Origin of the sequence: Massilia sp. Root418 (genome assembly GCF_001425265.1) — a bacterium.
Taxonomy (GTDB): Bacteria; Pseudomonadota; Gammaproteobacteria; order Burkholderiales; family Burkholderiaceae_D; genus Rugamonas.
Map to the genome: position 1 here is coordinate 112,046 of NZ_LMEC01000026.1, position 113,057 is coordinate 225,102.

At 65.0% G+C, this 113,057-nt stretch carries 98 protein-coding genes and 7 tRNA genes (2 of these 105 running past the window's edge); 50 read left to right on the plus strand and 55 right to left on the minus strand.

All coding sequences use genetic code 11. The features are described from left to right. Window positions 1-1,300: the 5' portion of a methyl-accepting chemotaxis protein gene (locus ASC94_RS28995; RefSeq protein WP_056404572.1), read on the minus strand. Its footprint begins 629 nt before the window's first position; 1,300 of the gene's 1,929 nt are visible here — the first part of the coding sequence; its start codon is at window positions 1,298-1,300; the stop codon falls past the left edge of the window. Window positions 1,301-1,402: 102 nt separating this feature from the next. Continuing rightward, window positions 1,403-2,314, minus strand: coding sequence for a LysR family transcriptional regulator (locus ASC94_RS29000; RefSeq protein WP_056404574.1), 912 nt, complete (start codon window positions 2,312-2,314; stop codon window positions 1,403-1,405). Window positions 2,315-2,451: 137 nt separating this feature from the next. On the opposite strand from ASC94_RS29000, the gene gcl reads away from it, so the two are divergent. The 5 genes from gcl to pyk all read left to right on the plus strand — a co-directional run bounded on the left by gcl (window position 2,452) and on the right by pyk (window position 8,745). Then, window positions 2,452-4,194: a glyoxylate carboligase gene (gene gcl / locus ASC94_RS29005; RefSeq protein WP_056404575.1), complete on the plus strand. Its 1,743-nt coding sequence runs from the start codon at window positions 2,452-2,454 to the stop codon at window positions 4,192-4,194. Between the two features lie 10 nt (window positions 4,195-4,204). Continuing rightward, window positions 4,205-4,984: a hydroxypyruvate isomerase gene (gene hyi, locus ASC94_RS29010; protein ID WP_056404577.1), complete on the plus strand. Its 780-nt coding sequence runs from the start codon at window positions 4,205-4,207 to the stop codon at window positions 4,982-4,984. Between the two features lie 27 nt (window positions 4,985-5,011). After that, window positions 5,012-5,899, plus strand: a complete 888-nt coding sequence (locus ASC94_RS29015) for a 2-hydroxy-3-oxopropionate reductase (RefSeq protein WP_056404579.1) — start codon at window positions 5,012-5,014, stop codon at window positions 5,897-5,899. A gap of 131 nt (window positions 5,900-6,030) precedes the next feature. Continuing rightward, entirely contained in the window at window positions 6,031-7,299 is a 1,269-nt protein-coding gene (locus tag ASC94_RS29020; protein WP_056404581.1) for a glycerate kinase, read from the plus strand. A 24-nt stretch (window positions 7,300-7,323) separates the two neighbouring features. Then, a complete protein-coding gene (pyk, locus tag ASC94_RS29025) occupies window positions 7,324-8,745 on the plus strand; it encodes a pyruvate kinase (protein ID WP_056404583.1) in 1,422 nt (473 codons plus the stop codon). A 101-nt stretch (window positions 8,746-8,846) separates the two neighbouring features. On the opposite strand, the gene guaD is transcribed toward pyk, so the two are convergent. After that, window positions 8,847-10,160: a guanine deaminase gene (gene guaD / locus ASC94_RS29030; protein WP_056404584.1), complete on the minus strand. Its 1,314-nt coding sequence runs from the start codon at window positions 10,158-10,160 to the stop codon at window positions 8,847-8,849. Window positions 10,161-10,344: 184 nt separating this feature from the next. Between guaD and purF the strand changes: the two genes are divergently transcribed. Beyond that, window positions 10,345-11,757 (plus strand): amidophosphoribosyltransferase, encoded by a 1,413-nt coding sequence (gene purF, locus ASC94_RS29035; protein ID WP_056404586.1) that lies wholly within the window; start codon window positions 10,345-10,347, stop codon window positions 11,755-11,757. On the opposite strand, the gene uraH is transcribed toward purF, so the two are convergent. Further along, entirely contained in the window at window positions 11,754-12,107 is a 354-nt protein-coding gene (uraH, locus tag ASC94_RS29040; RefSeq protein ID WP_056404588.1) for a hydroxyisourate hydrolase, read from the minus strand. The genes purF and uraH overlap by 4 nt on opposite strands. A 153-nt stretch (window positions 12,108-12,260) precedes the next feature. Between uraH and ASC94_RS29045 the strand changes: the two genes are divergently transcribed. The 3 genes from ASC94_RS29045 (at window position 12,261) to ASC94_RS29055 (ending at window position 14,365) form a co-directional block, all read left to right on the plus strand. After that, window positions 12,261-13,082: a hypothetical protein gene (locus ASC94_RS29045; protein ID WP_056404591.1), complete on the plus strand. Its 822-nt coding sequence runs from the start codon at window positions 12,261-12,263 to the stop codon at window positions 13,080-13,082. Between the two features lie 120 nt (window positions 13,083-13,202). Further along, window positions 13,203-13,808: a YdeI family protein gene (locus ASC94_RS29050; RefSeq protein WP_056404593.1), complete on the plus strand. Its 606-nt coding sequence runs from the start codon at window positions 13,203-13,205 to the stop codon at window positions 13,806-13,808. Further along, window positions 13,802-14,365, plus strand: a complete 564-nt coding sequence (locus tag ASC94_RS29055; RefSeq protein ID WP_157201639.1) for an N-acetyltransferase — start codon at window positions 13,802-13,804, stop codon at window positions 14,363-14,365. Before ASC94_RS29050 ends, ASC94_RS29055 begins: the two co-directional genes overlap by 7 nt. Before the next feature lie 52 nt (window positions 14,366-14,417). On the opposite strand, the gene ASC94_RS29060 is transcribed toward ASC94_RS29055, so the two are convergent. Continuing rightward, window positions 14,418-15,017: a DUF6624 domain-containing protein gene (locus ASC94_RS29060; protein ID WP_056404596.1), complete on the minus strand. Its 600-nt coding sequence runs from the start codon at window positions 15,015-15,017 to the stop codon at window positions 14,418-14,420. Between the two features lie 146 nt (window positions 15,018-15,163). Between ASC94_RS29060 and ASC94_RS29065 the strand changes: the two genes are divergently transcribed. Beyond that, complete coding sequence (locus ASC94_RS29065; protein WP_056404598.1) at window positions 15,164-15,661, plus strand: hypothetical protein; 498 nt, start codon at window positions 15,164-15,166, stop codon at window positions 15,659-15,661. A gap of 66 nt (window positions 15,662-15,727) precedes the next feature. Here the strand turns inward: ASC94_RS29065 and hutH are convergent, their stop codons facing one another. After that, a complete protein-coding gene (gene hutH, locus ASC94_RS29070; protein ID WP_157201640.1) occupies window positions 15,728-17,362 on the minus strand; it encodes a histidine ammonia-lyase in 1,635 nt (544 codons plus the stop codon). 23 nt (window positions 17,363-17,385) lie between these two features. Next, window positions 17,386-18,663: a urate hydroxylase PuuD gene (locus ASC94_RS29075; RefSeq protein WP_056404602.1), complete on the minus strand. Its 1,278-nt coding sequence runs from the start codon at window positions 18,661-18,663 to the stop codon at window positions 17,386-17,388. Between the two features lie 303 nt (window positions 18,664-18,966). Here ASC94_RS29075 and ASC94_RS29080 point away from each other — a divergent pair, with 303 nt between their 5' ends. The 6 genes from ASC94_RS29080 (at window position 18,967) to ASC94_RS29105 (ending at window position 28,045) form a co-directional block, all read left to right on the plus strand. Further along, a complete protein-coding gene (locus tag ASC94_RS29080; protein WP_056404604.1) occupies window positions 18,967-19,902 on the plus strand; it encodes a LysR family transcriptional regulator in 936 nt (311 codons plus the stop codon). 188 nt (window positions 19,903-20,090) lie between these two features. After that, window positions 20,091-21,932 (plus strand): allantoate amidohydrolase, encoded by a 1,842-nt coding sequence (locus tag ASC94_RS29085; RefSeq protein WP_082616921.1) that lies wholly within the window; start codon window positions 20,091-20,093, stop codon window positions 21,930-21,932. A 123-nt stretch (window positions 21,933-22,055) separates the two neighbouring features. Then, window positions 22,056-23,357, plus strand: a complete 1,302-nt coding sequence (locus tag ASC94_RS29090) for an NCS2 family permease (RefSeq protein WP_056404606.1) — start codon at window positions 22,056-22,058, stop codon at window positions 23,355-23,357. Window positions 23,358-23,368: 11 nt separating this feature from the next. Continuing rightward, window positions 23,369-24,856 carry a xanthine dehydrogenase small subunit gene (gene xdhA / locus ASC94_RS29095; RefSeq protein WP_056404608.1) on the plus strand — a complete coding sequence of 496 codons (1,488 nt, stop codon included), beginning with the start codon at window positions 23,369-23,371 and terminating at the stop codon, window positions 24,854-24,856. Next, window positions 24,853-27,207: a xanthine dehydrogenase molybdopterin binding subunit gene (gene xdhB, locus ASC94_RS29100; protein WP_056404611.1), complete on the plus strand. Its 2,355-nt coding sequence runs from the start codon at window positions 24,853-24,855 to the stop codon at window positions 27,205-27,207. Before xdhA ends, xdhB begins: the two co-directional genes overlap by 4 nt. A 70-nt stretch (window positions 27,208-27,277) precedes the next feature. Next, window positions 27,278-28,045: an ABC transporter substrate-binding protein gene (locus ASC94_RS29105; protein ID WP_056404613.1), complete on the plus strand. Its 768-nt coding sequence runs from the start codon at window positions 27,278-27,280 to the stop codon at window positions 28,043-28,045. Here the strand turns inward: ASC94_RS29105 and ASC94_RS29110 are convergent. The 5 genes from ASC94_RS29110 to rnr all read right to left on the minus strand — a co-directional run bounded on the left by ASC94_RS29110 (window position 28,015) and on the right by rnr (window position 33,408). Then, on the minus strand, window positions 28,015-28,440 hold the full coding sequence (locus tag ASC94_RS29110; protein ID WP_056404615.1) for a MerR family transcriptional regulator: 426 nt from the start codon (window positions 28,438-28,440) through the stop codon (window positions 28,015-28,017). The two genes, ASC94_RS29105 and ASC94_RS29110, sit on opposite strands and share 31 nt — an antisense overlap. A gap of 13 nt (window positions 28,441-28,453) precedes the next feature. Beyond that, complete coding sequence (locus tag ASC94_RS29115; protein ID WP_056404617.1) at window positions 28,454-29,131, minus strand: YceH family protein; 678 nt, start codon at window positions 29,129-29,131, stop codon at window positions 28,454-28,456. 55 nt (window positions 29,132-29,186) lie between these two features. Further along, window positions 29,187-29,930: a serine O-acetyltransferase gene (cysE, locus tag ASC94_RS29120; RefSeq protein ID WP_056404619.1), complete on the minus strand. Its 744-nt coding sequence runs from the start codon at window positions 29,928-29,930 to the stop codon at window positions 29,187-29,189. Between the two features lie 192 nt (window positions 29,931-30,122). Then, entirely contained in the window at window positions 30,123-30,869 is a 747-nt protein-coding gene (gene rlmB / locus ASC94_RS29125) for a 23S rRNA (guanosine(2251)-2'-O)-methyltransferase RlmB (protein ID WP_056404621.1), read from the minus strand. Window positions 30,870-30,921: 52 nt separating this feature from the next. Further along, complete coding sequence (rnr, locus tag ASC94_RS29130) at window positions 30,922-33,408, minus strand: ribonuclease R (RefSeq protein WP_056404623.1); 2,487 nt, start codon at window positions 33,406-33,408, stop codon at window positions 30,922-30,924. A gap of 316 nt (window positions 33,409-33,724) precedes the next feature. Between rnr and ASC94_RS29135 the strand changes: the two genes are divergently transcribed. The 7 genes from ASC94_RS29135 to ASC94_RS29165 all read left to right on the plus strand — a co-directional run bounded on the left by ASC94_RS29135 (window position 33,725) and on the right by ASC94_RS29165 (window position 37,355). Further along, window positions 33,725-33,809 (plus strand) — tRNA-Leu (locus ASC94_RS29135). Between the two features lie 168 nt (window positions 33,810-33,977). Then, window positions 33,978-35,069: an NF038122 family metalloprotease gene (locus ASC94_RS29140; protein ID WP_056404625.1), complete on the plus strand. Its 1,092-nt coding sequence runs from the start codon at window positions 33,978-33,980 to the stop codon at window positions 35,067-35,069. Window positions 35,070-35,125: 56 nt separating this feature from the next. Beyond that, a tRNA-Leu gene (locus ASC94_RS29145) sits at window positions 35,126-35,210 on the plus strand. 162 nt (window positions 35,211-35,372) lie between these two features. Further along, window positions 35,373-35,457 (plus strand) — tRNA-Leu (locus ASC94_RS29150). A gap of 40 nt (window positions 35,458-35,497) precedes the next feature. Beyond that, window positions 35,498-35,582, plus strand: a tRNA-Leu gene (locus ASC94_RS29155). Between the two features lie 109 nt (window positions 35,583-35,691). Then, window positions 35,692-37,218: a S41 family peptidase gene (locus ASC94_RS29160; RefSeq protein WP_056404627.1), complete on the plus strand. Its 1,527-nt coding sequence runs from the start codon at window positions 35,692-35,694 to the stop codon at window positions 37,216-37,218. 52 nt (window positions 37,219-37,270) lie between these two features. After that, window positions 37,271-37,355, plus strand: a tRNA-Leu gene (locus ASC94_RS29165). Window positions 37,356-37,393: 38 nt separating this feature from the next. Here the strand turns inward: ASC94_RS29165 and ASC94_RS29170 are convergent. Next, the gene (locus ASC94_RS29170; protein ID WP_056404629.1) at window positions 37,394-38,284 is read right to left on the minus strand and encodes a LysR family transcriptional regulator; all 891 of its coding nucleotides are present in this window, start codon (window positions 38,282-38,284) and stop codon (window positions 37,394-37,396) included. 98 nt (window positions 38,285-38,382) lie between these two features. On the opposite strand from ASC94_RS29170, the gene ASC94_RS29175 reads away from it, so the two are divergent. Further along, window positions 38,383-39,387: an NAD(P)-dependent alcohol dehydrogenase gene (locus ASC94_RS29175; protein ID WP_056404631.1), complete on the plus strand. Its 1,005-nt coding sequence runs from the start codon at window positions 38,383-38,385 to the stop codon at window positions 39,385-39,387. A 13-nt stretch (window positions 39,388-39,400) separates the two neighbouring features. On the opposite strand, the gene ASC94_RS29180 is transcribed toward ASC94_RS29175, so the two are convergent. Then, window positions 39,401-40,252 carry an SDR family oxidoreductase gene (locus tag ASC94_RS29180; protein WP_056404633.1) on the minus strand — a complete coding sequence of 284 codons (852 nt, stop codon included), beginning with the start codon at window positions 40,250-40,252 and terminating at the stop codon, window positions 39,401-39,403. A 100-nt stretch (window positions 40,253-40,352) separates the two neighbouring features. Between ASC94_RS29180 and ASC94_RS29185 the strand changes: the two genes are divergently transcribed. The 6 genes from ASC94_RS29185 to ASC94_RS29210 all read left to right on the plus strand — a co-directional run bounded on the left by ASC94_RS29185 (window position 40,353) and on the right by ASC94_RS29210 (window position 47,613). Then, window positions 40,353-40,772 (plus strand): helix-turn-helix domain-containing protein, encoded by a 420-nt coding sequence (locus ASC94_RS29185; protein WP_056404635.1) that lies wholly within the window; start codon window positions 40,353-40,355, stop codon window positions 40,770-40,772. 103 nt (window positions 40,773-40,875) lie between these two features. Then, window positions 40,876-42,759, plus strand: a complete 1,884-nt coding sequence (locus ASC94_RS29190; RefSeq protein WP_082616923.1) for an ATP-binding protein — start codon at window positions 40,876-40,878, stop codon at window positions 42,757-42,759. Between the two features lie 7 nt (window positions 42,760-42,766). After that, complete coding sequence (locus tag ASC94_RS29195; RefSeq protein ID WP_056404645.1) at window positions 42,767-42,961, plus strand: hypothetical protein; 195 nt, start codon at window positions 42,767-42,769, stop codon at window positions 42,959-42,961. Window positions 42,962-43,030: 69 nt separating this feature from the next. Next, entirely contained in the window at window positions 43,031-43,570 is a 540-nt protein-coding gene (locus tag ASC94_RS29200; RefSeq protein ID WP_056404647.1) for a phasin family protein, read from the plus strand. A gap of 96 nt (window positions 43,571-43,666) precedes the next feature. Continuing rightward, window positions 43,667-45,310, plus strand: coding sequence for a VRR-NUC domain-containing protein (locus tag ASC94_RS29205; RefSeq protein WP_056404650.1), 1,644 nt, complete (start codon window positions 43,667-43,669; stop codon window positions 45,308-45,310). Next, a complete protein-coding gene (locus tag ASC94_RS29210; protein ID WP_082616924.1) occupies window positions 45,307-47,613 on the plus strand; it encodes an ATP-dependent DNA helicase in 2,307 nt (768 codons plus the stop codon). The genes ASC94_RS29205 and ASC94_RS29210 overlap by 4 nt, the downstream gene beginning before the upstream one ends. Here ASC94_RS29210 and ASC94_RS29215 read toward each other — a convergent pair. The 7 genes from ASC94_RS29215 to ASC94_RS29245 form a co-directional block, all read right to left on the minus strand. Continuing rightward, window positions 47,588-48,229 (minus strand): hypothetical protein, encoded by a 642-nt coding sequence (locus ASC94_RS29215; RefSeq protein WP_056404654.1) that lies wholly within the window; start codon window positions 48,227-48,229, stop codon window positions 47,588-47,590. The genes ASC94_RS29210 and ASC94_RS29215 overlap by 26 nt on opposite strands. Continuing rightward, window positions 48,226-48,978: a LytTR family DNA-binding domain-containing protein gene (locus tag ASC94_RS29220; RefSeq protein WP_056404655.1), complete on the minus strand. Its 753-nt coding sequence runs from the start codon at window positions 48,976-48,978 to the stop codon at window positions 48,226-48,228. The genes ASC94_RS29215 and ASC94_RS29220 overlap by 4 nt, the downstream gene beginning before the upstream one ends. A gap of 3 nt (window positions 48,979-48,981) precedes the next feature. Beyond that, the gene (locus ASC94_RS29225) at window positions 48,982-50,058 is read right to left on the minus strand and encodes a sensor histidine kinase (protein WP_056404657.1); all 1,077 of its coding nucleotides are present in this window, start codon (window positions 50,056-50,058) and stop codon (window positions 48,982-48,984) included. Between the two features lie 15 nt (window positions 50,059-50,073). Beyond that, window positions 50,074-50,808 (minus strand): LiaI-LiaF-like domain-containing protein, encoded by a 735-nt coding sequence (locus ASC94_RS29230; protein ID WP_056404659.1) that lies wholly within the window; start codon window positions 50,806-50,808, stop codon window positions 50,074-50,076. Continuing rightward, window positions 50,798-51,172: a LiaI-LiaF-like domain-containing protein gene (locus ASC94_RS29235; protein ID WP_056404661.1), complete on the minus strand. Its 375-nt coding sequence runs from the start codon at window positions 51,170-51,172 to the stop codon at window positions 50,798-50,800. The genes ASC94_RS29230 and ASC94_RS29235 overlap by 11 nt, the downstream gene beginning before the upstream one ends. A 223-nt stretch (window positions 51,173-51,395) precedes the next feature. Further along, window positions 51,396-51,557 (minus strand): hypothetical protein, encoded by a 162-nt coding sequence (locus tag ASC94_RS33345; protein ID WP_181260071.1) that lies wholly within the window; start codon window positions 51,555-51,557, stop codon window positions 51,396-51,398. A gap of 286 nt (window positions 51,558-51,843) precedes the next feature. Next, window positions 51,844-52,725 carry a LysR substrate-binding domain-containing protein gene (locus ASC94_RS29245; RefSeq protein WP_056404665.1) on the minus strand — a complete coding sequence of 294 codons (882 nt, stop codon included), beginning with the start codon at window positions 52,723-52,725 and terminating at the stop codon, window positions 51,844-51,846. Window positions 52,726-52,927: 202 nt separating this feature from the next. Here ASC94_RS29245 and ASC94_RS29250 point away from each other — a divergent pair, with 202 nt between their 5' ends. The 4 genes from ASC94_RS29250 (at window position 52,928) to ASC94_RS29265 (ending at window position 57,081) form a co-directional block, all read left to right on the plus strand. Continuing rightward, a complete protein-coding gene (locus ASC94_RS29250) occupies window positions 52,928-53,974 on the plus strand; it encodes a type II asparaginase (protein ID WP_373888146.1) in 1,047 nt (348 codons plus the stop codon). Between the two features lie 52 nt (window positions 53,975-54,026). Continuing rightward, window positions 54,027-54,761, plus strand: a complete 735-nt coding sequence (locus tag ASC94_RS29255; RefSeq protein WP_056404670.1) for an ABC transporter substrate-binding protein — start codon at window positions 54,027-54,029, stop codon at window positions 54,759-54,761. A gap of 189 nt (window positions 54,762-54,950) precedes the next feature. Beyond that, window positions 54,951-56,072 (plus strand): hypothetical protein, encoded by a 1,122-nt coding sequence (locus tag ASC94_RS32870; RefSeq protein ID WP_157201641.1) that lies wholly within the window; start codon window positions 54,951-54,953, stop codon window positions 56,070-56,072. A gap of 106 nt (window positions 56,073-56,178) precedes the next feature. After that, complete coding sequence (locus tag ASC94_RS29265) at window positions 56,179-57,081, plus strand: sensor histidine kinase (RefSeq protein ID WP_082616925.1); 903 nt, start codon at window positions 56,179-56,181, stop codon at window positions 57,079-57,081. A 21-nt stretch (window positions 57,082-57,102) separates the two neighbouring features. Here the strand turns inward: ASC94_RS29265 and ASC94_RS29270 are convergent. From ASC94_RS29270 to ASC94_RS29295, 6 genes are all read right to left on the minus strand, one after another. After that, window positions 57,103-57,179 (minus strand) — tRNA-Arg (locus ASC94_RS29270). An 81-nt stretch (window positions 57,180-57,260) separates the two neighbouring features. After that, window positions 57,261-57,337, minus strand: a tRNA-Pro gene (locus tag ASC94_RS29275). Window positions 57,338-57,429: 92 nt separating this feature from the next. Beyond that, a complete protein-coding gene (gene glmM, locus ASC94_RS29280) occupies window positions 57,430-58,779 on the minus strand; it encodes a phosphoglucosamine mutase (RefSeq protein WP_056404676.1) in 1,350 nt (449 codons plus the stop codon). A 17-nt stretch (window positions 58,780-58,796) separates the two neighbouring features. Next, entirely contained in the window at window positions 58,797-59,630 is an 834-nt protein-coding gene (gene folP, locus ASC94_RS29285; RefSeq protein ID WP_056404678.1) for a dihydropteroate synthase, read from the minus strand. A 128-nt stretch (window positions 59,631-59,758) separates the two neighbouring features. Further along, the gene (ftsH, locus tag ASC94_RS29290; RefSeq protein WP_056404680.1) at window positions 59,759-61,642 is read right to left on the minus strand and encodes an ATP-dependent zinc metalloprotease FtsH; all 1,884 of its coding nucleotides are present in this window, start codon (window positions 61,640-61,642) and stop codon (window positions 59,759-59,761) included. A gap of 186 nt (window positions 61,643-61,828) precedes the next feature. Further along, complete coding sequence (locus tag ASC94_RS29295; protein WP_056404681.1) at window positions 61,829-62,497, minus strand: RlmE family RNA methyltransferase; 669 nt, start codon at window positions 62,495-62,497, stop codon at window positions 61,829-61,831. A gap of 43 nt (window positions 62,498-62,540) precedes the next feature. On the opposite strand from ASC94_RS29295, the gene ASC94_RS29300 reads away from it, so the two are divergent. Next, window positions 62,541-63,008, plus strand: a complete 468-nt coding sequence (locus tag ASC94_RS29300) for a YhbY family RNA-binding protein (protein ID WP_056404683.1) — start codon at window positions 62,541-62,543, stop codon at window positions 63,006-63,008. Between the two features lie 28 nt (window positions 63,009-63,036). On the opposite strand, the gene ASC94_RS29305 is transcribed toward ASC94_RS29300, so the two are convergent. The 4 genes from ASC94_RS29305 to carA all read right to left on the minus strand — a co-directional run bounded on the left by ASC94_RS29305 (window position 63,037) and on the right by carA (window position 68,472). Next, complete coding sequence (locus tag ASC94_RS29305; RefSeq protein ID WP_229417445.1) at window positions 63,037-63,504, minus strand: DUF4149 domain-containing protein; 468 nt, start codon at window positions 63,502-63,504, stop codon at window positions 63,037-63,039. Continuing rightward, window positions 63,504-63,980 carry a transcription elongation factor GreA gene (gene greA / locus ASC94_RS29310; RefSeq protein WP_056404685.1) on the minus strand — a complete coding sequence of 159 codons (477 nt, stop codon included), beginning with the start codon at window positions 63,978-63,980 and terminating at the stop codon, window positions 63,504-63,506. The genes ASC94_RS29305 and greA overlap by 1 nt, the downstream gene beginning before the upstream one ends. A 96-nt stretch (window positions 63,981-64,076) precedes the next feature. After that, window positions 64,077-67,307 carry a carbamoyl-phosphate synthase large subunit gene (gene carB / locus ASC94_RS29315; RefSeq protein ID WP_056404688.1) on the minus strand — a complete coding sequence of 1,077 codons (3,231 nt, stop codon included), beginning with the start codon at window positions 67,305-67,307 and terminating at the stop codon, window positions 64,077-64,079. A gap of 4 nt (window positions 67,308-67,311) precedes the next feature. Beyond that, window positions 67,312-68,472, minus strand: coding sequence for a glutamine-hydrolyzing carbamoyl-phosphate synthase small subunit (gene carA / locus ASC94_RS29320; protein ID WP_056404691.1), 1,161 nt, complete (start codon window positions 68,470-68,472; stop codon window positions 67,312-67,314). Between the two features lie 247 nt (window positions 68,473-68,719). On the opposite strand from carA, the gene ASC94_RS34100 reads away from it, so the two are divergent. Continuing rightward, on the plus strand, window positions 68,720-69,895 hold the full coding sequence (locus ASC94_RS34100; protein ID WP_267875138.1) for a DUF4351 domain-containing protein: 1,176 nt from the start codon (window positions 68,720-68,722) through the stop codon (window positions 69,893-69,895). 78 nt (window positions 69,896-69,973) lie between these two features. Here the strand turns inward: ASC94_RS34100 and ASC94_RS29330 are convergent, their stop codons facing one another. From ASC94_RS29330 to pstS, 9 genes are all read right to left on the minus strand, one after another. Continuing rightward, entirely contained in the window at window positions 69,974-70,378 is a 405-nt protein-coding gene (locus ASC94_RS29330; RefSeq protein ID WP_056404693.1) for a heme-binding protein, read from the minus strand. Window positions 70,379-70,414: 36 nt separating this feature from the next. After that, entirely contained in the window at window positions 70,415-71,386 is a 972-nt protein-coding gene (locus tag ASC94_RS29335; RefSeq protein WP_082616926.1) for a patatin-like phospholipase family protein, read from the minus strand. Between the two features lie 119 nt (window positions 71,387-71,505). Continuing rightward, entirely contained in the window at window positions 71,506-72,783 is a 1,278-nt protein-coding gene (gene phoR / locus ASC94_RS29340; RefSeq protein ID WP_056404695.1) for a phosphate regulon sensor histidine kinase PhoR, read from the minus strand. Between the two features lie 4 nt (window positions 72,784-72,787). Further along, a complete protein-coding gene (gene phoB / locus ASC94_RS29345; protein WP_056404698.1) occupies window positions 72,788-73,477 on the minus strand; it encodes a phosphate regulon transcriptional regulator PhoB in 690 nt (229 codons plus the stop codon). A 14-nt stretch (window positions 73,478-73,491) separates the two neighbouring features. Then, window positions 73,492-74,196 (minus strand): phosphate signaling complex protein PhoU, encoded by a 705-nt coding sequence (phoU, locus tag ASC94_RS29350; protein WP_056404701.1) that lies wholly within the window; start codon window positions 74,194-74,196, stop codon window positions 73,492-73,494. Window positions 74,197-74,223: 27 nt separating this feature from the next. Further along, entirely contained in the window at window positions 74,224-75,015 is a 792-nt protein-coding gene (gene pstB, locus ASC94_RS29355) for a phosphate ABC transporter ATP-binding protein PstB (RefSeq protein ID WP_056404703.1), read from the minus strand. 16 nt (window positions 75,016-75,031) lie between these two features. Continuing rightward, a complete protein-coding gene (pstA, locus tag ASC94_RS29360) occupies window positions 75,032-75,895 on the minus strand; it encodes a phosphate ABC transporter permease PstA (RefSeq protein ID WP_056404704.1) in 864 nt (287 codons plus the stop codon). Next, window positions 75,895-76,863 (minus strand): phosphate ABC transporter permease subunit PstC, encoded by a 969-nt coding sequence (pstC, locus tag ASC94_RS29365; RefSeq protein WP_229417446.1) that lies wholly within the window; start codon window positions 76,861-76,863, stop codon window positions 75,895-75,897. The genes pstA and pstC overlap by 1 nt, the downstream gene beginning before the upstream one ends. 161 nt (window positions 76,864-77,024) lie before the next feature. Then, the gene (gene pstS / locus ASC94_RS29370) at window positions 77,025-78,062 is read right to left on the minus strand and encodes a phosphate ABC transporter substrate-binding protein PstS (protein WP_373888142.1); all 1,038 of its coding nucleotides are present in this window, start codon (window positions 78,060-78,062) and stop codon (window positions 77,025-77,027) included. A gap of 266 nt (window positions 78,063-78,328) precedes the next feature. On the opposite strand from pstS, the gene ppk1 reads away from it, so the two are divergent. Then, the gene (gene ppk1 / locus ASC94_RS29375; protein WP_056404707.1) at window positions 78,329-80,428 is read left to right on the plus strand and encodes a polyphosphate kinase 1; all 2,100 of its coding nucleotides are present in this window, start codon (window positions 78,329-78,331) and stop codon (window positions 80,426-80,428) included. Window positions 80,429-80,458: 30 nt separating this feature from the next. Further along, entirely contained in the window at window positions 80,459-80,926 is a 468-nt protein-coding gene (gene sixA / locus ASC94_RS29380) for a phosphohistidine phosphatase SixA (RefSeq protein WP_056404708.1), read from the plus strand. Window positions 80,927-81,213: 287 nt separating this feature from the next. Here sixA and ASC94_RS29385 read toward each other — a convergent pair whose 3' ends face one another. From ASC94_RS29385 to alr, 5 genes are all read right to left on the minus strand, one after another. Beyond that, window positions 81,214-82,335: a polyamine ABC transporter substrate-binding protein gene (locus ASC94_RS29385; protein ID WP_056404709.1), complete on the minus strand. Its 1,122-nt coding sequence runs from the start codon at window positions 82,333-82,335 to the stop codon at window positions 81,214-81,216. Between the two features lie 72 nt (window positions 82,336-82,407). Next, entirely contained in the window at window positions 82,408-83,826 is a 1,419-nt protein-coding gene (gene fliD / locus ASC94_RS29390; protein WP_056405409.1) for a flagellar filament capping protein FliD, read from the minus strand. Between the two features lie 86 nt (window positions 83,827-83,912). Continuing rightward, on the minus strand, window positions 83,913-84,233 hold the full coding sequence (locus ASC94_RS29395; RefSeq protein WP_056404711.1) for a PilZ domain-containing protein: 321 nt from the start codon (window positions 84,231-84,233) through the stop codon (window positions 83,913-83,915). Window positions 84,234-84,383: 150 nt separating this feature from the next. Continuing rightward, a complete protein-coding gene (radA, locus tag ASC94_RS29400) occupies window positions 84,384-85,763 on the minus strand; it encodes a DNA repair protein RadA (RefSeq protein ID WP_056404713.1) in 1,380 nt (459 codons plus the stop codon). A gap of 2 nt (window positions 85,764-85,765) precedes the next feature. After that, window positions 85,766-86,875, minus strand: a complete 1,110-nt coding sequence (gene alr, locus ASC94_RS29405; RefSeq protein ID WP_056404716.1) for an alanine racemase — start codon at window positions 86,873-86,875, stop codon at window positions 85,766-85,768. Window positions 86,876-87,108: 233 nt separating this feature from the next. Between alr and lplT the strand changes: the two genes are divergently transcribed. Further along, window positions 87,109-88,371 carry a lysophospholipid transporter LplT gene (gene lplT, locus ASC94_RS29410; RefSeq protein WP_056404718.1) on the plus strand — a complete coding sequence of 421 codons (1,263 nt, stop codon included), beginning with the start codon at window positions 87,109-87,111 and terminating at the stop codon, window positions 88,369-88,371. A 16-nt stretch (window positions 88,372-88,387) separates the two neighbouring features. Here lplT and ASC94_RS29415 read toward each other — a convergent pair whose 3' ends face one another. The 4 genes from ASC94_RS29415 to tsaB are packed head-to-tail and all read right to left on the minus strand — an operon-like array spanning window position 88,388 to window position 91,806. Then, on the minus strand, window positions 88,388-89,458 hold the full coding sequence (locus tag ASC94_RS29415; protein WP_157201677.1) for a DUF1853 family protein: 1,071 nt from the start codon (window positions 89,456-89,458) through the stop codon (window positions 88,388-88,390). Window positions 89,459-89,486: 28 nt separating this feature from the next. After that, window positions 89,487-90,638 (minus strand): uracil-DNA glycosylase, encoded by a 1,152-nt coding sequence (locus ASC94_RS29420; protein ID WP_056404720.1) that lies wholly within the window; start codon window positions 90,636-90,638, stop codon window positions 89,487-89,489. Continuing rightward, a complete protein-coding gene (rimI, locus tag ASC94_RS29425) occupies window positions 90,635-91,105 on the minus strand; it encodes a ribosomal protein S18-alanine N-acetyltransferase (RefSeq protein WP_056404723.1) in 471 nt (156 codons plus the stop codon). Before rimI ends, ASC94_RS29420 begins: the two co-directional genes overlap by 4 nt. Beyond that, window positions 91,102-91,806, minus strand: coding sequence for a tRNA (adenosine(37)-N6)-threonylcarbamoyltransferase complex dimerization subunit type 1 TsaB (tsaB, locus tag ASC94_RS29430; protein WP_056404725.1), 705 nt, complete (start codon window positions 91,804-91,806; stop codon window positions 91,102-91,104). Before tsaB ends, rimI begins: the two co-directional genes overlap by 4 nt. 65 nt (window positions 91,807-91,871) lie before the next feature. Here tsaB and ASC94_RS29435 point away from each other — a divergent pair, with 65 nt between their 5' ends. Continuing rightward, window positions 91,872-92,297, plus strand: a complete 426-nt coding sequence (locus ASC94_RS29435) for a thioredoxin family protein (RefSeq protein ID WP_056404727.1) — start codon at window positions 91,872-91,874, stop codon at window positions 92,295-92,297. 48 nt (window positions 92,298-92,345) lie between these two features. On the opposite strand, the gene ASC94_RS29440 is transcribed toward ASC94_RS29435, so the two are convergent. Together ASC94_RS29440 and ASC94_RS29445 are read right to left on the minus strand one after the other, a co-directional pair. Further along, entirely contained in the window at window positions 92,346-94,607 is a 2,262-nt protein-coding gene (locus tag ASC94_RS29440; RefSeq protein WP_056404730.1) for a molybdopterin cofactor-binding domain-containing protein, read from the minus strand. A 22-nt stretch (window positions 94,608-94,629) separates the two neighbouring features. Then, a complete protein-coding gene (locus ASC94_RS29445; RefSeq protein WP_056404731.1) occupies window positions 94,630-97,749 on the minus strand; it encodes an EAL domain-containing protein in 3,120 nt (1,039 codons plus the stop codon). A 175-nt stretch (window positions 97,750-97,924) separates the two neighbouring features. On the opposite strand from ASC94_RS29445, the gene ASC94_RS29450 reads away from it, so the two are divergent. Both ASC94_RS29450 and ASC94_RS29455 read left to right on the plus strand, forming a co-directional pair. After that, complete coding sequence (locus ASC94_RS29450; protein WP_056405413.1) at window positions 97,925-98,431, plus strand: DUF1993 family protein; 507 nt, start codon at window positions 97,925-97,927, stop codon at window positions 98,429-98,431. Window positions 98,432-98,542: 111 nt separating this feature from the next. Next, complete coding sequence (locus ASC94_RS29455) at window positions 98,543-99,172, plus strand: hypothetical protein (protein WP_200955851.1); 630 nt, start codon at window positions 98,543-98,545, stop codon at window positions 99,170-99,172. On the opposite strand, the gene ASC94_RS29460 is transcribed toward ASC94_RS29455, so the two are convergent. Next, entirely contained in the window at window positions 99,173-99,406 is a 234-nt protein-coding gene (locus ASC94_RS29460; RefSeq protein ID WP_056405416.1) for a DUF1289 domain-containing protein, read from the minus strand. Between the two features lie 20 nt (window positions 99,407-99,426). Beyond that, entirely contained in the window at window positions 99,427-100,014 is a 588-nt protein-coding gene (locus ASC94_RS29465) for a DUF1415 domain-containing protein (protein ID WP_056404733.1), read from the minus strand. A gap of 218 nt (window positions 100,015-100,232) precedes the next feature. Between ASC94_RS29465 and ASC94_RS29470 the strand changes: the two genes are divergently transcribed. The 4 genes from ASC94_RS29470 (at window position 100,233) to ASC94_RS29485 (ending at window position 104,500) form a co-directional block, all read left to right on the plus strand. Further along, window positions 100,233-101,609, plus strand: coding sequence for a transglycosylase SLT domain-containing protein (locus ASC94_RS29470; protein WP_056404735.1), 1,377 nt, complete (start codon window positions 100,233-100,235; stop codon window positions 101,607-101,609). A 207-nt stretch (window positions 101,610-101,816) separates the two neighbouring features. After that, the gene (gene fabI / locus ASC94_RS29475) at window positions 101,817-102,608 is read left to right on the plus strand and encodes an enoyl-ACP reductase FabI (protein ID WP_056404737.1); all 792 of its coding nucleotides are present in this window, start codon (window positions 101,817-101,819) and stop codon (window positions 102,606-102,608) included. Between the two features lie 105 nt (window positions 102,609-102,713). Next, window positions 102,714-103,259 carry a sigma-70 family RNA polymerase sigma factor gene (locus ASC94_RS29480; RefSeq protein WP_229417447.1) on the plus strand — a complete coding sequence of 182 codons (546 nt, stop codon included), beginning with the start codon at window positions 102,714-102,716 and terminating at the stop codon, window positions 103,257-103,259. After that, window positions 103,256-104,500: a hypothetical protein gene (locus ASC94_RS29485; RefSeq protein WP_056404739.1), complete on the plus strand. Its 1,245-nt coding sequence runs from the start codon at window positions 103,256-103,258 to the stop codon at window positions 104,498-104,500. Before ASC94_RS29480 ends, ASC94_RS29485 begins: the two co-directional genes overlap by 4 nt. A gap of 58 nt (window positions 104,501-104,558) precedes the next feature. Here ASC94_RS29485 and ASC94_RS34105 read toward each other — a convergent pair whose 3' ends face one another. After that, a complete protein-coding gene (locus ASC94_RS34105) occupies window positions 104,559-107,600 on the minus strand; it encodes a VIT domain-containing protein (protein WP_056404742.1) in 3,042 nt (1,013 codons plus the stop codon). Between the two features lie 388 nt (window positions 107,601-107,988). Between ASC94_RS34105 and ASC94_RS29495 the strand changes: the two genes are divergently transcribed. The 4 genes from ASC94_RS29495 to ASC94_RS29510 all read left to right on the plus strand — a co-directional run bounded on the left by ASC94_RS29495 (window position 107,989) and on the right by ASC94_RS29510 (window position 112,399). Beyond that, window positions 107,989-109,446, plus strand: a complete 1,458-nt coding sequence (locus tag ASC94_RS29495; protein ID WP_056404744.1) for a DEAD/DEAH box helicase — start codon at window positions 107,989-107,991, stop codon at window positions 109,444-109,446. Between the two features lie 112 nt (window positions 109,447-109,558). Further along, entirely contained in the window at window positions 109,559-110,011 is a 453-nt protein-coding gene (locus tag ASC94_RS29500) for a MarR family winged helix-turn-helix transcriptional regulator (RefSeq protein ID WP_307718857.1), read from the plus strand. 11 nt (window positions 110,012-110,022) lie between these two features. Beyond that, a complete protein-coding gene (locus ASC94_RS29505; RefSeq protein ID WP_056404746.1) occupies window positions 110,023-111,423 on the plus strand; it encodes an MFS transporter in 1,401 nt (466 codons plus the stop codon). A 118-nt stretch (window positions 111,424-111,541) separates the two neighbouring features. Next, window positions 111,542-112,399: a hypothetical protein gene (locus ASC94_RS29510; protein ID WP_056404748.1), complete on the plus strand. Its 858-nt coding sequence runs from the start codon at window positions 111,542-111,544 to the stop codon at window positions 112,397-112,399. A gap of 1 nt (window position 112,400) precedes the next feature. On the opposite strand, the gene ASC94_RS29515 is transcribed toward ASC94_RS29510, so the two are convergent. Continuing rightward, window positions 112,401-113,057, minus strand: the 3' portion of a protein-coding gene (locus tag ASC94_RS29515; RefSeq protein ID WP_056404750.1) for a glycerate kinase. The gene runs 612 nt beyond the window's last position; the window shows 657 of its 1,269 coding nt (coding positions 613-1,269); the start codon falls outside the window, past its right edge; the stop codon is at window positions 112,401-112,403.

Below are 113,057 nucleotides of genomic sequence, written 5' to 3' on the forward strand. Positions count from 1 at the left end.
CCAGCTTGTTGGCCTCTTCCGCGTTGGCGGAGTTCTGCTTGACGGTGGAAGTCAGTTCTTCCATCGCGGCGGCGGTTTCCTCCAGGTTGGAGGCCTGGTGCTCGGTGCGCGCCGACAGGTCGAAATTACCGGTGGCGATCTGGCTCGACGCCGAAGCGATCAGGTGCGTACTGTCGCGCACCTTGAGGATGGTGCCGTTCAGCGACGACACGAAGCGGTTGAAGGCAGACGCCAGCGCGCCGATTTCATCCTCCGACTCCACCGGCATGCGGCGGCTCAAGTCGCCGTCGCCGCTGGCGATATCGCCCAGCATCTCGGCCGCGCGCATCACCGGCGCGGCGATCGCGCGGGCGATCAGGAAGATGGCGAACAGGCCGATGCCGCCGCCCACCACCGCCGCGATCAGCGAGGACACGGTGGCCGAACGCACGATATTGCCCAGCACTTCAGCTTCCGGCACTTCCGCCACCACGTACAGGTTCAGCTCGGGAATGAAGGACGAGGCCACGAACTGCGTGCCCTCAGCGCCCTTGTAAGTGGCGTGCGCGAACTTCTCGCCACCCAGCAGGGCCTTGCTCAGTTCCGGCGTGAAGCCCGGCACATCCTTCAGCAAATGCTTGCCGTCGGCCAGCGCAGGATTGCGGTGCACCACCAGCGTGCCGTTGGCGCGCGCCAGGTAGACGAAGCCGGACTTGCCCAGCTTGTAGGCACGGATGGTCTGCGCCAGCGCGTTCACGCTCAGGCCCAGGCCGCCCACGCCCAGCTTGCCGCTGGCGGTCTGCACGCGGGTGTTAATGAACAGCATATAGCTGTCGGCGCTCACGTCCTTGTCCAGGTCCAGGGTATAGGGCTTGCCGCTGTTGAGGAACTCGTAGAACCACTGGTCGCCGGCCTTGTCCTTGCTCAGGGTGCGGTCATAGCCTTTGTCGGTGAAGTACTTGCCGGTGCCGTGCGAGACCCAGAACACCGTGGCCGCCTGGTTCTTGCTCTTGAGCTGCTGCGCATATTTCTGCCACGCCGCCACGCCCTCGTCCGGCACGCCCGCTTCTTCCCAGTCGTGCAGGTAGGTGTTGTTGGCCAGGGTAAGCGACACCGATAGCGGCTGCGCAATCTGGCGCAGGATGTCGTTGCGGATTTCGCCGATCTGCGCCGGCAATTCCTGCTCCACCACGCGCTCGCGGCTGTTGTTGCTGCTCATGACAATGCTGAGCGTGGACGAAATAACAATAAACAACAGCAGGCACAAGCCCATGCTCAGCATGAGCTTGTTCTTGATCGAGAGCCGGCGTAGCAATGGCATGGAAAATCCCCCGGAGATATGAATGAATGCCGTCTTGCGCGGCACTGTGACACAACAATTTCAGTGTACCTACAACCGTTTCCCGGTCAAAAGCATTTTCCACTATCTGTTGCGTGTCCAATACCCCGGTTGCGCATAAACCGCCTTTAACTCATCTATAAAGAAACGTATCTTGGCAGGCAGATGCCTTTGCTGTAGATAAACGGCCATGATGTCGTAGTCTGGCAGCGCGAAGTCGTCCAGCACGGTGATCAGGCTGCCCTCCGCCAGCTGCGCCTGGATCTCCCAGGTCGAGCGCCACGCCAGGCCCAGTCCCTCGCACGCCCAGCGGTGCAGCAGCTCGCCGTCGTTGCAGTCCAGGTTGCCCTGCACCCGGATAGTCACCGGCTTGCCGCCCTGCTGGAAATACCAGCCGCGCTGCTGGCCGCCCTGCAGGTTGAAGGCCAGGCAGTTGTGGTGCGCCAGGTCGTCCAGCGTGCGCGGGATGCCGTGGCGGTCGAAATAGTCCGGCGTGCCGCACACCACGCGGCGGTTCCTGGCCAGCTTCACGGCCACGAAGCTGGGATCGATGACGCCGCCGATGCGGATGCCGAGATCGTAGCCCTCGCGCACCAGGTCGATTACCTGGTCGGTCAGGTTGAAGGAGATCTGCACCTCCGGGTTGGCCGCCAGGAAGGCCGGCGCGTGCGGCGCCACGTGCTGGCGTCCGAACGAGGCCGGCGCGGATACGATCAGGTGGCCCGTGGCCTTGTGCCGCCCTTCCGACACATTGCGTTCCGCCACCTCGAAGTCCGACAGCAGCTTGCGGCAATCGTCGAGGAAGACGTTGCCCTGCTCGGTCAGCGTCAGGTGGCGCGTGGTGCGGTGCATCAGCTTCACGCCCAGGCGCTTCTCCAGCGCGTCGATGCGGCGCCCCAGCATGACCGGCGTGATGTTCTGCACCAGCGCCGCGCGCGCCAGGCTGCCCTTCTCCACCACTGCCACGAAGGCTTCAATTTGTTTGAGTTTATCCATCCGGACATTATTCCATACTCAGGGTATCGAATAAACCGATATTTTGTTGTCTTATCAAGCGGTGAGATCGCCTATAGCATACAAAACATCAACAACGGTATTTGCACTCGCATCTACAAACAACACAGGAGAACACCATGGCAAAGATGACGGCAGCCGAAGCGGCGGTCCACGTAATGCAAAAGGAAGGCATTTCGGTCGCATTCGGCGTACCGGGCGCGGCCATCAACCCGCTGTACGCTGCGCTGAAAAAGAACGGCAGCATCAAGCACATCCTGGGCCGTCACGTGGAAGGCGCCTCGCACATGGCTGAAGGATACACCCGCGCCGCCGCCGGCAATATCGGCGTGTGCATCGGCACCTCCGGCCCCGCCGGCACCGACATGATCACCGGCCTGTACTCGGCCCAGGCGGACTCGATTCCCATCCTGTGCATCACCGGCCAGGCGCCGCGCGCCCGCATGCACAAGGAAGACTTCCAGGCGGTGGACATTTCGGCCATCGCCAAGCCGGTGACCAAGATGGCCACCACCGTGCTGGAGCCGGCCCAGGTGCCGCGCGTGTTCCAGCAAGCCTTCCACCTGATGCGCTCCGGCCGTCCGGGCCCGGTGCTGATCGACCTGCCGTTCGACGTGATGATGGCGCAGATCGAGTTCGATCCCGAGACCTACACGCCGATGGAAGTGTACAAGCCGCGCGCCTCGCGCGCCCAGATCGAAAAAGCGCTGGGCATGCTGAACGACGCCGACAAGCCTTTGATCACCGCCGGCGGCGGCATCATCAACGCCAACGCTTCCGCGCTGCTGCAGGAGTTCGCCGAAATCGTCAACGTGCCTGTCATTCCCACCCTGATGGGCTGGGGCACCATCCCCGACGACCACCCGCTGATGGCAGGCATGGCCGGCCTGCAAACGTCGCACCGCTACGGCAACGCCACCGTGCTGGCGTCGGACTTCATGATCGGCATCGGCAACCGCTGGGCCAACCGCCACACCGGCTCGGTGGACGTGTTTACTGCCGACCGCACCTTCGTTCACGTCGACATCGAACCGACCCAGATCGGCCGCGTGTTCGGTCCGGACCTGGGCATCGTGTCCGACGCCGGCTACGCGCTGGAACTGCTGGTGGAAGTGGCCAAGGAATGGAAGGCCGCCGGCAAGCTGAAAGACCGTACCGGCTGGGTACACCAGTGCCAGGAACGCAAGCGCACCATGCTGCGCAAGACCCACTACGACGAAGTGCCGGTCAAGCCGCTGCGCGTGTACGAAGAAATGAACAACTACTTCGGCCGCAACACCCGCTACGTGTCCGCCATCGGCCTGTCGCAGATCGCCGCGGCGCAGTTCCTGCACGTGTACCAGCCGCGCAACTGGATCAACTGCGGCCAGGCCGGCCCGCTGGGCTGGACCATTCCCGCCGCGCTGGGTGTGCGGGCTTCCGATCCCACCAGCGACATCGTGGCGATTTCGGGCGACTACGACTTCCAGTTCCTGATCGAAGAACTGGCCGTGGGCGCGCAATTCAAGCTGCCCTACATCCACGTGCTGGTGAATAACAGCTACCTGGGCCTGATCCGCCAGTCGCAGCGCGGCTTCGACATGGACTTCTGCGTGCAGCTGGCCTTCGAGAACGTGAACGCGCCGGAACTGAACGGCTACGGCGTGGACCACGTAGCCGTGGTGGAAGGCCTGGGCTGCAAGGCCATCCGCGTGCACAAGCCGGACGACATCATCCCGGCCTTCGAGAAAGCCCGCGAGCTGATGGCGCAGTTCAGCGTGCCGGTGGTGGTGGAAATCATCCTGGAGCGCGTGACCAACATCGCCATGGGCACCGAGATCAACGCCATCAATGAATTCAACGACATCCTCGATGTCGCGTAAGGAGTAGACCATGCCAAAATTCGCCGCCAACCTCACCATGCTGTTCAACGAACTGCACTTCCTGGACCGCTTCGGCGCCGCCTCGCGCGCCGGCTTCAAGGGCGTGGAGTTCCTGTTCCCGTACGACTTCGAGCCGGAACAGCTGTCCGAGAAACTGCACCAATTCCAGCTGGAGATGGTGCTGCACAATCTGCCGGCCGGCCAGTGGGCCAGCGGCGAACGCGGCATCGCCTGCCATCCGGACCGCGTGGCCGAGTTCGAGCAAGGCGTGGAAAACGCGCTGCGCTACGCCAAGGCATTGGGCACCAAGCGCATCAACTGCCTGGTCGGCATCCTGCCGCCCAATGTGGAACGCGCCAAGGCGCAGGACACGCTGGTGAAAAACCTGAAGTTCGCGGCCGCCGCGCTGAAGAAGGCTGGCATCCCGCTGCTGATCGAGCCGATCAACACCTTCGATATTCCGGGCTTTTTCCTGTCCGGCACCCGCCAGGGCCTGGAGCTGATCGAAGCGGTCGGTTCGGACAACCTGTTCCTGCAGTACGACATCTACCACATGCAGCGCATGGAAGGCGAACTGGCCAACACCATCAAGGCCAACCAGTCCGTCATCAAGCACATCCAGCTGGCCGATAATCCGGGCCGCTTCGAGCCGGGCACGGGCGAGATCAACTATCGCTACCTGCTGAACTACCTGGACCAGATCGGCTACGACGGCTGGGTGGGCTGCGAATACAAGCCGCAAAACGGCACCCAAGAAGGCCTGGGCTGGATTGAAAAGCTGGCCGCGTAATTTTAAAAACCACTAGGAGAACATAGCATGGCAAACCTCGGATTCATCGGACTGGGCATCATGGGTGCCCCTATGGCCGGCCACCTGCAAGCCGGCGGCCACAAGCTCTACCTGCACGACATCAAAAACCCGCCGGCCAACCTGATCGACGGCGGCGCCACCGTGTGCACCTCGGCCGCCGAAGTGGCCAAGCGCGCCGACATCATCTTCCTGATGGTGCCGGACACCCCGCACGTGGAGGAAGCGCTGTTTGCCGAAAACGGCGTGGCAGCAGGCCTCACGGCCGGCAAGATCGTGGTCGACATGAGCTCCATCTCGCCCATCGCCACCAAGGAATTCGCCAAGAAAATCAACAAGAAAAGCTGCGCCTACCTGGACGCGCCGGTGTCCGGCGGCGAAGTGGGCGCCAAGGCGGCCTCGCTGACCATCATGGTGGGCGGCCCGGCCGAAGCGTTCGACACCGTCAAGCCGCTGTTCGACCTGATGGGCAAGAACATCACCCTGGTCGGCGGCAACGGCGACGGCCAGACCACCAAGGTGGCCAACCAGATCATCGTGGCGCTGAACATCCAGGCCGTGGCCGAAGCGCTGCTGTTCGCCTCCAAGGCCGGGGCCGACCCGGCCAAGGTGCGCGAAGCGCTGATGGGCGGCTTCGCCTCCTCGCGCATCCTGGAAGTGCACGGCGAGCGCATGGTCAAGCGCGCGTTCAATCCGGGCTTCCGCATCCAGCTGCACCAGAAAGACCTGAACCTGGCCCTGCAAGGCGCCAAGCAGCTGGGCGTATCGCTGCCCAACACCGCCAACACCCAGGAACTGATGAACGCCTGCGCCGCCAACGGCCTGTCGGGCCTGGACCACTCTGCGCTGTGCCAGGCCATCGAGCTGATGTCCAACCATAAGATCGCGCAGGGTTGATGCAATGGCGGGTTACGGCCTGCGGCCTAACCCGCCCTACCAGACCGACATACTGTAGGGCGGGTTAGCGCACAGCGCGTAACCCGCCAGCTCCGCCCGAAACAGAATCAACGAAGAAAGAAGCCCCCATCATGTCCGTTCCAGACCCTCGCCAGTTCTTGCTCGACCTGTACAACGCCGCCGTCAGCGCCGTCCACCCGCGCACGCTGCTGTCGGAATTCCTGCCGCAGCCCCCCGTCAACGGCAAAACCCTCGTCATCGGCGCAGGCAAAGGCGCGGCGGCGATGGCCGAAGCGGTGGAGCGCAACTGGAACGGCCCCTTGTCCGGCCTGGTGGTCACCCGCTACGGCCACGGCGCCAGGACCGAACAGATCGAAGTGGTCGAAGCCTCCCACCCCGTGCCCGACGAAGCCGGCCAGAAGGCCGCCGCGCGCATGCTCGACATGGTCCAGGGCCTCACCGAAAACGACCTGGTGCTGTGCCTGATCTCCGGCGGCGGTTCCGCCTTGCTCGCCCTGCCCGCCGAAGGCATCACACTGGCCGAGAAACAAGCCCTCAACAAAGCCCTGCTGCGCAGCGGCGCCACCATCGGCGAAATGAACTGCGTGCGCAAGCACCTGTCCGCCATCAAGGGCGGCCGCCTGGCGCTGGCCTGCGGCAAGGCGCGCGTGGTCACCCTGCTGATCTCCGACGTGCCGGGCGACGACCCGCGCGTGATCGCCAGCGGTCCCACGCTGCAGGACGCCACCACCAGCACCGAAGCCCTCGCCATCCTGCGCAAGTACAAGATCGACATCCCGCAAAGCGTGCATGCCCACCTGGAATCGCCCGCCAGCGAAACGCCGAAACCGGGCGACCCGCGCTTCGAACGCAACAGCCACTACGTGATCGCCACCGCGCAGGACGCGCTGGAAGCGGCCGCCGACAAGGCGCGCGACGCCGGCATCACCCCCTACATCCTGTCCGACGGCATCGAAGGCGAAGCGCGCGACATCGGCCTGATGCACGCCGCGCTGGCGCGCCAGGTGATTGCGCGCGGCCAGCCCTTCCAGCGGCCCTGCGTCATCCTGTCCGGCGGCGAAACCACCGTCACCGTGCGCGGCAACGGCCGCGGCGGGCGCAACGTGGAGTTCCTGCTCAGCCTCGCGCTGGCACTGGAAGCGGCGCCCGGCGTGCACGCCATCGCCTGCGACACCGACGGCATCGACGGCTCCGAAGACAACGCCGGCGCGCTGTACGCCCCGGGCACGCTGGCGCGCGCCGAAGCCATGGGCGTGAGCGGCAAGGCCCTGCTGGCCAACAACGACGCCTACAGCTTCTTCAGCGCGCTGGACGACCTGGTGGTGAGCGGCCCGACGCGCACCAACGTGAACGACTTCCGCGCCATCCTCATTCTGTAGTACCCACAATAAAAGAGACCAACCATGCGCCGTGAACGCAAAGCCAAAATAGTGGCCACCCTGGGCCCAGCCAGCTCCGAACGCAGCACCATCAAGGCGCTGTTCGAAGCCGGTGCGGACGTATTCCGCTTCAACTTCAGCCACGGCAGCCACGCCGACCACCAGCGCCGCCACGGCATCGTGCGCGACATCGAACAGGAACTGGGCCGGCCGATCGCCATCCTGGCCGACCTGCAAGGCCCCAAGCTGCGCATTGGCCAGTTCAGCGGCGGCAAGGTGAACGTACAGGCCGGCGCCGAATTCGTGCTCGACCAGAACCCGGACCAGGGCGACGCCACGCGCGTATGCCTGCCGCATCCCGAACTGTTCGCCGCCGTCACCGCCGGCCAGTCGCTGCTGCTCGACGACGGCAAGATCCGCCTGGAAGTGCTGGCCAGCGACGCCACGGCCATCCGCACCCGCGTGGTCAACAGCGGCGTGCTGTCCGACCGCAAGGGCGTGAACGTCCCGGACGCCGTGCTGCCGATCCCCGCGCTGACCGTCAAGGACAGGCAGGACCTGGAATTCGCGCTCGAACTGGGCGTGGACTGGATCGCGCTGTCCTTCGTGCAGCGCCCGGAAGACGTGAAGGAAGCGCAAGCCATCGTCAACGGCCGCGCCGGCGTGCTGTCCAAGCTGGAAAAGCCGGCCGCGCTGGACCGGCTGGAAGAAATCGTCGTCGCCTCGGACGCGGTGATGGTGGCGCGCGGCGACCTGGGCGTGGAACTGCCGCCCGAGCGCGTGCCCGGCGTGCAAAAGCGCATCGTGCGCATGTGCCGCAAGCACGGCAAGCCGGTGGTGGTGGCCACGCAGATGCTCGAATCCATGGTCAGCGCCCCCGTGCCCACGCGCGCCGAAGCGTCCGACGTAGCCAACGCCGTGTATGAAGGCGCGGACGCGGTAATGCTGTCGGCCGAATCGGCCAGCGGCGCCTATCCGGTGCAGGCGGTCGCCATCATGAACCGCATCATCTGCGAAGTCGAGCGCGATCCCTACTACCAGGCCCTGATCGACGCCCAGCACGAAGCGCCGCTGGCCACCAAGGGCGACGCCATCTGCGCCGCGCTGCGCGACGTGACCCAGATCATGGGCGCGGTCGCCACGGTCACCTACACCACGTCCGGCCACAGCAGCCTGCGCGCCGCACGCGAGCGGCCCGCCGCGCCCATCGTGAGCATCACCCCGAACCGCGACACGGCGCGCCGCCTGGCGCTGGCCTGGGGCGTGCACAGCACGGTCAGCGCCGACGTGCACAGCGTGGACGAAATGGTGGCCGCGGCATGCCGCACCGCGCTGCGCGAAGGCTTCGTCAAGACCGGCGACCAGATCGCCATCGCCGCCGGCACCCCGTTCGGCCAGCCCGGCACCACCAACCTGCTGCGCCTGGCTGAAATCTGGCCACAGTAAGAACCTAAAATGGGGTCAGGGTTAATTATTTTTGCAACTAGTTGCAAAAATAATTAACCCTGACCCCATTTTTCAGGAAAGCCGGCTTGCGCCGGCTTTCTTTATTCGCCGCGCTGGTGGACTTGCTTGCCTGCGGCGTAGGTGGCGCTGATGGCGCGGTCGTCGCCGAGCAGGGCCAGCGCGAACAGCAGCTCTTCCAGGCTGTTGGTGCGCGTGCTGCGGCGCTCCAGCAGCGGCGTGGCTTTCGGATCGAGCACGATGAAGTCGGCCTCGGCGCCGGCAACGAAGTTGCCGATCGTGCCTTCCAGTTGCATGCTGCGCGCGCCGCCCAGCGTGGCCAGGTAGAACATGCGCAGCGCCGGCATGTAGGTGCCGCCCATGCGCGCTACCTTGTAGGTCTCGTTCATCGTCTGCAGCATGGAGAAGGAGGTGCCGCCGCCCACGTCGGTGGCCAGCGACAGCGCGACCTTGGCCTTGTCCGCGCCGGCGAAGTCGAACAGGCCGCTGCCCAGGAACAGGTTGGAAGTGGCGCACATGGAGACGGCGGCGCCGGTGGCTGCCATGCGGGCGCGGTCTTCGTTGTCCAGCCAGATGCAGTGCGCGTACATGGAGCGCGGACGCAGCATGCCGTATTTGTCATACACGTCCAGGTAGCTGCGCGCCTTCGGGAACAGGGACTGGACCCAGGCCACTTCGTCGGTGTTCTCGGCCACGTGGGTCTGCACGAAGGTGTCCGGGTAGGCTTGCGCCAGTTCGCCCGCCAGCTGCAGCTGCGCTTCGGTAGAAGTGGGAGCGAAGCGAGGCGTGAGCGCGTACATGTTGCGGCCCTTGTTGTGCCAGCGCTTGATCAGCTCTTCGCTGTCGCGCGCGCCGCTTTCGGCGGTGTCCTGCAGGAAGTCCGGGCAGTTCCGGTCCATCATCACCTTGCCGGCGGCCATGCGCAGGTTGCGCTGCTCGCTGGCGCCGAAGAAGGCATCCACCGATTCGGGATGCACGGTGCAGTAGACCATGGCGGTGGTGGTGCCGCAGCGCAGCAGCTCGTCCAGGAAGAAGTCAGCGACGCCGCGCGCGTGCGCCGGGTCCTTGAACTGGCGCTCGGTCGGGAAGGTGTAGGTGTCGAGCCAGGGCAGCAGGCCGGGCGCGGGCGAGGCGATCATGTCGGTCTGCGGGTAGTGGATGTGGGTATCGATGAAGCCCGGCATGATGATCTTGCCGCGGTAGTCGCGCACCTGGGTGCCCAGCGGCAGCGTGTTCTTGAGCTGGTCGTAATCGCCAGCGGCTTGCACGCGGCCGTTGTCGATGACCAGCAGGCCGTCTTCGTGCCAGTTATAGGCCTTGTCGCTGAGCGCGGGGTCGGCGGTGAAGTGCAGGATGCTGGCGCGGAAGGCCTTGAGCGTTGTCTCGTTGTTGTTCATGATTGTGTTGATAGTTGGAGGATGGCGGCAGGGCTAGACGAACTCTGACCACATGCCATGAGAGGCTATCACCCGGTATGCGCGGATTCATATCGCCCCCGATATGGGCGCTATGCATGCGGCGCCCGCCCGCACGGCGGCGTGGCGCGGTACTGTCTCGCCTGTATTTTCGAGGAGTCCGACCATGTGTGGCATCGTCGGCGTGCTTGCGCACGCCCCTGCAAACCAAACCATCTACGATGCGCTGCTCCTGCTGCAGCATCGCGGCCAGCAGGCCGCCGGCATCGCTACCGACAACGAGGGCGTGTTCGCCATGCACAAGGCGAACGGCCTGGTAACGGATGCCTTTCGCACCCGGAACATGCGTTCCCTGCGCGGCAACGCTGGCATCGGCCATTGCAGCTGCGCGGCATACGGCCCTTCATGCGACGAGGAGGCGCAGCCCTTCTATGTGAACGCGCCGTTCGGCATCACGCTGGCGCACAACGGTTGGCTGAGCAATGGCGACGCCTTGCGCGCGGAGCTGTCCGTGGCGGGCCGGCGGCACATGAACACAGCGTCCGATGCGGAGGTGCTGCTCAACGTGCTGGCCCATGAGCTGCACGCGGCCAGCAAAGGCGCCGGCTTCTCTGCCGGGGCGCTGTTCGCCGCCGTGGCGGCGCTGCAGGCGCGGGTCCGGGGTTCGTACGCGGCCGTGGCGCAGATCGCCGGCCAGGGCCTGCTCGCCTTCCGCGATCCCGAAGGCGTGCGGCCGCTGTGCATCGGCGTGCGCAGCGCGCCAAACGGCGACGAGTACATGGCGGCCAGCGAATCGGTGGCGCTGGACGGCATGGGCTTTGGCTTGCTGCGCGACGTCGCGCCGGGCGAGGCGATTTTCATCGGCATGGCGGGTGCACTGGCTTCGAGCCGGTTGCCGGCCGCTTTGCATGCGGCTGCGCCCCTCCCTGCCTCCCGCCCAAGCGCGTTCGAGTTCGTCAGCCTGGCAAGGCCGGACTCCATCATCGACGGCGCCTCGGTCTATGCCGCGCGCCTGAAGCTGGGCGAGCTGCTGGCCGAGCAGGTGCGCAGCGAGCTCGATACCGCCGGCATCGACGTGGTGATGCCGGTGGATGACATCGCGCGCCCCGCCGCCATCCAGCTGGCGCTCAGGCTTGGCATCGACTACCGCGAAGGCTTCATCCAGAACCGCTACCCCGGCCGCAGCTTCGACCTCCCGGCGGGCGCCGCCAGGCGCGCGGTGAGCCAGCGGCTGAACGCCATCGCGGCGGAGTTCAAAGGCAAGCGCCTGCTGCTGGTGGAAGATGCCATCGTGGACGGCGCGAGCAGCCGCGAGGTGGTGCAGCTGGCGCGCAACGCCGGCGCAAGCTACGTGGCGCTGGCCTCTACTGCGCCGCCGGTGCTGAAGCCTGACGTGTACGGCGTAGACTGGCCGGCGCGCCGCAAGCCGGCCGCCATGGGCGGCACGCGCGAGGCAATGCGCCAGACCGTGACGGCGGATGCGCTGGTTTTCCAGTCCTTGTCCGCCTTGAAGGCCGCCATCGCCAGCGTGTCCCCAGCCCTGCAACAGCTGGAGACGTCGTGCTTTGATGTGCCTTAGCTACCGCGATACGTGGAGTAGGCCCAGGGCGACACCACGATAGGCACGTGATAGTTCTGGCCCGGATCGGCGATGCCGAAGGCGATCACCACTTCATCGATGAAGCGCGGGGTCGGCATTGTCACGCCTTGCGCGGCGAAGTAGTCGCCGGCGCCGAACACCAGTTCGTACTTGCCGATCTGGACTTCGTCACCGAACAGCAAAGGCTGTTCGCAGCGGCCGTCCTGGTTGGTGGTGTCTGCCTTTAACAACACTTTCTCGCCGCCGTCCACGCGGTACAGCTTGACCTGTACGCCTGCGCCAGGCTTGCCCTGCGTGATGTCCAAAACGTGTGTACTCAGCTTGCCCATAGTGTCTCGCTTTCTTTATAGGGTTAAAACAGGAACTCCTGTATGAAAATCATATACGGCACAGTACTGGCAGATATACGCGGGCGTGGATAACAACCATGACCCCGGCGGACATAATCGGGCCTCCATTACAATAAAAGAGGGAGACGCAATATGAACGCATTTCGAGTAGGCGCCGCCGGCGCAGTGGCCGTCCTGGCCTTCGCCACGGGCATGCAGCAAGCCAGCGCCGCCGACTGGAGCGACACGTCGATCGGCTACCGCTATGGCACCCGCTTCGCCGAACCGTACAACACCAAGGACCTGGAAAAGCACATCCTGAACGTGACCCACGCCAGCGGCTACAAGTACGGCAGCAATTACTTCAACGTGGACTTCCTGAACTCGGATGGCGACGACGCCAACGCGCAGGAAGCCTATGTGCTGTACCGCCACACGCTGGACCTGGGCAAGGTGAGCGGCAAGAACTTCCAGTACGGCCCGGTGCGCGGCCTGGGCCTGACCGCCGGCTTTGACTGGAACACCAAGAACGACCACAGCTACGACTCCAAGAAGCACATGGTCGTCGCCGGTCCGACGCTGATGCTGGACGTGCCGGGCTTCCTGAACGTGAGCTTGCTGGCGGTCTGGGAAAGCAACCACCCGCTGGGCGTGAAAAGCCGCTACAGCTACGACACGCACGCCATGGTGAACGCATCGTGGGGTATCCCGCTGGGCAAATCGGGCTTCTCGTTCGAGGGCTACACCAACTGGATCGGCCACAAGGGCAAGAACGAGTTCGGCGGTCCCACCGCGCCGGAAATCAACTTCGACGCGCAAGTGATGTATGACCTGAGCGGCGCCGCCGGCCTGAAGCCGAACACGCTGCGCGTGGGCCTGGAGTACCAATACTGGCGCAACAAGTTCGGCACCCCGCACAGCGTGCCGGGCGCCACGGCGAAGACCCCGATGATCCGCGCCGAGTATCACTTCTGACCTTGTCCGCAACAATCCAGCCGGCCCTGCGGGGCCGGCTTGGCCAACGGCACCGCCAGGGCTGGACTACCTCCGCACGCTTGGTTATATTGCTCTTACCGAAAGTCACCGAGAGCCGCCATGCCCACCCTGGACCCGCGCATAGACGCCTATATCGCCAAATCCCCTGAATTCGCGCAGCCCATCCTGGAGCATTTGCGCGCCATCGTGCATGCGGCTTGCCCGGATGTGGATGAGACCATGAAGTGGAGCTTCCCGCATTTCCAGTACAACGGCATGTTGTGCAGCATGGCGTCGTTCAAGGGGCACTGCACTTTCGGCTTCTGGAAGGCCGAGCTGCTGATCGCGGCGGCGGACACGAAGACAAAGGAGGCCATGGGGCAGTTCGGCCGGATCACGTCCATCAAGGACCTGCCGCCGAAAAAGACGCTGGAGTCCTACATCAGGAAGGCGATGAAGCTGAACGACGAGGGCGTAAAGGCCCCGGCGCGCGCCAGGCCTGCCGTGCCGCGCGAGCTGGCGGTGCCGGACTATCTGACAGCAGCGCTGGCGCAGCGCCAGCCTGCGCTCGACCATTTCAACGCCTTCACCACCAGCAAGAAGCGCGACTACGTGGAGTGGATGGAGGAAGCCAAGACCGAAGCGACACGCCTGCGCCGCCTGGAACAGGCGGTAGAATGGATCGCCGAAGGCAAGTCCCGCAACTGGAAATACGAGAAATGCTGACTGATATCCGACGCGCCTTGTACGGCGCCGCCGTGGCCGAAGCGCTGGCCGATGATCCTTTTTACGTGACGGTCTGCGTTGCCGGCGGCGTGAAACAGCTGCTGCCGCGCTACGTTGAGCTGGCGCTGATCGAGGGCGAGCAGGCCGGCCGCGTCGACCTGGCGGACGAAGAAGGCAGCGGCGCCGCCATCTGGAGCGTGCCTGGCGACGCGGCGCGCAAAGCGGACGCCTACGCTGCGCGCGAGCGGGAGCTGGCCGTGCTGCTGGGAGAACAGGGCTACGCCAACTTCCAGGCCATCGTCGCCAATATGGAAGCCAACCTGGCGCCGCACGGCCTGTCGTCCGCCTGGTATCTGTCGATTGCCGGCATCCGGCCGGATGCGCAAAGCGGTGGCCTGGGCTCGCGCTTGCTCTCGCACGGTCTCGCAGCAGCCGACCGCGCGGGCGCCGTCAGCTTCCTTGAAACGTTTAACGGGCGCAGCCTGCCCTTCTACCGGGGCCAGGGCTACGAGGTGGCAGCGAAGTACCACGAGCCGGTCACCGGCGCGGATTACTAGCTCATGACGCGGCCGCCGCGCGCCTGAACCGGAAGCACCGGGGCCGCCCGCGTCAGGGCGCTGGGCAATCCGCCGGAATGAGGCGTTTGCGGCCTTCCGCCTCGTACTCTTCGATACTCTGCAGGCCCACGGCCCGCCGCCGGCGGTTGACCTGGTCCCGGCTGTCAACCGGCAGTATGGCGAGCGTGCACCGGTCGGGCATGGTGAACTGTGTGCCGTACTCTTGCAGCCTGCCTTCCGCTACAGCGATGCGGTCGGCCAGATAGGCCAGGTCGCGCGGCGCAGCTGCGCCTTTCTTGACCGCCGCTTCCAGCAAGTCCTTCGCAGTTTTCTGAAATGCCGGGTCTTTGTCCGCATGCTGCGCAAGCAGCCAGGCGTGATGGCTGGCCTGCTCTCCCTGCGGCCAGCCGCACGCCGCCAGTATCTCCTTTAACGCAGCGGTGTTGGCGCGGTCGATCCGGCCCCAGCGCTGGTTGGAGGCTTCCTGCCGGTCGCGCGTGGCGCTCGCATCAGCGGACAGCTTCTGGTGTTCTATGCGTACGCGCTGGTCCTCGCTCGCCATCTCGTTCAGGCGTTCGTCCAGCGCGTTGCAGTTTATCTGCGCGAATGCGGGGGCTTGGCAGAGCAGGAGAATAGCGGCGGCGAGTCGCATGGAGAGCAATCGGCGTTAAAGGAAAACCAATATTGCCACAACCTCGCTTGTCAGTCTGCTCTTACACGGAGGCAGGGGGTGCGCCGATGGGGCACTGCGGTGCGCGTTTGCATAATGTGGCCTGCTTCAGTTTCCAAGGTTTATGCATGAAAATCATCGATCAACGCTTTATCTCCGGTCAAAACCGTTACTCCAACCGCCCTTGCCTGCTCAGCATACTTGAACTGGACGACGCTGCCGCCTCTCCGGCCGACGTGCGCTCGACCGCTGCGAAGCTGAAGGGCGTGCTGGGAAATTTGCCGCGCCTGGAGCGGCTGATCAATGTCATAGGGCCGGTGGATGCCGATGCGGCACCCGCCGGACATTTTCAGTTGGCGCGCCTGATCCAGGCGGTGACGCTGGAATTGCAGCGCCTCGCGGGCAGCGAGGTGACGGTGGGCTTTGTCGGCGCGCTGCCGCGCATGCCGGGTCGGTATCGCCTGGTGCTGCCGTACAGGATGGAGAGGATCGCAGCGGCCGCCGTGAAGGCGGCGCTGGAGGTGGTGAATGCGGTGCGGGCCGGACGTATCGTCGACCTGGCCGCAGTCATGGCGCAGCTGCGGGCTGCGGGGGAACGGCGGGTTACGGCCAGGGCTGCGCCCTGACCTAACCCGCCCTACGGTATTGCCGTTTTACCGTTTTACCGTTTTACCGTATTGCCGTATTGCGGCTTAGACGAACTCGCCGATCTTGCTGACCACGGCGCCGCGCACCGAACCGCTGGTGACGAAGGAGTGGGCGACCTGGATGTCATTGTGGAACCAGCGGTCGCCGTCCAGGCACGCCGGGATCTGCTTGCGGATCTCGTCGTACGCGGCTTGCGTGCCTTCGCCCAGCTTGAAGCCCGGCAGCAGGTCTTCCGTCATGGTCAGCGCTTGCGCGGCCAGCAGCATTTCCACGCCGATGATGTACTGGGTGTTCTGCACCACCGTCGCGGCCTTGCGCGCGCACCACGTCGAATTGGAGATGTGGTCTTCGCTGTTGCCCTTGGACGGGATACTGTCCACGCTGCCCGGCATGCTCAGGGTGCGGTTTTCCATCACCAGTGAACTCAGCGAGCATTGCACCACCGGGTAGCCGGTGTTCACGCCGCGGATGCCGCTCATCAGGTTGCGCGGCAAGCCCCACGACAGGGTCGGATCGATCAGGCGCGCCACGCGGCGCTCGCAGATCGAGCCCAGGTCCGTGATGGCCATGGCCAGCAGGTCCATGGCCTGCGCCAGGTACTGCCCGTGGAAATTACCGCCCGAGATGATCTCGAAACCGCCGCCGTCCTTGCCGAAGATGAGCGGGTTGTCGGTGGCCGAGTTGATCTCGTTCCGCACGATGGTGTCGATGTAGTCCAGCGCGTCGAACACCGGGCCGTACACTTGCGGCGTGCAGCGCAGCGAGTACACGTCCTGGATGCGGGCCGTGTATGGGATGTCGGTGCGGCGCAGCTCGTCCGGGAACTGCACGGCGCGCGCTTCGTGCGTGGTGCGGGTGGATCCCTTGAGCAGCTTGCGCACCACCTTGGCGGTCTTGATCTGGCCCGGGTGCGGGCGCGCCAGTTGGATGCGCGGGTCGAACGCGGCCATTTCGGCGCGCATCGCTTCCAGCGTCAGGCCGAGCGCCAGGCAGGCGTCGGTCAGCAGGTTGCGCGCGTCGTCCGTGGCAAGCACGGCCACGGCCAGCGAGGCGGTGCAGCCATTGATCAGGGCCGATGCATCCTTGGCTTTCAGGTCGAATTTCACCGGGCCGATTTCAGCCTTGGTGATGGCCTCTGGCGCCGGCATGCGTTTGCCGTCGTACATCACCTCCGCTTCGTCGAAGCCGGCGATGGCCGCCGCCAGGTAGGCCAGCGGCGCCAGGTCGCCGGACGCGCCGACGGAGCCCTTCTGCGGCATGATCGGATGGATGCCGGCGTTGATGAAGGCCAGCAGCCGGTCCACCACTTCCACGCGCGGCGCCGAGTAGTTGGAGGCAAAGGCGTTCGCGCGCAGCAGCATGGTGGCGCGGCTCACCTCTTCCGAGAACGGTTCGCCGATGCCGCCGCTGTGCGCCATGATCAGCTGCGTCTGGAACAGTTCAATGTGTTCGACCTTGATGCGGGTGTCCTTCAGCAGGCCCACGCCGGTGTTAAAGCTGTACATCATCGGCGCTTCATCGTGCATCCAGGTGGATTCGATGTAGTCGCGGCTTTCCTTGAGCGCAGCGCGCGACGATGCGGCCAGTTCCACTTTGGCATGCGGCGCGCGCGCCACGGCGATCACCTGTTCCGCAGTAAGGTTGAAGCCGTCGATAGTAACGGTAGTTTCGGTAGTCATAGTCATTCCTTCATGGGTGCGGGTCAGTTCGCGCCGGACTCGAACCAGGTGCCGATCATCTGGCGCTCGGAGTCGGTCATTTGCGTCATGTTCGCCAGCGGCATGTCCTTGTTCTGCACGGCGCGCTGGTAGATCTTGGCTGCGTGCTGCTTGGTCTGCTCAGGCGTATCGAGCATCACGCCGCCAGGGGCCGATGCGAAACCGGCCTGGGTAGGCTGGGCCGAGTGGCACGACGCACAGCGCGCGGTCACCACTTGCTGCACGGCGCCGATGTCATGGCCGGAGCGCGCGATGTCGGCTGCGGTAGGCGCGGCGGCGGCATCGCCGTGGCCGTGGCCGTCCGCTGCCGCTACCGGCTGCGCTGCAACTGCCTTGCGCGGTGCAGGAGCGATCGCAATCGCCACAGCCACCAGCAGGATCACGCCGGCAACCGGGAAGCCCAGCGAGACGCGGCCGGCATGGCGCAGGTTGAAGAAGTGGCGGATCAGCACACCGGCAGCCATGATGGCGCCCAGGATCAGCCAGCTGTAGGCGTGGCTGTAGGTCATGGCGTAGTGGTTGCTGATCATGATCAGCAGCACAGGCAGCGTGAAGTAGTTGTTGTGCACCGAGCGCACCTTGGCGCGCTTGCCGTAGATCGGGTCGGGCGACTGGCCCTTCTCCATCGCTTCCACCAGCTTGCGCTGGCCGGGGATGATCACGAACAGCACGTTACCCACCATCATGGTGCCGATCATGGCGCCGACGTGGATGTAGGCGGCGCGGCCGCTCAGCGTGTGGGTCAGCACATAGGCCGCGGCGACGATCAGCACGAACAGCACGGAGCCCAGGACGGCAGGCTTCTCGCCCAGCGGCGACTTGCACAGCAGGTCGTAGACGATCCAGCCGCCGGCCAGCGTGCCCAGGCCCACGGCCACGGCTTGCAGGGACGACAGGTCGGCCACGTTTTTGTCGATCATCATCGCCGAGGCGTTGAAGTAGTAGACGATGAACAGCATCGCGAAGCCGCTCAGCCAGGTCGCATACGCTTCCCATTTGAACCAGTGCAGGTCGGACGGCAGTTCCGCCGGCGCCACCAGGTATTTTTGCGGGTTGTAGAAACCGCCGCCGTGCACGGCCCACAGTTCACCCGAGACGCCGGCCTTGGCCAGCGGGCTGCCGGGCTTGGGCGGCCGGATCGAGTTGTCCAGCCAGACGAAGTAAAACGAAGCGCCAATCCACGCTATGCCGGTGATCAAATGCAGCCAGCGTACCAGGAGATTGAGCCACTCCACCCCATACGATCCGAATAAAGCTTCCATGAATTTTCCAATTAGTCTGTTCATCTGCCTCTGGCGGGCACTTCAGATGAGCGAGGTTGTCACCTCCGGAACGATCGTTATCCTGCCGCCGCTACGATCGTGATGGCCTGTGGCCATCAACCTGCCCCCGGCCATGGAAAGTGTCTCCTCTCTCGCCGGGATGGTGGAACGATAGCGGGCTTGCGGGCGCGAATCCTGCGCCTGCACATATAACTTGCATACGATTCGCGTTATAGCTGTTACAGGCCCGGATGTGCGACTCTGTTATGCATAAGTTTAAATATCCAACCTTGGGAGACCGTTATGTCACGCTTGCCAGAACACCTGGACATCCACCTGATCCGCATCCTTTACCTGCTGCTGTGCGAGAAAAACGTCTCGCGCGTGGCACTGAAACTGAACCAGCCGCAGCCCTCCATCTCCGCCTCGCTGCGCAAACTGCGCGAGCTGACGGGCGATCCGCTGCTGGTGCGCGGCGGGCGCGGCATGGTGCCGACGCAGCACGGCGAGAGCCTGCTGAAGCCGGCCAAGCGCATCCTGGACGAAACCGAAAGCCTGTTCAGCCCCAAGACGGCCTTTGTGCCGCAGGAGGAGGCGCGCACTTTCCACATCGCCGCGCCGGACTATATGAACACGCAGTTCTTCACCGAGGTGATCGCGCGCGTGCGGCGCGAGTCGCCCAAGAGCCGCCTGGTGATCCATGCGCTGGGGCCGGACGCCGACTACGTGCGCCTGCTGTCGGATGGCGAACTGGATCTGGTGGTGGCCAACTGGGACGAACCGCCGCACCATCTGCACATCTCCAAGCTGTTCGACGATCCCATTGTGTGCCTGATGCGCGCCAACAGCGCCTATGCGCGCCGCACGCCGAAGGACGGCATGACCATCGAGGACTACCTGACCTTGCCCCACGCGGCGCCGGCGCTGATCCTGCCCGGCTACCACGGCAACATCGATGCCTTCCTGGAGCAGCAGAACATGGAGCGCAACATCGTGGTGGAGTCGGCGCATTTCCGCATGCTGCCCTACATCGTGGCGCAGACCGACCTGGTGCTGACGGCGGGCCAGCAGTTCGCCAGTTTTTACGAGAACACGCTGGGCCTCAAGTCGTACAAGGTACCGGTGAAGTTCCCGCCGCTGCGCTTCTACCAGCTGTGGCACGAGCGCGCGCACCACGCCACCGAGCACAAATGGCTGCGCGCCCAGATCAGCACGGCCGCGCGCCTGCTGGCGAAGTAGGGACGAACCGCTGCGGGCCGTAGGGCGGGTTAGCGCGCAGCGCGTAACCCGCCAGGTTCCGCCGCACAGCATAGGCGTTATCGGCAGCGCGATATAAGTCCCGGCATCCGGACCTCTATTATCAAATCGCCACCTCCCAGATCACCCAACATGGAGCGGGCCGCCCCCGACAGCGGCCCGAATGCACAATGACGACTCTGAAGCAACTGAACACCTGCGACGTGCTGGATTTCAGCGCAACGCTGCACGGCCTGTACGAACATTCGCCGTGGATCCCGCAGCGCGCCGCCGCGCAGCGCCCGTTCCGCACGGTGGACGCACTCAAGCTGGCCTTGCAGAAGGTGGTGGCCGAGGCCACGCGCGACGAGCAGCTGGGCCTGATCCGTGCCCACCCGGAACTGGCAGGCAAGGCTGCGGTGACGGGCGAACTGACGCCCGAGTCCACCGGCGAGCAGTCCAAGGCCGGCCTGCACCTGTGCAGCCCGGAAGAATTCGCGGCGCTGCAGGAACTGAACGCCGCCTATAACGACAAGTTCACCTTCCCCTTCATCATTGCCGTGAAGGGCCCGGACGGCCAGGGACTCACGCGCCAGGCCATCATTGCCGCCTTCCGCCGCCGCCTGCGCAACCAGGTGGAAGACGAAACCCGCGAAGCGCTGCGCCAGATCAACCGCATCGCCGAAATGCGCCTGAACGCGCTGCTGCAGCTGGAACCGGCCATGGGCCAATCCATCATGGCCTGGGCAGAGCAGCTCGGCGCGCTGAGCGAGGACACGCAGGGCCTGACCTGCACCTACATGACGCAAACCCACCGCAGCACGGCGGTGCAGATCGCGCAATGGATGCGCGAAGCGGGCATGCACGCGCACATCGACGCCGTGGGCAACGTGGTGGGACGCTACCTCTCCACCGACCCGCAAGCGCGCACCCTGCTCACCGGCTCGCACTACGACACGGTGCGCAACGGCGGCAAGTACGACGGCCGCCAGGGCATCCTCACCGCCATCGCCGTGGTCAAGCAGCTGCACGAACGCGGCGAAACGCTGCCCTTCCACTTTGAAGTGATCGCTTTCTCGGAAGAGGAAGGCGTGCGCTTCAAAAGCACCTTCCTGGGCAGCAGCGCGGTGATCGGCCAGTTCGACCCTGCCCTGCTGAACCTGCGCGACCGCGACGGCGTGCTGCTGCGCGACGTGCTGGCCGAAGCGGGACAGGACGTCAACACCATCGCCGCCATCGCGCGCGACCCGGCCGACCTGCTCGGATATGTGGAGGTGCATATAGAACAGGGGCCGGTGCTGCTTGACCGTGGGCTGCCGGTGGGCGTGGTGACGTCCATCGCGGGCAGCAGCCGCTTCCTGGTGGAGCTGAAGGGCGTGGCCAGCCACGCCGGCACCACGCCCATGGGCATGCGCAAGGACGCCGCCGCAGCCGCCGCCGAGATCGTGCTGTACGTGGAAGAGCGCTGCGGCGCGCATCAGCCGGGCGCGCAGGAATCGGCCCTGGTGGGCACGGTGGGCCAGCTGCAGGTGCCGGGCGGCTCCACCAATGTAATTCCCGGCGCGTGCACCTTTTCGCTCGACATCCGCGCCGCCAACGACGCCGCGCGCGACGCGGCGGTGGCCGACATCCTGGCGCGCATCGAAAAAGTGTGTCAACGACGCCACATTGATGTCAATGTTGAACGTACCGTTTCAGCCAGCTCGGCGCCCTGCGCGCCCTGGCTCATGCAGCAGATTGCAGCCGCCGCCGAACGGGCCGGCGTGCCCGCATTCCAGCTCGCGTCCGGCGCCGGCCACGACGCCATGCTGATGGCCCGCATTACCGATGTGGCCATGCTCTTCACCCGCTGCGGCAATGGCGGCATCTCCCACAACCCGCTGGAGACGATGACCGCCGACGACGCCGACGTGGCCGCCCGCATCCTGCTCGACTTCCTGCGCCACTTCAAGGCCAGGCCCAGGGCGGCAGCCCGGAGCAATGCGGACTATACCGAAAAACAGATAACCCATATTCCCCAGCAAATAAGCTGACAAGGAGCGTATAGACGACGATACAAGAAAGCAGCGCAAAAACCAGAGCGCGGGACGTCATATTTTTCCACTCGCAAGAAGTGGAATTTCGGACGTATAAAAACTAAACACGAGACAAACATCATGAACTTCCTGGATAACTATTTCAAGCTCAGTGAGAACGGCAGCAACGTTCGCACCGAGGTGCTGGCCGGCCTCACCACCTTCCTGACGATGGCGTACATCATCTTCGTCAACCCCTCCATCCTCGGCGACGCCGGCATGCCCAAGGACGCGGTCTTTGTGGCCACCTGCGTGGCCGCGGCGATCGGCACCCTGATCATGGGCCTGTACGCCAACTTCCCTATCGGCCTGGCGCCCGGCATGGGCCTGAACGCCTACTTTGCCTACGGCGTCGTGAAAGGCATGGGCTTCCCGTGGGAGGCGGCGCTGGGCGCGGTGTTCATCTCCGGCTGCTGCTTCCTGGTGGTGAGCCTGCTGCGCGTGCGCGAGAAGATCATGAACGCCATCCCCGCTTCGCTGCGCACCGCGATTCCGGCCGGCGTGGGCTTGTTCCTGGCGCTGATCTCGCTGAAGAATTCGGGCATCGTCGTCTCCAGCCCTGCCACCTTCGTCACCATGGGCAACCTGCACGAGCCTGCGCCCATCCTGGCCATCATCGGCTTCCTCGTCATCGTCGCGCTGGACCGCCTGAAAGTGACCGGCGCCCTGCTGATCGGCATCATGACCGTGACGGTGCTGAGCTTCTTCTTCGCCGGCAACCACTTCAACGGCGTGGTGTCCATGCCGCCGTCGATCGAACCGACCGTCTTCAAGCTCGACATCATCGGCGCCATCTCGCACGGCCTGCTGAACGTGGTGCTGGTGTTCTTCCTGGTTGAACTGTTCGACGCCACCGGCACCCTGATGGGCGTGGCGCAGCGCGCCGGCCTGATGAAGGACGGCAAACTGCCGCCGACCATGAACAAGGCCCTGCTGGCCGACTCAGGCGCCATCATCGCCGGCTCCGTGATGGGCACCTCCAGCACCACCGCCTTCATCGAAAGCGCCGCCGGCGTGCAGGCAGGGGGCCGCACCGGCCTCACCGCCGTCACCGTGGCCGTGCTGTTCCTGCTTGCGCTGTTCATCGCGCCGCTGGCCGGCGTGGTGCCGGCATACGCCACCGCCCCCGCCCTGTTCTTCGTGGCCTGCCTGATGCTGCGCGAACTGGCCGAAATCAACTGGAGCGAAACCACGGAAAGCATTCCCGCCGTGATCACCGCGCTGGTGATGCCATTCACCTATTCGATCGCCAACGGCCTGGCGCTGGGCTTCATCAGCTACGCCGCGCTGAAACTGCTGACCGGTAAGCACAAGGAAGTCAGCGGCATGATCTGGGGCATCGCCGGCGTGTTCCTGTTCAAGACTATTTATATCGCTGGTTGAAGGAGTAGTTCATGTCTCACCCGATTCGTTTTTACTACCAGGGGCGCGTGCAGGAAGTTGCGTCCGCATCCCCCACCCGCACGCTGCTTCAGCATCTGCGCGAAGACCAGCACTGCACCGGAACCAAGGAAGGCTGCGCCGAAGGCGACTGCGGCGCCTGCACCGTCGTCATCGGCTCGCTGGTGAACGGTGAACTGGAAATGCGCAACGTGAACTCGTGCATCCAGTTCCTGCCTACGCTGGACGGCAAGGCCGTGTTCTCGGTGGAGGACCTGAAACAGAAGGACGGCAGCCTGCACCCGGTGCAGGAAGCGCTGGTCGAATGCCACGGTTCGCAATGCGGCTTCTGCACCCCCGGCTTCGCCATGTCCTTGTGGAGCTTGTACCTGAAGCAGGAAACGCAGCCGGAGCCCCTGTGCCGTAAGCAAATCGACGAGACCCTGTCCGGTAACCTGTGCCGCTGCACGGGTTACCGCCCCATTATCGACGCGGCGCACCGCATGGGCGAACTGCCGCCGGTGCGCTTCGACCGGGAGGCCCTGGTAGCCGCCCTGCAAGACCTGCAACGAAACACCATGTTCAGCTACACCCACGACGGCCAGACCTTCCATGCGCCGCGCACCCTGGCCGAATTGGCCGAGCTGCGCGCCGCCAAGCCCACCGCCACCATCCTGGCCGGTTCCACCGACGTGGGCCTGTGGGTGACCAAGCAGATGCGCAACCTGGGCGACGTGATCTACGTGCGCCAGGTACAGGAGCTGCATCAGATGGGCATGGTGGACGGCATGCTGGAAATCGGCGCCGCCGTGTCGCTGGACGATGCCTACCGCTCGGTGGGCGACCTGTACAAGAACGCGTCGCTGCACGAACTGTGGCAGCGCTTCGCCTCGCAGCCCATCCGCAGCACCGGCACCCTGGGCGGCAGCGTCGCCAACGGCTCGCCCATCGGCGACTCCGCCCCATGGATGATCGTGCTGGGCGCCGAGATCGTGCTGAACGGCTCGCAGGGCCGCCGCAGCATGCTGCTGCAGGACTTCTACCTGGACTACATGAAGAAGAACTGGCAGCCGGGCGAATTCGTGGAGGCGGTGCGCATTCCGCTGCCGAAAGCGAACCAGCAGTTCCGCACCTACAAGCTGGCCAAGCGCTACGACCAGGACATTTCCGCCGTCGCCGCCGCCTACTGCATCACGCTGGAAGACGGCATTGTGCGCAACGCGCACATCGCCTACGGCGGCATGGCCGCCACCTCCAGGCGCGCCCCGCTGGCCGAAGCGGCCATCGAGGGCAAGCCATGGAATGAAGCGACGCTGAAGGCCGGCATGGCCGCTCTGGCGCAGGACTACACCCCGCTGACCGACATGCGCGCCACCGCCAGCTACCGCATGAAAACCGCGCAGAACCTGCTGCGCCGCTTCTGGCTGGAGTCGCGCCCGGACGGCGCGCTGCCGGTCACTTCGATCAACGCGTTTGCATTCAAGGAAAAGGACGCAGCATGAACAGTAAATCCGAAGCGTTCATGACCATCGGCGCGGCCCAGGGCTGGGCCGAAGTGGGCCAGAACCACCCGCATGAATCGGCCATCCTGCACGTGCTGGGCGAAGCCACCTACACCGACGACATCCCAGAAGCGCAAGGCACCCTGCATGCCGCGCTGGGCCTGTCGCCGAAAGCGCACGCGCGCATCCTGTCCATCAACCTGGAGCCGGTGAAAGCCATGCCGGGCGTGGTGGCCGTTTATACCTACAAAGACATCCCCGGCACCAATGACTGCGGCCCGATTATCCACGACGATCCGATCCTGGCAGAGGAAAAGGTTGAATACGTGGGCCAGCCCATCTTTATCGTTGTGGCGCAAACCCACGACCAGGCGCGCCATGCCGCGCGCAAGGCCGACATCCAGTACGAAGAGCTGCCAGCCATCCTGACGCCGGAAGCGGCACGCGACGCGGAATCGTTCGTGGTGCCGCCGATGCGCCTCACGCGCGGCGACGCCAAGGCGGCCTTCGAGCGCTCCAAGCACATCCTGAAAGGCACCCTGCACGTGGGCGGCCAGGAGCAGTTCTACCTGGAAGGCCAGATCTCCTACGCGCTGCCGAAGGAAGCGGGCGGCATGCACGTCTACTGCTCCACCCAGCACCCGACCGAGATGCAGCACGTGGTGGCGCATGCGCTGCACGTCGCTTCGCACGCGGTGGTGATCGAATGCCGCCGCATGGGCGGCGCCTTCGGCGGCAAGGAATCGCAATCCGCGCTGTGGGCCGCCTGCGCGGCAGTGTGTGCCAACGCGCTAAAGCGCCCGGTCAAGCTGCGCGCCGACCGCGACGACGACATGATGGTGACCGGCAAGCGCCACTGCTTCTACTATGAGTACGAGATGGGCTACGACGACAATGGCCGGATCACCGCCGCCAAGGTGGAGATGGTGACGCGCGCCGGCTTCTCGGCCGACCTGTCCGCGCCGGTCGCCACCCGCGCCATCTGCCACTTCGACAATACCTATTACCTGAGCGACTGCGACATCCGCGCCATGGCGGGCAAGACCAACACGCAGTCGAACACCGCCTTCCGCGGCTTCGGCGGCCCGCAGGGCGCCATCGCCATCGAATACATCGTCGATGAAATCGCGCGCAACCTGGGCAAGGATGCGCTGGACATCCGCAAGATCAACTTCTACGGCCGCAACGACGAGGAAGGCCGCAACTATACCCAGTACGGCCAGAAGGTGGTCGACAACGTGATCCACGAGCTGGTGGACCAGCTGGAGAACGACAGCGCATACCGGGCCCGCCGCGAGGCCATCCGCGAATTCAACGCCGGCAGCCCGGTGCTGAAAAAAGGCCTGGCGCTCACGCCGGTGAAATTCGGCATCGCCTTCAACGTCACTCACTTCAACCAGGCCGGCGCGCTGGTGCACATCTACACCGACGGCTCGGTGCTGGTGAACCACGGCGGCACCGAAATGGGCCAGGGCATCAACACCAAGGTATGCCAGGTGGTGGCGCACGAACTGGGCATTCCACTGGCACGCGTGCGCGCCAGCGCCACCGACACCAGCAAGGTCGCCAACACTTCGGCCACGGCCGCCTCCACCGGCGCAGACTTGAACGGCAAGGCCGCGCAGGACGCCGCCGCCACGCTGAACCGCCGGCTGCGCGAGTTCGCCGCCAAGACCTATGCCTGCGAGCCTGCCGCCGTGACATTCGCCAACGGCATGGTCTACGCCGGCGGGGCCATGGTCAGCTTCCCGGACCTGGTGCAGAAGGCTTACCTGGCCCGCGTGCAGCTGTGGTCCGACGGCTTCTACGCCACGCCGGGCCTGAGCTGGGACCGCGAGAGCATGACCGGCAATCCGTTCGGCTACTACGCCTACGGCGCGTCGGTATCCGAAGTGGTGGTCGATACGCTGACCGGCGAATGGAAGCTCCTGAAGGTCAACGCCCTGTACGACGCGGGCAATTCGCTGAACCCGGCCATCGACGTGGGCCAGGTGGAAGGCGCCTTCATCCAGGGCATGGGCTGGCTCACGACGGAAGAACTGTGGTGGAACAAGGCCGGCAAGCTGATGACGCACGCGCCGTCGACCTACAAGATCCCTGGCGTGTCCGACTGCCCGGAAGACTTCGACGTACAGCTGTTCAAGAACCGCAACGCCTTCGACAGCATCCACCGTTCCAAAGCCGTAGGCGAGCCGCCGCTGCTGCTGCCGTTCTCGGTGTTCCTGGCGATCCGCGACGCGGTGGCATCGGTGGGCGACTACCGCATCAACCCGCCGCTGCGCGCCCCGGCCACCAGCGAAGCGATCCTCGACGCGGTGGAAGCCGTGCGCGAGCAGGCCAAAGCGGCCTGAGAGCGTCACCGCCCAAACTGAAAGAGCCGCTGCGTCACTGCGCAGCGGCTTTTTTTTGCCGGATCAGCCCATGAAGAACGTCCTCTACCTCGCCCTGCTCCTGCTGCAAACGGCTCCCGCCTTCGGCGCCGGCGCGCCGCTGCGCGTGTGCAGCCTGAGTCTTGCGCCGCAAACCATGCAAGGCGCAGACGGCGCGCCCACCGGCTATGCGGTGGAGATTCTCCAGCACGTGGCCCGCGAACTGCGATGGAACATCCGCATCGACTACCTGCCCTGGGCCCGCGTGGTGTCGGAAATCCGCGCCAAGCGCTGCGACATGGCGATGACAGTGCTGCACTTCAAGGACTACGCGGAATTCATGCTCTTCCCCCGGCAGTCCATCCTCGACCAGAAAAACGTGCTGGTGGTACGGCGCGGCAGCAGGATCAGGTATGGCGGCGACCTGGAACAGTTCATGCGGCGGCATTCCATCGGCTTATATGTCGACAAGCGCGTCAACGATGAATTCGAGCGCCTGCGCGCGGCCGCATGGGCGGTGGTCGACACGGCGCCCAGCGCCGTGCTCAATGCGAAGAAGCTGCTGTTCCACCGCTTCGACGCGCTCATCGAAAACGACCTCAGCGCCATCTATGAGATGCGCAAGCTGGGGCGTCTGGCGGACATCGAAATCCTGTCGCCGCCGCTCAGCGTGGCGCCCGCCTACATCGTCTTCTCACAGGCGGCGGAGTCGAAAGCCAGGGCCAGGGCGTACGACGAGGCGCTGGCCAGCTTCAAGAGAACCGCCAGGTTCAGGGCACTGACCAACCGCTATCTGCCCGATGCCAGCATCGCCGACTGACCCGGCGCGAGCGGCAGCGCCAGTTCGGCTTCCAAGGTGGCGTAGATCGCTATTTTCTGGTGCAGATAGGCCAGCGTTTCCTGCATCGCCTTTACTTCCGCCTCGACGGCGGCCGTGTGCTGGACCAGCATCGCTTTGCGTTCTGCCACGCTGGCCGGCAGGTCGCCCTGCTCCCGCAATTGCGCGTATCGCTGCATCTCTTCGATGGACATGCCGGTGGCGCGCAACCGCAACAGGAATGCGATCCAGTTGAGGTCATCCGCCCGGTAGAGCCGGTGGCCGTTGCTACGGCGCGGAATCGGCTTGATCAGGCCGATCCGCTCGTAGTAGCGCAGCGTGTGGACACTCAGCCCACACGCCTCGGCCGTCTGTTGTATGGTGAGTGCAGCAGTCATGTGGCCCGGCGGCTTATTCGAACTGTTTCCTGAACTGCTCGAACTGGGCGGCCAGGTCGCTGAAGTCCTGGCGCAGCTGGGCGACTTCGGCTTCCAGCTGGGCCAAGCGGCTGCCCTGCGCCGGCGTGCTGGTGCTGCCGCCGTAGCTGGCGGCGGTTTCTTCGCGGGCCAATGCTTCTTCGCCTTGCAGCAGGTGGCCGTAGCGCGGCTCCTTGGTGCCGGGTGCCAGCGGCAGCTTGGCCGCCAGCGGCGGGTATTTGTCGATCAGGAATTGCAGTGCCTGTTCGACGTCCGCCACGGATTTAAAGTCGTGCAGGCGCCCGGTGCGGGTGCGGATTTCGCCGGCGGTCTGCAGGCCGCGCAGCATCAGCACGGTCAGCACAGCCACCTTGTCCTGCTCCAGCGACCATTTGATGCGCATGCGGTGCTCGTACTTGGTGACGCGCGCGCCGGCCTGCGTGATGCCGTTCACGAACTTGCGCTGCATGAGCCGCTGCAGCACGTCGGCCACGGTTTCCTCCGAGATCGACATCACCGGATCGCGGCTGGACAGCTGGTTGCAGCCGTTGGTGATGGCGTTCAGCGACATCGGGTAGTTGTCCGGCGTGAGGGCTTCTTTTTCGGCCAGGACGGCGAGCACGCGGGTTTCAAACGGGTCCAGCAGGTTGGCGTTGTCCGCTTCGTTAGTCATGCGTATTCCTTCATTCGACAAGTTGCTTATCTGAATTTACCACGAATCGGCCGGCTTACTCGACCAGCTTGTTCAGCTGCTCGGAATTGAATTTGTCGCACTCGGGAATGGACGGACAATCCAGCCCCGCCGCCTTCATGATGGCGGCCATGCGCTCGATCTGCTGCTCCTGCGCCGCAGCCTGGTCGATCAGCGCACGCATGGCCTTGATGAGCGGGTCGTCACCGTTGGCGGTGATGCCGTAGGCTGAGAACATCTTGGCCGACGGGCTCACGCTGACGGTCTGCTTGTCGATGATGTGGGCCGGATTGCCGACCGCCGTGGCGCCCGCAGGCACGGGCTTGAGCAGTACCGCGTTGGAGCCCACCTTGGCGTATTCGCCCACGGTGAACCCGCCCAGCACCTTGGCGCCCGCGCCGACAATGACGCCGCGCTCCAGCGTGGGGTGGCGCTTGCTGCCGGTGTGCAGCGAGGTGCCGCCCAGGGTGACGCCCTGGTAGATGGTGCAGTCGTCGCCTACCTCGGCGGTTTCGCCGATCACCACGCCGAAGCCGTGGTCGATGAACACACGGCGGCCGATGCGGGCGCCGGGGTGGATTTCGATGCCGGTGAGGATGCGCGCCAGGTAGGCGATGAAGCGGCCCAGCCATTTCAGGCCGTGCGTCCAGCACCAGTGCGCCCAGCGGTGCAGCACGATGGCCTGCAAGCCCGGATAACAGGTCAGCACCTCCCAACCGTTGCGGGCGGCGGGGTCGCGTTCGATGATGCTGTTGATGTCTTGGCGCAGGTTGCGGAACATGGCGGCACAGAAATTAGACCGATTTACGCATGGTAGCGTATCCGGTACGGGGTTGCTTGGGGCGGTGGCGGAGCCGGCGGGTTACGGCTTTGCCTAACCCGCCCTACGGTTTGACCCGGGTTTGCGTGGTATTGCGTGAATTGCGTAGGGCGGGTTAGCGAAGCGTAACCCGCCGTCGCGGGCAGGCTGGAATCAGCCTTCTTTGACGAGGCGCTGGCGGCGCGCCTCGTACAGACAGACGCCGGAGGCGACCGAGACGTTCAGGCTCTCGACGGTGCCGAACATGGGGATGCTGACCAGCATGTCGCAGGTCTCGCGGGTCAGGCGGCGCATGCCCTCGCCTTCCGAACCCATCACCAGTGCGGTGGGACCGGTGAAGTCGGACTGGTACAGGTTCTTCTCGCCGTCGTCGGAGGTGCCGATCAGCCAGATGTCGCGGTCTTTCAGGTCACGCAGGGTGCGCGCCAGGTTGGTCACGGTGATGTAAGGCACGTTCTCGGCCGCGCCGGATGCCACTTTGGCGGCGGTGGCGTTCAGCCCGACCGCGCGGTCCTTCGGCACGATCACCGCGTGCGCGCCGGCGCCGTCGGCCACGCGCAGGCAGGCGCCCAGGTTGTGCGGGTCGGTAATGCCGTCCAGCACCAGCAGCAGCGGCGGGCCTTCGATGGCGTCCAGCAGCTCGTCCAGGTTGCGCGCCAGCGAAATCTGCTGCGCGAAGGCGATCACGCCCTGGTGGCGATGGGTGCCGACGATCTTGTCGAGGCGGACGGAATCCACAGGCATCACGCGCACGCCGAGCGACTTGGCGTTGGCCACTAGGTCGGTCATGCGGCGGTCGTTGCGGCCCACGTCGACGAAGATTTCCTCTACCGAGGAAGCTTCGTGGCGCAGGCGCGAGGTGACGGCGTGGAAGCCGAAAATCATTTTGTTCTTGGACATGCTTATCTTCAGGTGAATCCGCCCGGGCCGGAGCCAGGGCGGAGGTTAATGCTTAGCGCTTCTTCTTGCTCTTGCTGGCAGGCTTGGCTGCCGGTGCTGCGGATTTGCTGCGCTTGGGCTTGGCTGCGGACTGGCCGGCGGATTTGCCCTGGCTGCCCTTCGACTTCGCTGCCGCCGGGGTGCGCGATTGCACGCTGGGGCCAGGCTTGACGTTGCTGCGGGTGTCCGCCTTTGTGGGCTGCTTGCGGTTGCGGCCGGAGGCCGGCTCGTCGCCGGAGCCCGAACCGGGGCGCACGCCTGCCGCATCCTGCTCGGCTTGCGCCAGGCGCAGGTCGATCTTGCGGGTTTCCAGGTCCACGCGCACTACCTGCACGTTGACCTTGTCGGTCAGCTGGTAACGCTTGCCGGTGCGTTCGCCGCGCAGTTCATGGCGCGCTTCGTCGAACTGGAAGTAGTCCGCGCCGAGGTCGGTGATGTGCACCAGGCCTTCGACAAACAGTTCCTGCAGCTGCACGAAGATGCCGAAGGTGGTCACGCCGGTGATCATGCCGGTGAATTCCTCGCCCAGCTTGTCCTGCATGAAGTAGCACTTCAGCCAGGATTCCACGTCGCGCGAGGCTTCGTCGGCGCGGCGCTCGTTGGCCGAGCAGTGCACGCCCAGGGCGTCCCACACGGTCAGGTCGGCGGCGGCTTTCGGCGCCTTGCCCTCGGCCTTGTCCTTGGCCTGCTGGCGGCGGGTGGCGTTCGACACGGCCGTGTTCAGCACGCTGGTGTCGGCCACTTTCGGCTCGTACTTCTTGCCCAGCAGGATGGCCTTGATGGCGCGGTGGGTCAGCAAGTCCGGATAGCGGCGGATCGGGCTGGTGAAGTGGGCATAGGCCTCATACGCCAGGCCGAAGTGGCCGATGTTGTCCGGGCTGTAAACCGCCTGCTGCATGGAGCGCAGCAGCATGGTTTGCAGCAGCGATGCGTCCGGACGCTCCTTGATCTTGCGCATCAGCTCGGCGTAATCGCCGGCGGCGGGCGCGTCGCCGCCGCCCAGGCTCAGGCCCACCTGCTTGAGGAAGTCGCGCACCTGCTTGAGCTTTTCCTTGGTCGGACCGGCGTGGATGCGGTAGGTGCCCGGGTGCTTGTGGCGCAGCAGCAGGTCGGCCGCGCAGACGTTGGCGGCCAGCATGCACTCTTCGATCAGCTTGTGCGCGTCGTTGCGGGTGCGCGGGATGATCTTTTCGATCTTGCCGGCGGCGTTGCAGACGATGTAGGTTTCGGTGGTCTCGAAGTCGATCGCGCCGCGCTCGTTGCGGGCTTTCACCAGCGCGTGGTACACGTCGTACAGGTTCTGCAGGTGCGGCACGATGCCTGGACGGCGCGCCGCTTCCGGCCCCTTAGTGTTGGCCAGGATGGCGGCCACTTCGTTGTAGGTCATGCGCGCGGCCGAGTGGATCACGGCCGGGTAGAACTGGTAAGCCTTGATCTCGCCCTTGGCGGTGATGACGGCGTCGCACACCAGCGTCAGGCGGTCGACCGCCGGGTTCAGCGAGCACAGCCCGTTGGACAGCTTCTCCGGCAGCATGGGAATCACGCGGCGCGGGAAGTAGACCGAGGTGCTGCGCTCCAGCGCGTCGGCGTCCAGCGCGTCGTTCGGCTTGACGTAATGGCTCACGTCGGCAATCGCGACGATCAGGCGGAAGGCGTTGGTGCGGCCGATCTTCACCGGTTCGCAGTACACCGCATCGTCGAAGTCGCGCGCGTCTTCGCCGTCGATGGTCACCATGGGCACGTCGCGCAAGTCCACGCGGTCGGCCAGGTCGGCTTCGCGCACGTGGTCGGGCAGCTTGTTGGCCTGCTTCAGCGCCGCGTCCGAGAAGATGTGCGGCACGCCAAATTTGCGCACCGCGATTTCGATTTCCATGCCGGGATCGTCCAGCGCGCCCAGCACTTCGGTAATGCGGCCGGCCGGCTGCTTGAAGCGGCCCGGCTGTTCGGTCAGCTCGATGGAGACGATCTGGTCCGGCTTGGCTTTGCCCACCGGGCCTTCGACTATGATGTCCTGCGCGATGCGCTTGTCTTCCGGCGCCACCAGCCAGACGCCGTTTTCCTTCAGCAGGCGGCCGATGATGTGGGTGTTGGCGCGCTGCACCACTTCGACAATGGTGCCTTCCGGACGGCCGCGCCGGTCCAGGCCGACCACCTTGGCCAGCACTTTGTCGCCGTGCAGCACCTTGGCCATCTCGCGCTCGGACAGGAACAGGTCTTCGCCCGGCTCATCCGGGATCACGAAACCGAAGCCGTCGCGGTGGCTTTGCACCCGCCCGGCCACGAAGCCGGAGTGGTCCGCCAGGGCGAAGAAGCCGTTATGGTCGGAAACGATCTGGCCGTCGCGCTCCATGGCGTTCAGACGGCGCGTCAATACGGCGTGGGACTCGGCTTTGACATTGAGCGACAGCGCGAGTGCGCGCAGATCGAGCGGCGCCTTGGCGCTGCGGAAGATGCCGAGAATTTCCTCACGGCTAGGAATGATGTGGGTAGATTGGTTCAAAAGTATTTCTATGGTTTTATTATTGATGGAGAAAAAATCGTGTACCGCCCTGACCAGCCACGTTGACATGGAACAGGGCGTAGTGTACCGGAGGTCGCGCTATTTGCCTAACGCGAAGGCTTAGCCGTGTGCCCGGAGTGCGTCCGGAACGTGCCTGAAAAAAGTTGCCCCAGGCTATTTGACTTCTCAAAAGAATCCTCTATAATTCTGGTCTTCCGCAGCGGCAACGCTGAGGAAACGGCGAGTTGATGTGCAGTATGGAACGGAAACGTTCATCTGGCGCGAAACTCTCCAAGTCGTTATAATAGCAGAAGTTGCCCACGTGGCGGAATTGGTAGACGCGCATGGTTCAGGTCCATGTGCCGCAAGGTGTGGGGGTTCGAGTCCCTCCGTGGGCACCACAGAATTCCGCAAAAAAGCCTCCTTCGGGAGGCTTTTTTCATTTCCGGCCACTGTCGGACTTGCTGACACCCGGCCGGCGCCAGCAGACCAAGCCGCCTGCAAGTGCCTGATTCCATTGCGCCGCACGGTTCTTGCATCAGTCAGGGCATTCCACTCAGGAGTGCGCCATGAACATCCTTTCCGCCACCGCCGTCCTTGCCGCCCTGCTTGCCGTTGCGCCCGCGCAGGCTGCGCCCATCTTCCAGTTCCAGTTCACGCCCGGCACCACCCTGCAGGCCCAGCAAGGATTCATTGCGGCGGGCGCGCGCTGGTCCGCGCTGCTGACCGACGACATCACCGTCAACCTCACCGTCGGCTTCGGCGCACTGGGCGGCGGCATACTCGGCCAGGCCGCCAGCACGCAGGACTTCCATTCCTACGCCGACTTCCGCAGCGCCCTCACGGCCGACCGCAGTTCGGCGCTGGACAACACGGCCGTGGCGCATCTGCCCGGCACCAGTTTCGGCCTGCTGATCAACCGCACCGCCAACAACCCGCACGGCGCGGCCAGCGCCACGCCCTATCTCGACAACAACGCCAGCAACAACAACCGCACCGTCTACATCACCAACGCCGAAGCAAAAGCGCTCGGCATGGCGGTGGTGGACGACACCCTGCCCGGCTGCATCGGCAACTGCGACGGTTTCATCCAGTTCAACAGCAATCTCGCCTTCGACTTCGACAGCAGCAACGGCATCGGCGCCACGCAATACGATTTCGTCGGCATGGCAGCACACGAAATCGGCCACACCCTCGGTTTCATCAGCGGCGTGGACGTCCTGGACTACAACGCGCCGCCCAACAACGGCCCCTTCAACGACGACGAATTCACCTACGTGTCCGGGCTGGACATGTTCCGCTACTCGGCGCTGAGCAGCGCCAGCGGTGTGCTCGACTGGACTGCCGACGCCCGCGAAAAATACTTCTCGGTGGACGGCGGCGCCACGCTGGAAGCGGAATTCTCCACCGGCAGCACCTTCGGCGACGGCCGCCAGGCCAGCCACTGGAAGGACTTGATGATGCTGGGCCTGATGGACCCCACCGCGGCGCAAGGCGAACTGCTGCTCATCACCAATAACGACCTGCGTGCCATGGACAGCATCGGCTACAACCTGGCGCCGATACCGGAGCCGTCGCAGGCCGCCATGGTGGGCGCCGGCTTGCTGATGGCGCTGGCCTGGGCGGGCCGCAAGAAATATTTTCACGGAAACATCAATTGACGCTTGACCAAGGCCGCCGCGGCCTTTAAGATTCGGGCCTCTGTTGCAGAACAACTGCCCACGTGGCGGAATTGGTAGACGCGCATGGTTCAGGTCCATGTGCCGCAAGGTGTGGGGGTTCGAGTCCCTCCGTGGGCACCACAGAATTCCGCAGAAAAGCCTCCTTCGGGAGGCTTTTTGCATTTGCGCCCGCCCCAGCTGTCCTGCTGAGAAATCTTGCTTTCGCTCTTGACGGCATGGCTGCCAGCCCTTACTATGCGTGCCTCTGTTGCAGAACACCGCAGCAAAGACAAAGAAGACAGAGCCCACGTGGCGGAATTGGTAGACGCGCATGGTTCAGGTCCATGTGCCGCAAGGTGTGGGGGTTCGAGTCCCTCCGTGGGCACCACAGTTCTGTTTTCGATGTTGAGTTTTTCAGCAGTACCATTGCCCACGTGGCGGAATTGGTAGACGCGCATGGTTCAGGTCCATGTGCCGCAAGGTGTGGGGGTTCGAGTCCCTCCGTGGGCACCAAGAATTCCGCAAAGAACGCCGCAAACCATCACCGGTTTGCGGCGTTTTTTCATTGACGCGCCCAAATCGACGGCATAGCATGCTTATTCTTTTATTAATAAGGATACCCATGCCGCTGCCTGCCCTGCGCGCCTGCTGCGCTGCCCTGCTGCTATCCCTGCTCGCCTCCGGTGCCGGCGCCACGGAAAGAACCGCCGCCGAATGGCAGGCTGCCGCGAGGGCGGACCTGGATGCGGTCCACAAGCTCATCCTCACCGCACACCCCGGCAGCATCGACGACCTCAATCCCGGCTTCAAGGCATGGGCCGAGCAAGGCTACCGCGAAGCGCTGCAGCTGGTGCCGCGCGTAAACAGCTACGATTCCATGATGTCGGCCGTGCGCTATTACGTCACCGGCTTCCGCGACGGCCACCTGCTTTATTCGGACAATGCGCGCCGCGGCTATCCCATGCTGGTGAACGGCTGGCGGCTGCACAAGCAGGGCGGCGACTACGTGGTCGACGCGCACCTGAAGGACTGGCCGGCACCGCTGCCGCCGATAGGCGCGAAGCTGCTGCAGTGCGACGGCCGCACGCCGGATGCCATCCTGGCCAGCGACGTGGCGCCCTTCCTGGACCGGCGCAGCAACAGCAAGATGGCCGAATACCTGCCCGGCGCGCTGACCCTGCCCGCCCTGCCTGACCTGCAGCTCAAGCGCTGCCAGTTCCGCAGCGCGGACGGCGCGGTGATGGACATGCCTATTACTTACCAAGGCGTGGCCACGCAGCGCTTTTTCCGCGAATGGAGTAAAAGCCCACAACAGGGACAGCAACCTCAGCGCCGCAGCAACAAGTTCAGCTTCCAGGACGGCGTGCTCTGGGTAAGCGCAGCCAGCTTCAATACACTGCCGTCCAAGCCGCAGATCGCGGAATTCGACACCATGCTGGCCGAACTCGGCAAGCTGGAAGGCGTGCGCCTGATGGTGTTCGACGTGCGCGGCAACGGCGGCGGCAGCAGCGCCATCGGCGACAAGATCTTCACGGCCGCGACCGGCGGGCTGGACTACGACAAGCAGGATCTCGACAAGCTGCCGCGCACCTACGCGCAGTGGCGCGTGTCCGACGTGCTGCTGGAGAATACCGGCAAGTTCGCCAGGAGCTTCGCCGAACGCTACGGCGCGGACAGCGAGCAGGCGCGCCAGTCCGCCGCCTTCGCCCAGCAGGTGCAGCAAGCAAAGGCCAGAGGCGAGACCTGGGTGGAACAGCCCGCCGGCCGCCTGGTCACGCGCGCCGACATTGCCCGGCGCGGCGGCAAGCTGCGGCGCTACAGCGGCCCGGTGGCGCTGCTGACCGACGCGTCCTGCGCCAGCGCCTGCCTGGACTTCGCCGACCAGGTACTCAGCGTGCCCGGCGCCGTCCACCTGGGCCGCACTACCGGCGCCGACACGCTGTACATCGATACCGGCCGCGCCACGCTCCCGAGCGGCAACGTGCTGGTGCTGCCGCAAAAGGTCTGGCGCAACCGCCTGCGCGGCAGCGACGAGGCGCTGGTGCCAAGCGTGGTGCTGAAGGCGGACATGGACGATGACGCGGCCGTGCGCGCGGAAACGCTGGCGGCGCTGTCCGCATTGCAGCCGCGCCAGCAAGCGGCCCCTTGACGGCTGCTCAGCCATACCTTACTATGCGTGCCTTCTGTTGCAGAACAACGGTGCCCACGTGGCGGAATTGGTAGACGCGCATGGTTCAGGTCCATGTGCCGCAAGGTGTGGGGGTTCGAGTCCCTCCGTGGGCACCACAGAATTCCGCGAAAAAGCCTCCTTCGGGAGGCTTTTTTCATTGCCCGAAGCGTTCGCTCATAAAGTCCACGAAGCTGCGCAGCTTCGGCGAGCGGTAGCGGTCCTGCAGGTAGACCAGGTTCATCGGACGGCTGGGCAAGGCATGCCGGGGGAACAGCCGCACCAGGCGCCCCGCGCGCACATCCTCTTCCAGCAGGATCGAAGGCTGCAGCACGATGCCCATGCCGTGCAGCGCCGCCACCCGCAAAGCCTGCCCGTTGTTGACCTTGACCCGGCCGCCCACCGGCACGCACAGCTCGCCGTGCTCGCCGCCCTCCCCCGTGAGACGCCAATGGGCCAGCGCGGCCGTGGAAAACGCCAGGCACTCGTGCCCGCTCAGTTCCTCGGGACTGGCAGGCGTGCCGCGCCGTGCCAGATAAGCAGGCGAGGCGCAGATCATCAGCTGGTATGGCGCGAGCGGCCGTGCGACCAGTGCCGAATCCGGCAGCTGGCCGATGCGGAAGGCCACGTCGCAGCCCTCGTCCACCAGGTCCACCACGCTGTCGCTCAGCATCAAGTCCACATCCACCTGCGGATAGCGCTCCAGGTATTCCGACAAGGCCGGCATCAACGCTTCGGCGCCAAAAGTGACGGGCGCTGTGACGCGCAGCTTGCCGGCGGGCGCCAGCTGCAGGTTCTGCGCCTGCGCGTCGGTCTCCGCCACCAGCCGCAAGATCTCCTTGCAGCGCTGGTAATAGTCCTCGCCAAAGGCGGTCAGGACCTGGCGGCGCGTGGTGCGGTTCAGCAGGCGCATGCCGAAGCGCTGCTCCAGCAGCCGCAGATGATTGCCCGCCATGGTGGCCGAAATGCCGCCGGCCGTTGCGGCAGCGCTCAGGCTGCCCTTTTCCACCGCCAGCACGTAGATCTTCATGCTCTCCAGCAGGTCCATTCCAAAGCTCCGGTTGAGAATGCATCAATAAATACGCAGTTTATCTCAGCGGAATGCTGAATCACACTGTAGCCTTTCCCGACCCGAGAAGGACACTCATGAAAGCCATCCAACTGACCGCGCCCGCCCTCACCGCCTTCCGCCAGGCGGAGCTGCCCGAACCCGTGCCGGGCGAGGGCGAGGTACTGCTGCGCATGCGCGCCGCCACCCTGAATTACCTGGATGTGGCCATTGCCACCGGGGCCTTCCCGGCGCCGGCCTTCCCGCTGGTGCCGGTGGCCGACGGCGCCGGCGAAATTGCCGCGCTGGGAGGCGGCGTGAGCGGCTGGCGCGTGGGCGAGCGCGTGGTGCCGCACTTCATGCCGAACTGGCAGGGCGGCGCCATCACGCCGCACAATGTGGCGGCCATGCGCGGCCTGACCTTGCCGGGGTCGCTGGCCGAATACGTGGCGGTGCCGGCCAGCAGCCTGGTGGCGCTGCCGGCGCACCTGGATTTCGCCCAGGGCGCGGCGCTGCCGATTGCCGCCACCACGGCATGGAACGCGGTGCGCTCGGCGCATGTGCGGCCCGGCTCGGTGGTGCTGCTGCTGGGGACGGGCGGCGTGAGCCTGTTCGCGCTGCAATTCGCCAAGGCATCGGGCGCCACGGTGATCCTAGCGTCGTCGTCGGACGCCAAGCTGGAGCGGGCGCGGCAGGCGGGCGCAGACCACCTGGTCAACTACCGCGCCACGCCGGCCTGGGACGAGGAAGTGCGCAAGCTGACCGGCGGGCGCGGCGCCGACCTGGTGGTGGAAACCGCCGGCGCGGCCACCTTCGCGCGCTCGCTGAACGCGGCGGCCATGGGCGGCACCGTGTTCACGGTGGGTTTTGTGGCGGGCACGGCCGCATCGATCGACCTGCTGCCCATCATCGTCAAGGCCTTGCGCGTGGTGGGCAACAACACCGGCTCGGTGGCCGACCTGGCCGATGCCGCGCGCGCCATCGCCGCGCACAAGATCGTGCCGCTGATTGACCGCGTGTACGACATCGGCGAGACCGGCGCGGCCTACGCCGACCTGGCTGCGGGCGGGCGCCACTTCGGCAAGCTGGCCATCGCCCACTGAGCCAGGCCTGCCCTTACTTCGTCAGCGCGGCGCGCACGGCGTCGGACAGGGGCGTGGTGGGCCGGCCGATCAGGCGCGACAGCGTGCCGCTGTTGTCTTCCAGCGCGCCCCTGGCGGCGCACGCATCCGATTCGGACAGCAGCGAGGCCAGCCACTCGGGCAGGCCCGCGCCCAGCAGGACGGCCCTGTATTCCGCTTCCGGCAAATCCTTGTACGGCACCTCCTTGCCGGCCTGGCGCGACAGTTCTGCCGCCAGGTCCGGCAGGGAAAAGCCATGGTCGCCCGCCAGCTCGTACAGCGGCTCGGGCGCTGCGCTGTTCAGCACGGCCACCGCCGCAGCGGCGTAGTCGGCACGCGTGGCGCCGGAAATGCGGCCGCCCTGCGCACTGCCCAGCAGCACGCCGTGGGCCAGCGCGCCGCCCAGGCCGGCGGTGTAATTCTCGTAGTACCAGCCATTGCGCAGCACGCTGTAGCGCAGACCCGAGGCGCGCAGCAGTTCTTCGGTGGCACGGTGTTCGCCGGCCAGCGCCAGCGGCGAGCTGTCCGCGTGCAGCACGCTGGTGTAGGCCAGCAGGCCCACGCCGGCGCGTTTGGCCGCGTCGATCACGTTGCGGTGCTGCGGCAGGCGCTGCCCAATCTCGCTCGAAGAAATCAGCAACACCTTGTCCGCGCCGGCAAAGGCGGCGTCCAGCGTGGCCGGCTCGTTGTAGTCGGCCTTGCGCACCTGCACGCCGAGCGCGGCCAGGCTGGCGGCCTTGGCCGGGTCGCGCACGGCGGCCACGATGGCGGCCGGCGGCGTGTTTTTCAGCAGTTCCGCAATAATCAGTCGGCCCAGCTGGCCGTTGGCGCCCGTGATGACGATCATGGTGTTTCCTTTCAATTCGCGGTTGGAGTAATTCATCTTAGCGCTTATACTTACTATTTGTAAGTACGCACATTTTAGTAAGTACCCCTGGAGGCCGACGATGTCCCAAGCAAAAACCCTGCGCGGCGCACTGGCCGCCCGCAATGAAGCACGGCGCGGCGAGCTGATGGTGGCCGCCTGCCCCTCGCGCGCCGTACTCAGCCACGTCACCAGCCGCTGGGGCACACTGGTGCTGGTGGTCCTGCTGGACGGCATGCACCGCTTCAGCGAACTGCGGCGCGAAGTGGGCGGCGTGAGCGAAAAGATGCTGGCGCAAACGCTAGATGCGCTGGTGGGCGACGGCTTCGTGCAGCGCTATGCCCACCCGGTGATCCCGCCGCGCGTCGAGTACAGCCTCACGCCGATGGGCCGCGAAGTGGCCGAGCGGCTGGCATCGCTGGTCGACTGGATCGAAGAGAACTATCCCCGCATCGCGGCGGCGCGCGCGGCCACGGGCAGCGACGCGGCCGAAGCAGCCTGAAGCGCCTTGCAATTTGACAGCAGCATTTGCTTACCAATTGCCGCGCCATGGCGGGGCATCCTGTACTACACTTGGCGCAGAAACCCGCACCACGGACCGGGCAATGACGTCGAGACCGCCTATCAAATTGCAAACTATCCTGATCGTTACCGGCGCCAGCTTTGACCTGGCGGCGCTGGAGGGCGCGCTGGCTACTTCCGGGCTTAGCCTGCTCGCGGTCAGCCGCGCCGACAGCGCGCTCAATGCAGTGCGCGCCGGCGGGGTGGCCATGGTGCTGCTCGACGCAGCCCAGGCCGGCAGCTCCAGCTACGAACTGTGCAGCTATCTGCAGGCGGCCAGCGCCGCGCCGGCCCTGCCCATCATCCTGCTGACGCCGGCAGGGGGCAGCGACCCGGCCGAACGCCACGAAGAAGAACTGCGCGCGCTGGCCGCCGGCGCCAGCGCCTGCCTGCGCCTGCCGTTCAGCACCGGCGCCGTGCTGGAGCAGATCCTGGCCCACCTCCCCGCGCCGCGCACGGCAGACGAACTGCACGCCAGCATCGCGCAACTGCGCCAGCTGCGCCTGGCGGACGTTGCCAGCCACCAGCATGCCGAAGCGCTGCGCGAAGGCCAGAACCAGCTGCTGGAACTGGTGGCGCGCGGCGCCCCGCTGCAGACCACGCTGGACAAGCTGATGCTGCTGATCGAAGCGCAGTCGCCCGGCGTGCTGTGCTCCACCCTGCTGCTGGACCCGGACGGGCGCACCGTGCGCTCCGGCTCCGGCCCCAGCCTGCCGCAGGCCTATATGGACGCCATTGACGGCCTGCCGATCGGCCCGGTGGCCGGCTCCTGCGGCACGGCCATGTACCGCAAGGAAGCGGTGATCGTGAGCGATATCCAGGCCGATCCGCTATGGGCGCCTTACCGCGAGATCGCCGCCCGCTACGGGCTGCGGGCCTGCTGGTCCGTGCCCGTTCTGCTCGACAGCGACACCGTGCTTGGCACCTTTGCCATGTATTACCGCGAAGTGCGCAGCCCGAGCGCGGGCGACATGCGGCTGATCGGCGTGGCCACCCACCTGGCCGGCATCGCCATCGCCCGCACCCGGCATGAGGACGAGCTGCGGCGCCACCGCACGCAGCTTGAAGCGCTGGTGGCGGACCGCACGGCGGAGCTGCGCAAGGCCAAGGAGCGCGCGGAGCAGGTCAACGACGAGCTGGCGACGGCGCTGGACAACCTGAGCATGACGCAGGACGAACTGGTGCGGCGCGAAAAGCTGGCGGCGCTGGGCGCGCTGGTGGCCGGCGTGGCGCATGAACTGAACACGCCCATCGGCAACAGCCTGATGGCGGCCGGGACCATGGCAGACCGCACCCAGGCGCTGCGGACTGCCATCGCCGCTGGCGCCGAACAGGCCGAGCTCGACGCCTATCTGGACCAGGCCGCGCAGGCGGACGACATCGTGGTGCGCAACCTCAAGCGCGCGGCAGCCCTGCTGCACAGCTTCCGCGCCATCGCGGTCGATCACGACAATAGCCAGCGCAGCCGCTTCAAGCTCGCGCAACTGGTGGCCAGCCTGGTGCCGGCCCTGCAGGCGGGCGCCAAGCAGACGGCGGTCGAGGTGGAACTGGGCATCCCCGGACACCTGGAACTGGACAGCTATCCGGGCCAGCTGAGCCAGGTGCTGCAAGCCCTGTTTGAAAACAGCGTGGCGCACGGTTTCGACGGGCGCGGCCGGGGCAATGTGCGCATCAGCGCCAGCCTGAACGGCAAGGGCGAAGTGGCGCTGGTCTACGCCGACGACGGCAAGGGCATTGCGCCCGAACACCTGGGCCGCGTGTATGACCCGTTCTTCACCACGCGGCGCGGCACCGGGGGCTCCGGGCTGGGCCTGTATATCGCCCATAACATCATCAGCAGCGTGCTGGGCGGGCGCATCAAGCTGGCCAGCGAACCCGGCCAGGGCGCCGCCTTCACCCTGCTGCTGCCGTCTGCGGCGCCACTGTAGCTACACCATGAACAAACTGGCCGTATCCCTCCTGCTATTCTGCAGCACCGCGCTGAACGCCGCGCCCGCCCCGTTCTACTGGTGGGTGAGCAAGGTGGACGGCTCGCGCGTGTGCGCGCAAGGCCCGCTGGGCGCCGGCTGGGAACGGGTGGAACGCCCGTACAAAGATAGCCGTTGCGAAAAATTAGCATTTGCCAAATAATGGGCCATAACAATACGCCCGATGCAGGCCGGTAAGTAGTAGTTCTATTCCAATAACCGAGGAGAACGAATGTTTACGAGTCCAGAGCAGTTCGCAGCCACCACCAAGGCGCTGTTTGAGTTCCAGCTAGAAACCTTCAACACGCTGACCACCAAGGCGGTGCAAGGCGTGGAACAGGTGGTGGCGCTGAATATGGCCACCGCCAGGACCAGCGTGGAAGAGCAACTGGCAGCCGGCAAGGAAATCAGCGTGGCGCGCGACCCGAAAGCCGTGCTGGCCGTGGCTGCCGCCAAGGTGCAGCCCGGCATTGCCAACGCCGCCGCCTACAACGAGCAGCTGGGCGGCATCATCGCCGAGATCCGCCAGGAGTTCACCCGCGCCGCCGACGCCCACCTGACCGAGGCGAAAAGCACGCTGAGCGCACTGATCTGCGACGTGACCAAGAACGTGCGCCCGGGGTCCGAGAACGCGGTGCAAATCGTCAAGCAAGCCATCGACAACGCGTTCGCCGGCTATGAGCAGGTCACCAACGCGACCCGCCAGGCCGTGGCCAACGTGGAGGCGCAGATCGCCAAGGCTGCCGCCACGGTCACCCCGCAAGAGAAGTAAGCCGGGCGCAGCCCAACGGGCCGGCCAGCGCCGCCGGTTGCTCCCGGCCCGGTAACGCGTTACACTGTATGAACATACAGTCCGCAGCGCGTTGCAATGATCAGAGTTCTGGAAAACGAGTTTTATTACCTGGATAACTTTCACCAGGTATTGCAGTGGATCGGCGAGCGCTACGACGACCTGCTCACTGCCGAGGAACGCGCCTTTCTATCCCAATTCCCCACCCTGCCCCGCCCGTCGCGGGCGCTGTTCGTGCGCATGGTCATGCGCAAGGGCCTGCTGTTCCGCGCCAGCAAGCTGGTGTACGCGGAAATCGGCTGCGCCCACGAGGCCGCGCGGCCGCTGGCCGAGCTGGGCTGGATAGACGCCGACCCGGTGCTGACCCTGGACGAGCTGTTCGCGCTGCTGCAAAAGCCGGAAATCGTGCGCGTGTTCCAGCTTGCCGGGCATGAAAAAAGCGCCCGCAAGCCCGAGCAGCTGGCGGCGCTGCGCGAGCGCCACGACGGGGCGCACCGCTTTTCTGCCTGGTGCGGCGTCGCCTTCGACCACGTCTACCAGGTGCTCGCCCAGGAACTGTGCGACCGCCTGCGCCTTATCTTCTTCGGCAACTATCACCAGGACTGGTCCGAGTTCGTGCTGTCCGACCTGGGCGTGTACAAGTACGAGAAGGTGGAGTTCTCGCCCTCCGCGCGCGGCTTCCGCAGCCGGCGCGACATCGACGACTACCTGGCGCTGCACCAGTGCCGCGAACGTTTCGCGGAGGGCGAAGCGCCGCAGGAGGTGCTGCGCAGCCTCCCGCCCGCCATCACCGGCAACGAATGGCTCAACAGCCGTCGCGACAAGTTGCTGTTCCAGATGGCGCAGCACCTGGAAAAGCAGCAGGACTGGGACGGCGCGCACGCCATGTACGCCGACTGCGCCTATCCGGGGGCGCGGGCGCGCGCCATCCGCGTGCTGGAAAAGAGCGAGCGCTGCGGCGCCGCCCATGCGCTGCTGCTGCAAGCCATGGCGCAGCCCGAGAGCGAACACGAGCGCCAGCAATTGCTGCGCATGCTGCCGCGCCTGAAGCGCAAGCTGGGCCACCCCAAGCCGCCGGCCGCGCAGCCCGCGCCGGTGGTGCGGCTGGAGCTGACGCTGCCGATGCCGGCCGGGGACTGGTGGGTGGAAGGCGTGGTGCGCGACCACCTGACGCGCGCGGACGCGCCGGTCTATTACGTGGAGAACGCGCTGATCAACTCCCTGTTCGGGCTGCTGTGCTGGGACGCCATCTTCACCAGCATACCGGGCGCCTTCTTCCACCCCTTCCACCACGGCCCGGCGGACCTGCACAGCGCCGACTTCCAGCGCCGCCGCGCGCCGCAGTTTGCCGCCTGCCTGGGCCAGCTGGAAGACGGCAGCTACCTGGACACCATCCGCCGCAACCTCGCCGCCAAGGAAGGCATCCAGTCGCCGTTCGTGTTCTGGGGCGCGCTCGACGCGGACCTGGTGGAACTGGCGCTGGCCTGCATCCCGGCGGCGCACCTGCGCAAATGGTTCGAGCGCATCCTGCTGGACATCAAGGCCAACCGCAGCGGCTTTCCGGACCTGATCCAGTTCTGGCCCGCCGAGCGGCGCTACCACATGATCGAGGTAAAAGGCCCGGGCGACCGGCTGCAGGACAACCAGCTGCGCTGGATCAGCTACTGCGCCGAGCACCAGATGCCGATCACGGTGTGCTACCTGCAATGGGCGGATGCATGAGCACCGGCGATACCGCCTACACCGTTGCCGTGCGCGCGCTGTGCGAGTTCACAGCCAGGTCGGGCGACCTCGATCTGCGCTTCACGCCCACGCCCACCGCGCAGGAAGGCATTGCAGGCCACGCGCTGGTGGCGTCACGGCGCGGCGACAGCTACGAGAAGGAAGTGAGCCTGTCCGGCACTTTCGGACCGCTGCTGGTGCGCGGCCGCGCCGACGGCTACGATCCGCAGCAGAACCAGCTGGAGGAAATCAAGACCTTCCGGGGCGACCTGGCGCGCATGCCCGGCAACCACCGCCAGCTGCACTGGGCGCAGCTGAAGGTCTACGGCCACCTGCTGTGCCTTGCGCGCGGCCTGGCGTCCGTGCGCCTGGCGCTGGTGTATTTCGATGTCGGCAGCCAGAAGGAGACCTTGATCACGGAGCAGGCGGAGGCCGCCGAGCTGCGCGTTTTCTTCAAATTGCATTGCAGCCGTTTCCTGGCGTGGGCGGAGCAGGAGATCGCGCACCGCGCGCGGCGCGACACCGAACTCAAAGCCATGCGTTTTCCGCACGCGGACTTCCGGCCCGGCCAGCGCCAGCTGGCGGAAGCCATGTACAAGGCCAGCACGCGCGCCTGTTCGCTGCTGGCGCAGGCGCCCACCGGCATCGGCAAGACCGTCGGCAGCCTGTTCCCCCTGCTGAAGGCCAGCGCGGAGCACAAGCTGGACAAGGTGTTCTTCCTGGCCGCGAAAACCTCCGGCCGGCGCATGGCGCTGGACGCGGTGGAGACCATCCGCGCGGCGTCGCCGCTATTGCCGCTGCGCGCGCTGGAGCTGGTGGCACGCAATACCGCGTGCGAGCATCCCGACAAAGCCTGCCACGGCGAATCCTGCCCGCTGGCGCAAGGATTCTACGACCGCCTGCCCACCGCGCGCAGCGCCGCGCTCGCCGCCTGCGGCCCTGCTGCGTCCGCGCAGGTGCTCGACAAGACCGCAGTGCGCGGCATCGCGCTGGCGCACCAGGTCTGCCCCTACTACCTGGGCACCGAGCTGGCGCGCTGGGCCGACGTGGTGGTGGGCGACTATAACTACTACTTCGACAGCAGCGCCATGCTCTACAGCCTGACGCTGCAGAACGACTGGAAAGTCAGCGTACTGGCGGACGAGGCGCACAACATGGTGTCCCGCGCGCGCAAGATGTACTCGGCCGAGCTGGAACACGCCGGCCTGCGCATGCTGCGCAAGACCGCGCCCGAGGCGCTGAAAAAGCCGCTCGACCGCGTGCACCGCCAGTGGTCCGCCCTGGAAAAGGAACAGGACGGCGAATACCAGGTCTACCCGGACCTGCCGGACAAGTTCATGAACGCACTGCAGACCGCCGTCACCGCCATCGGCGAACATTACGCGGAGCACCCGGCCTTCGTGGACGAAGAGCTGCAGCGATTCTATTTCGACGCCATGGGTTTCGCGCGCCTGGCCGAGAGCTACGGCCAGCACTCGCTGTTCGACATCACCGTCAGCGGCGCGGGCATGCGCATCAACTCCGTGCTCTGCCTGCGCAACATCGTGCCGGCCCCTTTCCTCAAGCCGCGCTTCGAGGCCGCGCATTCGACGGCGCTGTTCTCGGCCACGCTCAGCCCGTGGAACTACTACTGCGACACGCTGGGCATGCCGGACAACACCGCCTGGATAGACGTCGAGTCCCCGTTCATCGCCGAGCAGTTGTCGGTGCGCGTGGCGGGCCACATCTCGACCCGCTACCAGCACCGCGACCGTTCGCTGGCGCCGATCGCGGAACTGATGGGCGGCCAGTATGCCCGCCAGCCGGGCAACTACCTGGCCTTCTTCAGCAGTTTCGACTATATGGAAAAGGCGGCGGCGCTGTTCGCCGAACAGCACCCGGGCGTGCCGGTGTGGCTGCAGACGCGGCGCATGGACGAAGCGGGCCGCGAGCAGTTCCTGGCCCGCTTCAGCGCCGCCAGCAGCGGCATCGGCTTCGCCGTGCTGGGCGGGTCGTTCGGCGAAGGCATCGACCTGCCCGGCGCGCGCCTGATCGGCGCCTTTATCGCCACCCTGGGCCTGCCGCAGCTCAATCCCGTGAACGAGCAGATCCGCCAGCGCATGGACGCCATCTTCGGCTCGGGCTACGACTACACCTACACCTATCCCGGCATGCAGAAGATCGTGCAGGCGGCCGGCCGCGTGATCCGCACCGAGACCGACCGGGGCACGGTCTACCTGATCGACGACCGCTACGCGCGGCCGGAAATCCAGGCACTGCTGCCCTCGTGGTGGAGCATCAGCAGCGCGCCGCCCAGGCCGTGAGTTCGCGGGCGCGCTTGCGCACCGTGATGACGGCGCTGCCGCCACGGTCGCTCTCGTAGGTGAGCTGGTAGAACTGGTCGGGCGTGACGTCGATCGCGGTCAGCTCGAACTTGTGCGCGCGCTGCGCAGCGCAGCGGGTATTGCCTGCAAATAGCAGGCGCGCGCCTTGCAGCAGCGTGCCTTGCTGCTCCAGCAGCGTGACGATGTCGCGGTCTCCAAGCGGCTGCTTCAGGTGGACACGCTGCGGCGACACGCCGCAGTCCGATGAGCGGTCCAGCCACACGTATTGCCGCTGCCGGCCGGTCCCGCTCCAGCGCTGCGCCGTGGCGTCGTACGCGTAGCCGTCGCCCTGCGCCAGGCACAAGCGCCACGCCGCGCGCTGCGGCGCGCGTTCGACCCAGGCCGTCACGCGCCAGTCCGCGCCGCCCTCTGCGCGCTGCACTTCGTATCTGGCCTTTGGCACGGCGCGGCCGCCATGCTGGCTGAACCAGCTTTCAAAGGATTTGATTTCAGCCTCGCTGGGTGGACGCGTTTGCGCCATGCCATGGGAAGCCTGGGCCATGGCCAGTACGGCCGCCAGTGCCGGCGCCTGCAGGATGCGGATCAGCTTGTTCATTGGATCACGCTGCGCAGTTTCTGATAGCCGCTGCGGCTGATCGGCAGTTTGGCGCCATCCTTCAGCACAGCCACGTGGCTGTCCTTGCCGGCCTGCTCGATGCGGCTCATGCACTCGATATTGAGCAGATAGGACCGGTGTATTCGCAGGAACTTGTCCGCTTCCAGCTGGCTCTCCAGGTCGGACAGGCGCTGGTTCTTCAGGTAGGAGCGGCCCTCGGTGCGGATCTGCACATAGTCGTCCTGCGCCTCAATATAGTCGATCTTTTCGGCGGCGATCACATGCACCTTGGCGCCGTCGCGTATCAGCACGCGGCCCAGCGGCCCCTTGCGCGCCGCCGCCTCCCGCACCACCTCGGCCACGCCCTGCTGGACTGGCGGCGGCGCGCCGCCGTCCCTGGCCAGGCTGGCGCGCACATGCGCCAGCGCCTGGTCGAAGCGCTGCTGGCTGAACGGCTTGAGCAGGTAATCCAGCGCATGGTACTCAAACGCCTTGACGGCATACTGGTCGAACGCGGTGGCGAACATGAAGCGGCATTTTCCAGCTGCCAGCTCGGCCACTTCGAAGCCGTCCAGCTTGGGCATCTGGATGTCCAGTATCGCCAGGTCCGGCGCCAGTTCGGTGATGGCTTTCACCGCCTCGAAGCCGTTGACGCATTCGGCCACCAGTTCCACGTCCGCATGCGCCGCCAGGTACTCGCGCACCACGCCGCGCGCCAGGGCCTCATCGTCCACAATAATGATACGCATCGTCTACTCTTCCTTCGTTTCTGCCGGCATGGTGACCGTCACCTTGAATACCGCGCCAGCGCGCGCCCAGTACACGCCGGCCTCGTGCCCGTAGGCGCAGGCCAGGCGCTGGCGCACATTGGCCAGGCCGATGCCGTTGCCTTCGTTTCCCGCCGCGCCAGGCGCTTCCTCGTCCACCGCATTCTCCACCCCGATGTGCAACAGCGAACCGGCGCGCCTGGCCGACACCCTGATCCAGCCGCCCCCGGACAACTGCGCAATCCCGTGCTTGATGGCGTTTTCCACCAGCGGCTGTATGATCATCGGCGGCACCAGGCAGGCGCCGGCCTCTTCCTGCATGTTCTCCTCCAGTGCCAGCCGGTCCCCGAAGCGCACCTTCTCAATGGTGAGGAAATGGCGTACCAGCGCCATCTCCTGCCGCAGGGCCACCATCTTGTGCGCCTCCATGCTCAGGCTCTGGCGGAAAAATCCCGCCAGCTGCAAGGTCATTTCGCGCGCCGCTTTCGGATTCTGCGAGGTGAGCGCACTGATGGAATTCAGGCTGTTGAACAGGAAGTGCGGGTCGATCTGGGTGCGCAGCATGCGCAGTTCGGCGTCCTGCGCCATCAGGCGCGACTCCAGCGCACGGTGTTCTGCTCCGCGTGCCCGGTCAAACTCCGTCACCAGGTAATTGATCGCCGCCAGCAGGCCGTACAGCAGCACCCCCAGGCCCGTGAACAGAATCGCCAGCTGGGGCTTGAAGGCGATGCCGGCCCACGGCACGCCGGGCAGCAGGCAGGCCTCGTTCCAGCCGCGCACCACCACGCTCCACAGCAGCGTGGACACGACGGCGGCGCCGCCCAGCGCCGGCAGCACACTGGCCGCACCGCGCTCGGCCAGCGGATAGGCGCGGCACAGGTAGTAAGCGGAGAAGCCGGCGCTCACGGCATACAGCAACATCACAGGCACGGCAAAGATCATCGCGTTGAGCCAGGGGGCATCCTCCACCGCCACCGTCACGCCGCCCAGCGCCGTGCCCAGGAACAGCCAGGCGAGCAGGTACAGCGCGATGCCGCGGCGGCTGGAGATCAGGCCTTGCATTGTCTCGGCGGGCCTTTAATTGCGCACTTCCACGCCGCCCATGATGGCGCAGCCCCGGACGATCAGGCGCTTGCCGGCGTCACTGGCCGGTACGGTCTTTCCGCTGAAGCCGCCCAGCAGCGGTATGCCCTGCAGGCTGACGGTCCAGTCCTCCGGCACCTTGATCTCGATGCCGCCGCACATGGCGAACACGTTCAGCACCGCCTCGCCCTGCATGGAAGCGTGGCGCAGGTCCAGCTGGCAGCCGCCCATGATGGCGGTCACCTCGCCGCCGCGAAAGTCGCTGGTGCTGATGCGGCGCTCCATGCCGCCGAGGATGGCGGTGGCGCTGATGATGCTGTCGTCGTCCAGCGGCCGGGCTTCGCCGGCAGCCTTGTCCAGCTGGCCGTCCTTGTCGAACAGGCGGGCCGGCTTGCGGCCGTGATTGGACTTAAAGATGACCAACAGGCCCAGCCCAATCAGCACCAGCGGCCCCAGTGTGCGCCAGCTGATGATCAGCAGGCCGGTGCTCTTCAATACCAGCGCCGCGCCGAAAGCGATCAGCAAGCCGCCGATGGCCTTGCCGCCGTTGTCGCCGCTTTGCGCAAGTTTGAGCGCGCCGGCCAGCATCAGCAGCACCGGCCAGAACTGCAGCGTGTAGTCGAAATCGAGGATGCCGAAATTTGCAAGCAGGAACAGGCAACCCAGGGCAATCACCGCCAGCCCGATCAGGACCTGGCCCACGCCGTGCTGCGGGCGCTTATTTTCCATCGTAGTGCTCCTTGTTCGTCGCGAAGTAGTTATGCAGCACCGGCTTGAGCACCAGGGTCGTGCCCCACAGGATCAACAGCAGCGGCCAGCTGTTGCCGAAGGTCAGTCCCCACAGATGCTGGAAGGTGCAATAGAACCAGGCGCCGAAGAACATCTGCGACAGCCCGTCCAGCACCAGCCTGGTATTCGTGGGCGGCACCAGGTTGCTGATGCCAGCCACCACCATCAGCAGCGGCCAGTAGCGCCAGAGGGCGCCCCAATGCAGTGCACCGCTGCGGTCCAGCAGGAAGGCCACGCCGACGCCGGTGAGGATAATGCCCCAGGTTAGATGTTTGCGCCAGTGCTGCCCGTTCTCGTCGATCATTGCCGCCTCCGTGTTGTGATGTGACGCAACGATACGGGGGAAGCAGCGATGGCGATAGTGCAATTCGGCGAACGGCAGCCGGGCGCCGGTGAATGACGCCGTTTTCAGCGAATGGCGGTGCGGGGGCGGAGAGTGCAGGCAAAAAAAAAGGGCCCGGACCTTGCGGTGCGAACCCTGTGCGGTGCTGCGGCAGCTTGCGCGACGCTGTCGGCAAGCACGCTATTCAGACGCGGTCGCCGGTGCTCATTTTCTGGTCATACATCATCAGGCCCCAGCCTAGCTGGCGGCGGATTTCCTCCGGGGTTGGAGGAGGTTTGACTTCTTGCGAACGGCGTTCGAGATACTCGCGGACCACGTACTTCGATGGATGGTTTGCCTGCGTCATGATGGCCTCCGTATGTCTGTCTGCAATTCGGTCCGGCGCTGCCGTAACCGGCTCACTACTTTGGAATTGGTGCCGGTACTCGAGGCGGCCGGCTAACCTGCGGAGGAGCTTTTGCGCTGCGCTTTTTTCGCGGCGCCCTGCATCAATCACGCAAGTTCATATTATTCCCGCCGCGGGCAAGGCACCGTACGTTGACGCACACTTTGCGCGCCGATTCATTGAGGCAGGTCAAATCCCTGTAGGACTAAGCGCTGTAAGGGCTAGTGCGAATTCTTACATCGCATTTTTACAGCTTATTTTGCAGGAATTCGAGGAAGCAGCCGATACGCTGCGAGAGCTGGGTATTGCGGTAATAGACCGCGTGGATCTGCTGCCGGAAACCGGTGGCATGCGTCTCCAGCAGCTTGACCAGGCGGCCGCTTGCAATGTCGGCACGCGTCATAAAATCGGCCAGGCAGACAATGCCCTGGCCTGCCAGCGCAAGCTGGCGCAAGGTTTCGCCACTGGATGCAGCCAACGCCGGCGTGACCTGCAGGCTGTTGCCGGCGGCGTGGCGCAGCGGCCAGACGTTCCCCGCTTCATACTGCGCAAAGCCGAGCAGCTCATGCTGTGCCAGATCTTCGGGCGCCGCCGGCGTGCCGCGGCGCACCAGGTAGTCCGGGCTGGCCAGCACATGCAGGGGGCTGGCGCTGAGTGCGCGTGCGTGCAGCGTGGAATCGCTCAGCGCGCCGATGCGGATGGCGATGTCGGTGCGGTGCTCGATCAGGTCGGCGATCTGGTCGTTGCTGGTAAGTTCGAGGCGGATGTCCGGGTACAGGGCACGGAACTCGGCCACGTGCGGGACCACGCAATGGAGCATGAAGGGCGAGGCGGCATCCACGCATAAGCGCCCGGCAGGCTTCTGGCGCCGCATGCGGATGGTTTCCTCGGCCTCCTCCATGGCGGACAGGATGGCGCGCGCCTGCTCCAGGAACAGCTGGCCCTCTTCCGTCAGTTCCATGCGGCGCGTGGTACGGGTGAGCAAGGTGGTCGCCAGCTTCTCTTCCAGGCGGGACAGCGCGCGGCTCACGCCCGACGTGGTCTGGCCCAGGTGTACCGACGCCGCGCTGAGCGTGCCGCTGTCGACCACCGCCACAAAAATCCGCAGGTCGTCCGAGTTGATATCCATGCCGGATTATAGACTGCGCAGTTCGGCAAACGTGCGCCGCCCTGCCGCCGGGGCTGTGTTGCCAGTTGCAGCCCGCCCACGGAAATCCTGAAAAACTGACAACTGGCAGCGAGATTTGTTACCATCGCCGCTCGTCAGCCTTAACAGGGAGAGAGAAATGCTGCAACAAAAGACGGCCCAATTCATGGCCGCTGTATTGGGTATGTTCATTATCGCCACGGCCCAGGTCCACGCCCAGGATGCCGCCAAAGCCCCCAAGCTTGCCAATGTGACCATTCTTGCCACCGGCGGCACCATTGCCGGCAGCGGCGCCTCGTCGACCACCACGGTCGGCTACACCGCCGCCACAGTTGGCGTGCAGCAACTGATCAAGGCCGTGCCCGAGCTGAGCAAGGTGGCCAATGTCAACGGCGAGCAGGTGTTCCAGATCGCCAGCGAGAGCATGACCAATGACCACTGGCTGACCCTGGCCAAGCGCGTGAATACGCTGCTGGCGCAAAACACGGTGGACGGCATCGTCATCACTCACGGCACCGACACCCTCGAAGAAACCGCCTACTTCCTGAATCTGGTCGTCAAGAGCCGCAAGCCGGTGGTGCTGGTCGGCGCGATGCGCCCATCGACCGCGCTGTCCGCGGACGGCCCGATCAACCTGTACAACGCCGTGCTGCTGGCAGCCGATCCGTCAGCTGCAGGCAAAGGCGTGCTGGTGGCCATGGGCGACCAGATCCACGGCGCGCGCGACGTGAGCAAGACCAACACCTCCACGCCGGATGCATTCAAGACCACCGAACTGGGCATGCTGGGCTACATCCAGGGCGGCAAGCCCTTCTTCTACCGGGTATCGACCCGCAAGCACACGGCCGACGCCGAGTTCGACGTCAGCAACCTGACCTCCCTGCCGCAAGTGGACATCGTGTACGGCTATGCCAATATGAACACCGTGGCGCTGGACGCCTTCGTTGCCGCAGGCGCCAAGGGCATCATCCACGCCGGCACCGGCGACGGCAGCGTTGCCGCCAAAGTCAAACCGGGCCTGATCGCTGCGCGCAAGGGCGGCACCATCATCGTACGCGCCAGCCGCGTGGGCCAGGGCATCCTGGCGCGCAACGGCGAAGCCAATGACGACGAGCTGGACTTCGTTGTATCGGACACGCTGAGCCCGCAGAAAGCGCGTATCCTGCTGATGCTGGCGCTGACCAAGACCAATAACACCAAAGAACTGCAGCGCATGTTCTACAATTACTAAGGCAAGCCGCTTTCAAGACACAAGGCCTTCCTTGCGGGAGGCCTTTTTATTTATGAACCGCATATTCTTTTTCCTTATCGGCGTACTGGCTCCCCTGTCCTGCGTGGCGGACGAGATTATTTTCGGCGTATCCACCGGCAGCGCCATGCCCATGACGGTGTTCAAGGACAGCACCCTGACAAGCGGCTTGCTTAAGGACTTTGGCGATGCCCTCGCGCGCGAATTGCAAGCCACGCCGCGCTATATCACCTTTCCCCGCAAACGGGTGGAATCGGCATTAATCAGTAAACAGGTGGATTTGATTTGCGACCTGCGCCCGGAATGGCTGGACCGCAAAGACTGGGCGTGGACCGAGACCGTGTTCACCAATAATCAGACCGTCGCGAGCCGCAAAGATACGCCACCACTGCCGCACCTGAAAGCGCTGGCTTACCAGCGGGTAGGAACATTGCTGGGATACCGCTACGTGGAAATGGAGGCCGCGCTGGAAAAGACTTTCCTGCGCGATGACGCGCTAAGCGACGACATTAATCTGAACAAGCTGCTCACGCGGCGCTTTGATTATATGCTGACCAATTCGCTGTATTTCGATTACCAGCGCAAAATCCATGCGGACCGGCTGCAATTGAATCCGGTTTCCTACAAGATTACTTCCTTCGACACCTACTGCGCCTTGCCTCAACAAGGAAAATGGCCGGCGGCCAAGGTCAACCGCGCCATCCAGGCTTTGAAGAGCCGGGGCGAGATACAAACGATGCTGTCTCACTACCGTCCCGCCGGCACCTAAGGCCCCGCGCAGGGCCACGGCACCTATGCACGTCCCGACCATGCCAGATGTTAGCTTAATCACACCAGATCCGGGCATGGCCCGCGCGCGCGCATCCTCGCAAGCAACAGGGCAGGCATCATGGGCGCGCATTCCTTGACACCGGCAGTCCGGGTGATACCATGAAGCAACAACATTCCGAGTACCGCCATGCAAACCCAGACCCAAACGAATTTCCAGGCGCCAGCACAGCATCGCGCGCTTTTCACGCCGTGGACGGATGTTTTATTGCTGGGCGGCGGCTCCGTCATCGCACTGCTGATCTTTAAAATCCTGCATCTTAATGCCGACCTCGTGGCGCAATTGGCTATTGCAATGCTGGTTGTCGCCAATTTCGTCAACCATCCGCATTTCGCCTATTCCTACCAGTTGTTTTATGGATCGTGGAAAGACGTGAAAGACGGCGCAATGCCGGCGGATCTCACGCGCCGCTGGTGGCTGGCCGGTTTTATTTTCCCGGCGGTATTGGCTATCGGATTAATTGCCGGCGCTGCACTATGGCTGCAGGGGCATCCATTAATGTTGGGTATAGGGCTGAATCTCATGGGATTGCTGGTCGGCTGGCACTATGTGAAACAAGGCTTCGGCATGGCCATGATGGATGCGGCATTCAAGAAGCGCTATTGGCCAGCTGCCACTCGGAAAGCCCTGCTGATGAACGCCTATGCGTGCTGGGTCGCCGCCTGGGCATTGGGAAACAGCACGCAAGTGGCACGCAATTTATGGGGCGTGCTGGGCATTCCGATGAATGTCCCCGGCGTCATCGTGCTGGCGGCCTGCACGATTGCAGCAGGCACCACAGCGTGGTGCGGACTGGAGATATACCGCGCGATAAAACAATGGCACGCGCAGCAATTGAACTGGAAACTGCTGCCGTTTGCCGGATTAACCGCCTACCTGGTAACGCTGTATGTCTGGATGGGATTGATCAGCCTGGACGCGGCATTCGTGCTGACCATTCCTTTTTTCCATTCCCTGCAATATCTGACGGTGATCGGCCGCTATAAAACCAACGAAGCGAAAGCGCGTGGCTGGAGCAAGGGGCAGGTCGCCGGTTTCGTGCTGACCGGCTGCGTGCTCGGCGCCATCGGCTTCTGGCTATTGCCCGGCGTACTGGACTATGCGCGCACCGGCACAATGCCTGAAATCGGCGGGCCGGCGCTGGCCATCGCCTGCTGCTGGATCTTCATCAATGTACACCACTACCTGATCGACAATGTGCTGTGGCGCCAGGGCAACCCGAACGTGAAACAGCACCTGTTTGATGCCTGAATAACCGCGCTTGTAGATTCCACGCCACGCTGCACGGTGGCGGAAGCGTGCGCTCGTCATCATCAACGTAAAATATTGAGTCCACGTTTTGATGACCGAGTAACAGATGAGTGACACGAGCAAGCGGAACTGGCGCAAGCTGCCTCAGCCGGTCCGTCGCCCCCCCCTGCTTTCAGCATCCGTGCTCCGCGCAGCCGCCATGCGCCGGGCGGAAGGCTCGCAGCTGGCCCGCTCCCGGCGCAACAACGACGCGCTGGGCCGCCGGGCAACCGACCAGGCAAGCTCCTACCAGCAGCTGCGCGATCTCTCTGCCGCACTGCAAACCATACGCGAAGAAGAGCGCACCCGCTTGGCGCGCGAGTTGCATGATGACCTGGGGCAAGTTCTGGCTACGCTGAGGATAGAGTTCAACCAGCTGCAGCAGCTCGACCTTGCCATGACGCGGGCGGAACGGCAACTGCAAAGCATGGATGAGCTGCTGATGCAGGCGGTCAGCTCGCTGCGCCGCATCGCCACCGAACTGCGCCCATCGGCACTCGAAGAAGGCGGGCTCTACTTTGCGCTGCAAAACTTGCGCAATGAGTGGGTACGGCGGCACGGCATCTCGCGCACGCTCGACGCGCAAGAGGACGAGCTGGTTCTGGAAGACCGCTACAGCACCGCGGTATTCCGCATTGTGCAGGAATCCCTGACCAATATCGTCCGCCACGCCAACGCCACCCGGGTCTGGATTTCCGCGCGCAGGCGCGGCGACACGCTGCGCCTGAACATCGAGGACAACGGCAGCGGCATCGCGCCGGCGGACCTGGCCAAGCCGGGTTCCTTCGGGCTGCTCGGCATGCGCGAACGCGTGTGGGCACTGAACGGCAACATTGGCATCGGCAAGCTGGCGGACAGCTGGGGTGGCCACGGCACCCATATTGCGATCGAGCTGCCGCTGCCGCCTGCCGATCAGCCCCCCATAGACCATGTGCAGACGGAAACAGGTGCCCGCCCCCAAGCCGGATGAGCCTGATCGATTGCGTTGGTTTGGCCTGCCCAGCTGGGTTCGAACCAGCGACCCTCAGCTTAGAAGGCTGATGCTCTATCCAACTGAGCTATGGGCAGTCAGGGTGATATCTTGCCGGCAGAGAAGCTCTGCGGAAATGAAAAACGGGCTGTCTTTCGACAGCCCGTCTTAGAAGTTCTTGGTCGGAGTACAAGGATTCGAACCTTGGACCCCCTGGTCCCAAACCAGGTGCGCTACCGGGCTGCGCTACACTCCGATGAACGTATTATAGCCTCTGGCCCCATGGAGCGTCAATGGAACGGCGGAAAAGTTTCGCCTGATTAATAATTAAGCAGGCTCAACTTTCGCTCAGGCTGCCAGCTTGGCGTCCACCTTGTCCGCGATGCGGCGCGCGCAGTTTTCAGCGGCGGCGGCGTCGCGTGCTTCCACCATCACGCGGATCAGCGGCTCGGTGCCCGAAGCGCGGATCAGCACGCGGCCGCTGTCGCCCAGCTCGCGCTCGACGGCTTCCTTCTCGGCCACCATGGCGGGATTCTTTTGCCAGTCGAAACCGGGCGCAACGCGCACGTTGATCAGCGTTTGCGGGAACAGCACCAGCTCGGCCGCGCACTGCTCCAGCGACTTGCCGCTGCGCTTCAACGCGGACAGCACTTGCAGCGCGGACACGATGCCGTCGCCCGTGGTGTGCTTGTCCAGTGCCAGCAGGTGGCCAGAGCCCTCGCCGCCCAGCAGCCAGCCACGCTCCTGCATCACTTCCAGCACGTAGCGGTCACCCACCTTGGCGCGCGCGAACGGGATGCTCTTTTCCTTGAAGGCCACTTCCAGCGCCATATTCGTCATCAGGGTGCCCACGGCGCCGTCCACCTTGCCGGTGGCGCAGCGGTCCATCACCATCACGTACAGCAGCTCGTCGCCGTTGTACAGGCGGCCCTTGGCGTCGCACATGATGAGGCGGTCGGCATCGCCATCCAGCGCAATGCCGAGGTCGGCGCCGTGCTCGACCACCGCGGCGGCCATGGCCGCCGGCGACGTGGCGCCGTAGCCGTCGTTGATGTTGTAGCCGGACGGCTTGTTGCCGATGGCGATCACTTCCGCGCCCAGTTCGTGGAACACGTGCGGCGCGATGTTGTAGGCGGCGCCGTGGGCGCAGTCCACCACCACTTTCAGGCCGCGCAAGTCCAGCGCGTTGGGGAATGTGCTCTTGCAGAATTCGATGTAGCGGCCCTGCGCGTCGTCCAGGCGCTTGGCGCGGCCCAGCTTGTCCGGCGCCACGCATTCCATCGGCAGGTCCAGCTGCGCTTCAATGTCCAGCTCAACCGCGTCGGGCAGCTTGGCACCCTGGTCGGAAAAGAACTTGATGCCGTTGTCCTGGTAGGGATTGTGCGAGGCGGAAATCACCACGCCGGCCTGCAGGCGCAGCGCGCGCGTCAGGTAGGCGATGGCGGGGGTCGGCATCGGGCCGGCCAGCATCACGTCCACGCCGGCCGCCGCGAAGCCCGCTTCCAGCGCCGCCTCCAGCATATAGCCGGAGATACGGGTGTCTTTGCCGATCAGCACGGTCGAACGCGCCGAGCCGCTCATGTTCTTGACCAGCACCTTGCCTGCGGCGTAGCCCAGGCGCATGACGAAGTCCGGTGTGATCGGCGAGACGCCCACCAGGCCGCGTACGCCGTCGGTTCCAAAATATTTACGTGCCATGTCAGTTCTCTTTATCGTTAGTTTGCCGCTTGCCATACTTTCAGCGCATCGACGGTCTCTGCCACGTCGTGCACCCTGACTATCTGCGCGCCATGCGCCACTGCCGCCAGCGCGCCGCCGATGCTGCCTGCCATGCGCTGCTCGACAGGCTTGCCGGTCACCGCCCCTATCATGGACTTGCGCGACACGCCAGCCAGCAGCGGCACGCCAAGCTCTTCCACCATCCGGCGGCCAGCCTTGATCAAAGCATAATTATGCTCGACAGTCTTACCAAAGCCAAACCCCGGATCGATCCAGATTCGACGCCGCTCAATCCCGGCGGCCGTCAACGCGTCAATTCGGGCGCGCAGGAAGTCTGCCACCTCGCGCACCACGTCGGTGTATTCGGGCGCTTGCTGCATGGTAGCCGGGTCGCCGCGCATGTGCATAATACACAACGCGCAGTCGCTGTCGCGCACGGCTGAGATGGCGCCGGGCGCCCGGAAGGCGTTGATGTCGTTGATCATGTCCACGCCGGCCAGCACGGCTTCGCGCATGACGGCCGGCTTGTAAGTGTCCACCGAGATGGCCTTGCCGCAGTCGCGCAGCGCGTACACCACCGGCATTACGCGGCGCAGTTCGTCCTCCAGCGGGACCGCCGGGGCGCCCGGGCGGGTCGACTCGCCGCCGATGTCGATGATGTCCACGCCCTGCTCTATCATTTCCTCGGCATGCGCAATGGCGAACTCCAGCGAGGCGTGCTGGCCGCCGTCGGAGAAGGAATCCGGGGTAACGTTGAGGATGCCCATCACAAGGGCCCCCGCCGGGTGCAGCGGGAGGTTGAAACGGCCAAACGGTATGGTCTGTCGCATAAAACGGGTAAAGGGTCTGAGACGGTAAAAAGGGGCATCGTGCCGCCGTGCGGTGCGATCCGGGCCCCGCGGTAAAAAGCAAAAAGGGCGAGGATTGCTCCTCACCCTTTCTGTCCGGCGCGCGGCAGTTAGGCCGGTGCCGTGGCGCTGTTCGGCGTGGCGCCAGGGCCGTCGCCGCTAGGCTGCTTGCGCAGCGTGACGCCGGCTTTGGGCGGACGCGGCTCGATGCCGGCCATGATGTCGTTGATCTGGTCGGCGTCGATGGTTTCCCATTCCAGCAGCGACTTCGTCATCACTTCCACCTTGTCGCGGTTCTCTTCCAGCAGCTTGCGGGCCAGCGCGTATTGCGTGTCCAGGATGTTGCGGATTTCCGAATCCACCTTCTGCTGCGTGGCTTCCGAGATGGTCTTGTTGGTGCCGCCCATGAAGCCTTCGTTCTGGCTGTCCTCGTACACCATGACGCCCAGCGCGTCGGACATGCCGAAGCGCGTCACCATCGAGCGGGCCAGCTTGGTGGCGCGCGAGAAGTCGTTCGAGGCGCCGGTGGACATCTGGCCGACGAAGATTTCCTCGGCGATACGGCCGCCGAACAGGATGGAAATCTCTTCCAGCATCTTGTCCTTGTAGCCGGAGATGTTGTCGTGTTCAGGCAGCTGCCAGGTCAGGCCCAGGGCCCAGCCGCGCGGCATGATGGTCACTTTGTGCACCGGATCGGCTTTCGGCAGCAGCTTGGCAACCACCGCGTGGCCGCTCTCGTGGTACGCCGTGTTGCGGCGCTCTTCCTCGCGGATGATCATGGACTTGCGCTCGGGCCCCATGAAGATCTTGTCTTTCGCGTCCTCGAAGTCCTGCATGTCGACCAAGCGCTTGTTGCGGCGCGCCGCGAACAGGGCTGCTTCGTTGACCAGGTTGGCCAGGTCGGCACCCGAGAAACCGGGGGTGCCGCGTGCCAGGATGTCGGCCTTGACGTCGGTCCCGATAGGCACTTTGCGCATGTGCACGTTCAGGATCTGTTCGCGGCCGCGGATGTCCGGCAGGCCAACCGACACCTGGCGGTCGAAACGGCCTGGACGCAGCAGCGCCTTGTCCAGCACGTCGGCACGGTTGGTGGCGGCCACGACGATCACGCCGGAGCTTGCTTCAAAGCCGTCCATTTCCACCAGCAGCTGGTTCAGCGTCTGTTCGCGCTCGTCGTTGCCGCCGCCCATGCCGGCGCCGCGGTGGCGGCCGACAGCGTCGATCTCGTCGATGAAGATGATGCAAGGCGAATGCTTCTTGGCATTCTCGAACATGTCGCGCACGCGGGACGCGCCCACGCCGACGAACATTTCAACGAAGTCCGAACCGGAGATCGAGAAGAACGGCACCTTGGCTTCGCCCGCGATGGCGCGCGCCAGCAGGGTTTTACCGGTACCCGGAGGGCCTACCATGAGCACGCCGCGCGGAATGCGGCCGCCCAGTTTCTGGAATTTGGTCGGGTCTTTCAGGAAGTCGACGATCTCGGTCACTTCCTCTTTGGCTTCGTCGCAGCCGGCCACGTCGCCGAAGGTGACGGTGTTGTTGGTCTCGTCCAGCATACGCGCCTTCGACTTGCCGAAGGAGAACGCGCCGCCCTTGCCGCCGCCCTGCATCTGGCGCATGAAGAAGATCCACACGCCGATCAGCAGCAGCATCGGGAACCACGACACGAACACCTGCTGCAGGAACGACGGCTCCTCGGGCGGTTTCACGTCGAAGCGGACGTTGTTGTCACGCAGGTCGCCGATCAGGCCACGGTCCAGGTAGGTGGAGGTGGTGCGGACCTTGCTGCCGTCGTCCTTGGTGGCGGTGATCGTATTGCCTTCAATTACCACATCCTTGATGTGCCGGGCTTTGACTTCATCCAGCAAATCGGAATAAGCGATCGTCTTCGAACCAGCGGCCGTGCCATGATTCTCGAATTGCTTAAACAGCATGAATAATAGCAGGGCAACGACGACCCAAATGGCTGATTTGGAAAACATGTTATTCACGAAAACTCCTTGGATGCGGGGCGCATCTTTGACCGATAGCGAAATCCGATTTTACTCGCAATAGCGCCAACCGTGCCATAAACCTGCCCTGTACGGTGCACAAATCCGGCGTGCACCTGCCGCGAGGAGACGCAAATCCGCTCCTCACCGCAAGATTTGCGGCCGCGGCGGCAAATATCAAGGCCTTTACACTATGGGATTGGACTTATTTTCCACCGGATTCTTCAAGCCCCGCCCCAGCAGGAAGATTTCGGACGATTTGTCGCGGCTGGCCTTGGGTTTTTTCTGCGTGACCGTCTTGAACTCGGCGCGGAACTTCTCGTAAATGCCGTTGAAACCCATGTCTTTAAAGCATTTCACGAGCAGCGCGCCGCCTGGCTTGAGGTGCAATTGCGAAAATTCGATGGCCAAATCGATCAGATCTTCCATGCGCGCGGCGTCGGCCGAGGCAATACCGGATAGATTCGGCGCCATATCGGACAGCACCAGGTCGCATTTGCGCCCCTGCAACACTTCACCGAGCTGGTCCAGCACTTCAATCTCGCGGAAATCGCCTTGTATGAAATGCACGTCCGCGATCGGCTCCATGGGCAGCATGTCGAGGCCGATCATGGTGCCGTTGATGCCCCCGCCCTCCTTGCCGGCCAGCTTGCGCCGCACGTACTGGCCCCAGCTGCCGGGCGTGCAGCCCAGGTCGACGATCACCTGCCCTGGTTTGACCAGGTGTTCGTCTTCGTCGATCTCCTTGAGCTTGTAAGCGGCCCGCGCGCGGTAGCCATCTTTCTGCGCCGCTTTCACGTAAGGATCGTTAATATGGTCGTGTAACCAGTTTTTGTTTAATTTCTTCTTCTTCATTCGCGTAGAATACTGCCTTTAGAGAACCACCGAAAATAATATTATGATCAAACTCACCCCCGTTGAACGCGCTGCCCTGCGCGCCGAGGCCCACGGCCTGAAACCTGTCGTCATGATAGGCGAAGCGGGCTTGACGCCTGCCGTCATCAAGGAAATCGAACTGGGCCTCGACGCCCACGGCCTGATCAAGGTGCGCGTGTTCGGCGACGACCGCGAAGCCCGCGCCGGCATGTACGACACCATCTGCGAGCAGCTGGACGCGGCGCCGGTGCAGCACATCGGCAAACTGCTGGTCCTGTACCGCCCGAAGAAGGAAGTGGAAAAGGAACGCAGCGCCAAGGCCGGCAAAGGCATGCGCATGGTCACCATCGTGAAACCGAGCGCCAGCGGCACCAAAAAGCCGTCGGTCAACAAGGTTCTGCTGAAGGGAAATGAGCGTGTGACCGAGGGTGGCACCATCAAGCGTGCCAAGGTGCGCCAGAAGAGCACCAAAAAGTCGTCGCTGGCTTAAACCGAACCGGGGGACTACCCCGGTTTTTTTATGTCTGCTTCAACACCAGCCAGCCTGCCAGCAGGCTCTGGATCAGGTAAATGCCGCTCGACACGCCGTGCAGCATGCCAAACCGGCTTTTCATGGCCGACTCCATTACGCCCGACGGCCCCGCCGCCGCGCGCAGTTCGGCCATCATCGGCTGCAGGCCGAAATGGCTGACCACGGTACACATCACCATCAGCACGATAATCGCCAGCACCGTGCGGCGGCGTTTGCCGTCCCAGCCCGGCGTGGCGCGCCACAGCAGCAGCAGCATGGCCAGGCCGCAGCCCAGCGACAGCAAGGCCATGCTGTGGAACATGCTGCCGGCGATGCTGCCGGCCAGCACGCGGTCGCTCAAGGTGGCAAACAGCGTGGGCGCCACCAGGTAGCCGACCGCCCACAGGCTGCCGGCCCACAGCGCCGCCACCAGCAGGCGCAGCCTGGGCAGGAAGCCCGCCATCGGCGCGCCCATCAGATGTAGCGCACTTCCAGGATTTCGTATTCGCGCGGGCCGGACGGCGCCTGCACTTCCACCACGTCGCCGGCCGACTTGCCGATCAGCGCGCGGGCGATCGGCGAGGTCACCGACACTTTGCTCAGTTTCAGGTCGGCTTCGTCCAGGCCGACGATCTGGTAAGTCACTTTCTGGCCCGACTCCAGGTCTTCCAGGTCCACCGTGGAGGCGAACACCACGCGGCCTTCCGCGTCCAGCTGGGTCGGATCGATGATTTGCGCTGCGCTCAGCTTGCCTTCCAGTTCCGCGATGCGGCCTTCCACGAAGGCCTGGCGCTCCTTGGCGGCATCATACTCGGCGTTTTCGGACAGGTCGCCGTGCGAACGCGCTTCGGCAATCGCGTCGATCACGATGCGGCGCTCCTTGGTCTTCAACTGGTGCAACTCCTCCTTCAGGAGTTCGGCGCCGAATTTGGTCAATGGAACTGAAGTCATATTTGTCTCTCTAGGTTACGAAAAGCACAGAGCCCGCGCCATGCTTCGGCGCGGGCTCTGTGTCAGCGGTTTGAAATGCTTACCGCTTAAAGGAGCTTAGTGTAAGGTTTTATGCAGGCCTTGTAAATCGTACACGCGCAACTCGTCCAAATGGCGGATGCCGGCCACCGCCGCTTCCGCACCGGCGATGGTGGTGTAGGTGGTCACCCGGGCCGCCAGCGACGAGGTACGGATGGCGCGCGAGTCCGTGATGGCGCTGCGCTTCTCTTCCACCGTGTTGATCACCAGCTTGATCTCGTGGTTCTTGATCATGTCGACCACGTGCGGGCGGCCTTCGGCCACCTTGTTGACCGCCGTCACCGGTACGCCGGCCGCCGCGATCACGGCCGCGGTGCCCTTGGTGGCCACCAGCGTGAAGCCCATGTCCACCAGGTCCTTCGCCACTTTCACGGCGCGCGGCTTGTCCGACGCTTTCACCGACAGGAACACCTTGCCCGACTTTGGCAGGTTCACGCCGGCGCCCAGCTGCGATTTCACGAAGGCTTCGCCGAAAGTCATGCCTACGCCCATCACCTCGCCGGTCGATTTCATCTCGGGGCCCAGGATGGTGTCCACGCCAGGGAACTTCACGAACGGGAATACGGCTTCCTTGACGCTGAAGTAAGGCGGCACGACTTCCTTGGTGATGCCCTGCGACTCCAGGCTCTGGCCGACCATGCAGCGTGCGGCGATCTTGGCCAGCTGCAGGCCGGTCGCTTTCGACACGTAAGGCACGGTGCGCGAGGCGCGCGGATTCACTTCCAGCACGAACACGACGTCCCGCAGTTGCCCATCTATGTCCTGCTTCTGGATGGCGAACTGCACGTTCATCAGGCCGACCACGTTCAGGCCCTTGGCCATCAGCGAGGTCTGGCGCTTCAGCTCGTCGATGGTTTCCTGCGACAGCGAATAAGGCGGCAGCGAGCAGGCCGAGTCGCCCGAGTGCACGCCGGCTTGTTCGATGTGCTCCATCACACCGCCGATGAAGGTGGTGGTGCCGTCGGAGATGCAGTCCACGTCGCACTCGATGGCATCGTTCAGGAAGCGGTCCAGCAGCACCGGCGAGTCGTTCGACACTTTCACCGCTTCGCGCATGTAGCGCTCCAGGTCGCGCTGCTCGTGCACGATTTCCATCGCGCGGCCGCCCAGCACGTAGGAAGGACGCACCACCAGCGGGTAGCCGATTTCCTGCGCCAGGGTCAGCGCCTCGGCTTCGGTGCGCGCGGTGCGGTTAGGCGGCTGGCGCAGGCCCAGGTCTTGCAGCAGCTTCTGGAAACGCTCGCGGTCTTCGGCGGCGTCGATCATGTCCGGCGAGGTGCCGATGATGGGCACGCCGTTCGCTTCCAGGTCCAGCGCCAGCTTCAGCGGGGTCTGGCCGCCGTACTGCACAATCACGCCCACCGGTTTTTCCAGCGCCACGATTTCCAGCACGTCTTCCAGGGTCAGCGATTCGAAGTACAGGCGGTCCGAGGTGTCGTAGTCGGTCGACACGGTCTCGGGGTTGCAGTTGACCATGATGGTCTCGTAGCCGTCTTCGCGCATGGCCAGCGCCGCGTGCACGCAGCAGTAGTCGAATTCGATACCCTGGCCGATACGGTTCGGGCCACCGCCCAGCACCATGATCTTTTTCTTGTCCGACGGGTTGGACTCGCATTCCTCGTCGTAGGTCGAGTACATGTAAGCGGTGTCGGTCGAGAACTCGGCGGCGCAGGTGTCCACGCGCTTGTACACCGGACGGATGTTCAGTTCGTGGCGCTTGTTGCGCACGGCGGTGTCGGTGGTCTGCAGCAGGAAGCCCAGGCGGCGGTCCGAGAAGCCCTTCTGTTTCAGCTTGTACAGCACGGTCTTGTCGAGGTTGTCCAGCTTCTGCGTGTCCAGCCACAGTTCCAGGTCCACGATCTCCTTGATCTGAATCAGGAACCATGGGTCGATCTTGGTCAGGTTGTGCACCTCTTCCAGCGTGAAGCCTTGCGCGAAGGCGTCGCCCACGTACCAGATGCGCTCGGGACCAGGCTCGCCCAGTTCTTCCTCGATCTTCTCGCGGTCGCGGGTTTTCTCGTTCATGCCGTCCACGCCCACTTCCAGGCCGCGCAGGGCTTTCTGGAACGATTCCTGGAAGTTGCGGCCGATGGCCATCACTTCACCGACCGATTTCATCTGGGTGGTCAGGTGGTGATCGGCGGTCGGGAACTTCTCGAACGTGAAGCGCGGCACCTTGGTGACCACGTAGTCGATCGACGGTTCGAACGAGGCCGGGGTGGCGCCGCCGGTGATTTCGTTGCGCAGCTCGTCGAGCGTAAAGCCAACGGCCAGCTTGGCCGCCACCTTGGCGATCGGGAAGCCGGTCGCTTTCGACGCCAGCGCGGACGAACGCGACACGCGCGGGTTCATCTCGATGACGATCATGCGGCCGTCTTTCGGGTTGATCGAGAACTGCACGTTGGAGCCGCCGGTGTCCACGCCGATCTCGCGCAGCACTGCCAGCGAGGCATTGCGCATGATCTGGTATTCCTTGTCGGTCAGCGTCTGCGCAGGGGCGACGGTGATCGAGTCGCCGGTGTGCACGCCCATCGGGTCCAGGTTTTCGATCGAGCAGATGATGATGCAGTTGTCCGCCTTGTCGCGCACCACTTCCATCTCGTACTCTTTCCAGCCCAGCAGCGATTCTTCAATCAGCAGCTCGTTGGTCGGCGAGGCTTCCAGGCCGCGCTTGCAGATGGCTTCGAATTCTTCTTCGTTGTAGGCGATGCCGCCGCCGCTGCCGCCCATGGTGAAGGACGGACGGATGATGGTCGGGAAGCCGACCTCCTTCTGCACCGCCCACGATTCCTCCAGCGAGTGCGCCACGCCGGAACGGGCCGAGCCCAGGCCGATCTTGGTCATCGCGTCCTTGAACTTGGAGCGGTCTTCGGCCTTGTCGATGGCTTCCGGGGTGGCGCCGATCAGCTCGACCTTGTACTTGTCCAGCACGCCGTGCCGGTGCAGGTCCAGCGCGCAGTTCAGCGCGGTCTGGCCGCCCATGGTCGGCAGGATGGCGTCCGGCTTTTCCTTGGCGATGATCTTCTCGACGACTTGCCAGGTGATCGGCTCGATGTAAGTCACATCGGCCATTTCCGGGTCGGTCATGATGGTGGCGGGATTGCTGTTCACCAGGATGACTTTGTAGCCTTCCTCGCGCAGGGCCTTGCAGGCCTGGGCGCCGGAATAGTCGAACTCGCAGGCCTGGCCAATGATGATGGGGCCGGCGCCGATGATCAGAATACTTTTAATGTCAGAACGTTTTGGCATCTTATTATTTCTCCACCGCTGCCATCATCGAGATGAAGCGGTCAAACAGGTAGGCGACGTCGGTGGGACCAGGCGAAGCTTCAGGGTGGCCCTGGAAGCAGAAGGCCGGGGTATCGGTGCGGGCGAAGCCCTGCAGCGAACCGTCGAACAGCGATTTGTGGGTGACGCGGCAGGTGGCAGGCAGCGTGTCCGCATCGACCGCGAAGCCGTGGTTCTGCGAGGTGATCAGCACTTGCTTGCTGTCCAGGTCCTGCACCGGGTGGTTGGCACCATGGTGGCCGAACTTCATCTTCAGCGTCTTGGCGCCGGAAGCCAGCGCCATGATCTGGTGGCCCAGGCAGATGCCGAACACCGGCAGCTTTTTCGCCATGAAGACCTTGGTGGCGGCGATCGCGTAGTCGCACGGCTCAGGGTCGCCGGGACCGTTGGACAGGAACACACCGTCCGGATTCATGGCCAGCACTTCTTCCGCGCTGGTCTGGGCCGGCACCACGGTCACTTTGCAGCCGCGCGAGGTCAGCATGCGCAGGATGTTGCGCTTGACGCCGAAGTCGTAGGCCACCACGTGGAACTTAGGGTCGGTGAGCTTGGCGTAGCCTTCGCCCAGGGTCCATTCGGCTTCGGTCCACTCGTAGGCGGCCTTCACCGACACCACCTTGGCCAGGTCCATGCCGGACAGGCCGGGGAAGGAGCGCGCCAGTTCCAGCGCCTGCTCGACCGACGGTTCCTTGCCTTGCGTGCCGGTCAGGATGGCGCCGCCCTGCGCACCTTTTTCGCGCAGGATGCGGGTCAGCTTGCGCGTGTCGATGCCGGCGATGGCGACGATATTCTCGGCCTTCAGGTAATCGGACAGGGATTGGGTGGAGCGGAAATTCGAGGCCAGCAACGGCAGGTCACGGATGATGAGGCCGGCGGCGTGGACTTTGGTGGATTCGACGTCTTCAGGATTGACGCCGTAGTTGCCGATGTGCGGATACGTCAGGGTGACGATCTGGCGGCAGTAACTGGGGTCGGTCAGGATTTCCTGGTAACCGGTCATGGAAGTATTGAAAACTACTTCGCCTGTCGTGTGGCCGACGGCACCGATGGAAAAACCTTTGAAAATAGTTCCGTCAGCAAGAGCCAGGATGGCTGGGACGGCGGGGCCAGAAAAAAATGGCGGCAAGGGCAACTCCTGATAAAGTTACCGTAGCTGCGCCACGTCAGACGACCAACAGAATCCCTGGCTGTGCGCCGGGGTTGCAAGTCAGATTGATGATGGATGAGTGGTAGTCGCTACGGTAGATGTGAGATTGGCTAAACCTTTGAATTATAACCCAAAGATCGCCGATCGGCAATGCCACCCGGCGCTTCCGGGGCCACTATTTGCGCCGGATTAAAACGCCGCGCCGCCGCGCGGCTAGACTGGGCCGATGCCCATCATCCCCCTGCCCTTGCCGCCCGAGACCTACGATGCGCCCTGGAAAGGCGCGCTGGCCGCCTATTTCAGCGACTTCATGGCTTTTTATTTCCCGGACATGGCCACGGCCGTCGACTGGTCCCGCCCGCCGGTATTTCTGGACAAGGAGCTGCCCCAGGTGGCGCGCGACGCCGCGCTTGGCACGCGCCTGGCCGACCATCTGGTGCAGATTTATACACGGGACGGCGGCAGGCAATGGATGCTGATCCATATCGAAGTGCAGGCCCAGCATGACGCCAGCCTGCCAGAGCGTATGTATGTCTATCAATACCGCATCTACGACCGCTTCCGGCATCCGGTGGCCTGCCTGGTGGTGCTGGCGGACCGAGGCCGCAACTGGCGGCCCTCCAGTTTCAGCTACCGCTGGCATGGCTGCGGCGCGCGGATGGACTTCCGCTGCGTCAAGCTGCGGGACTATGCCCGCCGGCTGGAGCGGCTGCAAACGCAGGACAATCCCTTCGCCCTGCTGACAGCGGCCCACCTGCTTACCCAGCAGACCCGCGGCCAGCCGCAGCAGCGCCACGCGGCCAAATGGAAGCTCGCACGCTTGCTGTTTGCGCGTGACTGGGAGCGGCAGCGTGTCATAAACTTATTCCACGTCATAGACTGGATCATGCGCCTGCCGCGAGAGCTGGAAGATCAGTTGTGGCAGGACATCATCGACCTGGAAGGGAGGAAAGCCATGGATACTTATGTTCCGCGCGGCGCGCGCGTAGCGATGATGCGCGAACTGAACGAAGCGCGCGAAAAGGCGCAAAGAGAAGGCTGGCTGGAGGGGCAGCAGAAAGGCTGGGAGGAAGGCCAGGCACAAGGCCGGCAGCAAGGTCTGTTCGACGGCCTGCTGGAAGGCCGCCAGGAGGGCCTCAAGGAGGGCCGGCGAGAAGGCCGGCAAGAGGGCCGGCAAGAGGGCCGGCAAGAGGGCCGGCAAGAGGGCCGGCAGGAAGGCTTGGCCGACGGGCTCAGACTGGGCCAGGCAGCCTTGCTCATCAGGCTGCTGGCAAAGCGCTTCGGCCCGCTGCCGCCCGACGCCGAGGCGCAGATCGCCGCTGCGGAGTTGAGCCAGCTGCAAGCCTGGGCCGAGGCGGCGCTGGAAGCGCGCACGCTGGACGAGGTACTGCCGCGCCACTAAGCGCCGGCACCACGGCCGCCATAGCTGCGGCAGCCGTCAACGCAGCCCTCGCCTGTCGGCCCAGGCCGCCGCTTGCTGTTAGCCCAGCGCCGCGATGCCGACCTTGGCCACTTGCGCATCTTCGTTCGACTTCACGCCCGACACGCCCACGGCGCCCACCACGTGGCCGTCCACGATCACCGGCACGCCGCCTTCCAGCATGCCTTCCATTTCCGGCGCGCTCAGGAACGACACGCGGCCGTTGTTGATCATCTCTTCGTACACGCGCGACTCGCGGCGGCCCAGTGCTGCCACGCGCGCCTTTTTCGGGGCGATGTGCGACGAGATCGGCGCCGCGCCGTCCAGGCGCTGGAACCACAGCGCGTGGCCGCCGTCGTCCACGATGGAAATCGATACCGCCCACTTGTTGGCCACCGCCTCGGCTTCGGCCGCGGCGGCGATCTTCTTCACGTCTTCAAGGGTCAGTACTGGTTTGGTTTGCATGGAACTTCCTGATTAAGAGTATTTAAAAAAACAAGCTTACTGCTCGCGCATGGCTTTCAGTTTTTGCTTCAGCTGCGCCATGATGGCGTTGGTGGCGCGCTCCCCGGCCTGGATGGCCTTGTTGCGGTTGCCAAAATCATTGCCCGCCATGCGTCCCAGCGGGGGCTGGATCACGATGTCGGCATCCTTCAGTTCGTACTGGTTGATGCGCTGGCCCATGATGCTGAAGGTCTGCAGTATCACTTCCAGCGAGCTGATGGCAGCCTGGGAGTCGGTCTGGGTGGAGATGTTGACGGCAATGATGAAGTCCGCGCCCATTTCGCGCGCAAAACGCACCGGCACCGGCGCCACCAGGCCGCCGTCGACATATGTATGGCTGCCTATCACCACCGGCTGGAACACACCCGGCACGGACGAACTGGCACGCACCGCCATGCCCGTGTTGCCGCGCTGGAATAGCATGGGCTGGCCGTTTTTCAGGTCGGCCGCCACCGCGCCGAAGGGGATCTTGAGTTTTTCCATGGGGCGGTTGTGCACCGCCTTGTTGACGTAGGCTTGCAGCGCCTCGCCCTTGAGCACGCCGGACGACTTGCCGAACAGCGGCATGGCCCAGTCCGAAATGGCAGCCTCATCCATTTCATAGGCCATCTTCTGCAGCGTTGCGCCGGAATTGCCCGCCGCGTACAGGGCGCCGACCACGCTGCCGGCGCTGGTGCCCACCACCACATCCGGATAGATGCCTTGCGCTTCCAGCGCCTTGATGACGCCGATATGGGCAAAGCCGCGCGCGGCCCCGCCGCCCAGGGCCAGTCCGATCTTGATCTTGCGCGGCGCCGCAGGGACCGCGGCGGCCGGCGGCGGCGCGAGCGGGTTGACCGGCACGACGGCCGGCGCCACCACGGTGGCGGCCGGCGTGGCGGGCACCACGGGGGGCGCCACGGGAGTGGAAGCGCATCCGGCCAGCGCAGCGGCAGCCAGGACGGCAGCGAATAAGCGTTTCAGAGACATGAATTTACTATCTGCACAGTTAAAGCGGGCAGATTGTAACGCAAGCCGGGGCACCACCCCAAAATAGCCGCCAGATCGCGCCGTCCAGCCGGGCTTCAGGCCGGGATTCAGGCCGGGATTCAGGCCTTGGGCAGGCACACCGTAAAGCTGCTGCCCTTGCCCGCTTCGGACTTGATCGACAGATTGCCCCCGTGCCGCAGCAGCACGTGTTTGACGATGGCCAGGCCCAGGCCGGTGCCCTGGGTCTCGCGCGAGCGGCTCTTGTCGACGCGGTAGAAACGCTCGGTCAGCCGCGAGATATGTTCCGGACTGATGCCGATGCCGGTGTCTTCCACCACGAACTTGGCCCCTTTCTCGCTATCGATCCAGCTCAGGCGGATCGCGCCGCCGGCCGGCGTGTAGCGCACCGCGTTCGAGGCCAGGTTGCCGAAAGCGCTGTGCAGCTCCTCGTAATTGCCCTGCACCGCCACGTCCTCCATCTCCAGCGTGATCTCGTGCTTGCCGGCCGACAAGGCGCGCGCGTCGCGCAGCACCTGCTCCAGCAAGGTGCGCGTATCGATCTTCTCAGGCCGCATCGGGTGATCGACCGATTCCAGCCGCGACAGGGTCAGCATGTCCTCGATCAGGTGCTGCATGCGGTGGCCCTGCTCCGTCATCAGCTTCAGGTGGGCCATGCGGGTGGCGGGATCCAGGTCCTCGGAGGCGGCAATCTCAAGGAAACCGACTATTACCGTCAGCGGCGTGCGCAGTTCGTGCGAAGCGTTGGCGATGAAGTCGCGTCGCATCATCTCGGTGCGCTCGGTTTCCGTCACGTCGTGCGTCACCAGGATCTGGCGCCGGTTCTCGAACGGAATGATGTGCACGATCAGCTTGCGCTCGCGGAACGTGAGGGTCAGCGGCTGGTCGTAGCGGCCCAGGATGATGTAGTCCATGAATTCCGGGCTGCGGATCAGGTTGGTCACCCGCATGCCCTTGTCGCGCTCATTGCGCAGGCCCAGGTGGGCCTCGGCGGCCGGGTTGCACCACTCCAGGAACAGCACATCGTCCATGATGACCACGCCGTCCGGCAGCAAATGCATGGCCTGGCGGAAGCGCGCCAGCCACTCGGTCAGTTCCGCCTGGTTTTTCTCATCGTCGCGGCGCAGCCGGTACAGGCGCGAGAAAATGCCGGTCCAGGCGCCCCAGCCGTCCGGCAGCTTGGCGCTTTGCGGATCGTCCAGCCAATCGCTCAGCTGGTACAGATAGTTCAGCTGGGCGAACACCATCACCGACATCGTGATGAAGGCCACGCCCAGCGCCGTCATGGCGCCGAACAGCCACCACAACATGCCGACGCCCGCCAGGATCAAGCCCATGCGCAGCGCCGCCGGCACCCAGAACACCAGTTTTGGATTCATTGTCTTATTTTTCGGACAGCATGTAACCGACGCTGCGCACCGTCTTGATCAGGTGTTCGGCTTCCTTGAGCGCCTTGCGCAGGCGCAGCACGTGCACGTCCACCGTGCGCTCCTCGATCACCACGTGGTCGCCCCACACCTTGTCAAGCAGCTGGCTGCGCGAAAACACCCGCTCCGGATGCGCCATGAAGAACTTCAGCAGCTTGTACTCGGCGTGGCCGATGTCGATCTTCTGCTCGTTCATCAGCACCGTGCAGGACACCGGGTCCAGCGTCACGCCGCCCACGTTCATGGCGGCCTGCGCGTGTTCCGGGCTCTTGCGGCGCAACAGCGCCTTGGCGCGCGCCAGCAGCTCGCGCGGCGAGAACGGCTTGGTGATGTAATCGTCGGCGCCGCTGTTCAGGCCGGCCAGCTTGTCCTCTTCCATGCTCTTTGCGGTGAGCATGATGATGGGGATGTCCTGGAACTGCCGGTCCGAGCGGATGCGCGACAGCAGGCGCAAGCCGGTCTGGTCGGGCAGCATCCAGTCCAGCAGCAACAGCTGCGGCGTGCGCTTGGTGATGAAGTCCCAGGCGTCGCCCACGGTCGAGACGGCGCACACATTCCAGCCTGCGTCGCGCAGCGAAAACGTCACCAGTTCGACGATCGCAGGCTCGTCCTCCACTATCAGTACAGTCGTTTTATCAGATGCCATGGTACCGCTTTACATTATTCTGGAAGATCGTCCGGCAGGGGCACGGTCTTGGTATGGCGGATGTCCTTGCCTTCCACCACGTAAATCACGTACTCGGCGATGTTTTTCGCGTGGTCGCCGATGCGCTCGATCGCTTTGGCCACCCACAGGGTGTCCAGCGCGGCGGAGATTGTACGCGGATCTTCCATCATGAAGGTGATCAGGTTGCGCATGATGGAGCGGAACTCGTGGTCGATCACGGCATCCTGGGCAATCAGCTGCAGCGCCTGCTTGCCGTCGTTGCGGGCAAAGGCGTCCAGCGCGTCGTGCAGCATGTCGCTGGTGGCGTTGGCGATGCTGCGCACCATTTCGTAGTGGCTCACGGTGACGGCGCCGCGGCTGTGCAGGCTTTTCGCAGTGCGCGCAATCTTGGTGGCCTCGTCGCCGATGCGCTCCAGGTCGGTGATCACCTTGATGGTGGCCATCACGGTGCGCAAGTCGTTGGCGGTCGGCTGGCGGCGCACGATCAGGTGGCTGCAGGCGTCGTCCAGCGACACTTCCAGCTGGTTTACGGTGTCGTCTTCGCGCATCACGCGCTCGGCGCGTTCCAAATTGCCGATGCGGAAGCAGGTCATGGCGTCGAGGAATTGGGTCTCGACAATGCCGCCCATCAGCAGCACCTTGGAGCGGATCGCTTCCAGTTCTTCGTCGTACTTCTTGGATGAATGTTCGCCCATCATGGTTGGTGCTCTCCCGTGCTCTTGTTATTAGCCGAAACGGCCGGTGATGTAGTCCTGCGTTTCCTTGCGGGCAGGGTTCATGAAGATCTGGTCGGTTTCGCCGAATTCCACCAGCTCGCCCAGGTACATATACGCGGTGTAGTCGGAGCAGCGTGCCGCCTGCTGCATGTTGTGGGTAACGATGGCGATGGTGTAATCCTGCTTCAGCTCGCTGATCAGCTCTTCCACCTTGGAGGTCGAGATCGGGTCCAGCGCCGACGTCGGCTCGTCGAGCAGCAGCACGTCGGGCTTGACCGCCACGCCGCGCGCGATGCACAGGCGCTGCTGCTGGCCGCCGGACAGCGACAGGCCGCTCTTGGTCAGCTTGTCCTTCACCTCGCCCCACAGCGCGGCCTTCTTCAGCGCCCATTCCACGCGCTCGTCCATCTCGCCTTTCGACAGGTCTTCATACAGGCGCACGCCGAACGCAATGTTGTCGTAGATCGACATCGGGAACGGGGTCGGCTTCTGGAACACCATGCCCACCTTGGCGCGCAGCATATTCACGTCCTGGCCCGGCTCAAGGATATTGCGGCCGCGGTACATGATGGAACCTTCGGCGCGCTGGCCCGGATACAGGTCGTACATGCGGTTCAGGGTGCGCAGCAGGGTCGACTTGCCGCAGCCGGAAGGACCGATGAAGGCCGTCACCTGCTTCTCGTGCACGTCCAGGTTGACGTTGTGCAGGCTCTGCGTTTTACCGTAAAAGAAGTTCAGGCCCGAGATTTCGATGGTCTTGCGCTTGGCTGCTTTGGTTTCGTTGCTCATTTGCGTATTCATCTATAGGTATGTTTGATTAGTTCGGGGCTTTTTGGCTGAACACGGTGCGCGACAGGATGTTCAGGCCCAGCACGCTGAACGTCACCAGCAGTGCCCCGCCCCAGGCCAGCGAGCGCCAGTTGTCGTACGGGCTCATGGCGAACTGGTAAATCACCACCGGCAGATTGGCCACCGGCGCATTCATGTCGGCGCTGAAGAACTGGTTGTTCAGCGCGGTAAACAACAGCGGCGCGGTTTCGCCGGAGATGCGGGCCACGGCCAGCAGCACGCCGGTCACCACCCCGGCCTTGACGGCGCGCAGGCGCACCATCATGGCCACTTTCCAGCGCGGCGCGCCCAGGGCGAAGGCCGCTTCCAGCAGGCTGTTGGGCACCAGCTTGAGCATATTGTCGGTGGTGCGCACCACCACCGGCACGGCGATCAGCGACAGCGCGATGGAACCGGCGTAGCCCGAGAAATGCTTCACGTTGGCCACGTACAGCGCGTAGACGAACAGGCCGATCACGATGGACGGTGCCGACAGCATGATGTCGGTGACGAAGCGGGTCACCTGCGCCATCTTGTTTTCTTCGCCGTATTCGGCCAGGTAGATGCCGGCCAGGATGCCGATCGGGGTCGACACCAGCGTGGCCACGCCCACCATCATCAGGCTGCCGACGATGGCGTTCAGCAAGCCGCCGCCTTCGCTGCCGGGGGCCGGCGTATTGGCGGTGAACATGGTGTAGTGCAGTGCGGAGAAGCCGTTGATCAGCAGCGTGGCCAGGATCCACAGCAGCACGATCAGGCCGACCGACATGGCCATCACCGACAGCGCGATGCCGACACGGTGCACCAGCAGGCGCTTGCGGTAGACCGCATTCATGGGGGTAGCTTGCGACATTATTTCACGCCTTCCTTGCGGGACATGCCGGCCAGCATCAGCTTGGCGGCGGACAGGACAATCAGGGTAATCACGAACAGGATCAGGGCCAGGGCATACAGCGAGGACACATGCAGCGTGCTTTCCGCTTCAGCGAATTCGTTGGCCAGGGTGGAGGCAATCGAGTTACCGGCCGCGAACAGCGACCAGGACAGCTTGTTGGCGTTGCCGATGACGAAGGTGACCGCCATGGTCTCACCCAGCGCGCGGCCCAGGCCCAGCATCACGCCGCCCACCACGCCGCTCTTGGTGTACGGCAGCACCACCTTGCGCACCACTTCCCACTTGGTGCAGCCCAGGCCGTATGCCGATTCCTTCAGCACCGCCGGCACGATCTCGAACACGTCGCGCATCACCGAAGAAATGAAGGGGATGATCATGACGGCCAGGATCAGGCCGGCGGTCAGGATGCCGATGCCCATGGTCGGACCGCTGAACACGGAACCGATGATGGGCAGCTGGCCCAGGGTGGCCTTCAGGAAAGGCTGCACGTGATCGCCGAACAGCGGCGCGAACACGAACAGGCCCCACATGCCGTAGATGATGGACGGCACGCCGGCCAGCAGCTCGACTGCCGTGCCCAGCGGGCGGCGCAGCCAGACCGGGCAGATCTCGGTCAGGAACAGCGCGATGCCGAAGCTCACCGGGAAGGCGATCAGCAGCGCGATGCCGGCCGTGGCCAGGGTGCCGACGATGGCGATCAGCGCGCCGTAGTTGTCATTGACCGGGTCCCACTCGACGGTGGTGATGAAGGCCGGGCCGAAATGCTGCAGGGCCGGCATGGCGCCCAGGATCAGCGAAACGATAATCCCCACCAGTACGAACAGTACTGACAGGGAAAAGGCCATCGTGACTTTGTGGAAAATGAAATCCTGGATGCGTTGCTTGCGCATGGTCGAGAGCATGGCGGCATTGGACACTTCTGTCATGGCGGGCTCCGACATAGTGATCGGCGGGGAGGTGATGTCTGCGCTCATAGAGTGTGGTGTGGTTCTGGGTGGGGGCTGGCGGATTCGCAAGAACTCGGCGGGTGTCCCGCCGAATCCTTGCGGATCCGGCCCTCCTCGGCACGCCGAGGAGGCCGCGAAACTTAGTAGATGGCCTTGCCCGAAGCATCTTTCAGGCTGGCTTTCCACGAATCCTGCACCAGCTTCACCACCGAAGCAGGCAGCGGCACGTAGTCCAGGTCGGCGGCAGCGGCGCCACCGTTCTTGAAGGCCCAGTCGAAGAACTTCACCACTTCCTTGCCCTTGGCTGCGTCAGCCTGGGTCTTGTGCATCAGGATGAAGGACACGCCGGTGATCGGCCAGGAGGTCTTGCCGGCCTGGTCGGTCAGCACCACGCCGAAGCCCGGGGTCTTGGTCCACTCGGCATTGGCGGCGGCAGCTTTGAAGTTGTCGTCGTCAGGCTGCACGAACTGGCCATCCTTGTTCTTCAGCTGGGTGTGCGCGATCTTGTTCTTCTTGGCGAATGCCCACTCCACGTAGCCGATCGCGCCCTTGATGCGCTGCACGTTGGCGGCCACGCCTTCGTTGCCCTTGCCGCCCACGCCCACCACCCACTTCACGGCGGTGCCGGCGCCAACCTTGGTCTTGAACTCAGGGTTGGTCTTGGACAGGTAGTCGGTCCACAGGAAGGAGGTGCCGGAACCGTCGGCGCGGTGCACCACGGTGATTTCATCCGCAGGCAGTTTCACGCCCGGATTCAGGGCGGCGATCTCGGCGGCGTTCCACTTGGTGATCTTGCCCAGGTAGATGTCGCCCACGACCTGGCCGGTCAGCTTCAGCGCGCCAGGCGCCACGCCGTCCAGGTTCACCACCGGCACCACGCCGCCCATGATGGCCGGGAACTGGGTCAGGCCTTCGGCATCCAGCTCTTCGCCTTTCAGCGGGCTGTCGGTGGCGCCGAAATCGACGGTCTTGGCTTTGATCTGCTTGACGCCTGCGCCGGAACCGACGGACTGATAGTTCAGGCCGTTGCCGGTGGAAGCTTTGTACGCTTCAGCCCACTTGGCGTAGATCGGATAGGGGAACGTTGCGCCTGCGCCGGTTATGTCCGCTGCGGAGGCGGTGGAGAAGGCGACGGCAGCGGTAGCGCCGATAACCAGGGAGGTGAACAACTGTTTCATACGCATATCAATGTCCTTAGGGGTTGTGACGGTTTGAATGCTGCGCAGTCTACCGAGCCAATATGACAGCTTTATGACATGTGAAAAAATAATCAAAACACCTGCTTCAGAGGGGATAGTACCCGGTTTTGCGCGAAATATGACAAGCGTGACAAGCGTGCGGCCGGGCTTTTGTCATGGAGTTGTCACAATTAACATCTACACTGGGCCGCGTCCAAAGTGGGCTAGAATTAACCATCTGCAAAGATAAAGTGACACACAACACCATGAAGCCTGACCTGCGTTCGGAAACAAACAAGCACGGTATTTTCCTCGACCGCGAACTCTCCCAGCTGGCCTTCAACCGGCGCGTCATGGCGCAAGCGGCCGACCCCGCCGTGCCGCTGCTGGAAAGGCTGCGCTATTTATGTATCGTCAGCAGCAACCTGGACGAATTCTTCGAAGTGCGCGTGGCCAGCCTGCTGGCGGCCGCCGCCACCGACGGCAGCAGCAGCGTGCTGCACCCTGCCCTGGCCGCCAACCTGCGCCGCATTTGCGACGAGTGCCACGAGCTGGTCAAGCTGCAATATGAACTGCTCAATACCGAAGTGCTGCCCCAGCTGCAGCAGGCCGGCATCCACCTGCTGCGCCACACCCAGCGCAACGAAGCGCAGCGCGCCTGGGTCAAGCAGTATTTCGAGCGCGAAGTGCGCCCCCTGCTCACCCCGATCGGCCTGGACCCGGCCCACCCCTTCCCGCAAGTGGTCAACAAGAGCCTCAACTTCATCGTCTCGCTGACCGGCAAGGACGCCTTCGGGCGCGGCACCGCCATCGCCATCGTCAAGGCGCCGCGCGTGCTGCCGCGCGTGATCCGCCTGCCGGACGAACTGTCGGACGCCGGCGGCGTGTCCTTTTGCCTGCTCTCCTCCATCATCCACTCGCACATCTCGGACCTGTTCGCCGGCCGCGAAGTGATCGCCTATTCGCAGTTCCGCGTCACCCGCGACTCCGACTTGTGGGTGGACGAGGACGAAGTGAAGAACCTGCGCCAGGCCCTCAAGGGCGAGCTGCAGGGACGCCAGTTCGGCACCTCGGTGCGCCTGGAAGTGGCCAAGAACTGCCCGCCCGAGCTGTCGCAGTTCCTGCTCGACCAGTTCGCGCTGGACAACAGCCGCCTGTACCAGGTGGACGGGCCGGTCAACATGGTGCGCCTGACCGAGATCATCAACAACGTGGCCCACCCCGAGCTGCGCTTCCCGCCCTTCTTCCCCGGCGTGGCGCACAAGACCGCCACCACCGACATCTTCGGCACCCTGCGCCAGCAGGACATCCTGCTGCACCACCCCTACCAGTCCTTCCAGACCGTGATCGACTTCATCCGCGCCGCCGCGCTGGACCCGAGCGTGGTGGCCATCAAGCAGACCATCTACCGCACCGGCATGAACTCGGACCTGATGGAGTCGCTCATCACGGCCGCGCGCGCCGGCAAGGAAGTGACGGTGATCGTGGAACTGATGGCGCGCTTCGACGAAGAAGCCAACATCAACTGGGCCGATAAGCTGGAACAGGCCGGCGCGCAAGTGGTGTACGGCGTGGTAGGCCTGAAGACGCACGCCAAGGTGGCGCTGGTCATACGCCGCGAGGAAGCCGGGCTGCGCTTCTATTCCCATCTGGGCACCGGCAACTACCATCCCACCACTACCAAGCTGTACACCGACTTCGGCCTGCTGACCAGCAATGTGGAGCTGGGCCACGACGTGAACGAAGTGTTCATGCACCTGACCAGCCTGACCAAGCCGCAAAAGCTGAATCACCTGTGGCTGGCGCCGTTCGCGCTGCAAAACGAAGTGATCAAGGCCATCCGCAACGAGGCCAAGATCGCGCGCGCCGGGCGGCCGGGCCGGATTATCGCTAAAATGAACGCGCTGGTGGACGAATCGGTGATCCGCGCGCTGTACGCGGCCTCCAAGGATGGCGTGAAGATCGACCTGATCGTGCGCGGCGCCTGCACCCTGAAGCCGGGCGTGCCCGGCCTGTCCGAGAACATCCGGGTGCGCTCCATCATCGGCCGCTTCCTGGAGCACAGCCGCATTTACTACTTCCGCAACGACCTGACCCACGACGTCTACCTGGGCAGCGCGGACTGGATGAGCCGCAACCTGTTCCGCCGCATCGAGGTGGCATTCCCCATCCTGGACCGCGCGCTGAAGCGGCGCGTGATTGCGGAAGGCTTGAACCCTTACCTGAAGGACAACAGCAACGCCTGGGAACTGGAGCCGACCGGCCATTACCAGCGCCGCCGCCCGCGCGGCAAGCAATCCCTGTTCAGCGGCCAGCAGTACCTGATGCACACCCTGGGCACGCCGGGCGGCGAGGTGGACGATTAACCGGCAAACATCAACGCAAAGGGGTAGACCATGGACCTGATCTTATGGCGTCACGCCGAGGCCGACGAAGCGGCGCCCGGCCAGTCGGACCTGGAACGCGCCCTCACCGGCAAGGGCCAGAAGCAGGCGCGCCGCATGGGCCAGTGGCTGGATTCCCAGCTGCCGGACAATTGCCGCGTGCTGTCCAGCCCCGCCCTGCGCACCCTGCAGACCGCCGAAGCGCTGGGCCGCAAGTTCAAGATCCACAACGACCTCGCGCCGGGGGCGGACGCGGCCGACGTGCTGAAAGCGGCCAACTGGCCGGGCGCCAGGGAAACCGTGCTGGTGGTGGGCCACCAGCCCACCCTGGGTCAGGCGGCGGCGCTGCTGATGACGGGCGACGACCAGGACTGGGACATCCGCAAGGCCAGCGCCTGGTGGTTCGTGCAGCGCGATCCGGGCGATCCGGACAGCCTGTACCTGAAAGCGGTGATGGCGCCCGACCTGGTGGTGAAATAAAGGGCGCGGCCCCGCAACAAGGGGCAAAGTGCGGCTTGAAAAGCAAAACGCTTCTGCTAAAGTTTAGTTGTATCAACTCTAGGGAGCAGCCGTCCCAAAGACGGTTGAAAACGTATGTTTACCCTTCTCACCATGGGCATTTTTGGCGGCATGATTGCACTCGTTGTGTATGAGCTGATCCAGGAGTCCAGTGGGAGCCATCACAAACTATCCGATCGCTATCACGAATAGCCTGCCGCCGCGCGGAACCGGGCGCCTTGAGCTGACGCTAAAGGCGCCTTTGTCGTTTACATGCCGGTTTTAAACTTGGTATAGATGCGGGTAATGGCGCGGCGCACGTCGGCCGGCACCGCCTCGGGGGCGATCATGCGCTGCATGTCGGCCGAAGGCAGGAACACCGTCTTGTTCTCCGCGATATCCTTGCGCACGAACTTGATGCCGGCCTTGTTCGGGTTGGCATAGAACACCTTGTTGGTCAGGCTGGCGTGCACGTCCGGCCGCAGGATGTAGTTGATGAACACATGCGCATTGTTCGGGTGCGGCGCGTCGGCCGGGATGGCCATGGTGTCGAACACCAGCGCAGCCGAGGTCTTCGGCACCAGCACCTGGATCTGGTTGCCATTCTTGGCGTCGATGGCGCGCTGGCGGGCGATGTTGATGTCGCCGGACCAGCCGAACGCCACGCAGACCGCGCCGTTGGCCATGTCGTTGATGTAGCCGGACGAGCTGAACAGCGTCACGTAAGGACGGATGGCGCTCAGCACCTTGCCTGCTTCGGCATAGTCGGCCGCCTTGGCCGAGTAGGCCGGCTTGCCGATGTACTGCAATGCCGCCGGCAGCACCTCGGACGGCGAATCCAGGAAGGACACGCCGCAGGACTTCAGCTTGGCCGCGTACTTCGGGTTGAAGATCAGGTCCCAGGCATTGTCAGGCATCGGCTCGCTGCCCAGCGCGGCTTTCACCTTGCCGACATTGATGCCCACCGTGGCGTAGCCCCACAGCCAGTCCACCAGGTATTCGTTGCTGGGGTCGATCTTGGCCAGCTTGGCCTGGATTTGCGGGTCCAGGTTGGCCAGGTTGGGCAGCTTGGACTTGTCCAGCTTGCGCAGCTGCCTGGCGTCGATCTGCAGCCTGGCCCATGGCGCGGTCGGCACCACGATGTCGTAGCCGGATTTGCCGGCGGCCAGCTTGGAGTTGAGGATTTCGTTGTTGTCAAAAACGTCATAGCGGACCTTGATGCCGGTCTCTTTCTCGAAGTTCTTGATGGTGTCGTCGGCGATGTAGTCCGACCAGTTGTAGATGTTCAGGACTTTTTCTTCCTGCTGCGCCTGCGCCTGCCCCATGATGGCAGCGCCCGCGACCGCGCACGTAGCCAGCACCATCCACTTACCCCAACGCTTCCCCGCCATATGCCTGCCTCCAATAAAAGAAGAATACTCAGAACGCGAGATGATCAGGCATTGCGGCGCTGAATGCAAGCCTCAGACGAGGAAGTCGAACAGCGAGCGCGCCCCGGTGTAGCCGGGCAGCGCCTCGCTGGCGGCAGCCTGCTCCTGCTGGGTGTAATACGCCACCAGCACGTTGGCCTGGGTGGTCAGCGCCTTGGCCAGGTCGGCCTTTTTCGAGCTCAGCGTGCCGATCTCCTTGCTCACCTGCTGCGCCTCGCGCTGGATGCTGCTGTTCTTGCCGGTCAGGCTGTCGATCTTGGCGTCGAACTGGTCGGCCAGGCCCTTGCCCTGGTTGGTAAACAGGCTGGCCACGCCAGCCGAGTCTGCGGCAATCGCGCTTTTCAGCTTTTTCTCGTCCAGCACCAGCTTGCCGCTGCTGTCCACCGTCACGCCCGCCGCCGCCAGCGCCGTCTTCGACACCCCGCCGCCGCCCTGCACCAGCGCATTGAGCTCGCGGCTGGCCTGGCCCAGCGCCAGGTCGGACTTCAGCTCGCCCTTCTGCAGCGCGGTCAGCTTGTTGTTCAGGTCGTTGTAGGCGTTGACGAAATTGGTGACGTTCTGCGCGATCTGGGCGCTGTCCTGGCTCACTGTCACGTCGGTCTTGCCGGCGCCGGTCAGGGTCACGCTCACGCCTTCGATGGCGTCCTTGAGCGTATTGCCGGCGCTTTTCACTTCCTTGCCGTTCACGGTGGCCAGCGCGTCCTGCGCCGCTTGCGCCTGGGTCAGGCCCTGGGCGGTGGGGCTGCTGTTGGCTGCAGGGTTGTAGGAAACCAGGCTCTTCACCGCCGCATCGCCTGACACGCTGATGCGCAGGCTGTTCGCTTCGCCGTTCTCACCCTTGACCTGCAAGGCGTAGCCGGCGCCGCTCTTGACCACGCTGGCGTCGATGCCGGCTTCCTTGAAGGCGGCGGCAATGCCGTCCAGGGTGTTGTTCTTGCTGTCGATCGTGATGGTCTTGGCAGCCGTCTTGCCCGGTGTGAACTTGTCCTCGCCGGCCACGCCAAATTCGACCTTGATGGTGGCCGGCGAGCCGGTGCCGATCTTGGTGGTGGAGGCCGCCAGCTGGTCGCTGTTGAGGATCTGCCCTTGCGCCAGCTGCTTCACGTCGACCGCGTAGGTGCCGGGCTTGGCGGTGCCGCCGGCGCTCACGGTCAGCACGCCCTTGGCGGAGGAGCTGGCCGAGGTGCTCAGGCCGCTGCCGGCCAGGCGCTCGGCAATCGACTGGAAGCCGGTCAGCGCGCTTTGCAGCTGGCCCAGGCCGGACAGCTTGGTCTGGTCGCGCGCCAGGCTGGTGTTGAGCCTGGCGACCGTGCCGGCCTGGCTGGCCAGGGTGCGCTCCACCTTGGCCAGCACCGACGCGGACGGCGTGGACGGGTTGCCGTATGCCCCATATCCACCATATGCCGCCGTACCGGTCAGGTTGCCGTAATTACCCGGGATTGTGTTTGCCATTTGTGCCATCCGATCAATGTGGAAGACATGATAAGGTCTTCGCCTATCCCGCGATACGGCAAACAGAGCGGAATAAACCGGCCGTATCAGCGCATGAACTTGCCGATCGCGGCAACCGCAGCCGCATCGGGACTGATGAATTGTAGGCCTACTTTCACATCATCGCCGCTAAAGATGCAATAAGTTACTTTTGAGCGGCAGCTGATGATGACGGGCTTGCCCTCCACAAACATCTCAAATGAAACCTGCCCCATCTGCCCGGCAGGCACCATGTGGCCCATGGTGACCGACATGCCGGTGGGGCCGACGTCGATGGTGCGCGCCGGCGCCGGCTTGGCGCCATCCATTACCACCACCGCTTTTGCGCGCAGGATTTTACGGGTTGTCTGCCTTTGATCTACTAGCACTGTGCTTCCTGAATTCGTGAATACTGTGAATGCTGTTTACGCCTGTCAGGAGCGCATCTCTGGTAGCGCTCCACAAGCCTTCATTTTACTGCGCATTCACGATTGATGCAGGCTGAAGTTGCCGGGCGGTCAAACTTGCAGATGACTACCTTATTGCAGTTCGCGCAACTTGTTGAACGCATCGTCGATGCGCTCCACCGCCACGATGGTCATGCCTTCGATGGCCTGCTTGGGCGCGTTCGCTTTCGGTATCATCGCGATCGAGAAACCCAGCTTGGCCGCCTCGCGCAGGCGCTCCTGGCCGCGCGGCGCCGGCCGGATCTCGCCCGCCAGGCCCACCTCGCCGAACACCACGAAGCCGCGCGGCAGCGCCTTGCTGCGCATCGACGAATTAATCGCCAGCAGCACGGCTAGGTCGGCCGCCGGTTCGGTGATCTTCACCCCGCCCACCGCGTTGATGAACACGTCCTGGTCGAAGGCGGCAATGCCGGCGTGGCGGTGCAGCACCGCCAGCAGCATGGCCAGCCGGTTCTGCTCCAGGCCCACCGACAGCCGGCGCGCGTTCGGCAAATGGCTGGCGTCCACCAGCGCCTGGATTTCCACCAGCAGCGGGCGGGTGCCCTCCTGCGTCACCATCACGCAGGAGCCGGGCACCTGGTTGTCGTGCTGGGACAGGAACAGCGCGGACGGATTGGATACCCCCTTGAGGCCCTTGTCCGTCATGGCAAACACGCCCAGCTCGTTGACCGCGCCGAAGCGGTTCTTGATGGCGCGCACCAGCCGGTAGCTGGAATGGTTGTCGCCCTCGAAGTACAGCACGGTGTCCACGATGTGCTCCAGCACGCGCGGGCCGGCCAGCGCGCCCTCTTTCGTCACGTGGCCCACCAGGATGATGGTGATGCCGCTCTGCTTGGCCATGCGGGTGAGCTGGGCCGCGCATTCGCGCACCTGGGCCACCGAGCCGGGCGCGCTGCTGAGCGCATCCGAATACATGGTCTGGATCGAGTCGATCACCGCCACCTGCGGTTTCAGTTCGGCCAGGGTGCCCAGCACCTTCTCCAGCTGGATTTCCGCCTGCAGCTTGAGGTCGCGCGCGTCGATCGCCAGGCGCTTGGCGCGCAGCGCGATCTGGGCGCCGGATTCCTCGCCGCTCACGTACAGCACGCTCTTGGCGTGCGACATATGGGCCAGCGCCTGCAGCAGCAAGGTGGACTTGCCGATGCCCGGGTCGCCGCCGATCAGCACCACGCCGCCGGCCACCAGGCCGCCGCCCAGCACGCGGTCGAATTCCTCGATGCCGGTAGGGAAGCGCGGCACGTCCAGGGCCTCGATGTCCTGCAGCGACAGCACCGGCGCGGTCTGCGCCAGCGACAGGTGCTGCGGGTTGGAATAGCGGTTGTTGCCGGCACCGGACTCCATCACGGTTTCCACCATGGTGTTCCACTGCTGGCAGGCGCCGCACTGGCCGGTCCATTTGCTGCTGGTGCCGCCGCATTCGCTGCAGGTGTAGTTGGTCTTGGCCTTGGCCATGCTCAGCCCTCCACCACGCGCACGCGCGGCGCCAGCGCGCACATCAGCTCATAGCCGATGGTGCCGGCGGACGCGGCCACCTCGTCGATCGGCATGCCCTCGCCCCACAGCACCACCCTGCTGCCCACGCGCGCGTCCGGCAGGCCGTCCAGGTCCACGGTCAGCATGTCCATCGACACCCGGCCGACTATGCGGGTGCGCACGCCATCGACCAGCACCGGCGTGTCCTGCGGCGCGTGGCGCGGGTAGCCGTCGGCGTAGCCGCAAGCGACCACGCCGATGCGCATCGGGCCGTCGGCCTGGAAGCGGCTGCCGTAGCCGACGCAGTCGCCGGCCACTATGTCCTGCACGGCAATCAGTTCGCTGCTCAGCGTCATGGCCGGCAGCAGGCCGAACTGCTCCGCGCTCTTGCCGCCGGGCGAGCCGCCGTACAGCATGATGCCGGGGCGTATCCAGTCGCTCACCAGTTCGGTCCCCAGGGTGCGGGCCGATTCGGGCATCTGGAAGATGCCCGCCGAGTTGGCCAGGCTGAGCGGGCCGGGCAAGCCGGCCGTCCCGGCCGCGAACCGGCGCAGCTGCTCGCCGATGGGCAGGCGCGCATGCGCCGTTTCGTCGGCATTGGCGAAGTGGGTCATCAGCGTGATCTCGCCCACGTGCGGCAGCGCGCGCAGGCGCGCATGGGCGGCGGCGAACTGTTCCGGCTTGAAGCCGAGGCGGTTCATCCCGGTGTTCATTTTCAAATGCAGGTTGAGCGGCTGGGCCGAGGCGGGCAGCCGCGCCGCCTCGATCAGCGCCAGCTGCTCTTCGCTGTGCACGGCGCCGTTGATGCCGTGCGCGGCCATCATGGCCACGTCGGCCGCGTCGAAGCCGCCTTCCAGCAGCAGGATGGGCTTGGTCCAGCCCAGTTCGCGCAGGCGCAGGGCATTGTCCGGCTCGATCAAGGCCAGCCCGTCCGCCTCCACCAGGCCGCGCATGGCCCGTTCCAGGCCGTGGCCATAGCCGTTCGCCTTCAGCACACCCCACACCTTGCTGCCCGGCGCGCAGGCCCGCGCGCGCGCCAGGTTGTGCTGCATGTTCTGTATATGAATGGTTGCGACGATCGGCCTTGGCATGGTGTGAAATCTGGGCGGTGAGCGAAGCCGGTATTCTACCGGAAGCACCAGCGTAAGCGGCAGGCCCTGCAGGCGCAGAGGCAGCAAAAGCAGCCACAGCTCACCAGTCATTTCCATTCGGAAACATTGAGCTATAGGCCGAATGGAGGGGCCGGGACATCCGGTTGATTTCTTGGGAATACCAGTTATTCATGGTATAAAGCAAGCCGAGATTAGTTTCCAGGCCTTCCAGTATGAATCGTGGTTTTTATACCATCATGGCAGCGCAGTTCTTTTCGTCACTGGCAGACAACGCGCTGCTGTTCGTGGCTATCGACCTGCTGATTTCCATGAAGTCCCCGGCGTGGCTGACGCCGCTGCTGAAGTTGTCGTTTGTGCTGTTCTACGTACTGCTGGCCGCCTTCGTCGGCGCTTTCTCGGACGCCCTGCCCAAGGGCCGGGTCATGTTCATTGCCAACATGATCAAGATCCTGGGCTGCGCCATGATCTTCTTCCACATCCATCCCCTGCTGGCCTATGCCATCGTGGGTTTCGGCGCGGCCGTGTATTCGCCCGCCAAATACGGCATCCTGACCGAACTGCTGCCGGCTGAAAAACTGGTGGCGGCCAACGGCTGGATCGAGGGCCTGACCGTCACCTCCATCATCCTGGGCACCGTCATGGGCGGCGCGCTGGTGACCGGCCGCCTGTCCACCCTGCTGCTCAATATCGATATCCCGCTGATTGACACCGGCATCGACACCAGCACCGAGGCGGCGCTGTGCGTGCTCGGCCTGACGTATGTACTGGCCGCCATCTTCAACCTGCGCATTCCGGACACCGGCTGTATCTACCCGCACCAGGAACGCAATCCGATCAAGCTCATTGTCGACTTCTCGAACTGCTTCACGCTGCTGTGGAAAGACAAGCTGGGCCAGATCTCGCTGGCGGTCACCACGCTGTTCTGGGGCGCCGGCGCCACCTTGCAGCTGATCGTGCTCGAATGGGCACAGCGCTCGCTGGGCATGCGCTACGACCAGGCCACCAGCATGGTGGGCATGGTTGCCATCGGCATCGCCTTCGGCGCCGTGATGTCGGCGCGCTTCGTCACGCTGCGCAAGTCGCTGTCGGTGATCCCGCTGGGCATCCTGATGGGCGTGATCGTGATGGGCATGACGATGGTGTATTCCACCTGGCTGGCCTATCCGCTGCTGGTGGTGATCGGCGCCATCGGCGGCTTCTTCGTGGTGCCCATGAACGCCCTGCTGCAGCATCGCGGCCATGTGCTGATGAGCGCGGGCCACTCGATCGCCGTGCAGAACTTCAACGAGAACCTGTCCATCCTCACCATGCTGGCCATGTACTCGCTGATGATACGTTTGCACCTGGCACTGAACACCATCATCGTGCTGTTCGGCCTGTTCATCGCCGGCGTCATGCTGTGCGTGATGTGGCTGCACAAGGCCAACCAGCGCGAGCACGATTCGCTTGCGCTGATCGGCGAAGCCAAGCACTGACCTTCAGGCACTGAGCCTACGGGGGCAGCAGCCCCTGCTCACGGCGCGCCGCAGCCCGCGCGCGCCAGTCGTCCGGCGCCACAAAACCCCGCTCGCGTTCCACCAGCCAGCCGTCGCGCTCCACTACGGACGCCACCATCACCGGCGCCATCTCCAGTTCAAAGCGCGCCAGCACGGCCTGCACCACGCGCGCCGCGTCCAGCGGCACCGCGCTGTCCACCGCAGCGATGGAGTTGATTCGCGCCGGCCCGGCATCCGGCATGACACCGGCAGCGCGGGCTGCCACCCGCACTTTCAGCGGCGCCAGCCACTGCAGGCGCGGCATCACCACGTATTGCTGGTCCGGCTGCGCGGCGCCGTTGCGGCCGCCGGCAAATTCGCTTAGCGTGCTCCAGTAGCCCAGGCAATGTCCAGGCGAGATGCCCGCCAGTGCGTGCGGCGAGCCTTGGGGATAGAACAGCCAGCCCTTCACCAGCGCCTGCGCCTTGTCCACCGGCTGCGGCAGCAGGGGCTGCGCGGCCGGGTGGTTGGCCAGCTCCAGCTGCTTGGCGAAGGTCTTGCGCATCTTGACGCCCAGCGTGTCCGCCAGGTTGGGCCCGACCAGGTGATTGAAGCTGGCCGCGCCGGCCGTGTCGTCCAGCAGGTAGAACTTGGTGGCGAACTCCCAGTGCAGCAATTCGCTGCCGTGGCGCAGCAGGAAATCGAACTCGCCCACGGTGTCGTTGCGGTTGGCGCGCACTTGCAGGCCGTGCGCCACCAGCGTTCCGTGCTGCGCGAAATAGAAGGCCATCAGCTTCTCGGCGTACAGGCCGAGACGCGAGTAGAAACGCTCGCCAAGCGCGGCGTCCAGCGGCGAGGGATCGCGCTCCAGCCCGGCCAGCCAGGCGGCCGCCGGTGGCAGCACGGGGCCCAGCGTGGCGATGCGGTTGTGCCAGTGCGGCGAGGCGGGATCGAGCAGGTCCGGCGCGTCCAGCAGCCAGGCCAGCGCGCGCACGTGGGGACGGGTCAGGTGGCCCCAGGTGCGCTCGAATCGGGTCTGATAGGTTTCGGCGCCGCCCGGCATGGTGGCGAATTCCGCGCCGGGCATGGTGGCCGGCGCGGCTGCGGGCGCCGCGTCAGGCCCGGCCGGCATGGGCCGCTTTCGCCAGGCACAGGTCGGACCATGCCTTGGCCTTGTCGGCCGGCTTGCGCAGCAGGTCGGCCGGGTGGTAGGTGGCAACGGTGGGGATGCCGTCGTAACGCAGCACCTTGCCGCGCGCAGCGGCGCCCAGCAGGCCCTTGCCCGCCGTATGGCCCAGCGTGACGATCATGCGGCTGCCCGCCAGTTCCAGCTCGCGCTGCAGGTAGGGCCGGCAGGCCGCCAGCTGTTCGGGGTTGGGCAGGCTGTCGCTGCCGTCTTCCGCCACGGGCGGGCGGCACTTCACCAGCGTGGTGACGTAGGCGTCTTCGTCCGGCGTGAGCGCGATGGCTTTCAGCATATTGTCCAGCAGCTGGCCGGCTTCGCCCGTGATGGCGCGCACTTGCTGTTCGTCCGCAGCGGCGGGCGCGGTGCCCAGCACCAGCCATTGCGCGTGCGGGTCGCCGCGCCCTGGCACGGCGGCCAGGCGGCTATGGCACAAGTCGCAGCGCGTGCAGGTGGCAACGGCCGCTTGCAGCGTGGCCCAGTCCATGTCGGCGATCTGCAGGCCGGCGGCCGGCTGCGCGCGCGCCGGTGCGGCGGCGGGCACGGGGACGTCGTCGAACCAGGCGGTCGATTCCGGCTCCTCGGCGCCGGCTGCGGCAGGCCGCGATGGCGCAGCCTGCACCGGCTTGGCGGGCGATTTCGTGACCGTGGGCGGCGGCGTGGCAGGCATGGGTGCGTCGTCGAACCAGCTGGTGTCGTCGCCGGCGGCAGCGCCGGGTGCCGGGCGTGCAGCGGGGGCCTGTGCCACGGGGGCCTGCACTGCGGGAGGCAGCACTGCGGAAGGCTGAGCTGCGGAAGGCTGAGCTGCGGAAGGCTGAGCCGCGGCGGGCCGGGCTGCGGGAGACTGGGCCGCCATAGGCTGCGGCGCAGCAGGCTGCCGAACCGGTTCAGGAGCTTGATGCGGCGCCGCATCAGCTTCGTGCCCGGCGTACGCCGCCATCACCGCAGCGGCCAGGTCGGCCTCCCCGGCAGTCTCGGCAACCTCATCCGCATAGCCCGTGCCGGCGTCGCCGGGCGCCGGATTGCGCAAACGCCACTGCACGCCCACGCCCATCTCCTGCAGGAAGACTTCGTTGCGGTTCATAACATATAACGCATCACGATCGCGTCCTCGCGTTGCTGGCCGCCGGCCGGGTAATAACCCTTGCGGCGGCCGATCTGTTCAAATCCATATCGCTCGTACAATTCGAGCGCGCGCGTATTCGACGGCCGCACCTCCAGCAGCATCGACTCCATCCCAAGTCCGCGCGAACAGGCCACCGACTGGTTCAGCAGGAACCGTCCCAGCCCCTGCCCCTGCCACTCCTGCGCCACCGCCACGTTCAGCAGATGCGCCTCGTCCACCATCTGCATCACCAGGAAGTAGCCCATCAGCTGCATGGACTGGTTGCGCAGTACCCAGGCGTGGTAGCCGCTGGCCAGGGAGTCGGCGAAATTGCCCCGGCTCCAGGGATAGGGATAGACCCTTTCCTCCAGCGCCACCACCTCGTCGATATCGCTTTCCTGCATCGGCGCGTAATTGAGCCGCGCCAGATCCCACACTGGCTTCATGCGCCGGCCTTTGCAGCATTGATCTCGCGCCGTTCCGCGCTGGTGTAGGCGATCTTGTTGCGCAGGTAAAGCGGCTGCGCATCGGCCGCCTTGACGGCCTGCCCGGCCGCGAACGCGATGCGGCCCAATTGCGCGATCTGCGCCGCGTGCGGCATCACGTCCGCGTGCGCGCCGGCCGCGAACGCCTTGCCCGCCAGCGCCTCGGCGTAGGCCGTGAAACCGTTGCCGCAAGCCGTCACCGCGCCCTGCGGCGCTACCGCGTCCGGCGTGGACAGCGCCGGCGCCAGCACCGCCACCGGCGCGCCGCCATCGACGCGGTACTGCGCCCAATAGACTTCGCCCATGCGCGCGTCCAGCACGGCCAGGATAGCGCTGCCGCCGTGCTGCTGGTGGCAGGCCAGCGCCATGGCGTCCAGCGTCACCACCGGCACCAGCGGCAGGCCGGCGCCATAACCCAGTCCCTGGGCGATGCCGCAGGCGGTGCGCACGCCGGTAAAGGAACCGGGACCGGAACCGTAGGCGATAGCATCGCAATCGCGCAGGGCCACGCCGGCTTCGGCCAGCAGTTCCTGGATCATCGGCAGGATGGCCTGCGAGTGGGTGCGCACGCCGGACGAAGAGCGCGTGGACAGCTTCCCGCCGCGCAGCAGCGCGCAGGAAGCCATTTCAGAAGATGTTTCAATTGCAAGTATGGTAGACATGCCGTATTTTAACCCGCCAAAGCCGGCCTGCGCGGGTCCCGGAACATCAAGGTACAATACCGCGCATGCATAGCACTACCTTACATTCAGATAACCGCGCCGAAGTGGCGCAGGCGCTGGCGCAAGACCGTTGGATCGTCGCCTGCCTGTGCGCTGCCTGGTGCGGCACCTGCGCCGGCTACCGCGCCGCCTTCGACGAACTGGCCGCCCGCCATCCTGACAAATACTTCCTGTGGGTCGATATCGAGGACCATGCCGACGTGGTCGGCGACCTCGACGTGGAGAACTTCCCTACCCTGCTGATCCAGCGCCACGAGCAAGTGGCCTTCTTCGGCACCATGCTGCCGGACCCGAACGTGGCGCACCGCCTGATCCTGGCGCAGGCGGCCATGGACGACGCGGAACTGGCGCGCTACGCGCAAAGCAGCGAAGAGCGCCGCCACTGGCAGCGCGCCTGCAATCTGCGCACCCTGCTCAGCGCAGCCTCCTGATCCAATCCGATCCGATCCAATCCAATCCCGGCCAGGCCAGGCCGGAGCTCAGGCCAGCCTGAGCGGCAGGCTGCGCAAGCGCTGCCCGGTCAGGGCGAACACCGCGTTGGCTACTGCCGGCGCCACCGGCGGCACGGCCGGCTCGCCCATGCCTTCCGGCGGTTCCGCGCTCAGCATAATGATGGTTTCCACTTTCGGCGCCTGGTCCATGCGCAGCACGGGATACTGGTGGAAGTTGGCCTGCTCCACCTTGCCGTCCTTGATGGTGATCTCGGCGCCCAGCGCAGCGGACAGGCCGAACACCACCGACGACTCCACCTGCTGCGAAATGATGCCCGGGTTGACGGCAATGCCGCAGTCCACCGCGCACACCACGCGGTGCACGATGATCTGCTTGTCCACCACCGACACTTCGGCTACCTGCGCCACGATGGTGCCGAAGGACTGGTGCAGCGCCACGCCGTGCGCGCGGCCTGCCGGCGGCTGGCCGGCCTTGTCCACGGCAGCGTTGAGCACCGCCAGGTGGCGCGGATGGCGGTTCAGCATGCCGCGCCGGAAGCTCGCGCCGCTCTGCCCTGCCGCGTGCGCCAGCTCGTCGATGAAGCTCTCCTTGAAGAAGGCATTGTGCGAATGCCCCACCGAGCGGAAGTAGCCGACCGGCACCGCGCTGTCGGCGATGATGTGGCGGATGCGCTGGTTGGGGATCTCGTACTGCATGTCGAACTCGCCCTCGGCCGTGGTCTTGTCCGGCCCCGCGCCCGGCAAGCCCAGGTTGCGCTTGAAGAACTGGTGGCCGATCGAGGCGCTGACGGACTGGTTGTCCCAGGCTGCGATATTGCCCGCCGCATCCAGGCTGGCGTTGAAGCGCGCCAGCGCGGCGGGCCGGTACACGTCGTGCGTGGTGTCGTCCTCGCGCGACCAGATCAGCTGCACCGGCGCGCCATTGCACTCCTTGGCCACCGCCACCGCCTGCGCGATGAAATCGGTCTCCAGGCGGCGCCCGAAGCCGCCCCCCAGCATGGTGATCTCCAGCGTGACATCGGCCGCGCTCACGCCCGCCGCCTTGGCGGCCGCGTCGATCGCCAGCGAGGGCGCCTGCGTGGACACCCACAGCCGCACCTTGCCGTCCTTGACCTGCGCGGTGCAGTTGAGCGGCTCCATGGCGGCATGCGCCAGGAAAGGCGAGCGGTACTCCGCCTTCAGCGTTTTCACCGCGCCGGGCGCCTCGGCAACGTCGCCCACCTCGCCCACGGTGTAGTAGACGTGGCCGTCCTCGTCGTCCAGCTGGCGGGCGAATTGCCTGAACACTTCGGCGCTCGACAGCTTGCCGTTCACGCCCTCCAGCCAGACCACCGGCAGCGCGGCTGCCGCCTGCCTGGCTTGCCAGTAGTGCGCCGCCACCACGGCCACGCCGGCGCCGGCGCCGGTTTTTTCCGCCAGCGCCGCGGAAAAGTCCACCACGCGCGACACGCCCGGCATCTTCAGCACCGCCTGCGTATCCGCGCTGGCCACGGCGCCGCCTATCACCGGCGACATCCTGACCGCCGCATACAGCATGCCCTCGGGCCGCACGTCCAGCCCGAACACGGCGCTGCCGTCGGACTTGGACGGCGAATCGCGGCGCGCCACGGCGGTGCCGATCAGGCGGAACTGGCCCACGGTTTTCAGCCGCACTTCACCCGGCGTCATGCCGGCCGCTGCCGCCACCAGGCTGCCGTAGCTGGCGCGCTTGCCGTTCGGGTGCGCCACGTGGCCGTCCTCGGTGAAACACTCCAGCGAACGCACTTTCCACTCGCGCGCGGCAGCCTCGATCAGCAAGGCGCGCGCGGTGGCGCCGGCTTCGCGCATCGGCAGCCACAAGTCCTTCACGCTGGACGAGCCGCCCGTCATGTTGATGCCCAGCTCGCGCCCCAGCTTGGACACCAGCCAGCCCGCCAGGCGCTTGCCGCGCCCGTCCTCGTCCGGATGGAAGGGCAGGCTGTCGGCCAGGATGGCCACATTGCCGTAGATTTTGTCGTGCGGCGCCTGCACCAGCTTCACCTGCGCCAGCGGCACGTCCAGCTCCTCGGCCAGCAGCATGGGCAGCGCCGTATGAACGCCCTGCCCCATTTCGCTGCGCGCCATGGCCACCGTCACGGAATTGTCCGGCGCGATGGCGACCCAGCCGTTCAGCGCCACCGCGCCGCCGGAACCGGGCAGCGGCACCTTGCCGCGCACGCGCTGGCGCGCCGGCAGCGCACCCCAGCCAACCACCATGGCGCCCGCCACCGCGGTGGCGCTCAACAGAAAACGGCGGCGCGACAACTTCATAGAGTCCTTTCGATAGAGGGGATCAGGGCTGCCAGCGCTGCAGCAGGTCGTCCGGCAGCACCGGACGGCTGTAGAAATAGCCTTGCGCCAGGTTGCAGCCGTGGCGCAGCAGGAAGGCCGCCTGCTCGTCCGTCTCCACGCCTTCGGCGATGACGGACAAATTCATGCTCTTGCCGAGCTGGATGATGGCGATGGCAATGGCCTCGTCGTTCACGTCGGTGGAGATATCCTTGATAAAGGAACGGTCGATCTTCAAGGTCTGCACCGGCATCTGCTTCAGGTAGGCCAGCGAAGAGTAGCCGGTGCCGAAATCGTCAATCGCCAGCCCCACGCCGATCGAGTGCAGGTCGTTGATGAAGACCAGCGCGTCGCCGGTGTTCATGATCACCGATTCAGTCACCTCCAGCTGCAGCCGGTGCGGCTCCAGTCCGGTCTCGCGCAGGATATCGCCCACCATGGAAGCGATGCTGCCGCGCTCGAACTGCTTGGCCGACAGGTTGACCGCCATCTTCGGCACCCACAAGCCGGCTTTCTGCCAGCGCACCATCTGCAGGCAGGCCTGGTACAGCACCCACTTGCCCAGCTGGTTGATGTAGCCGGTGTCCTCGGCCAGCGAAATAAAGCGGTTGGGCGGCACCAGGCCCAGTTCCGGATGGTTCCAGCGCACCAGCGCCTCCACCCCCACCAGGCGGCCGGTATCGATTTCCACCTGCGGCTGGTAATTCAGGAACATCTCGTCCTTTTCCAGCGAGCGGCGCAGGAAAGTTTCCAGGCGCAGGCGCTCCACGCCCTCGCCCGACATGGACGGCGCGTAGAAGCGGTAGCCGTTGCGGCCGCGCGCCTTGGCCTGGTACATGGCCACGTCGGCGTTCCGGATCAGCATATTCAGGTCGGTGGCATCGGCCGGGTACAGGCTGATGCCCACGCTGCAGGTGACGAACAGCTCGTGCCCGGCCACCATGAAGGGCTGCTCGAACATGCCGACCAGCTTCTCGGCCACCAGGCTGGCGCCGTACTGCCCGTCCACGTTCTCCAGCAGCACGATGAATTCGTCGCCGCCCAGGCGCGCCAGGGTATCGCCGTCGCGCAGCTTGCCCTGCAGCGCCTCGGCCACCTGCTTGAGCAGCTCGTCGCCGATGTGGTGGCCCAGGGTGTCGTTGACGTTCTTGAAGCGGTCCAGGTCGATGAACAGCAGCGCCAGCTGCTCATGCTCGCGCGCGGCGCGCTGCAGGGCGTGGTGCAGGCGGTCGTGGAACAGCAGGCGGTTCGGCAGTGCCGTGAGCGGATCGTGGTGGGCCAGGTGGTCCAGCTTTTCCTGCGACTGCTTGACCAGCGTGATGTCGCTGAACACGCACACGTAGTGGGTGGTGGTGCCGTGGGTGTCGCGCACCGCGCTCATGGTCAGCCATTCCAGGTACAGCTCGCCGGTCTTGCGCAGGCTCCAGATCTCGCCGCGCCAGAAGCCGGTGGTCTCCAGATCCTGCCACATGGTCTGGTAGAAGGCGTCCTCGTGGCGGCCGGAACGCGTCAGCGCGCGGTCCTTGCCCAGCGCTTCGGCCTCGCTGTAGCCGGTAATCTGGGTGAAGGCGGGATTCACGGCCACGATGGTGCCCTGCGCATCGATCACCATCACGCCGTCGGCGATGTGCTCCAACACCGTGGCCGACAGGCGCAGCTTTTCCTCGGCCTCCTTGCGCGCGGTCACGTCGGCGTAGACCCAGATGCTGCCTTCATTGGCGTGGCTCTGGTCGATGGCGCAGCCGCTCACCATGCACCAGAACAGCGAGCCGTCCTTGCGGCGGTAATGGCGCTCCTCGCTGAAATACTCGCCGGCAGACAGCGTTGGATACTGGCGCGCGCCGGCCGACTCGAAGTCGAAGGCGGTGGGGAACACGATGGCCGTGGAGGCGCCGGCCATGGCGCCCGGCTCGTAGCCGAACAGCTCCTCGCAGCGCCGGTTCACCGACACGATCTGGCGGTTGCGCACGAACATCACGCCGAACATCACATTGTCCAGGATGGCGCTCTGCTCGGCCAGCAGGGCCTCGATGCGCATTTCATTGTGCTTGCGCTGGCTGATGTCGGAGATGATGCCGTCCACCCAGGGCGCGCTGTCGCCCCGCTCGGACACCTGCGGCTGGCCGTTCTCGGCCACCCAGCGTTCGGTGCCGCTGGCGTCGATAATGCGGTACTCCACCGCGTACGGGCGGCCGTCGCGGATGGCCTGGCTCACCACGCGGCGCTGCATGCGGCGGTCCTCCGGGCAGATCAGGTTGGCCCATGAATGGCTGGTGCTGCGCATGAATTGCGCGGCCGAATAGCCGGAAATGTCCTCGATGGCGTCGCTCACGAAATCGACCGGGCCGTCCGGGCGGAAGCGGAACACCGCGCCCGGCACCTGGGTCACGATGGTGCGGAAGCGCTCCTCGCGCTGGCCGATGTCCTCGAACAGGTGCTTGATCGCCACCCGCATCTGCTCCAGCTGGCCGGACAGGCGTCCCAGCTCGTCGCTGCCGGTAGGTTCCAGCCGGGTTTCGAAGTCGCCGTGCGAGAGCCGGTCGGAAAAGCGCATCAGCTTGCGCAGCGGCTTGAGCAGGCGCTTATTCAAGAACAGCACGATCAGCAGCAGCGACACGGTCAGCTGCGCGGCCAGCACGAACACATAGGACAGCTGCTTCTCGCGCAGCTCCTGCTGGCTGCGGGCGTCGTCCATCTCCACCACGATGCGGCCGATTTTCTCGCCGCGCACCTGGATTTCGCGCTCGGCGCGGTAGACGTTGCCGATCTGCCGGCGCGGCGACTGCACGTTCATGAACTGGGTTTCGGCCTGACCGGTCACCTGCACCTGCAGCACCGAGCGGTCGCGCATGACCGATTCCACCAGCGAATGGGCCGATTCGGCGTTCATATTCCACAGTGACTCCTGCATGCCCAGTGCCAGGATGTCGGCATTGCGCTGCAGCGATTCGTTCAGCGCCATCTTGGCCGACTGCTGCTCATGCACGCCGATCAGCAGATAGCTGCCGATGATCGCAGGTATCACAAGGCCGCCAAACACCACCAGCAGCAGGGCGCCGTAGATGGAAAGGCCGTACAGCGCGCTCAAACGGGAACGCATCCTTCTGTATAAAGAACTAATCATTCACCACGGGGACTTGGGGCCGGCGCGTGTCGGCGCATTCAGGAATTTTTCATTTGCAACAATTATGCACGCAAACAAGCGTATCCGTCACCAGATTACACTGTGGCACAGCTATCGGCGCCAGCAAGAATGCGACAAGCTTGCTATCATCGCCACTTTCCAAGAGGAGCCCGCCATGACTTTTAACACCTACACCGCATCCATCCCCGTGTTCAAGCAGATCCTGAACAGTCTGCTGGCCATCCTCGACAAGGCCGATGCCCATGTAACCGAGAAGAAGCTGGACGCCAACGCGCTGTTGCAATTCCGCCTGTTCCCCGACATGCTGCCGTTCTCGCGCCAGATCCAGATCGCCACCGACTTCGCCAAGGGCGCCGGCGCGCGCCTGGCCGGCCAGGAAGTGCCGCCGTACGAAGACACCGAAAAGACGTTCGCCGAACTGAAGGCGCGCATCGCCAAGACCATCGCCTTCCTGGAAGGCCTGGACGCAGCCGACTTCGGCGGTGCCGAAGACCGCGCCATCACCACCGGCAGCGGCGAGAAGACCAAGCACTTCACCGGCACCACCTACCTGCTGCACTACGCGCTGCCGCACTTCTTCTTCCACGCCACCACCGCCTACGACATCCTGCGCCACAACGGCCTGGAAATCGGCAAGAAGGACTTCATCGGCAGCTACTGATCGGCAGCTACTGATCGGCAGCGATTGATCTGCCGCGCCGCGCGCCACCTCGTGCGCGCGGCGCTGATTCCTGTGGTAAGGTTGCCGATATCACAACTCACACCCGCAACCATGCCCACCCATCTGCTCATCAATGAAGCCGGCGTGCCGCAGGGCGCCGGCGCCCACACCAGCTTCGGCGGCCTGCCCAGCGTACCGGCCGGCTTTGCCTGGCCGGTCTGCCGCGAATGCGCAGGCCACATGCAATTCCTCGGCCAGCTGCGCACCAACCATCCGTCCTCGCCGCGCGACAAATTGCTGCTGCTGTTCAAGTGCGACAACGATCCGGGATGCTGCGACGAATGGGAAGCCGACAGCGGCGGCAATGCCGTGGTGGCAGTGCCCGCCGATGCCGGCCTGAGCCTGGCGGCACCGCCCCCGGGCGGCGCCGCCGTGCGCGCCACGCACCACGGCGCACGCATCGACACGCTGGACGGCGACTACGACGAGGCGCGCGAGGCATGGGACTCGGAAGGCCGGCGCGGGCGCGACATCCTGGGCCAGCTGGGCGGACAGCCAAGCTGGGTACAGGGCGAGGAAGTACCTCAGTGCAACGAATGCGGCCGGGACATGGCCTTCGTGGCGCAGCTCGAGGAAGGCCCGGACCACGCCACCAGCATGAATTTCTGCGGCGGCGGCTGCGCCTATGTGTTCGACTGCGGCTGCTCGCCCGCCTCGGCCAAGATGGTGATACAGGCCTGATCAGGTATTGCGGCGCGGGTAGCCCTGCGCCGTGATGCGCTGCCACACCGCTTCTTTCTCCTGGTCCGACATCGACACCCAGTGCGCCACCTCGATATAGGTGCGGCCGCAGCCGCGGCAGATGTCGTCGAAGGTGGTGGAGCAGACCGCCACGCAGGGCGTGTCAGGGCGCACGGGCGGCGCCGGCGCGGACGGCGCGGACGGCGCGGCCGCCTCGTGCACCGCCGCCGCCATGCGCTTCAGTTCCATCTCCGTCATTCCTTCACCCGAGGCTTCGGATCGCGCTGCGCATCGATCTCCAGCGCATCCCAGCCATCGTGGCCCAGCTTGCGCATGGTCTCGATATTCTTCTCGAAAATGTCTTCCGCCTCAGGGAAGGCCTCCACCGCGCGGTCCACGCTGTCCTCGCGCAGCAGGTGCAGGGTCGGGTACGGCGAACGGTTGGTATAGTTGTCGATATCGTTCTTGTCGGTGTCGGCGAACTGGTAGTCGGGATGGAAGCTGGCCACCTGCAGGATGCCGTCCAGGTCCATTTCCTCCAGCGCGGCATCGGCCACGTCCAGGAAATCGTTGTAGTCCTCGAAATCGTTGAGCACCTGGGGATGGATGATCAGGGTGGTGTCGATCTTCTCCGGGCTGGCCTCGGCCAGCAATTCCAGCTCCGCCATCAGCACTTCCATCAGCTCCTCGTCGGTGGATGCCTCCGTCACCACGTAGCGGATCTGGTTCTTGATGTGCACGGCCTTGGCGAAAGGACACAGATTGAGGCCGATAACGGCTTTTTCCAGCCATTTCTGGGTCAGGGCGATGACGGCGTCTTGGTCGGCGATGGGCTTGCTCATAGGTCTTTCCTTGTAAATGCTTGCGGCGAGGGCGCATTGTACGCACTCCGGCAAAATGCCGTCTACTTCCGTCAACGTCGATATATTTGCTGACATCATTACATCAAAGAAACTGTCATCCAGCGGACATTAGTTCTTGACTCAGCAGGTGCAACCTACGTACACTGCCCCATTATTCATGGTTCGTCCGTGTTTCTCGACGACAACAATGGAATACTATGCAAGCACGAATTAAGACATCCTTGCTGGCGGCGCTGATCACCCTGGCGCCCGCGGTCAGCCAGGCACTCGACGGCGCGGCAGCCTCGGCCACGCTCCCCCTGATTCCGCTGGCCACGCCCGCCACGGCCAAGCTGCCGACCACCGAACTGCTCCCCGTCTCCAAAGTTATCGCCAAGCCCGCCGTCAGCGAAGACGCGTTCAAGGAAACCGACGTCTGGGGCCGCATCCGTACCGGCTACGCCATTCCCGATATTAACAACGAACTGGTCCAGAAGCACGTCAGCTGGTACAGCGCCCGTCCGGACCACATGGCCCGCACCACCCAGCGCGCCTCGCGCTACCTGTTCCACGTGGTGACCGAACTGGAAAAACGCGGCATGCCGACCGAACTGGCGCTGCTGCCCTTCATTGAATCGGCCTTCAACCCGCAAGCCCTGTCCAGCGCCAACGCGGCCGGCATGTGGCAGTTCGTGCCCGGCACCGGCAAGGACTACAACCTGAAGCAGGACGCCTTCAAGGACGAGCGGCGCGGCATCCTGGCCTCGACCGACGCCGCCCTGAGCTATCTGCAGCGCCTGTACGACATGTTCGGCGACTGGCAACTGGCCCTGGCCGCCTACAACTGGGGCGAAGGCAATGTGCAGAAAGCCATCAAGCGCAACCAGGCGGCCGGCAAGCCCACCGATTTCGAGAGCCTGGCCGAGCTGATGCCCGCCGAGACCCGCAACTACGTGCCCAAACTGCAGGCGGTGAAGAACATCGTGGCCAATCCGGCCCAGTTCAGCCTGCATCTGCCGGTGATCGACAACCAGCCGTATTTTACCGCTGTCGACAAGACCAGCGACATCGACCTGGCCATTGCCGCCCAGCTGGCGGAAATGTCGGTGGACGAGTTCAAGGCGCTCAACCCGCAGTTCAACCGCCCCGTCATCACCGGCGGCGAGCAGACCCAGATCCTGCTGCCCAAGGCCAACGCCGAAAAGTTCAACCTGAACCTGGCGCAATGGGGCCGCGCGCTGTCGAGCTGGACCACGCACAAGATCACCAGCGCGCGCGAACGCATAGAAACGCTGGCATCGAAGTTCCACACCACGCCGGAAGTGATACGCCAGGCCAACAACATCCCGAGCAAATCGGTGCTCAAGGCCGGTTCCACCATCCTGGTGCCGAAAACCTCGTCCTCGCTGCATATGGACATCGCCCCCGAAGTGGCGGACAACGCCGTGGTGGCGTTCGAGGCCGACCGCGGCGGCAAGCGTTCCAGCAACTACAAGCAAGCCAAGGGCGGCACCGCCAAGGACGCGCCGGTCTCGCTGGTGAAAGCGCGCGTGCCGCGCGACGCCGCCGGCAAGAAGAAAACCAAGCAGAATTGAGCGGTGACGGGGCCCTAGGGCGGGTGAGCGCGCAGCGCGTCACCCGCCATGCAGGCCTCAAAAAGTTGCAGCAGCGGCAGCTACCCCCTACAATCTCGGTCTTACGGTATCGGGTCTCCCACCCATCACTAAAATAAACAACCCATACTGTCGCTAACGCCGCCTGCGGGTGCGCGTGCCATCGCAGCAGTAGCAATTGGAGTGAATATGGCGTTCTTGCAAGGCAAAAAAATCCTCATCACCGGCCTGCTGTCCAACCGGTCCATCGCATACGGCATCGCCAAGGCGTGCCAGCGCGAAGGCGCCGAACTGGCGTTCACCTACGTCGGCGAGCGCTTCAAAGACCGCATCACCGAGTTCGCCGCCGAATTCGGCAGCAAGCTGGTGTTCGATTGCGACGTCGGCAGCGATGAACAGATCGCGGCCCTGTTTGCCGACCTGGGCAAAGAATGGAGCCAGCTGGACGGCATGGTGCACGCCATCGGCTTCGCCCCGCGCGAAGCGATCGCCGGCGAATTCCTGGACGGCCTGACGCGTGAAAACTTCCGCATCGCCCACGACATCTCGGCCTACAGCTTCCCGGCCATGACCAAGGCCGCGCTGCCGCTGCTCAAGCCAGGCTCGTCGGTGCTGACGCTGTCCTACCTGGGCGCCGTGCGTGCGATTCCCTACTACAACACCATGGGTCTGGCCAAAGCCTCGCTGGAAGCGTCGGTACGCTACCTGGCGGAAAACCTGGGCCAGATGGGCATCCGCGCCAACGGCATTTCGGCCGGCCCGATCAAGACCCTGGCCGCGTCCGGCATCAAGGACTTCAGCAAGCTGCTCGGCTTTGCCGCCTCGCACGCCCCACTGCGCCGCAACGTGACGATTGAAGAAGTGGGCAACACCGCCGCCTTCATGCTGTCCGACCTGGCCTCCGGCATCACCGGCGAAATCACCTACGTCGACGGCGGCTTCTCGCACGTCATGGGCCTGAACGCCAGCGACTACCAATAAGTTGCCACCCGCCTCAGGCAGCCTGAGCCGCATTTTGCCTAAATTCGGGGTCAGACCCCCAAATTAGGCAAAATGCGGCTCAGTCCGCTTAGGGGCACTGCCGGTATGAGCGAACTTTCCGACGAAGCCTTGATGCTGCGCTACTGCGAAGGCGACCTGTCCGCCTTCCAGGAGCTGTACGGCCGCCATAGCCGCGGCCTGTACCGTTTTCTGAGCTGGCGCTCGCCGCGCCGGGACTGGGTCGATGAGATCGCCCAGGACAGCTGGTTCAGCCTGCACCAGGCGCGCGCCAGCTATACGCCGCAAGCCACTTTCCGCACTTTGCTGTACCAGATCGCACGCAACCGGCTGATCGACCTGCTGCGCCAGCCGCAAACGGCCGCCGAGGACGAGGCGCCCTGCCCGGCCGCCGACGCCGCCGGTGCGCCCGACGCGGCCATGGAGTCGCGCCAGCAGAACAGCGCGCTGCACGCGGCCATCCATGCGCTGCCCGCCGAACAAAAGGAAGCGCTTATACTGCAACAATTCAGCGGCATGTCGCTGGAGGAAATCGCGCAGCTGGTGGCGGCGCCGGTGGAAACCGTGAAGAGCCGCCTGCGCTACGCGATGAAGAAATTGCGCGAGCAGTATGCGCGGGAGGAACAGGCATGAGCGGCAAGGACCACGATCACATCGACGACGCGCAATTCGCAGCCTTCCTGCAAGGCGACGATGCGCTGTCGCGCGATCTGGCCGCGCTGGCGCAGCCGGCGCCGCCGCCTGCGCTGGACGCGGCCATCCAGGCCCGCATCGCTGCCGCGCTGGCCGCCGAGAAGCTGGCCGCCCTGCCCGCCGCCAATGACGCGGTTGCTGCGCCGCCTGTCCGTCCCGCTGCCCATCCTACGGCCGCTCCGGACAGCGCTGCGCCCGCTGCTCCGCGCTGGCAATCGCGCTGGCAGTTGCCTTTGGCGCTGGCGGCCGGCGTCGCCGCGATCTCGGTCGCCCTGCCTTTATGGCAGGCGCATGATCCGGTGACGGGGGCCATGGTGGCAGCGTCCCCCGCTGCACCGGCACCGGCACCGGCAGCGCCACCCGGCGCGGCGCCTGCCCTGCCCGAACCCGCCCCCGCCGTGGCGCTCCCCTCCGCGCCGGAGGGCAAGATCATCGCCGGCAGGCCTTCAGCCGGGCTTCCGGCCCCGTCGCCGAAGCGCGCGGGGACGAAGCGGTCGGCCGTGCCTGCCGCCCCATCGGCGGCGGCTCCTTCCACGCTGGCAGACATCGTGCTGGCCGAAGATGTAGGCAGCCCCCTGCCGCCGCCGCCCGGGAGCGCCATCCCTGCCAAGAACGAACCCAGGCTGGCCGACCAGCCGGCGCGGCCTGCGATGCCCGCGCCAGCCCCGATTGCACCGCCGGCACCGGCAGCGGCACCGGCACAGGCACGAGCCTCGGCACCGCAACGCGCCGCGCCGGGCGGCTCGGTTACTATCGTCACCGCCAACGCGAGCAATGTGCGCCCCGCGCAGCAGTACACCTTGCCGCAGCCGTCGACAGGCGCTTCGGGCGCCGGGATTTACTACCGCGCGCCCCCCGTGGCCGCAAATGCGGCACCTGAACAGGCACCGGCGCCGGCACCGCCTCCGCCGCCGCCCGCACCGCTGGCGTTCGCGCCGATGCCTTCCATCGCGCAGCCGGCGCCGGCCGCGCCGGCGCAAAATGTGTCCGTCACCGGATCGCGCATCCTGGCGCCGCATGAGCTGCAAGCCAAGGACTGGCTGCAAAAGATAGAAGAGCTGCTCCGCACAAACGAGCACGGAGCGGCCCAAGCCGAGTGGAAGAAGTTCCGCGCCGCCTACCCCGCCTACCCTGTGCCGGACACGGTGTCCGAACAGTTCCCGCCGCCGGAAAAGCCCTAGCGGAGCGCCGCCGGTTCCGTGAACCGGCGCATGCGCCCCGCCGCACACCAAAACAGATTTACTTTTCGGGCACTTCGAACTCCCCCATCAGCACCGAGTTACCGCGCCCGGTGAGGCGCACGGTGACCATGTCCTCTTTTGCATCCGGCGTGCCGAAGCCCGTGGTCAGGCGCAATTGCACGGTGGTGGCGCCGGCCACCAGCTGCTGCCGATGGCCAAAGAAGTTGGCATGCACCTGGTATTTGCCCGGCTTGGCTTTGCGCAGCGAGAATTCCTCGGGCCCGTAGCCGCCGGTGAAGTCGCGAGAGATGCGGCCACCTTGCGTGGTGCTCATCTGCGCGTAGTAGCAGCGCTCGCCGTTCGGGTCGGTGACCCACAGGTCCATATCGCTGTTGTCGGCGTCCCAGGCCAGCACGGCGCGCAAGTCGAGCGGCAGGTTTTTCAGCAGGCGCGAATCGATGCGGGCCGTGTCCACCGTGCCCTTGGGCGCGCCGGCGATGATGGCATTCATCTCGGCCAGCGCGATCAGTTCGATGTCGGCAAAACGGCCGTCCCAGGGGCGCAGCACCACTTCGTACAACTGCTCCACCGCCTGCTGGTGCTTGCCCAAGGCGGCGTAGGCCAGGCCCAGGTCGCGGTAGGATTGCGGCTCTTCCCCCGCCAACAGCAACACCTGCTCGAACACCGGCACCGCCAGCTGCGGCGCGCCGGCCTGCAACAGGCGGTAACCGAGGATGCGCAGCACGTGGCGGTTCTCCAGTTCCAGCTCGGCCAGGTTGGACAGCACGCGCAGGCCAAGGTCACGCTGGCCGCGCTCGAACAGCATGTCCGCCACGTCCAGGTAGAAGGCACTGCTGCCGCTCCACGATGGACGCTCGTCCAGGTACACCGCGTACAGCTGCTCATTGCTAGCGGCCTTCATACGCGCCACATAGGGTGCATTCGACGACCATCGCTTCATCGTGATGACGCCTGCGGCGCCCGGCGCTTCGCCCGCTTGCCCCACGACCATGCCGCCACTGGGCGCGGCTGACGGGGCCGAACGGTGGAACACTTGCGGACTGCCGGGCGCGAACCCTTGCGCCATGGGCGCCACGTTGCTGGCGTGGGCGACGATGGTCTGGCGCTGCGCAGTAGACGCCGACGCCGGGGCCGGCGGCGGCGGCGGCGGCGGCGCGGGTGCCATGGCAGGTGCGGGCATCGGCATCATGCGCGTGTCCTCTGCGACCACGCTGTCTCTTATTTCCGTGATACGGCTGCCCGTCACCTTCACCCCAACCACGCCGGGACGCGCATCGACCGGCGCCGGTTCCGCCACGGGCTTGGCAGGCGCGCGTTTGGAGAAGTCGGTGTTCCACCATGCCACCTTCTGCTGGAAGCGGCGCACCACATCGTCGAGCTGTTTGCCGCGCCGCTGCGCCAGCATGGCGCCATAGCGCGCCTTGGCCTTCTCGAACTCGGCCAGCAGCTCGGCCGGCGGGGTGACGTCGTACCGCACGTAATCGTCCATGCGCTCCAGCACGAGCAGCGAGGTTTCGCGCGTCGGCAGTCCGAATTGCGCGCCCAGGCGGCGGATGGCGCCGCGGTGCAGTTCGAAGTCCGCTTCCAGTTCGCGCAGCTTGTAGCCAGCCCACATGAGCGCCGCCTGCGGATGCACCGGCGCGCCGTCCGTCACCGCCAGCTTGATGTCGGCCGCTTTGCCCTGCTGCACCAGCGTGAAAGCCAGTTGCGCGGAGGGCTGCGTGAGCTTGCCGGCCACGCGCAGCATGCCTTGCCGCGCGCCCGACAGGTCCGCCAGCAGGTCCCTGGCGCCGTCGGCGCGCAGGTCCCGCAATTGCGGACCTTCCGTCAGCAGCATCTCGGCCGCCGCGCCGGGACGGTCGGCCTGCACCTGCACCAGCTGCCCGCCGCTGCGCTCGGCCAGTGCCGCCAGCCGGCCGGTGTCCGCGCTGGCCGAGGAGTTGAGCGCATACAGGCGCTGCCCCGCCGCCAGGGCCGGGAATTTGCTTGCGCCATAGTTGAGCAGCCCGTCGCTCAGCAGCAGGTACTCGCCCACGTCGGCCTGCGGCTGCCAGTCCGCCAGGGCGCTGCCGCCGTCGTACACGGTCGACTGCAGGGCCTTGCGCAAGGCGCTCCAGTCGCCCCGCTCCACCCGGTAGCTTGCCGCCGCCTCGGTACGGTCGCGCAGGCGCACCAGCCGCACCTCGGCCTGCCCCAGCGCCTTGAAGTAGCGGTCCAGCTCCGCCAGTTCCGCGTCTGTATTGCGGTTGGCGCCGGAGCCGGAACTGTCCCACAGCAGGCCCACCACCCTGGGCAGCTTGCGCGCCGTGCGCCGCGCCACCACCGGAATCTCGGCCACGAAATAGCGCTCGCCGGCGAGCTCCTGCAGGTAGGCCTGCGGCTGCGCACTGGCCGGCACGCGCAACACCAGCGCCGCGCCGCTTCCGGCACCGCCCGGCGCGAAGTCCTGCTTTGCCACCCGGGCATGGTAGCCGCTGCGCATGCCGCTGAAATTCACGTCGCCCAGCGCGCCACTGCTGCGCGGCGGCGCGCTGGCGCCGCTCACCCGCAGGTTCAGGTCGAAGTCCCGCACTCGCTCGCCGTAGGCCAGCGGCAGGCGGTAGATCCAGCCCGCGCCATCGCGCGCCAGCGTTTCCACGTATTTCAGCTCCACCGTGCGCGTGCCCTGCGCCGGGATCGGATAGACACGCAGGCGGAAGTTGTTGCCCTCGGTGCGCTCAAGCAGCCCCGGGTCAATGCCGCGCCGCTCCACCGCTTCCAGGATCTCGCGACCCCGGCTCTTCTCCACCGGCACGGCCGGCCGCAGCTTGCCGTCGATGTCGAGCGCGAAAGCGCTGATCTGCTGCCCTTCCTGCAGGGGGAAATGCAGCGTGCCCTCCAAGGCGCGCCCGTTAGGATTGAAAAACACCATGCGCACCGTGGTTTCAGCCATGCCGCCGCTCACGGCGCTGGCGATGTTCAGGCTTTGCAGGCGCACCGGCCGCTCGCCGTTCAGGGTTTCCATCAGCGGCGGCGTGGCCGCAAGCGCTGCGAGGGCCAGCGGCAGCAGCGCCAGCAACGCAAACAGTCTTTTCAACATACTTTTCTCCTGGTCCCGGACCGGCCGGTATCAGGAGTGAAACGAAACAGGCGGGGAAAAGGGGTTAAAGCGGGACAAAAATTATGTCCTCGCTAACGAAAAGACCAGATAAGCGTGCAGGAAAGCCGGAAATGCGTTATAGTAGCGGCTTGTGCGCTGCAACACGCAGTCGACACTTAGAATAACAGCAGCTACGCAAGCCTTAGCGCATCGTCCCGATGACGCTTATAAAGCCCCCCGCCTTGTGTGTCGAATAAGACACCGTCCCGGCGCAAAGCTTTTGTGCCGAAATTTCTAATCTGGTTTGTTAGAGTCATTTCGTTTGGTTGGCGTTGCTATTTTGCGTTCTGCGTTTTTGCATGAACGCTGATTTTTACGAAAGATAAGAATGACTTTTGAAGCACTTGGTATCAACACGTCCGTACTCAAAGCCCTGACCGACGCCGGCTACACCAAGCCTACGCCCGTACAGGAGCAAGCTGTGCCCGCCGCTATCGCAGGCAAGGATCTGTTGGTATCTTCCCAGACCGGTTCCGGCAAGACCGCAGCATTCATGCTGCCGTCGCTGACCCGTCTGGCCGCACTGCCGCCGGCTGCCGCCGGCAAGACCCCTAATCAGGAAATGCAAGCCGCCAAAGCGCGCGGCGAGCGTCCACGTTTCAAAGCTGCACAGCCAAAAATGCTGGTGTTGACCCCAACCCGCGAACTGGCCCTGCAAGTGACCACCAATACCGACAAGTATGCAGTGAACCTGCGTGGCATCAAGGCCGTGTCCATCCTGGGCGGTATGCCTTACCCTAAACAGATGCAACTGCTGTCGCGCAATCCGGAAATCCTGGTGGCGACCCCTGGCCGTCTGATCGACCATATGGAATCGGGCAAGATCGATTTCTCCCAGCTGCAAATCCTGGTGCTGGACGAAGCCGACCGCATGCTGGACATGGGCTTCATCGACGACATCGAGAAGATCGTTGCCGCCACCCCGGACAGCCGCCAGACCATGCTGTTCTCGGCCACCCTGGACGGCGTGGTGGGCAATATGGCCCGCCGCATCACCAAGGATCCGATGGTCATCCAGATCATCAGCGCCGCCAACAAGCACGAGAACATCTCGCAGCGCGTGCACTTCGTGGACGACCTGTCGCACAAGAACCGCCTGCTGGACCACCTGCTGCGCGACGAAACGCTGGACCAGGCAGTGGTGTTCACGGCCACCAAGCGTGACGCCGACACCATCGCCGACCGCCTGAACATCGCCGGTTTCTCAGCAGCGGCACTGCACGGCGATATGCACCAGGGCGCGCGCAACCGCACCCTGGACAGCATGCGCCGCGGCCAGGTGAAAGTGCTGGTGGCAACCGACGTCGCGGCCCGCGGCATCGACGTTCCGACCATCACCCACGTGTTCAACTACGACCTGCCGAAGTTCGCTGAAGATTATGTGCACCGCATCGGCCGTACCGGCCGTGCCGGCCGCAATGGCCTGGCGATCTCGCTGGTAAACCACGCCGAAGGCATGAACGTGAAGCGCATCGAGCGCTTCACCAAGCAGCTGATCCCGGTCACCACCATCGAAGGTTTCGAGCCTAAGCGCACCGCTCCTCCGCGTTCGGCTGCCCGTCCAGGCGGCTGGAAGCCGGGTGACAACCGTGGCGCCAAGCCAGGCCAGCGCAGCTTCAGCAAGCCGGGCGCACCGCGCAAGGAAGGCGGCGGCTACCCGCGTGAAGGCGGTTCGGGCGGCTACCCGCGCGAAGGCGCGAGCACCGGCGGCGGCTTCAACCGTGAAGGCGGCGGCTACAAGGGCGCCCGCACCGACGGCGCGCGCCGCAGCTACGGCGACCGTTAATCGGCGCTAGGCTCTGACGAAAAGCCACCGAAAAAAATCGGTGGCTTTTTTTTCGTCCCGGTCATATACTTGCGTACTCAAGCACTAATCAAACGATATTCAAGGAGTTATCGTGGAAAACATTACCGGCGACGCCGCCCTCGACTTCTGCCTGCGGCTGGCGCGCGCGCAAGCGGCCATGGTGCGCCGCCTGGACGCCGCGCTGGGTGGCCACTTCGGCCTGAGCTTCGGCGACTTCATGCTGCTGAACCACCTGGCCAGGGCGCCCGGCGGCCGCCTGCGCCGCGTGGACTTGGCCGAGCGCCAGGGCCTGACCGCGTCCGGCGTCACGCGCACCCTGCTGCCACTGGAGAAGAACGGCATGGTGGCGCGCCAGCCAGACCCGCGCGACGCGCGCGTCGGCTACGCCGTCATCACCTCCGCCGGGCACGAGATGCTGGACAACGCCATGGTGACGGCACGCGAAGTGAGCGCCGAACTGCTGCGCAATTCCGACCCGGCGCAGCTGGACGCGCTGGCCGCCGTGCTGGGCAGCGTGGCCGGCATGAACCTGACCAACAGCTGAGGGGCGCAGCCATGACGACACCCCGCCCTCCCCGCCCGCCGCGCTCCCCCATCCTGCGCGACAAAAACTTCCGCTGGCTGCTCAGCGGCGGCGTCATCTCCGGCTTCGGCGACCAGTTCACCATGATCGCCCTGCCCTGGCTGGTGCTCACCATGACCGGCGACCCGCTCGCGCTGGGCGCGGTAATCGCCATCATGAGCGTGCCGCGCGCCGTGTTCATGCTGGTGGGCGGCGCACTGGTGGACCGCTACTCGCCCCGGCGCGTGCTGATGCTGACCAAATACGCCAACGCGGCGCTGCTTGCCGCGCTGGCCTGGCTGGTGCTGTGCGCGCCGGCCCTGCTGTCGCTGCCGCTGCTGTACGCCCTGGCCCTGGGACTGGGCCTGGCGCAAGCGTTCTCTATCCCTTCCGGCACCTCCATCATGCCGCAGGTGGTGCCGCCCGAGCACCTGCAAGCGGCCAACGGCGCCATGATGGGCATGCGCCAGCTCACCATGCTGGCCGGGCCCGTGCTCGCCGCGCTGCTGATTGCCCTTGCAGGCGACGGCGGCGCCGCATCGCACGGCCCTGCAGCCAGTGCCGGCATCGCTGCGCATGGCAACGCCGCCAGCGCCGGCGCCGGCGGTCCGGCGGCTGGTGCGGCGCTGCATGCGCCGGCGGGCGCCCTGGGCATCGGCCTGGCATTCGCGTTCGACTGCTTCACTTTCCTGTTCACCGCCTGGACGCTGGCGCAGGTGCGCATGCGCGAAGGCGCCGCGGCGCCCGCCGGCCCGCCGCAGTCGATCTTTGCTTCGGTGGCCGAGGGCCTGCTGACGGTGTGGCGCGACGTCGCACTGCGCACCTGCTTCATCTACTGGTCAGTGGTGGCGGTGTTCGTCGGCGGTGCCATGCAGGTGGCGCTGCCGCTGCTGGCCAGCCGTAACCTGCACGGCGCCGCTTCGCTCGGCGTGCTGACCGGCGCGCACGGCACCGGCATGCTGCTCGGGATGGCGCTGTCCAGTGCCGGCATCTCGCTGCGCCTGGGCGGCTTCGGCGCGACCCTGCTGGCCATCGACGCCATTGTTGCGCTGCTGCTGGCGCCGCTGGGCGCCATCAGCGCCACCTGGCAGGGCGCCGCCCTGCTGCTGTTGGCCGGCACGCTGGCGGGCTTCATGCAGATTGCCGTGTTCACCTGGATCCAGGGCAGTGTGCCGCCGCGCATGCTGGGCCGCGCGATGAGCATCTTCATGTTCATCTTCATGGGCCTGGCGCCGCTGTCGGCGGCGGCGATCGGTGCACTGTTGAAGGTGGTGTCGCTGGCGCAGCTGTTTGCCGGCGGCAGCGTGCTGCTGCTGGCTGTGAGCGGGCTGGCCTGGGCGCTGACGCCGATGGCGGCGATTGGCGCGGACGGCGGGTTACGCGCGAAGCGCTAACCCGCCCTACGGTATGCTGCGGTATCGGCGCTGCGCGGCGTCGCGCTTTCGCCACGCTTTGGCCCCGGGGCGCGCCTTTTCGTACACAATGGGCGCATCACCCCCTGGAGAACAGCGCATGACGAAGCAGATTATGAACCATACTTTTCTCGCCACACTGGCGCTGCTGGGCGCAGGCGCCGCGCAGGCGGTGGACTGGAGCGACACCGCGCTGAGCTACCGCTACGGCACGCACTTCGCGGAGCCGTTCAATCCTGCGGACATCAAGAAGAATATCGTTAACCTGAGCCACGTGAACGGCTACGCCTACGGCAAGAACTTCATCAGCGCGGACCTGCTGCTGTCCGACAAGACCGATCCGAAAAGCGTGGGCTCGGACGATGGCGCGCGCGAGGTGTACGTGCTGTACCGCCATACGCTGGACCTGGGCAAGGTCACGGGCAGGAATTTCAAGATGGGGGCCATGCGCGGCCTGGGCTTCACGGCCGGCTTCGACTTCAACGTCAAGCACGACGCAGGCTATAACTCGCGCAAGCGCATGCTGGTGGCCGGTCCCACGCTCAACCTGGACGTGCCTGGCTTTCTCGACATTAGCCTGCTGGCCCTGTGGGAAAGCAATGCACCCTACAGCGGCTTCTCGAAAACCGCCACGCCGCGCTACGACTACGACGTGCACCCCATGCTGAACCTGGTGTGGGGCATTCCCTTCAACGCGGGCGTGCCGCTGTCCTTCGAAGGCTACGCCAACTTCATCGGCAACAAGGGCACCAACGAGTTCGGCGCGGCCACCAAGCCGGAAACCAACATTGACATGCAGGTCATGTACGACATGAGCGCGGCCGTGGGCGCGGCCAAGAACACCTTCAAGGTCGGCATCGAGTACCAGTTCTGGAAGAACAAGTTCGGCAACAGCGACAAGGGCAATCCTGGCGCCACCGCGCGCACCCCCATGGTACGCGCGGAGTACCACTTCTGAGCTAAGCCTGCGGTTCCACGTAGATGGCGCGGAAGTCGTTCACGTTGGTCAGCGTCGGTCCGCACACGACGGACGCGCCCAGCGCCTGGAAGAAGCCGTGGCCGTCGTTGTTGGCCAGGCTCAGGCGGGGGTTGATGCGCTGGCCCCACGCCTTTTCCAGCATGTCCGGCCCGATGATGGCGCCGGCGATCTCCTCCTGCCCGTCCACGCCGTCGGTGTCGCAGGCGATGGCGTAGATGCCGGGGTGCCCGTTCAGCGACACGCCCAGCGACAGCAGGAACTCCACGTTGCGCCCACCCCTGCCTTTGCCGCGTATCGTCACGGTTGTTTCGCCGCCGGAGAGCAGCACGCACGGCGCCTCGAACGGCTGCCCGCGCATGGCCACCTGGCGCGCAATGCCGGCCATGACGATGCCGACGTCGCGCGCCTCTCCCTCGATGCTGTCGCCCATGATGTAGGGCGTGATGCCGGCCTTGCGCGCCACCTCGGCCGCCGCCTCCAGCGCGATCTGCGGCGCGGTAATGAGGCGCACCTCGCTGCGCGCCAGGCGCGGATCGCCCGGCTTGATGCTCTCGCTGGCGCCTGATTCCAGCAACTGCGTCACCGCAGCCGGCACCGAGATGCCGTAGCGTTTCAGGATGTCCAGCGCGTCGGCGCA

Excerpts from the sequence above, each read along its gene's own strand:
- ASC94_RS29250 (WP_373888146.1), top strand. The coding sequence starts at position 52,928 with ATGTTCATTATCGCCACGGCCCAGGTCCACGCCCAGGATGCCGCCAAA.
- rlmB (WP_056404621.1), bottom strand. The coding sequence starts at position 30,869 with ATGTCCAAGAACAAAATGATTTTCGGCTTCCACGCCGTCACCTCGCGC.
- ASC94_RS29335 (WP_082616926.1), bottom strand. The coding sequence starts at position 71,386 with ATGTCTCTGAAACGCTTATTCGCTGCCGTCCTGGCTGCCGCTGCGCTG.
- ASC94_RS33345 (WP_181260071.1), bottom strand. The coding sequence starts at position 51,557 with ATGACGCAGGCAAACCATCCATCGAAGTACGTGGTCCGCGAGTATCTC.
- cysE (WP_056404619.1), bottom strand. The coding sequence starts at position 29,930 with ATGTTCCGCAACCTGCGCCAAGACATCAACAGCATCATCGAACGCGAC.
- ASC94_RS29090 (WP_056404606.1), top strand. The coding sequence starts at position 22,056 with ATGAACTTCCTGGATAACTATTTCAAGCTCAGTGAGAACGGCAGCAAC.
- pstB (WP_056404703.1), bottom strand. The coding sequence starts at position 75,015 with ATGAATACGCAAATGAGCAACGAAACCAAAGCAGCCAAGCGCAAGACC.
- ASC94_RS29115 (WP_056404617.1), bottom strand. The coding sequence starts at position 29,131 with ATGACTAACGAAGCGGACAACGCCAACCTGCTGGACCCGTTTGAAACC.
- carB (WP_056404688.1), bottom strand. The coding sequence starts at position 67,307 with ATGCCAAAACGTTCTGACATTAAAAGTATTCTGATCATCGGCGCCGGC.
- guaD (WP_056404584.1), bottom strand. The coding sequence starts at position 10,160 with ATGAACAACAACGAGACAACGCTCAAGGCCTTCCGCGCCAGCATCCTG.
- ASC94_RS29510 (WP_056404748.1), top strand. The coding sequence starts at position 111,542 with ATGACGAAGCAGATTATGAACCATACTTTTCTCGCCACACTGGCGCTG.
- greA (WP_056404685.1), bottom strand. The coding sequence starts at position 63,980 with ATGACTTCAGTTCCATTGACCAAATTCGGCGCCGAACTCCTGAAGGAG.
- alr (WP_056404716.1), bottom strand. The coding sequence starts at position 86,875 with ATGCCAAGGCCGATCGTCGCAACCATTCATATACAGAACATGCAGCAC.
- ASC94_RS29160 (WP_056404627.1), top strand. The coding sequence starts at position 35,692 with ATGCCGCTGCCTGCCCTGCGCGCCTGCTGCGCTGCCCTGCTGCTATCC.
- ASC94_RS29470 (WP_056404735.1), top strand. The coding sequence starts at position 100,233 with ATGCAAGCACGAATTAAGACATCCTTGCTGGCGGCGCTGATCACCCTG.
- ASC94_RS29330 (WP_056404693.1), bottom strand. The coding sequence starts at position 70,378 with ATGCAAACCAAACCAGTACTGACCCTTGAAGACGTGAAGAAGATCGCC.
- pstS (WP_373888142.1), bottom strand. The coding sequence starts at position 78,062 with ATGAAACAGTTGTTCACCTCCCTGGTTATCGGCGCTACCGCTGCCGTC.
- fliD (WP_056405409.1), bottom strand. The coding sequence starts at position 83,826 with ATGGCAAACACAATCCCGGGTAATTACGGCAACCTGACCGGTACGGCG.
- ASC94_RS29435 (WP_056404727.1), top strand. The coding sequence starts at position 91,872 with ATGCATAGCACTACCTTACATTCAGATAACCGCGCCGAAGTGGCGCAG.
- ASC94_RS29015 (WP_056404579.1), top strand. The coding sequence starts at position 5,012 with ATGGCAAACCTCGGATTCATCGGACTGGGCATCATGGGTGCCCCTATG.
- ASC94_RS34100 (WP_267875138.1), top strand. The coding sequence starts at position 68,720 with ATGCCCATCATCCCCCTGCCCTTGCCGCCCGAGACCTACGATGCGCCC.
- xdhA (WP_056404608.1), top strand. The coding sequence starts at position 23,369 with ATGTCTCACCCGATTCGTTTTTACTACCAGGGGCGCGTGCAGGAAGTT.
- rimI (WP_056404723.1), bottom strand. The coding sequence starts at position 91,105 with ATGAAGCCAGTGTGGGATCTGGCGCGGCTCAATTACGCGCCGATGCAG.
- ASC94_RS29230 (WP_056404659.1), bottom strand. The coding sequence starts at position 50,808 with ATGGAAAATAAGCGCCCGCAGCACGGCGTGGGCCAGGTCCTGATCGGG.
- ASC94_RS29080 (WP_056404604.1), top strand. The coding sequence starts at position 18,967 with ATGTCACGCTTGCCAGAACACCTGGACATCCACCTGATCCGCATCCTT.
- ASC94_RS29180 (WP_056404633.1), bottom strand. The coding sequence starts at position 40,252 with ATGATCGTCATCACGGGCGCCAACGGCCAGCTGGGCCGACTGATTATT.
- ASC94_RS29485 (WP_056404739.1), top strand. The coding sequence starts at position 103,256 with ATGAGCGGCAAGGACCACGATCACATCGACGACGCGCAATTCGCAGCC.
- ASC94_RS29190 (WP_082616923.1), top strand. The coding sequence starts at position 40,876 with ATGACGTCGAGACCGCCTATCAAATTGCAAACTATCCTGATCGTTACC.
- phoU (WP_056404701.1), bottom strand. The coding sequence starts at position 74,196 with ATGATGGGCGAACATTCATCCAAGAAGTACGACGAAGAACTGGAAGCG.
- ASC94_RS32870 (WP_157201641.1), top strand. The coding sequence starts at position 54,951 with ATGCAAACCCAGACCCAAACGAATTTCCAGGCGCCAGCACAGCATCGC.
- ASC94_RS29420 (WP_056404720.1), bottom strand. The coding sequence starts at position 90,638 with ATGAACCGCAACGAAGTCTTCCTGCAGGAGATGGGCGTGGGCGTGCAG.
- ASC94_RS29305 (WP_229417445.1), bottom strand. The coding sequence starts at position 63,504 with ATGGGCGCGCCGATGGCGGGCTTCCTGCCCAGGCTGCGCCTGCTGGTG.
- pyk (WP_056404583.1), top strand. The coding sequence starts at position 7,324 with ATGCGCCGTGAACGCAAAGCCAAAATAGTGGCCACCCTGGGCCCAGCC.
- ASC94_RS29195 (WP_056404645.1), top strand. The coding sequence starts at position 42,767 with ATGAACAAACTGGCCGTATCCCTCCTGCTATTCTGCAGCACCGCGCTG.
- tsaB (WP_056404725.1), bottom strand. The coding sequence starts at position 91,806 with ATGTCTACCATACTTGCAATTGAAACATCTTCTGAAATGGCTTCCTGC.
- pstC (WP_229417446.1), bottom strand. The coding sequence starts at position 76,863 with ATGACAGAAGTGTCCAATGCCGCCATGCTCTCGACCATGCGCAAGCAA.
- fabI (WP_056404737.1), top strand. The coding sequence starts at position 101,817 with ATGGCGTTCTTGCAAGGCAAAAAAATCCTCATCACCGGCCTGCTGTCC.
- ASC94_RS29495 (WP_056404744.1), top strand. The coding sequence starts at position 107,989 with ATGACTTTTGAAGCACTTGGTATCAACACGTCCGTACTCAAAGCCCTG.
- ASC94_RS29445 (WP_056404731.1), bottom strand. The coding sequence starts at position 97,749 with ATGATTAGTTCTTTATACAGAAGGATGCGTTCCCGTTTGAGCGCGCTG.
- ASC94_RS29200 (WP_056404647.1), top strand. The coding sequence starts at position 43,031 with ATGTTTACGAGTCCAGAGCAGTTCGCAGCCACCACCAAGGCGCTGTTT.
- ASC94_RS29000 (WP_056404574.1), bottom strand. The coding sequence starts at position 2,314 with ATGGATAAACTCAAACAAATTGAAGCCTTCGTGGCAGTGGTGGAGAAG.
- phoR (WP_056404695.1), bottom strand. The coding sequence starts at position 72,783 with ATGAATCCAAAACTGGTGTTCTGGGTGCCGGCGGCGCTGCGCATGGGC.
- gcl (WP_056404575.1), top strand. The coding sequence starts at position 2,452 with ATGGCAAAGATGACGGCAGCCGAAGCGGCGGTCCACGTAATGCAAAAG.
- radA (WP_056404713.1), bottom strand. The coding sequence starts at position 85,763 with ATGGCCAAGGCCAAGACCAACTACACCTGCAGCGAATGCGGCGGCACC.
- ASC94_RS29300 (WP_056404683.1), top strand. The coding sequence starts at position 62,541 with ATGATCAAACTCACCCCCGTTGAACGCGCTGCCCTGCGCGCCGAGGCC.
- ASC94_RS29505 (WP_056404746.1), top strand. The coding sequence starts at position 110,023 with ATGACGACACCCCGCCCTCCCCGCCCGCCGCGCTCCCCCATCCTGCGC.
- ASC94_RS29045 (WP_056404591.1), top strand. The coding sequence starts at position 12,261 with ATGAACGCATTTCGAGTAGGCGCCGCCGGCGCAGTGGCCGTCCTGGCC.
- ASC94_RS29460 (WP_056405416.1), bottom strand. The coding sequence starts at position 99,406 with ATGGCGGCGGCGGTGCACGAGGCGGCCGCGCCGTCCGCGCCGTCCGCG.
- ASC94_RS29455 (WP_200955851.1), top strand. The coding sequence starts at position 98,543 with ATGCCCACCCATCTGCTCATCAATGAAGCCGGCGTGCCGCAGGGCGCC.
- ASC94_RS29075 (WP_056404602.1), bottom strand. The coding sequence starts at position 18,663 with ATGGAAGCTTTATTCGGATCGTATGGGGTGGAGTGGCTCAATCTCCTG.
- ASC94_RS29175 (WP_056404631.1), top strand. The coding sequence starts at position 38,383 with ATGAAAGCCATCCAACTGACCGCGCCCGCCCTCACCGCCTTCCGCCAG.
- ASC94_RS29255 (WP_056404670.1), top strand. The coding sequence starts at position 54,027 with ATGAACCGCATATTCTTTTTCCTTATCGGCGTACTGGCTCCCCTGTCC.
- lplT (WP_056404718.1), top strand. The coding sequence starts at position 87,109 with ATGAATCGTGGTTTTTATACCATCATGGCAGCGCAGTTCTTTTCGTCA.
- ASC94_RS29140 (WP_056404625.1), top strand. The coding sequence starts at position 33,978 with ATGAACATCCTTTCCGCCACCGCCGTCCTTGCCGCCCTGCTTGCCGTT.
- ASC94_RS29020 (WP_056404581.1), top strand. The coding sequence starts at position 6,031 with ATGTCCGTTCCAGACCCTCGCCAGTTCTTGCTCGACCTGTACAACGCC.
- ASC94_RS29055 (WP_157201639.1), top strand. The coding sequence starts at position 13,802 with ATGCTGACTGATATCCGACGCGCCTTGTACGGCGCCGCCGTGGCCGAA.
- ASC94_RS29480 (WP_229417447.1), top strand. The coding sequence starts at position 102,714 with ATGAGCGAACTTTCCGACGAAGCCTTGATGCTGCGCTACTGCGAAGGC.
- ASC94_RS29235 (WP_056404661.1), bottom strand. The coding sequence starts at position 51,172 with ATGATCGACGAGAACGGGCAGCACTGGCGCAAACATCTAACCTGGGGC.
- ASC94_RS29465 (WP_056404733.1), bottom strand. The coding sequence starts at position 100,014 with ATGAGCAAGCCCATCGCCGACCAAGACGCCGTCATCGCCCTGACCCAG.
- ASC94_RS29065 (WP_056404598.1), top strand. The coding sequence starts at position 15,164 with ATGAAAATCATCGATCAACGCTTTATCTCCGGTCAAAACCGTTACTCC.
- ASC94_RS29220 (WP_056404655.1), bottom strand. The coding sequence starts at position 48,978 with ATGCGTATCATTATTGTGGACGATGAGGCCCTGGCGCGCGGCGTGGTG.
- uraH (WP_056404588.1), bottom strand. The coding sequence starts at position 12,107 with ATGGGCAAGCTGAGTACACACGTTTTGGACATCACGCAGGGCAAGCCT.
- ASC94_RS29245 (WP_056404665.1), bottom strand. The coding sequence starts at position 52,725 with ATGGATATCAACTCGGACGACCTGCGGATTTTTGTGGCGGTGGTCGAC.
- ASC94_RS29110 (WP_056404615.1), bottom strand. The coding sequence starts at position 28,440 with ATGACTGCTGCACTCACCATACAACAGACGGCCGAGGCGTGTGGGCTG.
- ASC94_RS29265 (WP_082616925.1), top strand. The coding sequence starts at position 56,179 with ATGAGTGACACGAGCAAGCGGAACTGGCGCAAGCTGCCTCAGCCGGTC.
- purF (WP_056404586.1), top strand. The coding sequence starts at position 10,345 with ATGTGTGGCATCGTCGGCGTGCTTGCGCACGCCCCTGCAAACCAAACC.
- ASC94_RS29185 (WP_056404635.1), top strand. The coding sequence starts at position 40,353 with ATGTCCCAAGCAAAAACCCTGCGCGGCGCACTGGCCGCCCGCAATGAA.
- ppk1 (WP_056404707.1), top strand. The coding sequence starts at position 78,329 with ATGAAGCCTGACCTGCGTTCGGAAACAAACAAGCACGGTATTTTCCTC.
- glmM (WP_056404676.1), bottom strand. The coding sequence starts at position 58,779 with ATGGCACGTAAATATTTTGGAACCGACGGCGTACGCGGCCTGGTGGGC.
- ASC94_RS29415 (WP_157201677.1), bottom strand. The coding sequence starts at position 89,458 with ATGCCCGGCGCGGAATTCGCCACCATGCCGGGCGGCGCCGAAACCTAT.
- ASC94_RS29210 (WP_082616924.1), top strand. The coding sequence starts at position 45,307 with ATGAGCACCGGCGATACCGCCTACACCGTTGCCGTGCGCGCGCTGTGC.
- ASC94_RS29225 (WP_056404657.1), bottom strand. The coding sequence starts at position 50,058 with ATGCAAGGCCTGATCTCCAGCCGCCGCGGCATCGCGCTGTACCTGCTC.
- folP (WP_056404678.1), bottom strand. The coding sequence starts at position 59,630 with ATGCGACAGACCATACCGTTTGGCCGTTTCAACCTCCCGCTGCACCCG.
- ASC94_RS34105 (WP_056404742.1), bottom strand. The coding sequence starts at position 107,600 with ATGTTGAAAAGACTGTTTGCGTTGCTGGCGCTGCTGCCGCTGGCCCTC.
- ASC94_RS29215 (WP_056404654.1), bottom strand. The coding sequence starts at position 48,229 with ATGAACAAGCTGATCCGCATCCTGCAGGCGCCGGCACTGGCGGCCGTA.
- ASC94_RS29105 (WP_056404613.1), top strand. The coding sequence starts at position 27,278 with ATGAAGAACGTCCTCTACCTCGCCCTGCTCCTGCTGCAAACGGCTCCC.
- phoB (WP_056404698.1), bottom strand. The coding sequence starts at position 73,477 with ATGGCATCTGATAAAACGACTGTACTGATAGTGGAGGACGAGCCTGCG.
- xdhB (WP_056404611.1), top strand. The coding sequence starts at position 24,853 with ATGAACAGTAAATCCGAAGCGTTCATGACCATCGGCGCGGCCCAGGGC.
- ASC94_RS29385 (WP_056404709.1), bottom strand. The coding sequence starts at position 82,335 with ATGGCGGGGAAGCGTTGGGGTAAGTGGATGGTGCTGGCTACGTGCGCG.
- ASC94_RS29085 (WP_082616921.1), top strand. The coding sequence starts at position 20,091 with ATGACGACTCTGAAGCAACTGAACACCTGCGACGTGCTGGATTTCAGC.
- ASC94_RS29060 (WP_056404596.1), bottom strand. The coding sequence starts at position 15,017 with ATGCGACTCGCCGCCGCTATTCTCCTGCTCTGCCAAGCCCCCGCATTC.
- ASC94_RS29170 (WP_056404629.1), bottom strand. The coding sequence starts at position 38,284 with ATGGACCTGCTGGAGAGCATGAAGATCTACGTGCTGGCGGTGGAAAAG.
- ASC94_RS29050 (WP_056404593.1), top strand. The coding sequence starts at position 13,203 with ATGCCCACCCTGGACCCGCGCATAGACGCCTATATCGCCAAATCCCCT.
- hyi (WP_056404577.1), top strand. The coding sequence starts at position 4,205 with ATGCCAAAATTCGCCGCCAACCTCACCATGCTGTTCAACGAACTGCAC.
- ASC94_RS29295 (WP_056404681.1), bottom strand. The coding sequence starts at position 62,497 with ATGAAGAAGAAGAAATTAAACAAAAACTGGTTACACGACCATATTAAC.
- ASC94_RS29440 (WP_056404730.1), bottom strand. The coding sequence starts at position 94,607 with ATGAAGTTGTCGCGCCGCCGTTTTCTGTTGAGCGCCACCGCGGTGGCG.
- hutH (WP_157201640.1), bottom strand. The coding sequence starts at position 17,362 with ATGACTACCGAAACTACCGTTACTATCGACGGCTTCAACCTTACTGCG.
- ASC94_RS29450 (WP_056405413.1), top strand. The coding sequence starts at position 97,925 with ATGACTTTTAACACCTACACCGCATCCATCCCCGTGTTCAAGCAGATC.
- pstA (WP_056404704.1), bottom strand. The coding sequence starts at position 75,895 with ATGTCGCAAGCTACCCCCATGAATGCGGTCTACCGCAAGCGCCTGCTG.
- sixA (WP_056404708.1), top strand. The coding sequence starts at position 80,459 with ATGGACCTGATCTTATGGCGTCACGCCGAGGCCGACGAAGCGGCGCCC.
- ASC94_RS29205 (WP_056404650.1), top strand. The coding sequence starts at position 43,667 with ATGATCAGAGTTCTGGAAAACGAGTTTTATTACCTGGATAACTTTCAC.